Source organism: Thermodesulfovibrio sp. 1176 (genome assembly GCF_029946585.1).
In the GTDB taxonomy this organism is placed as follows: Bacteria; Nitrospirota; Thermodesulfovibrionia; order Thermodesulfovibrionales; family Thermodesulfovibrionaceae; genus Thermodesulfovibrio.
Window position 1 is genome coordinate 460438 of sequence record NZ_JARZRZ010000001.1, and the last position, 115343, is coordinate 575780.

Genomic DNA, 115343 nt, shown 5'->3' on the forward strand with positions numbered 1-115343 from the left:
TTTTTTGAGGAATTTTTATATTTGGTAATTCCAAAGCATCTATTAAAAGTAATTCTACTTTCTTACCAAGCTTTTCAAAGGCTTGAATCATTGCAAGACGTGTTGCTTCAAGAATATTAATTCTGTCAATTAGATTTACATCAACAATTCCTATTCCAACAAAGGCATACTTGATTATTTCTTCAAAGAGGCTTTCCCTTTCTTCTGAAGATAATTCCTTAGAATCCCTAATTCCTTTAATAAAAACAGGCTCCTTGAAACTAACACAGGCTGCAACTACAGGACCTGCAAGACATCCTCTTCCTGCCTCATCTATTCCAGCAATGACACTATAACCTTCTTGTCTGAATTTATTATCAAAGGCAAAATACGAATCAACTGCTTTAGAATTATTCGAAATCAAAGGGTTCAGTCCTCTAATAATTTGTTTTTTCCTTAACCTTTGCCTCTTTACCCTTCTTTGTTCTTAAGTAATAAAGTTTTGCTCTTCTCACATCTCCTCTTCTTACTATCTCTATTTTGTCAATAATTGGGCTGTGAAGAGGAAATACTCTCTCAACTCCAACTCCAAAGGAAATTTTTCTTACTGTAAAGGTTTCTCTTAAGCCACAGCCTCTTCTTGCGATTACAATTCCCTCAAAAACTTGAATTCTTTCCTTATCACCCTCTTTAACTTTTACATGAACCTTTACAGTATCCCCGGGTCTAAAATTAGGAATATCAGATTTTTTAAATCTCTCTTCTATTGATTTAATGATTAACTGGTTCATTTTCTCCCTCCAGAATTTTTCTATTTATTTCAGAGCAAAGCTCCTTTAATATTCTCAGTTCATCATTAGATAAATTTTTTAGTAAATCAGGTCTTTGAATTAAAGTTTTTCTTATTGCTTCAGTTTTTCTCCATAGCTCAATTTTTTTATGATTTCCACTTAAAAGAACCTCTGGAACTTTCATCCCTTCGAATTCTTCAGGTCTTGTATATTGGGGATAATCTAAAAATCCTTTCATAAATGAATCCTCTTTTGCTGACAGCTCATCTCCTAATGCTTCAGGAATCAATCTTACAACACTTTCTATTATAACCAATGCTGCAAGCTCACCACCACTTAAAACATAATCACCAATTGAAATTTCATCATCTATAAATAACTTAACTCTCTCATCAATCCCTTCATATCTACCACAGATAAGAACTAATTCTTTTTGATTTTCATAAAAATCTTGAGCCACCTTCTGATTAAATCTTCTACCCTGTGGAGAAAGTAAAATAAACTTTTTGGGATTGCTATTACTTTTAAGATGTTTTATTGCATTATAAAAGGGCTCTATCTGCATAACCATTCCTGCTCCGCCACCATAAGCGTAATCATCTACTTTTCTGTGTTTATCTGATGTATAATCTCTCAAATTATATATTTTCACCTCTGCCAATCCTTTCTTTAATGCCTTACCAAGTACCCCGTACTTTAAATAACATTCAATTAACTCTGGAAATATAGTTAAAACATCAAATTTTTTCATAAAAGAAAAGGGCGTGTATGCACGCCCTTTATTGTCATTTCAATGATAGGACTATTCTAAAATCTCAAGGACACATCTTTTGCCAACTTTAGTACCTGCGGCACCTAAGATAGTCCTCATAGCCCTTGCAGTTTTTCCCTGTTTTCCAATCACTTTTCCAAGATCGCTTGGTGCAACTCTGAGTTCATAAACAGTAGTTTTCTCTCCCTCAATCTCTGTTACCTTAACCTCCTCTGGTTTGTCCACCAGTGACTTAGCCATTGTCTCAATCAGTGTCTTCATGCTCATGTTCTAACCTCCGTGCAAAAGAGTAGTAAATACCCAAATGGGTATGTTAAGCAGAAACTCGTTCAATTAATTTTTTTACCGTATCAGATGGCTGTGCGCCCTTTTCTAACCAGTATTTAACCCTATCCATTTTTAGGTTAATTTCTGGTGGTTCTGTTTTAGGATTATATATTCCTACAATCTCAATAAAAGGACCATTTCTACGAGCTTTTGCATCAGCAATGACAACTCTGTAAAAAGGCTTCTTTTTTGCTCCCAATCTCATTAATCTTATTCTAACCAATTTTACCCTCCAAAAGTTTTAATCCTATAACTATTAAATATATTACATTGTAGCTATTAAATTCAACTGTTTTTTAAACCCCTTAAATTGCCTTTTTAGTGGTGGTTTTATCTAAAATTTCTCACTTACTTACTTTTTATAATTCCATTTTTTACAAAGATAATGCCTGAAGTCCCTCTGAATTTCCCTGCCTTCTTAACCAATCTCCAACTGTAGATGGTGAAGGCATTTTTTCCATCCCAGTAAGTTTTCTTAATGCAGTATCATTGTTTATTTCTCTTAAATCCTCTATTGTTTTCCCTCCCCCTTTAAGCATAAGAAGTATTGGTTCAATGTAACAGTATGCAGGATAACCCAATCTTTGAGGGACAAAGTCCCTCAAACTCCCTAATTTTATTTAATTTAATTTTATGTAGATACAAAGGGACAAAGTCCCTTTGAAGAATTCAGAATAAAGAGCTAAACCTGACCTTGCTGTTATTTCATCTTTTGTGCGGGATAACTTGAAAGAAAGTATATTTTGTTTTATCATATTTATGAGCCTCCTTTTTTTGTGTGTTTTTTCACCATTTGGGTGATATTTTATATCACCCCTAAAACTAAAATCCACAAAAAGGAGGCTCACTTTTTTATATGCCTATCAGCAATTTTAGGGAAATACCACAGTATTGACAAAAAAATAACAAAAGGGATATCTTAAAACTTCAATGAGAGGTATTATCAGATATATAGGCAGAAAAACTATAGATTTATGGCTGTTTTTGGGTAAGATGTTTATATTTCTGATAGAGTCTTTATACCATATTTTCACTCCTCCATTTAAATTCAGAAATTTTCTAAGACAGGTAAGGTTTTTTGGTAATAAATCAATTATTGTAGTGATATTTACAGGTGGCTTTAGTGGAATGGTTTTGGCTCTGCAAGGATACTATGCACTTAATAAATTTGGTTCAGAAGCTTTACTTGGGCCTGTGGTTGCTCTTTCTCTTATAAGAGAGCTCGGACCTGTTCTTTGTGCTCTTATGGTTACAGGAAGAGCTGGCTCTGCATTGACAGCAGAAATTGGAATTATGAGAATTACTGAACAGATAGATGCTTTGACTGTAATGGCTGTAAATCCTATGAAATATGTTGTTGTTCCTAATATTCTTGCTGGTTTGTTAACTTTTCCTCTTTTGACAGCAATATTTGATGTTGTCGGAATATATGGTGGATATCTTGTTTCAGTGCATGCTCTTGGATTGTCTGAGGGAACATATTTTTCTCAGATGGAGCTTTATGTTGATATGGAAGATATAAGAATTGGTTTTTATAAATCTTTGAGTTTTGGACTTCTTGTTACATGGATATGCACATTTATGGGTTATAATTCAGGTTATGGAGCAAGAGGTGTAAGCAGAGCTACAACAAATGCTGTTGTTCTCTCCTCTGTTGTTATCCTAATCTGGGATTACATGCTTGGAGCCTTTCTTTTATGATAGAGATAAAAGACCTTCACAAGTCCTTTGGAAAACAACAGGTTTTAAAGGGAGTTAATTTGGTTATAAATGAAGGTGAGGTAACTGCTGTAATTGGAAGAAGCGGTGGAGGTAAATCTGTTCTTCTTAAACACATTGTTGGATTACTGAAGCCAGACAGAGGAAATATATTAATAAAAGGTAAAGATATAACAAAACTAAAAGGAAGCAAACTTGATGAAATAAGAGCAGAGATTGGAGTTGTTTTTCAAGGAGGTGCCCTTTTTGACTCAATGACTGTTTATGATAATGTTGCCTTTCCATTAACTGAAAAAACTAAATTAAATAAAAAAGAAATTTATGAAAAAGTTATGAAGGCATTAAGTGATGTAGGTCTTCAAGGGATGGAGTATAAATATCCAGCCGAATTAAGTGGAGGAATGCGTAAAAGAGTTGCTCTTGCAAGAGCATTAATAGCTCATCCCAAAATAATACTTTTTGACGAACCAACTACAGGACTTGACCCAATTTTAGTAAGGTCTATCCATAAATTAATAAGGGATACTCAAAAACTTTATGGATTCACCGGCTTAATAATAAGCCATGAAATTCCTGAAATTTTTGAAATTTCTGACAGAGTTGCTATGCTTCATGATGGAAAAATTGTCGCTGTTGGAACTCCAGAAGAAATTCAAAAAAGTGATAATATTATTGTAAAAAATTTTATAATGGGAATAGAAAATGGAGGGGATTATGAAAAGGGAAAATCTTGAAATAGCTGTTGGAATATTTGTTTTGATAGGAATTATTGCATTGGGATATCTTTCCTTTAAACTTGGTAAAATTGAATTTTTATCCGGAGGATATTATACTCTTTATGCAGAGTTTGACAAAGTTGGAGGTATTAAAAAAGGTTCTGTTGTTGAAATAGCAGGAGTTCCTGTTGGTTCTGTTGAAAAAGTAACAATTAATGAAAGATATCATGCTGTAGTTGAAATTAGAATACTTAATTCAATTAAGCTTCCTGAGGATTCAATTGCTTCAGTTAGAACAAAAGGATTAATTGGTGAAAAGTATATTCAGATTACACCTGGTGGGTCTGAGCAATATTTAGCTCAAGGCGGTAAAATTAGAGAAACGGAATCATCAATAGATATAGAGGAGGTATTGTCAAAATATGTATTCGGAAAAATTTAAAATTTTAATTGTTTTCATTGTAGTTTTATTTTCATCGGTTTGTTTTGCCGAAGACAAAGTAATTCTTGACCTGAAAGGATGCCTTGAAAGAGCAGTGAAATTCCATCCAGAACTTGGTGAATATAAACAGGATGTTGAAATTTATAAAGCAAAACTTGGTGAGGCTAATGCTGCAGTATATCCCCAGATTGAGCTTATGGCTTTGGGAGGTCCGTCTCCTGAAGCTCGTAAGGAATCAATATCTCCAGTGATAAAAACAGATGTAAAATCAACTTCTATTAACGGTATATTTGGTATGATTACAATGCAGATTTTACAGCCTCTTTATACCTTTGGAAAGATTTCAGGATATAAAACTGCAGCAGAGGCAGGTATAAAGGTTTCTGAGGCAGAGCTTGAAAAAAGGCGTTCAGAGGTCATTTTAAAAACAAAGGAGCTTTACTGGAGTCTTTCTATGATAAGAGAATTAAGAGTGCTTACCAATGAGATTAAAGAAGAACTTGAAAAAGTAATAAAGAAAACAAAGGAAGATTTAAAAAAAGACATACCCTCTGCTGATGAAATGACTCTTTATAAACTTAAAACATATCTTGGTGAAGTTAAAAGGAATCTAAATGAAATTGATAAAAATGAGGCAATAATAATTGAAGCAATAAAATTTATGACAGGACTCCCAAGAAATACCAATATTGAGATAATAACCCATCCTTTGAAATATGAGGAAGCATATATAAAACCTGATGAGTTAATTTCAAAAGCTCTTGTTTTAAGACCTGAAATTACGCAGATAAAAGAAGGGCTAAGAGCAAAACAGGCTTTGGTTGATGTTGAAAAGAGCAATCTTTATCCTCAGATATTTCTCCTTGTCAAAGGTACTCTTTCAGGTGCTACAAATAGAGATAGAATCCACAATCCCTATATTTCTGACCCTCTCAACGAATCAATGCTTGTTGCTGTAATTGGTTTGAAACTTAACATAGATTTCGGTATAACAAAAGGTAAGATAAGAGAAGCAGAGATTGAATATAAAAAAGTACTTGAAAAGAAAAAACTCGCAGAAAAGGGTATTCCTGTTCAGATCATGAAAGCTTACTATGAACTTCAGGAAGCAACAAAGTCTGCTCGGGATATGGATGAGGCTTATCAGAATGCAAAAAAATGGCTTGTAACTGCAGATGCTAATATTGATATGGGAATTGGAGAGACAAAGGATCTTGCAGATGCTGTCCTTGCTTATGCAACTACAAGAGTAAATCAACTGAAAGCTCTTTACAATCAAAAAATGGCAATTGCAAATTTACTTTATGCATCAGGACTTGATAAAGAGGAAAGGGAGGTTAAGTAATGAAAAAGATATTGATAATTTTATTGATTTTACTTTTTACTTCATCTATTGCTTTTTCTGCGATTTCACCTAAGGAACAGATTAAAAAAACAGTAGACAATGTAATAAGTATTCTCAAGGATCCTAAATACAAAGGTGAAAAAAAGTCTCAGCAAAGAAGAACTGCCTTGAGAAATGAAATTGGAAAAGTTTTTGACTTTGAAGAAATGGCGAAGCGTTCTTTAGGTATTTACTGGAGAGAGAGAACCCCGCAGGAGAAACAAGAGTTTACTGAATTATATAAAGACCTACTTGAAAGATCTTATAGCGGGAAAATCGAATCTTATACTGATGAGGAAATAATTTATACAGATGAAAGGATTGAAAATGGCAAATATGCTGAGGTAAAAACAAAAATAATTACAAAAGACAAAAAAGAAATTCCCATTGATTACAAACTTTATTTCAATGGAAAAGAATGGAAAGTTTATGATGTAGTTATTGAAGGAGTTAGTCTTGTTAGTAATTATCGTAGCCAGTTTAATAAAATAATTCGAAATCACTCTTATCAAGAATTAGTAAAAAGAATGAAGACAAAACAGGCAGAAGAATTATTAAGGGAGAAATAAAATGTACAGATTGGTAATAATTGAAAAAAGTAATTTAATTCGAAATTTTTTAAAAAATTCTTTTCTTTCTAATAATTTTTCAATTCATTCATTTGCTGAACCTGAGGAATTTCTAAAGAATTTTAACATAATTAAACCAGATTGTGTTTTTTTAGATGAAAACATTGCTGAAATGAATCCCATAACTTTTTGTGAAACTTTAAGAAATAAATACTCTCTCCTTTTACCAATTATTTTACTTGTTAATTTTCATTCTTCTATTGATTTGCAAAAACTGAAAAATTTAGGGGTGGATTTCTTAATAAAGCCTTTTGATAGTCAAGCATTGATTGAAAAAATAAAATTTCTGCTAAAAATTGATGATAAAACAGAAAAAACAGTGACAGTTGCTGAAGTGATTGCCCCAGAGGAGAAAAAAGTTATAGAAAAAGAAATAGTAAAAGAAGAAACACCAGAGGAAATATTTGAAAAAATTAAACCATATTTAAAAAATGAAATTAGAAATGAATTGAGAGACCTATTAAAACAATTTGAGGAGGTTTTAGAGAAAAAATATGTATAAACACGGAATTTCTATTACAGAAACATACAGTCCTCAAGGAATTGAGTCAAAACTTTATAATTTCTGGGAAGAAAAAAGTTTTTTCAAACCAGACCCTGACCCCCAGAAACCTCCATACTGTATTGTAATTCCTCCTCCAAATGTAACTGGAAGTCTTCATATGGGACATGCTTTAAATGCTACACTGCAGGATATTCTTATAAGATGGAAAAGAATGCTTGGATACAGTGCACTTTGGATTCCTGGTACTGATCACGCAGGAATTGCTACTCAAAATGTCGTAGAAAGACAGATAATGGCTGAAGGACATAACAGATATCAGCTTGGAAGAAGTAATTTTCTTCAGAGAGTCTGGCAGTGGAAAGAATCTTGTGGAGGTAAAATTATAGAACAACTTAAAAGAATTGGTGCATCCTGTGATTGGTCACGTCTTCGCTTTACAATGGATGAAGGACTTTCAAGGGCTGTAAAGGAAGTTTTTTTAAAACTCTTTGAAGAAGGATTAATATACAGAGACCTTAAACTGATAAACTGGTGTCCAAGATGTCATACAGCCCTTTCTGACCTTGAAGTTGAACATGAAGAAACTGAAGGAAAGCTCTACTATATAAAGTATCCATTAAAAGAAGATTCTACTCAGTTTATCACAGTAGCAACAACCCGTCCAGAGACAATGCTTGGTGATACAGCTGTTGCTGTTAATCCTGAAGATAAAAGATATAAAAATATGATTGGAAAAATTTTAATTCTTCCACTTATAAATAGAGAAATTCCTGTCATTGCTGACAGCGCAGTTGATATGGAATTCGGTACAGGTGCTGTAAAAGTTACTCCATCCCATGATTTCAACGATGCAGAGATAGCTCAAAGACATAATCTTCCTAATGTGTGCGTAATAGATGAAGAAGGGAAAATGACTGATGAGGCAGGGAAATACAGAGGCATGGACAGATATGAAGCAAGAAAAAGAATAATCGCAGATCTTGAAGAACTTGGACTTCTTGAAAAAACGGAAAAACATAAACATGCAGTTGGACATTGTTATAGATGTAAAACAGTAATTGAACCCTTTCAAACGGTTCAATGGTACGTGAAAATAAAACCTTTAGCAGAAGAAGCAGTAAAAGTAGTTCAGGAAGGTAGAATTCGTTTTATTCCTGAAGGATGGGTTAATAATTACTATGCCTGGATGCGTGATATAAAGGACTGGTGCATTTCAAGGCAACTTTGGTGGGGACACAGAATTCCTGTCTGGTATTGTGCAAAATGCAAAACAGAAAAAGGCATTGAACAGGGAGATTTGATAGAGATTTTATTTTATAAACCTATTACTCTTAACGGAAAAGAAATATGGGGTGGTACTTATAATGAACTAAGAAAGATAGGTATTACAAAAGAAGAAATTGAACAGAGAGCAAAAATAATTAAAATTCCGAAAGAAATCTTCCACTTTGCAAGCTATTATGAACCCACGAGCTGTCCAAAATGTGGAAATGAAGAAATAATTCAGGACCCCGATGTCTTAGATACCTGGTTTTCATCAGCACTCTGGCCCTTTTCAACTCTTGGATGGCCAGAAGAAACTGAAGATTTAAAAAGATTTTATCCTACCAATGTTTTAGTTACAGGTTTTGACATAATCTTTTTCTGGGTTGCCAGAATGATAATGATGGGAATGAAATTTATGAAAGAAGTTCCCTTCAGAGATGTTTACATTCATGCCCTTGTAAGAGATGCAAAGGGACAGAAAATGAGTAAATCAAAGGGAAATGTAATAGACCCTCTTGTTATGATTGAAAAATACGGAGCAGATGCCTTTAGGTTCACCCTTGCAGCCTTTGCAGCTCAGGGAAGAGATATTAAATTTTCAGAGGATAGAGTTGAAGGATACAGACATTTTGCTAATAAAATCTGGAATGCTATGAAATTTATGATGAATTTTTATAATTTAAGAACAAAGGGGGAAGTCACATTAGAAGAATTAAATCTATTTACAAATAAATGGATTTTATCTAAACTTTCAGATACTATTGAAGAGACTAATAAAGCCCTTGAGTCATACAGATTTAATGATGCCGCAGGAGCAATTTATCAATTCCTATGGCATGAATTTTGTGATTGGTATATAGAACTTTCAAAGGTTATTTTATACTCTGAAAGCGAAGATAAGGAAGAGACAGTAAATTGTCTTTTCTATGTTTTTGAAAATACTATTAAACTTTTACATCCCTTTATGCCTTATATAACAGAAGAAATTTGGCTTAACATATTAAAAAAAGAACATTCATTAATGATTTCTTCTTATCCAACAAAAGATTTGATATCAAGAGATGAAGAAGCCCTGGAAAAAATGGAATACATAATGCAAGCAATATCTGGAGTAAGAAGTATTCGTGGAGAATTAAACATATCTCCTTCATTAAATCTTGAAGTATTTATTAAACCACTATCAATTAATGCTGAAAAAGTTTTAAGTGAAGGGTATACATTTATTTTAAAACTTGCCAAAGCGAAAACATTAAAAATAAGTAAAGATATTGTCAGACAGAAAGGCTCTGCTGTATCAGTAAAAAGAGATTTTGAAATTTATATTCCAGTTAAAGAAATGATAGATATACAGCAGGAGAAAAAGAGGCTTTTAAAGGAACTTCAAAGAGCTGAAACAGAAATAAAATTTCTGAATAAAAAGTTAATGAATGAAGATTTTATAAAAAATGCACCAAAAGAAGTAGTTGAAAGGGATAAAGAAAAATATGAAGAGCTTTTGATTAAAAGTGATAAAATAAAAGAGAATCTTAAAGTTCTTGAAGAATTAAAAGATTAGGGGGAGGGAAAAATGGAAGAAAAAATAGAAATCGAAGGACAGAATATGGATATTGTTGAAGCTGAATTTTTGACTATAAAGCAAAGTACTGTCAAAGCTATAGAAGCAGGGACTGCAGAAATGCAACAAATATGTGCATTAAGTGTTGATACAGAAAAAGCTGAGATTACTCAGGGAGCTATAGGTTTTGTGAAATCCAATGAGTTAAATATGAATCAGTGCATAAGCGGAATTTCAATGGGAGAAAAGACTGATGTAAATTTTTCCCTTTGTCCCATTGCTATTGGTAGACAAGAGGTAGAACTGAAAAGATCAGCATCAGGCATAGTAATAGGAAATAATGTAGAAGTTAAAAACTCTGCAAGTATGATTGTAATAGGAAATAATATTCAGGGTAATGTGACAACTCTTTTTGACTGGAAGAGTGCTCTTGCAGTTACCGCTGTTGCAGGAGGAATTTACGGACTTTTAAGGCTTTTTCTTAAAAAATAATGTTCCATTTCCTTGTTGATGAGCTTTTTAAAATAGCAATATTAGAAGATGTTGGAATTGGTGATATAACTTCAGAAATAATTATCCCTCAGAAATCCATAGCGATTGCAGAAATTATTTGCAAAGAAAACATGATTCTTGCAGGGATTCCTTTTTTAAAAAGATTTTTTTCAATCCTTTCAAAATATATGGAATCAAGTAATTTTTTCTTAAAAGAAAATTACAATGATGGTGATTTTATTGAAAAAGGTAGTGTTATTGCTTCTTTGAAGGGCAATGCAAGATTTTTACTTGCCGGTGAAAGAACTGCTTTAAATCTATTACAAAGACTTTCTGGAATTGCAACTTTTACAAGAGAGTTTGTTAAAAAGGTTGAAGACCTTCCAGTAAAAATTCTCGATACAAGAAAAACAACTCCAGGATTACGATTTATGGAAAAATATGCTGTAAAGATCGGAGGAGGGAGTAATCATCGCTTTGCTTTATATGATGCCATTTTAATTAAAGACAATCACATAAAAATAGCAGGCTCTGTAGAAGATGCGGTAATAAAAGCAAAAAAAAACAACATTTATCATAAAATTGAAGTTGAGGTAAAAAATATTGAAGAACTTGAAAAAGCTATTCGGGCAGGAGCAGATATTGTAATGCTTGATAATATGGATGTTGAAACAATGAAAAAGGCTGTTGAAATTGCAAAAGACAAGGTTTTAATTGAAGCTTCAGGAGGAGTAAATCTTGACAACATAAGAGAAATTGCTCTTACAGGTGTAGATTTCATATCTATTGGTGCTTTAACTCATTCAGCTAAGGCAGTTGATATAAGTATGAAAATCAGGGAGGTTTTATGAGTATTAGTTATAAGAAAGCAGGAGTTGATATTGATGAGGCAGAAAAATTTGTAAAAATGATTTCTCCTATGGTTAAAACTACCTTTCGTAAAGAAGTACTCACTGATATAGGACTTTTTGCAGGCTTGTTTAAATTGGACATAAGAAAATATAAAGAACCTGTTTTGGTAAGTGGAACAGATGGAGTTGGAACAAAACTTAAAATAGCCTTTCAAGCAGATAAACATGACACAGTAGGTATAGACCTTGTTGCTATGTGCGTGAATGATATTTTAACGCTCGGTGCAGAGCCTATGTTTTTTCTTGATTATTTTGCCACAGGAAAACTTGATGCTGAAAAAGCCTCTCAGGTTATAAAAGGAATCGTTGAAGGATGTAGACAGGCAGGTTGTGCACTTATAGGTGGGGAGACAGCTGAAATGCCTGGATTTTACAAGAAAAATGAATATGACCTTTCAGGTTTTGCTGTCGGAGTTGTTAACAAAAGTGAAATAATTAATGGAGCAGAAATAAAAGAAGGAGACGCCATAATAGGTGTTGCTTCATCAGGACTACACAGCAATGGTTTTTCTCTTGTAAGAAAAGTGATCTTTGATATAGGAAAAATGAAGACTGACCAGTATGTTTCTGATTTGGGTTGCAGTATTGCTGAGGAATTATTGAAACCTACTGAAATTTATGTTAAAGCCTATTTTGCCCTTAAGGGAAAGGTTAAAATCAAAGGGATGGCACATATAACAGGTGGCGGAATTCCTGGAAATCTGCCAAGAATTTTCCCTAAAGGTAAAACTGCCGTGATTTATAAAAATAATTGGGAAATTCATCCAATATTTCAACTTATTCAAAAAATTGGCAAAATAACTGAAGCAGAGATGTTTAAAGTTTTCAATATGGGAATAGGTTACATTTTTGTAGTTGACAGTCAAGATATTAAGAAAACATTATCCCTGATAAATAATAAAGGATACAGAGCCTACTTGATTGGGGAGATAATAAAAGGAAAAGGAAAAATAAGGATCAGATGAAGATATTTCATACAGAACCCCAATTGGGAGAAATTTTTTTTAAATTTTTAGAGTTCTATCCTGAACCTTTAATAATTTTTTACCCTGAAGGATGTGAAATAATCTATATGAATCAGCCTGCAAGGGATTTTTTAGGTGATAAATTAGATTTATCAGAGTTTTTTGAAGAACAGGAATACAGAAATTTTATTAAATTAATTCATGATTGTCATACCAAAGAAGAACAAAGAGTTATAAGTTATAGAAAAGATGACGGAACTAAGGGAATTTTACTTTTTAGTTTATATCCTGTTGCACAAGAAGATTATAGAGTTATATTTTTTAAATTTCAAGATATAACAGAAAAGATAAAAAAGAAAGAAGAAAAAAGAAAAAGAAATGCCCAGTTGATAATGCAGGATAAACTAAAATCAATAGACCTTGTTACTTCAAGCATATCTCATGAAATAAACAATATCTGTAATTTTATGATCAATAATTTAAAAATTACCTTTCAGTGTTGGCAGGATATTTTTAATCTTGTTAAGGAATATGAAATTGAAAATGGTGAATTTTTATTAGGAGGAATATCATCTTCAGAGGTTGACAAGATTATTCCTCGAATTATGATTTCAATCATAGAAGGAATTAACAGAATTTCAGATACCGTTGATAATTTTAGAAAATATATTAAGGAAGGTTTAAAATCAGAATCTTCAATCATTGATATTAATGAAGTTGTAAGAAGAGTTGTTACCATTCTTTACCATCATATTTTTATGTATACTGAAAATTTCAATCTTACTCTCACAGAGGAATTGCCTAAAATAAAAGGTAGTATGCAAAAAATTGAACAAGTCATAATAAATTTGTTAATAAATGCTTTACAGGCATTACCTGACAGAAAAAGGGGAGTGTTTCTGTCTACAGGTATAAAAGGAGATAGAATATATATTGAAATTAGAGACGAAGGTATTGGAATCCCTAAAGATATAATGCCTTATGTATTTGAACCTTTTTTCTCAACTAAATATTCCTCTGGTGGTTCAGGTCTTGGCCTTTATCTTTCAAAATCCTTAATAGAAGAATTTGGTGGAGAAATTAATATAAATTCAGAGGAAAATAGAGGAACTCAGGTAATCATTTATTTACCCTATTTTGATAAAGATGGAAAATTTTAATTATTCTATAGCAATTGTAGATGATGAAAAGGATTCTTTATATACCTATTCACTTATTCTGAAACAAGCAGGAATTAATGATGTTGTTTTAATTCAAGACCCTCGAGAACTTCCGATCCTTTTAAAGGAGAGAACTTTTTCTGTTATACTCCTTGATCTTTCTATGCCCCATGTCTCAGGTTTTGAACTTCTGAAATATTTAACAATTGAGCATCCTGAAATTCCCGTTATTATCCTAACAGCAATAAAAGAAATAGAGACAGCTGTTGAATGCATGAAAATAGGTGCCTGTGATTATCTTTTAAAACCCGTTGAGAAAAATAAGCTCATTTCATCAATAAAAAAAGCATTGGAGATGAACCGATTAAAGGAAGAGATTTTAGGATTAAAGTATAGATTAATAGAAGATAAACTTGAACATAAAGAAGCCTTTTCAGAAATCGTCACAATAAATCAAAAAATGATAGGTATTTTTAAATATATAGAGGTAATATCAAAGACAGACCAACCTATTCTGATAACAGGCGAAACAGGAACAGGTAAAGAACTTATTGCAAGAGCAATTCATAAAGTTAGCGGTAAAAGGGGAGATTTTGTAGCAGTCAATGTGGCAGGACTTGATGATACAATGTTTTCTGACACACTTTTTGGTCACAGAAAGGGAGCCTTTACAGGAGCTATTTCAGGTAGAGAAGGGCTTATTGCAAAGGCAAAGGGAGGAACTCTTTTTCTTGATGAAATTGGTGACCTTGCCGAAGCCTCTCAACTTAAGCTTTTAAGAGTTATTCAGGAAAAAGTTTATTATCCTCTTGGTTCAGATGTCCCAAAAAGTACCGATGCAAGGATAATATGTGCGACTAATCAGGACATACTTGAAATAGTTAATAATGGAAAATTCAGGAAAGATTTATTTTACAGACTTAAAGCCCATCATGTCCATTTACCCCCTTTAAGAGAAAGAAAGGATGACATTCCAATTTTACTTGAATATTTTATTACTGAATCTGCAAAACAGTTGGGCAAGAAGCCTCCTAAGTATCCGGAAGAATTATTAATACTTTTAATGAATTATAATTTTCCGGGGAATATAAGAGAATTAAAAATGATAGTTTACGATGCAGTGGCACGATGTAAATCTCACATTCTTTCTTTAGAAGTTTTTAAAGACATGGTAGATATTAGTAATTCAATAGATAAGGAACTTAAAAGTGAGATAGTAAAGTTTTACATTCAAATGAGATTTCCTGAGAAACTTCCTACATTAAAGGAAATGGAAGAATTGCTTGTCAATGAAGCATTAAGAAGGGCAAAGGGAAATCAGGGTATTGCAGCTTCAATGCTTGGCATAACAAGGCAAGCCCTTAATAAAAGACTTCACAAAAAAAAGAACCCCTGAAAGAATTTTTTCTAATTTATTTGTTTAGCAACTAAAGTTGCATCCATTTGTATCTGAAATTTATTGAGTTTTATAGAAAATTCCTATGGCATAAAAATTGTTTATAGATTTAAATAGATGAACCGATTAACTTTTCCATACAGCCCCCTAAAAAGTTTAATCGGTGGAAGAGGGGAACGTTTTAGGTATGAAGCCTCAAGTTCCCCTTATTTTTTAAAAACTATATAAGGAGGAGGTTATATGGAGCTTACGAGACGAAGTTTTTTGAAAATCTCTACAGGTGCCTTTCTTCTTAGCTCACTCGGGCTTAATCTTGATCCAGCAAAAGCCTATGCGGCAGAGCTGAGAACAAAGGGTGCTAAGGAGACAACAACAATTTGTCCTTACTGTTCTGTTGGTTGTAGCATCATTGTATCTGTTAAGGATGGAAAGGTAATTAACACAGAGGGTGATCCAGACAGCCCAATTAATGAAGGTGCTCTTTGTCCTAAAGGAGCATCAGTATATCAGATGGCAAACAATCCTTACAGAGTAACTGAACCCCTATATCGTGCACCAGGGGCTACTGAATGGAAAAAGATTAGCTGGGAAGAAGCCTTAAACAAGATAGCCCGTCTTGTTAAGAACACAAGGGATAAGTATTTTATAACAAAAAATGACAAAGGGCAGGTAGTAAACAGAGTAGATGCTATTGCTCATGTTGGTTCAGCGGCTTTAGACAATGAAGAATGTTATCTACTTTCAAAATTATTGCGTTCATGGGGGCTTGTTTATATTGAACATCAGGCACGAATATGACATGCTCCTACTGTAGCGGCTCTGGCAGAGTCGTTTGGTAGAGGAGTAATGACAAGTCCTTGGAATGATTTTAAAAATTCCGATGTCATTTTAAATATGGGAGGTAACACTGCTGAAAACCATCCTATATCAATGAAATGGATAATGAAAGCAAAGGAAGAAAGAGGAGCAAAGCTTATTGTTGTTGATCCTCGCTTTACAAGAACAGCATCAAAGGCTGATCTTTATGTTCCTATTCGTCCAGGAACTGATATAGTATTTCTTGGTGGATTAATTAAATATATTATTGATAATAATCTTTACTTCAGAGACTATGTTTTACATTATACTGATGCATCATTTCTTGTAGATCCGAATTTCAAGCTACCCGATGAGCTTGATGGAGTATTTTCAGGATATGATGAGAAAAAGAGGTCCTATGACAGAGCTACATGGAAATTTCAGCTTGATGAAAATGGAATTCCTAAAAAGGATCCAACTCTTCAAGACCCTCGATGCGTATTCCAATTGCTTAAGAAGCATTATTCAAGATATACAATAGATACTGTATCAAGTATAACAGGTGCACCAAAAGATAAAATTGAAGAGGCATATAAAATTATCGCTTCCACTGGAAAACCTGATAAAACCTGTTCCATATCCTATGCAATGGGATGGACTCAGCATACAGTTGGTTCTCAAAATATAAGAGCTTTTGCAATCATTCAGCTACTTCTTGGAAACATAGGTATGGCTGGTGGTGGATTCATGGCTCAAAGAGGTGAATCAAATGTTCAAGGTTCAACGGATGAGGGATTATTATTCCATATTCTGACTGGATACAACCCAACACCTGTTGCCTCTGATATTGACCTTAAAACATATATTGAAAAATATACACCAAAGACAAAGGAACCAAAAAGTGTAAACTGGTGGTCAAACAGACCAAAGTATATTGTTAGTTATTTGAAAGCTTTATATGGAGATAAAGCAACAAAAGATAATGATTTCTGTTATAGTTATCTACCAAAAAGAGAGGATGGAAAGAATTACTCATGGCTCTTTTTATTTGATGAGATGTACAAAGGCAATATAAAAGGATTTTTTGCCTGGGGGCAGAATCCTGCATGTTCTGGTGGAAATTCTAATAAAACAAGAAAAGCTCTTGCAAAACTTGATTGGCTTGTATGTGTAAATCTATGGGATAATGAAACATCTTCCTTTTGGAAAGGTCCTGGAATGGATCCAAAGAAAATAAAAACAGAAGTATTCTTCCTGCCCGCTGCATCATCAGTTGAAAAAGAAGGATCCGTAACAAACTCAAGTAGAGTATTACAATGGAGATATAAGGCAGTAAATCCTCCGGGAAAATGTATGGCAGATGCAGAAATTATAAACGAACTTTATTTTAGAGTGAAGAAACTTTATGAAAAGGAAAAAGGAGCATTTCCTGAGCCAATCATTAATCTTACTTGGAATTATGGAGAAAAAGATAAATACGGAAAAATTAAACATTTTGATATTCATAAAGTTGCAAAGGAAATGAATGGATACTTTACCGAAGATATAGCAGAACATCCTATTGATAAAAAATCATACAAGAAAGGACAACAAATTCCAAGCTTTGTCCTTTTAAGGGATGACGGTTCAACTGCCTGCGGAAATTGGATATTGTGTGGTTCCTATACAGATGCTGGCAATATGATGGCAAGAAGAGGAAAGGAAGACCCAACAGGCCTTGGATTATATCCAAACTGGGCATGGGCATGGCCCTTAAACAGAAGAATAGTTTATAACCGTGCGAGTGTTGACCCACAGGGTAATCCTTGGGATCCAAAGAGAGCTGTAATTAAATGGGATGCGGAAAATAAGAAATGGGTAGGTGATGTGCCTGACGGACCTCAGCCACCACTTGCAATGGAAGGTGGAAGACTTCCATTTATTATGAAGCCACTGGGAGTAGGAGCACTATTTGGTTCGGGACTTGCAGATGGACCATTTCCAACTCATTATGAACCTCTTGAATGTCCATTTCAAGAGAATCCGTTATATAAAAAACATAGAATAAATCCGACAGTAAAGCTATTTGAAACAGAAGCTGATGTTTTTGTTTACTGTGATACAAGATATCCCTATGTTGGAACAACATACAGAGTAACTGAACACTGGCAGACTGGAGTAATGACAAGACATACAGACTGGTTACTTGAAATGGAGCCACAGATTTTTGCAGAAATAGACCCTGTTTTAGCAAAGGAAAAGGGAATAAAGAGTGGAGACAAAGTCATAGTTTCTTCAGCAAGAGGGAAAATATGGGCAATTGCAATTGTTACTCCAAGACTTCAGCCAATGAAAGTTATGGGACAAACTATTCACATTGTTGGATTACCATGGCATTATGGTTGGAGATGGCCAAAGGATGGTTCTGGTGGTGATAGTGCAAATATTCTTACTCCTTCAGTTGGTGATGCTAATGTTATGACTCCTGAATCAAAGGCATTCATGGTAAATATAGAGAAGGCATAGGAGGTGAAAAATGGCACGTAAGGGATTATTAATAACACCAGATATATGTATAGGATGTAGAGGCTGTCAGGTAGCTTGCAAGGAGTGGAATCAGCTTCCAGCTTCAAAGACAAAGAATAATGGAACTCATGAAAATCCACCAGATCTTGATGCAAACAACTTCAATAGAATTCGTTTTATTGAGTATGCTGATACAAAGGGACTTCGCTGGCTCTTTGTAAGCCACAGATGCATGCACTGTGGAGAGCCTGCCTGTGTTCAGATTTGTCCTGTAGGAGCATTGATTAAGGATAAAGAAACGGGTATTGTCTATTACGACAAGAACAAATGCATAGCCTGCCATGCCTGTAAATCTGCTTGTCCCTTTGACATACCAAGGTATGACCAGGGTGGAAAAGGTAAGATTGCTAAGTGTCACATGTGCATTGACAGGGTTCGTGCAAAACTAACACCAGCTTGTGCAAAGACCTGTCCAACAGGAGCAATTAAGTATGGAGACAGAGATACTCTAATAAAGGAAGCAAAGGCAAAGGGATTCAAACTCTATGGAGAAACAGATCTTGGTGGATTAGGAGTAGTTTTTGCCCTTAAGGATGCACCGAAGGTTTACAAACTTGCAGAGAATCCGAGAATATCCGAGTCTGTTGCATTCTGGGGCTCTGTATTAAGAACCCTTATAGGAAGAAGTGGCTCAACTACATCTTCATTCATAAAATATCTTGCTCATAAATCCACTGAAGAAGTCAAGAAATAATCAATCTAAAAAAGGGGAGGATTTAATCCTCCCCTTTTTTCTTAATTTAATTATAAAAAATTTTTATTTCATTATTAATCTTGCAAATTTAAACTTATTTTGTTAAAATATTTAGAAATTTAATTTTGAGAGGTGTTTTATGGAAAAGATTGAAGTCAGATGGCATGGAAGGGGAGGACAGGGAACGGTTACTGCTGCGAAGGTTTTTGCAGATGCTTGTTTGAGCGGTGGTAGATATGTTCAGGCATTTCCCGAGTATGGTCCTGAAAGAGCAGGAGCACCACTCAGAGCATACAATAGAATAAGTTCAAAGGAACTCAGAATGCATTGTCCAGTTTCAAATCCAGATGTTGTTGTAGTTGTTGACCCCACATTGATAGAAAGCATTGATGTTACAGAAGGAGCAAAAGATAATGCTTCCTTTATTGTTAATTCTTCTAAAGATCCAAAGGAACTAAGAGAGAAACTTAAACTAAAATCAACACAAAAAATCTATGTTGTAGATGCTACAAAAATTGCTCTTGAATGCTTTGGAAGACCGATGCCGAACTCACCAATGGTTGGTGCTTTAAACAGAGTAACGGGTTTAGTTGACTTAGAAATACTTCTTGAAGATGTTAAAAAAAGCTTTGGAAAAAAGTTTGCTCAGAAAATAATTGATGGTAACCTCTTGGCTGTAAAGAGAGGTTACGAGGAGGTGAAAGAAGGATGATGGGATGGAAAGATATACCACCAGGAATGGTAATTCTTGAACCAGGAAGCGCTCTTAAGATTAAAACTGGTTCATGGAGAGCCTTTAGACCAAGATGGATTGAGGAAAACTGCATTCAATGTCTTCTTTGCTGGCTTTACTGTCCAGACAATGCTGTAAAAGTTAAGGATGGAAAAAGACAGGATTTTGATTTTGACTACTGTAAAGGCTGCGGACTTTGTGCCCTTGAATGTCCTGGTAAAAAAGGAAATAAAGCAATTGTAATGGAAGAGGAGGTAAAGTAATGACCAAGGTAGTGGCAGTAACAGGCAATGAAGCAGTAGCAAATGCCTTTCGTCAGGTAGAACCTGATGTATGTGCAGCCTATCCAATAACTCCTCAAACAGAGCTTATGCAGAGATTTGCCTCTTTTGTTTCCGATGGCAAAGTTAAAACAGAGCTTGTTCTTGTTGAAAGTGAACATTCAGCATTAAGTGCCTGTGTAGGAGCTGCAGCAGCAGGTGGAAGAGTGGCAACTGCAACAGCATCACAGGGACTTGCTCTTGCATGGGAAATTTTATTTATTGCCTCAGGATTTAGACTTCCAATTGTAATGCCTGTTGTTAATAGAGCCCTTTCAGCACCAATCAACATTCATTGTGATCATTCAGATGCAATGGGTGCAAGGGACAGTGGCTGGATTCAGCTATGGAGTGAAAATGCTCAGGAAGCCTATGATAACACAATTCAGGCATTCAGAATTGCTGAACATATGGATATAAGACTTCCTGTAATGATTTGTTATGATGGCTTTATAATAAGCCATTCAATAGAACGAATTGAGTATCTTGATGATGAGCTTGTTAAGAAGTTTGTTGGTGAGTATAAACCTCTTTATCCTCTTTTAGATGTAGATAAACCTAAAAGTTATGGTCCATTGATTCTCACTGATTTATACATGGAAGTAAGAAGGTCTCAGGCAGAGGTTTATAAAAAGGTGCCAAAGGTTGTTCTGGAAGTGGCAAAGGAGTTTAAAAAAATATCAGGTAGAAGTTATGGACTTTTTGAAGCTTATAGGCTCGATGATGCAGAAATCGGGGTTGTTATTTTAAACTCGGCAGCTGGAACAACAAAGGATGTTATAGATGAATATAGAGCTCAAGGAGTAAAAGTAGGACTCCTTAAACCAAGGCTTTTCAGACCCTTTCCTTATGAAGAAGTGGGAGAGGCTCTTAAACATTTAAAGGCGGTATGCGTCCTTGATAGAGCCGATGGCTTTGGTGGCTCCTTTGGTCCTCTTTATCTTGATATTGCAGCAAGCCTTTGTAATTTTAAAGAAAAACCAATTTTAATCAACAGAATATACGGACTTGGTGGAAGAGACTATATGCCAGAACATGCTCAACAAGTGATTGAAGAGTTGCAGAAAATTGCAAAAACAGGAAAAGTAAAAATACTTAAAGAATACATTGGAGTGAGGGAGTAAAATGGCAACACCATTAAATCTAAAAGAACTTTCAAAGCAGGAGTTAAGATTTACTTCAGGGCATAGGCTATGTGCTGGATGTGCAGCACCAACTGTGGTTAAAATGATACTGCTTGCCGCCTGTGACTGGCCTGTTGTTGTGGCATCTTCTACAGGATGTCTTGAGGTTTCCTCATGTATATCAACATATACTGCATGGAAAGTGCCATGGATTCATCAAGCCTTTGAAAATGCTGCAGCAACATTAAGTGGCGTTGAAACAATGTATAGATCTTTGAAAAAGCAAGGAAAACTTGATAAAGACATAAAATTTATAGCAATTTGTGGAGATGGCGGAACCTATGATATCGGCTTTCAGAGTCTTTCTGGCGCGATGGAGCGCTGGCATAATATGCTCTATGTATGTTACAACAACGAAGCATATATGAATACAGGAATTCAGCGTTCTGGTGCTACTCCAACCTATGCAGATACAACAACCTGTCCAGCAGGTTCTGTAATCCCTGGTAAACCTCAACCAAGAAAGGATTTAACAAAAATTATGGCAGCCCACGGAATTCCTTATGTTGCACAGGCTGCACCATCGCACTGGCCTGATCTTATGAAAAAAGTAAGAAAAGCCCTTGAAATTGAAGGTCCAAAATTTATGAATATTTTCACTCCCTGTAATCGTGGATGGAGAACAAGAACAGATGATGCTATACTGCTTAGCAGACTTGCTGTTGAAACCTGTTTTTGGCCTCTCTATGAAGTTGAAAATGGAGTTACTCGCGTTACATATAAACCAAAAGAGAAAAAGCCTGTAGTTGAATTTTTGAAAGCTCAAGGAAGATTCAAACATCTTTTCGAGCCAGGAAAAGAAAAATTAATTGAACAAATTCAAGAGATGATTGATAAAAACTGGGAAAGACTTTTAAAAGAAGAAGAGATGTTTTCTTCAAAAGAAGAAGCTAAGTAAAATCTTTTCGGCTCTTTGTTTAATTAACAGAGAGCCGTTCTTTTTTTTCTTTATTTTTGTTATACTATTAGCTATCACTTTTTTAAAGGTGGTAAATGGGTCAAGATGCTTTAACACAAAGATATTTGCCTGTTCTGATAGTGATAATTATTTCATTTATTATCGGGTTCTCTATGCTTTTAATAAGTAGATTGATTCGTCCTAAAAGACCTTATACGTTAAAATTAACGCCCTATGAATGTGGGATTCCCTCAACTGAAGATACATGGGAGAGATTTAATGTAAAATTTTATATTGTTGCTTTGGTTTTCGTTATTTTTGATGTTGAAATAATTTTCCTTTATCCCTGGGCATTAGTTTACAAAAAAATCGGTTTTTACGCCTTATTAGAGATGTATCTTTTCATTTTTATTTTGTTAATTGGCTACTTTTATGCAATTGGTAAAAAAGTTTTCAATTGGAGCAAAGAATGATATACGTTATTGATAAGACAACAGAGGTTGTAGAAATAGAGGAGGGTTTTAAAGTAATTCCAGCAGCTAATACTATTATTACAACAATCAATAAAATAGCAAGTTGGGGAAGACGTTCTTCTCTATGGCCTCTTACATTTGGACTTGCCTGCTGTGCTATAGAAATGATGGCAACTGCTGCATCCCATTATGACCTTGACAGATTTGGAATTATTATGAGAGCCACACCAAGACAGTCTGATGTCATGATAATTGCAGGCACAGTTGCAAAAAAAATGGCTCCAGTATTAGTTAATCTTTATCATCAAATGCCAGAGCCAAGATATGTTATTGCAATGGGAAGTTGTGCCTGTAGTGGTGGAGTTTTTAATACTTACAGCACTGTTCAGGGTGTTGATGAAATTTTACCAGTAGATGTTTATATTCCTGGATGCCCTCCAAGACCTGAAGCCTTAATTGAGGGATTATTAAAATTACAGGAAAAAATTAAAAATGAACCTTATCTTAAAAGAGGTTGCATTTCTGGTGTTTGCTTAATTGATAAATCTCAAAGAAGGTGTAGTTATGAATCCTGCAGAAATAGTGAAAAAGATTAGAGAGAGATTTCCTAAAGAAGTTTTGTGGTTTGTATGTTTTCGAGATGAGTGCTCAATTGTTGTAACAAAAGAAAAAATAAAAGAAATTTTAAGATACCTTAAAAATACTCCAGGCTTGGAATTTGACTATCTTGTAGACCTCACAGCAGTTGATTATCTTGGTTTCAGAGAGCCTCGTTTTGATGTTGTTTATCATCTAATGTCAATTAAGCATAGACATCGAATAAGAGTAAAGGCACAGGTGCCTGAGCATGGATGTTGTATAGATTCTGTTACAGATTTATGGGCAACAGCTAACTGGTTTGAAAGAGAATGTTTTGACATGTTTGGTATTCATTTTAAGGGGCATCCAGATCTTAGAAGAATACTAATGCCTGAAGACTGGAAAGGCTTTCCTTTAAGAAAGGATTATCCTGTAAAAAGTGACCTTGGTGATAAAGAATGGGAAACATATAAAGAATTAAAAGAAAGCGCAAAGGCTTGGAAGGAAAATGCAGAATAAAGGAATAACAATAAAAGAACTCACAGTAAATATGGGACCACAGCATCCAGCAACTCATGGAGTTTTACGTCTTGTTCTTGAGCTTGAAGGAGAAATAATAAAAAAATGCATTCCCCATATAGGTTACTTACATAGGGGAATTGAAAAGCTTTCTGAAGACTTAACTTACGTACAAAGTCTTCCTCTTACTGATAGAGTGGATTATCTTTCAAGTATGGTAAACAATGAAGGATTTTGTGTTGCCATTGAAAAACTCATGGGTATTGAAGTTCCAGAAAGAGCAAAGTTTATAAGAACAATGATGGCAGAAATGGCAAGAATATGTAGTCATCTTGTATGGATCGCAACCCATGCTCTTGACATTGGTGCAATGACAGTTTTTTTGTATGCTATGCGAGACAGGGAAGAACTCCTTGAAATGTTTGAAATGGTAACAGGTGCAAGATTAACTGTAAGTTATCCAAGAGTTGGTGGTGTAAGATGTGATGTTAACAACAGATTCCTTGATAAACTTTATAACTTCATAGAGAAGTTTCCCAAAAAAGTAGAAGAGTATGAAACATTAATAGACCGTAACAGAGTATGGCTTAAAAGGACTAAAGGAGTTGGAGTTATTACAGCTCAAGAAGCTATAAACTGGGGATTAACAGGTCCTACATTAAGAGGTTCTGGTGTTTATTATGATGTTAGAAAATTTTTCCCCTATGATGCTTATGATAAAGTAGATTTTGAAGTTCCTGTTGGTAAAAATGGTGATGTATATGACAGATACCGCTGCAGAATGCTTGAGTTCAGGCAGTCTGCAAGAATCATTAAACAATGCATTGAAAAACTTCCTGAAGGTCCTATTCTTGCTGATAATGCTTTACGAATAAGAATGCCAGAGTCACCCCTAAAAATTGATAAAAAAGATATTATTTTTGAAATATACATTGAAGATAAACAAATTCAAGAATTTATACAAAAGTTTACAGAAGTTTATGCCTCAGTAGAGGCTCCGCGTGGAGAACTTGGATTTTATATTATCTGTGATGATTCCTCTAAGCCTTACAGAATGAGAGTTCGTGCACCATCCTTTGTTCATGCAGGAGTTTTACCGAAATTATGTGAAGGCTCCTTAGTGGCAGATGTTATAGCAAATATTGGTTCAATAGACATAGTTTTAGGAGAGTGTGATAGATAATGGATACTCTTTATATCATTGCAATAACAATTATTAAAACAGCAGTTTATTTTGGAATTCTCATGCTTCATGTTGCCTATGCTACCTATGCAGAAAGAAAAATAATCGGACATATTCAGTTAAGGCTTGGTCCTATGGTTGTAGGTCCCCATGGAATCCTTCAACCAATTGCAGATGTTGTTAAGCTTCTTTTTAAGGAAGATATTGTCCCAGCAAAAGTAGACAAAACAATTTTTAAAATAGCCCCCATCATAAGTTTAACAGCTGCATTAAGCACCTTTGCTGTAATTCCTGTAAATAAAAATTGGGTTATTGCAGATATAAATGTAGGTTTACTTTATGTTATTGGTATTGCAGGAATTGGAACATATGGAATTATTTTTTCAGGATGGGCATCAAATTCAAAATATGCATTCTTAGGAGGTCTCCGGTCTGCAGCACAGATGGTAAGTTATGAGGTAGCTCTGGGATTAAGCCTTGTTGGTGTTATATTGATGGCAGAATCTTTTAATTTGACAGAGATAGTTAACAAACAAACTGAATACTGGTATGGAATGTTTTTATTCCCTCAGATTATTGCCTATTTTGTTTTTGTAGTAGCAATGTTGGCAGAGACTAACAGATTACCTTTTGACCTTCCAGAAGCTGAAACAGAGCTTGTTGCAGGTTATTTTGTTGAATACTCTGGAATAAGATTTTCTCTCTTTTATCTTGCTGAATACCTTGCAATGTTTTCTATGTCTGCACTTGCAACAATATGTTTCTGGGGAGGTTGGACTGCTCCGCCAATTTTGATAAAGGCTTTTCCTATCCTTGAATTTGTTCCAGGGTTTGTATGGTTTCTTATAAAGGTTTATTTTCATATATTCTTATTTTTCTGGCTAAGAGGTACTTTACCAAGATATAGATATGACCAACTTATGGCAATTGGTTGGAAGGTGTTAATTCCATTAGCTTTGGTAAATATTGTTGTTACCTCAATTGTTAAATACTACTACTGAGAGGAAAATGAAGCTTAAAGAAGTAATAAATAAAATTTTTTTGATTGAGATTTTTAAAGGGCTTTTCCTTACATTAAGGATGCTTTTCAGTAAATCTGTAACCATCCAGTATCCTCTTGAACGAAGAGAAGTCTATGATGGTTTCAGAGGAAGACATGCTCTTGTTAGAGATCCTTTTACAGAAAATGATAAATGTATCGGATGTATGAGATGTTCAACAGTTTGTCCTTCAAGATGTATTTATATCAAAAGAGAAAAAAGAGAAAACAAAATGGTTGTTGTAGATTATATTATTGATGCCTCAAAATGTATTTATTGTGCATACTGCGTTGAAGCCTGTCCAGTTTGTGCTTTGGTTTTAACAGAAGATTATGAGTATTCCTCCTATACAAGAAAAGAATTGATTTTTAATAAAGAACAACTTCTTAAAAACTGGGATGATTTTGCAAGTAAATGGAAAGATGATTTTTATTTCAATAAATTCTGGCAACCACCAGGTATAAATCCTTCAAGATGGCCTAAGACAAAAAGAGAGCAAAAGCCTATTCCCATTAGAAGATTTGTTGAGATAAAAAAGGAGGAAAAAAATGAATCCAATAATTGAACATGCTTTTTTTATATATTTTTTTGTAAGCCTTTGTATTTTAAGTATTGCTGTAATTGCTTCAAAGAACATTATTCATAGCGCTTTTTCCCTATTAATTTTTCTTCTTCATATTGCAGCAGTTTTTCTTTTTTTAAATGCTGAATTTTTAATGATTATTCAGATTATTGTTTATGTAGGAGGAGTTTTAGCTCTGTTTATTTTTGCTATAATGGTTATGAATCTCCGAGAAGAGTTAAGGCATAAAAGATTTGTAAGATTTTCTTTCATAGGTTTAGCTGTTAGTTTAATTTTCTTTGCAAGTCTTTATATTTTCCTAAGCAATGTTACATCAAATCAAAATGTCTTAACTTACTCTGATACAACTTTACTTGGTAAGCTCCTTTATTCCTATTATCTTTTGCCTTTTGAAATACTTGCTCTTGTTTTATTGATTGCTCTTATAGGAGGAATTATTATTGCAAAAAAGACTCCTATTGAAAGGGATGGGAAATGATTCCTCTTAGTTGGTATTTAATATTGAGTGCAACATTATTCAGTATAGGTTTAATTGGTTTTATTATAAGGAGAGATCTGATTGTAATGCTTATGTGTCTTGAAATTATGTTTAATGCTGTAAATATTGCCTTTGCATCCTTTAGCTATTACAATGCAAATTTTACAGGACAGATTTTTGTTTTATTTTCAATAGCAATTGCCGCCTCTGAGGCTGTTATTGGTCTTGCCATTGTTCTTGCTATTGTTAGAAATATTGGTATTAATCACTCTGATGAGATTAATAATCTGAGAGGTTAAGATGGAAAAATATTATGTTTTAATCTTACTTTTTCCTCTTGCTGGATTTCTTTTTAATATTCTGCTTGGAAGATTTGTAAGCACGAAATTGGTAAGCTGGGTAGGAAACCTTTCTGTATTTGGTTCTTTAGTCTTTTCCCTTTTTGCAATTTCAGAGGTTTTTCAGGGTAAGACTATTGAATATAACCTCTATACATGGATACTATCGGATGATTTAAAAATTAGCTTTGGCTATCTTATAGACCAACTCACTGCAGTAATGCTCTTTGTTGTATGCTTTGTTGGCTGGCTTATTCATGTTTACTCTGTTGGATATATGCATGGAGACCCAGGATATCCAAGATATTTTGCTTATCTCAATCTTTTTGTATTTTCAATGCTTGTTTTAGTAATGGGTAATAACTTGGTTATGCTTTATTTTGGATGGGAAGCAGTAGGATTATGTTCATACTTTTTAATAGCCTTCTGGTATCAAAAGAAATCAGCCTCTGATGCAGGTAAAAAAGCCTTTATTGTTAATAGAATAGGTGATTTTGGTTTTGCTATTGGAATCTTTCTTCTTTTTATCAGTGTTTATACTTTAAATTACACAGATGTTTTTCAGAAAATTCCTGAACTTCAGGGTAAAACAGTAAATATACTCGGATGGCATGTTGATTTAATCACTCTTATTGCTTTACTTCTTTTTTGTGGTGCTATTGGAAAATCAGCACAGATTCCTCTTTATGTGTGGCTACCTGATGCTATGGAAGGTCCCACACCTGTAAGTGCTTTAATTCACGCTGCCACAATGGTTACCGCAGGAGTATTTATGGTAAGCAGGCTCGGTCCTCTATACAATCTCTCAGAGACAGCTCTTGCAGTTGTAGCAATTACTGGGGCTGTAACAGCCTTTTACTCAGCAACAATAGGACTTGTTCAAAGAGATATGAAACGCATTATTGCCTATTCAACGATAAGCCAGATTGGATATATGTTTGCTGCCTGCGGAGTAGTTGCCTATGGTGCTGGTGTATTTCATCTTTATACTCATGCTTTCTTTAAAGCTTTGTTGTTTTTAGGAGCAGGAAGTGTAATGCATGCAATGGCTGGTCAGCTGGATATTTATAAAATGGGTGGACTAAAAAAGAAAATGCCCATTACATATATAACTTTCTTAATAGCTGCATTGACGATTTCAGGAATTCCGGGTTTGTCAGGATTTTTCAGTAAAGAAGAAATCCTATTGTATGCCTTTGCATCTTCTAAACCCTATGGAAAATTTGTTTGGCTTCTTTTAACAATTACCGCAGCTCTTACAGCTTTTTATACCTTCCGAATAGTTTTTGTTGCCTTCCACGGTAAGTTTAGAGGAACTAAAGAGGAATTTAAACATGTTCATGAATCTCCATCAGTGATGACTATTCCATTAATAGTTCTTGCAATTGGTTCTATCCTTGTTGGATACTTTTCAGTCCCTCACTTTCTTGAACCTTTATTAGGTGAATCAAAACTTGCAATATCCCATGAACAGAAAAACATTGTCATGGTAGTCTCTATCATTGCAGGTTTACTTGGAATTACTCTTGCATGGTATATGTATATTGCAAAACCGACGATACCAGAAAAGTTAACAAACACCTTTAAAGGAGTATACAAAGTTCTATGGAATAAATACTATGTAGATGAACTTTACAGTTTACTTTTTGTAAAACCAACTTTATGGCTTTCAGATAAATTCATAGAGAAATTTACTGATATAAAGATAATAGAAGGAATTGTTAATGGAGTTCCTGCTCTTATTTATAAAATAGGCAGCCTTATAAGACCAGTTCAAACAGGACAACTTCAGCAGTATGCAATATTTATGATTTTGGGAATAATTGTTTTTGTTTTAGTGATTCTTAGTATGTGAGGTTGAAAATGCATGAAGAAACAGTAGTTCAAAATAGTATTTACAGGGAACTAAGAAAACACCTTTTGATTTCCCTTTTACTTATTACATTAATTGGTGGTTCTATCATAAGTTTTGGAGTTGCTGCGAATAATTTAGAGTTTCCTATACTTTCAACTCTTATATTTTTCCCTATTGTCGGTGCTGCTTTTATAGCTATACTTCCAAGAGATAAAAAAGAATTAATAAAACTTTCAACGCTTATAATTTCAATAATTGAGTTTATTCTTAGTATTCCACTATATCTTTCCTTTAACAAAGCCTCTCATGAGATGCAGTTTAGGGAAGAGTATTTATGGATTCCTCAATGGGGAATTAAGTATTCTCTCGGAGTAGATGGAATAAGTGTTCTCTTTATTTTACTTAGCAGTCTTCTTACAATTTTATGTGTTACTGTTTCATGGAAAGAGATTGATAAAAAAATAAAAGAGTTTTATGCATCTTTGCTTCTTACCCATTCAGCAATGATTGGAGTTTTTATGAGCCTTGATATTTTTCTTTTTTACATATTCTGGGAAGCAATGCTTATTCCAATGTATCTAATTATTGGAGTATGGGGTGGGCCAAGAAGAATTTACTCAGCAATAAAATTCTTTTTGTATACCTTTGTTGGTTCAGTATTAATGTTAGTTGGAATTTTGGTTCTTTATTTCCACACAGGAACCTCTGATATTCTTACTCTAATGAAAATTTCCTATCCATATAAAATGCAACTTTGGCTATTCTGGGCATTCTTTGCAGCTTTTGCAGTTAAAGTTCCTATGTGGCCAGTTCACACATGGCTTCCTGATGCTCATACAGAGGCTCCCACTGCAGGAAGTGTTATTCTTGCAGGTATCCTAATCAAAATGGGAGCATATGGATTCCTAAGATTTAATCTTCCTATGTTTCCTGAAGCTACTTTGGCAATGAAGCCCTACATGATAGTTCTTTCTGTTATTGCAATTATCTATGGCGCATTAATATGTCTTGTGCAAAGAGACCTCAAACGCCTTATTGCATACAGTTCTGTAAGTCATATGGGTTTTATTACTCTTGGAATTTTTGCTTTAAATCAGCAGGGTATTCAGGGTGGAATTCTTCAGATGATAAATCATGGAATTGTTACAGGAGCTTTGTTTTTATGCGTTGGAATGATTTATCAAAGAACCCATACCCGTGAAATAGCTCACTATGGAGGAGTTGCTACAGTCATGCCTGCCTATTCAGTATTCTTTATGGTTTTTACGCTTGCCTCTATTGGACTTCCAGGAACAAATGGATTTATTGGTGAATTTTTGATACTTCTTGGAGCATTTAAAGCTTGGAAACTTATGAGTGTTCTGTCAGCAACTGCGTTAATCATAGGTGCAGGTTATATGCTATGGCTTTATCAAAAAGTTTTCTTTGAAAAAACAAATCCTTATTTTTCACATCATATAAATGGTTATGGAGATTTAAATGCAAGAGAGATTCTCACCCTTATCCCTCTTACTATAGCAGTGCTTTGGATTGGATTTTATCCAAATGCTCTTTTAAGTTTTATGGATGAGTCAGTTAAAGCATTAATTAATCATGTAATAGTATCGGGGGCTACAAAATGACTATTCCACAGGTTCCTTTAAATTTTGAAGCATTAATTCCAGAAATACTTCTTACAGGTTTTGCTTCATTAATCTTACTTGTTGGTTTATTAAAAATTAGAAATGAAATCTTAGTATGGAGTTCTGTGATATTTTTACTAATTCTTGCGTTAATTACACCCTCTTTTGAAGGTGAAGCCTTTGGTGGAATGTTTTTGAATGATTTTTTGGCAATATATTTAAAGCTTATTGTGATTATTGGAACTATTATATCTTTGTTCGTTCTTAATTCTTATTTAAAAGAAAAGCTTATTTTGCTTAATGAGAGTGTAGCTTTAATCTTATTTTCAGCCCTTGGTATGATGCTTCTTGTGTCAGCAAGAGAGTTAATAAGCTTTTTTGTCTCCTTTGAGTTAATGTCTTTAAGCTTATATGTTCTTGTTGGAATAAGAAGATATGATGTAAGGTCAAATGAAGCGGCAATTAAATACTTTATGCTTGGCGGAGTCTCCACTGCAATTATGCTTTTCGGAATTGCTTTTATTTATGGTGTAGCCAATACTACAGATTTTCCATTGTTAGTAAAGGCTCTTTCAAACTATGGGACACCCCAAAAAGTCATGGACTTTTTGGGGGCCCCTAATCCTTTGTCATATATAGGGCTTGGTCTTTTTATAATTGGACTTTGTTTTAAAGTAGCATTAGTTCCCTTTCATATGTGGGCACCTGATGTATATGAAGGAGCTCCAACTCCAGTTACAGCTTTTATCTCTACATTACCAAAAGTTGCTATTCTTGGTGCCTTTGGAAGAATTTTAATTGAGCTCTTCAAAGATTACTACATTGATTGGAGTAGTTTTCTTATAGTGCTTTCTATTTTAACAATGGCAGTAGGAAATCTCTTTGCACTTGTTCAAAGGAACATAAAAAGAATGCTTGCATATTCAAGTATAGCCCATGCTGGTTATATAATAATTGGATTGATTGTGGGAACACAGACAGGATTTAATGCAGTTGTTGTTTATATGCTTATTTATACGCTCATGAACATAGGAGCCTTTGCAATGGTAATTGCCTTCAATGAAGAGAATATTGAAAACTATAAAGGACTTCATAAATTTCATCCTGCCCTTGCTTTGGCAATGTTGATATTCATGTTTTCCCTTACAGGAGTACCTCCAACAGCAGGATTCTTAGTTAAGTTTTATATATTTCTTCAAGCCGTAAAGGCAGGATTTACATGGTTAGTAATTATTGCTGTTGTATTTACTGTTGTTTCTGCCTACTATTACTTAAAAATAGTAATGTATATGTATATGAAAGAACCTGTTAAGTCACCAAAACCCTTAATTTCATTGGAACTTAAAATAGCAATTTTTCTGTGTGCCTTGGGCACCTTGATTCTGGGAGTACTTCCCCTTTATTTAATCTAATTAATTTCTTCCATATTTGTAATAGGCAGCACAACTTCCTTCAGAGCTGACCATACAGGCTCCAACAGGATTCTCAGGTGTGCAAAGCTTTCCAAAGAGTGGACATTCGGGAGGAAGTTTTACTCCTCTTAATATAAGACCGCATTGACATCCCTTTGGTTCCTTTGACTGAAATAGAGGTATTTCAAAAATTTTTTCAGCATCTCTATATGAATATTCTGGTTTAAGTTTAAGTCCGCTGTTAGGAATTATTCCTATTCCACGCCAGTTACTGTCAGCAGACTCAAAATATCGATATATAAATTCAACTGCCTTTGGATTCCCTTCTACTTTTACAGCGTCTTTGTATTGTATTTCAACCTTTGGAGTATTCTCAATAACCTGTTTTAAAAGCATTACTATTGACTGCAAAATATCATCGGCATCAAATCCTGTAATAACGCATGCTTTTCTATATCTTTGAGAAATAACTTCATAGGGTTTGCTTCCTATAATTGTGCTTACATGTCCTGGAAGAATAAATCCATCAAGTTTAAGTTCTTCTGTATTTACAAGAACTTCCAATGCTGGAGGAACTAATTTATGGACTGAATAAATATAGAAATTTTCAATATTTTTTCTATCTGCCTCAAAAAGGGTTGCAGCTATAAGAGGAGAAGTGGTTTCAAATCCTACAGCAAAAAACACTACTTTTTTATCTTTGTTTTCTTGAGCAACTCTTAATGCATCAAGTGGTGAATAAACCATTCTTACATCAACTCCTTCAGCTTTTGCTTTATAGAGAGAACCATTGCTTCCTGGCACTCTCATCATATCTCCGAAAGTTGTAAGAATCACATTTGGTTGTTTTGCAATATAAATCATTCTATCAATGTCTTCTATTGGTGTTACACAAACTGGACATCCAGGACCACTAAGAAGTTTAATGTTTGATGGAATCAGGCTTCTTATACCATGTCTGAATATAGAAACTGTATGCGTTCCACATACTTCCATAAGATTTACTTTATTGTGGAGTTTTTGTGATAGTTTTTCAATAGTTTGAATGAGTTCTTTCAATTTGTTCCTCCTTCAAATATTCTATTTGTTAAATTTTTAACTGCATCAAATCCTTGTATTTTATAGATTTCTAATATTTTGTCATGATTGTTTTTCCATTTTTCATACTCTATTTTTCTGATTTCTTCAATTTTTCCCCAATCCTCTGATAGCAATGCTTTTTCTATTTGTAAGATAACTTGTTTTAATATCTTTTTTTGATAGGCACCTTGTGTGAGGATATATAAACTGAGAAGTTCTTTATCTTTTTCAATAATGGCTTTATATAAAGGACCTTTTTCTGAAAAATCAGCAATAAAATCTTTAATTCCTCTTAAAATATATTCTGTCTTTGAGTTGTCACATCTTTTTATAATTTCATTCCATTGAGGAATATTTTCTTGCAGTTCTGCTATTTCATGATATAGTACGATTTTGGAATATATATCAACAAGACTTCTAAATTCTTCAAAGGGATATTCCCAATCAACTGGATTCCCGAATTTTGATAAAGTACGTTCATAAAAAGTCCTTTTTTTATTTATCCATCCCTGCAAATCTTCCCAAAGCCTGTATTTTATATCTGTCAATCTTATATAGATTGTGTTTCCAATACTCATACCCGATGATGAAAAAAGATCTCTTACTATTTCTTTATCAATAAAGAAGATGTTGTAACTATCAATTTTTTCATGTTTATATATTAAGCCAACAAAAAAACTTGGTTTCATAAATAAGGCATAACCTGCTCCATAAATAAATCCATTTTTTATGGTATTATCATTTATTCCTTCAATATCAAAGGGTTGATAAGATTTACCATCAATTTTCAATTGAATTAATTGAGCATTTTCAAGTTCTTTCCATTTTTCCTCTTTTTTTTCAATCCATGGAAGAATCTCATCATTGTTAATCCTCTCCCATGGTTCAAGGTCTCTTTCAACCCTAAAAAGTTGTCTTAGTCGTAAGAGTAAAGTACAGATTGAAAAATATCCCCAATATTTAGCATCAGAGACATCGCAATTAAAGGAAACAGCATCAAAAAATTCGGGATTTAACATAGTTTTATAATATCATAGGATATCGCATTTTTTCAGTTGTTTCTGAAATATCGATTAAAAAAAGTATTTCTTTCTTGTATATCGTTATCCCTAGGTGTTCAATATCCCGAAGCACCTTACTGAGCCCTTTGGCTTGACTCAGCGCCTGCCTTGAAATAAATGGGAGTATCCAAAAATAAGCCGATTTTCCTGATTTTTAGAATGACATCTTTTTTTCAGATTGATATCTTTATTGTCACCCTTTTTTACCTGTCACCTTGAGGCGAAGCCGAAGGGTTTCCTGTGGAGATTCTTCTCCTTCGCTTAAGCTCAGGGTCAGAATGACGAAATAGTCCAAAACATAATTTTATCGGCAATTTAAAATTTTATTAAACTTGAATAAACAATAGACTGTGGTTTAACATACAGATATGGTAAAAATATTAGAGAAAATTTTTGGAACAAAAAATGAAAGAGAGCTTAAAAGATATTTCAAAATTGTTGAAGAAATCAATGCCTTTGAACCTGAAATTTCAAAACTCTCTGATGAAGCATTAAAAGCAAAGACTGACGAATTTAAAGAGAGACTCACAAAAGGTGAAACCCTTGATGATATCCTAACGGAAGCTTTTGCAACAGTTAGAGAAGTTGCAAAAAGAACTCTCGGGATGCGACATTTTGATGTTCAGCTTATTGGTGGAATAGTACTTCATGAAGGTAAAATTGCTGAAATGAAAACAGGAGAGGGTAAAACTCTTGTTGCAACTTTGTCTGCTTACTTGAATGCATTAGAAGGCAAGGGAGTTCATGTAGTTACAGTAAATGATTACCTTGCAAGAAGAGATGTTCAATGGATGGGACCTGTATATAATTTTTTAGGGCTTAGTGTTGGCGTAATTCAGCCTGATGCTTCCTTTCTTTATGATCTAAACTACAGAGTACAAGATAAACGTTTTGACAGGCTTCGTCCATGTAGTAAAAAGGAAGCCTATCTTGCAGATATAACATACGGTACAAATAATGAATTCGGCTTTGATTATCTTAGAGACAATATGCGTTACAGCATAGATGAACTCTGTCAGAGAGAACTTAATTACGCAATTGTTGATGAAGTTGACAGCATTCTAATAGATGAAGCAAGAACACCGCTTATTATTTCAGGACCCTCTGAAGAATCAACAGATATTTATTATGCTGTAAACAGGATTATCAAGTATTTAAAACCTGATGAAGATTTTAAACTTGATGAAAAACTTAAAACTGTAGTGCTTACAGAACAGGGTTCTCGTAAAGCAGAAAAACTTCTTGGAATAGATAATTTATATGAACCTTCAAATATTCAGATAGTCCATCACATTAATCAAGCTATCAGAGCTCATTATTTCTTTAAAAAGGATGTTGACTATGTTGTAAAAGATGGAAAAGTCATTATAGTTGATGAGTTTACTGGAAGAATTCTGCCAGGAAGACGCTGGTCTGATGGACTCCATCAAGCAATAGAAGCAAAGGAAGGATTAAAAATAGAGGCAGAAAATCAAACACTTGCAACAATAACCTTCCAGAATTATTTCAGAATGTACAAGAAACTTGCTGGAATGACAGGAACAGCAGATACAGAAGCAGCTGAATTTGCAGAGATATATAATCTTGAAGTTGTTGTAATTCCTACTAATAAGCCTATGATCAGGATTGATTATCCTGATGCTGTTTACAAAACTGAAAAAGCCAAATATGAAGCTGTTGTCAGAGAAATTGAAGAATGTTATAAAATTGGCCGTCCTGTTTTAGTTGGAACAACATCCATTGAGAAATCAGAATTAATAAGCAGAATGCTTAAGAAAAAAGGCATTCCCCATAATGTATTAAATGCTAAATATCACGATAAAGAAGCTGAAATTGTTGCACAGGCAGGAAGAATTGGTGCAGTTACCATAGCAACAAATATGGCAGGTAGAGGAACAGATATTGTCCTTGGTGGGAATCCAGAATTTTTAGCCAGAGAAATGCTAAATGGAAAAACTTATACAGAGGATGAGTTTCGAGAAGTTCTCAAAAAAGCCAAAGAAATTTGTCAAGCAGAGCATGAAAAGGTGGTTTCCCTTGGAGGTCTTCACATAATTGGAACTGAAAGGCATGAATCCCGAAGAATTGATAATCAACTTAGGGGTAGAGCAGGACGACAGGGTGATCCAGGTTCATCCCGCTTTTATCTTTCTCTTGAAGATGAACTTCTGAGGATTTTTGGTGGCGAGAGACTTCAGAGTCTTATGCAGTTTTTGAAAATTGATGATGATACACCAATAGAAAACAAAATGGTTTCAAAGGCAATTGAAAATGCCCAAAGGAGAGTTGAAGCCCATAACTTTGACATAAGAAAGCATCTTCTAAAATATGACGATGTAATGAATGCTCAAAGAAAGGAAATTTATTCATTCCGTAAAGAAGTATTAGAGAGTAATTCCCTGAAGGAGAAAGTTGTTGAGTTTCTTGAAATAGAGATTGACGAGTTAGTTGATTTTTATCTATCTCAGGAAGATGAGGGAGTAGAAAAACTTAAGGAACAGATAAATGTAAGATTTGATGTAGATGTAGACCTGAGTAATAAATCGAAAGATGAAATAAAACAGTATCTCATTGAAAAACTTAAAGAAGCCTATGAACAAAAGGAAGCAAAAATTGGAACCATTCTCATGCGAGATGTGGAAAAGATGATTTTTTTACATGTCATTGATACAAAATGGAAAGACCATTTATTAGCAATTGATCATATTAAAGAAGGAATAGGACTTCGAGGATATGCCCAGAAAGACCCTCTTGTTGAATATAAAAAGGAAGCCTTTGAACTCTTTGAGGAAATGTCAAGGAATATAATTTCAGACATTCTTACAAGGCTCTTTAAGATTCAAGTAAAGGAAGAATCTCAGGTGAAAGTTGCAAAAGCCCATAGAATTCAAAGAAGTGATGGAGATAGCCCTCGGACAGTTGAAAAACCTAAAAAATTAGGTCGTAATGATCCATGCCCCTGTGGAAGTGGTAGAAAATATAAAAAATGCTGTGGCAAAAATGCTTGATGAAATTTTTAAAAAATATGGGGTTTCAATTTGTTATGTCTTTGGTTCTCAAAAGGATAATGCTTTATTATTGATAAGGGGAGAAAAAGTAAATATTGAAGATACTGAGGCTGATATAGATTTTGCAGTTGTTTTTAAAAGTTTACCAGAGAATCCCTTAAAAACTTATGCTCTTTTAAGTTTAGAATTGCAGGATATTGTCTCTCCTTATAAAGCTGATCTTGTCTTTATGCATGAGGTTGATCATTTGTTCCAGCTTGAGGCAATAAAAGGTCATTGTATTTACTGTGAAGATGAATCTTTCATGGAAGAATACGAAGAAAAAGTGATGAGATTTGCCTCTGATGAATTAGAAATATTTAAACTTAATGAAAAAGATTTTTTTGAGGCAATAGAAAATGGTTATTTCAAATTTGAATATAAAGCTGATTGAGGACAGGCTTGGTTTTATTTTGAAAGCTCATCAAAAATTGATAGAACTGTCAAAACTTGAAAGAGAAGAATTTTTAACTAATGATAAACCTGCAATTGCGGAAAGTTATTTAAGAAGAGCCTTAGAGTCGGTTTTTGATATAGGGAGACATATTCTTGCTAAAATCGCTGGTAAAGGAGTTGTGGAATATAAGGAGATTGCGAAAAAACTTGGAGAACATGGGGTTATATCTAAGCCCTGCGCTGAAAAACTGATTTTAATGGCTGGATACAGAAACAGGCTTGTTCATTTTTATCATGATGTTAGCGACGAGGAGTTATACACAATTATAAGGGAAAATTTATCTGATATTGAACAGTTTATAAGAGAAATGAAAAACTTTATTAAATCTTACAAGAATGCTATTCTTTGATTTCTACAGGTTCATCCCTTTCAGAATCTACAATACACAGAAACCCAAAAGGTTCTTTAAAAGGATTATATAACTGATGAATTTCATTAGGTGCTATATAGAGTATATCAAGATATTTTAGAACATGATTTTTATCCCCGAGCCTAACCTTTCCTTTGCCTTTTAAGCATATGACAACATGAGCATGCTGATGATACTCAAGGGAAGAGCATCCACCTGTTGAAATTTCAAAGTATCTTAATTCGAACTTAATGGATTCTGATTTTATAAGAGGAAATCTTTTAATGGAAATCCAGTTTCCTTTTTTGTTTTTGTAGGGAATACTATTTATTTCCTGCCAAACTCCATTCTTAAATCTCAATATTTTGCTTTTTTTTATTTCTTCCTTTGAAGGAAGTTCACAAAAATAATTTTGTTGTTTTTTTTCTTTAGGCATATTTGGTAGTATAAAACTTTTTAATTATATCACATTTTTTTTAAAAAATTTATGAAATGCTTAAAATTGCTAATTGAGGAATGGCTGTTTTTTTATGAGAGATGGGTGCTTTTCTGCTTTGCCTCAGTAAAATACTTTGCATTTTGGATGGTTTTAAGTTTGCTTACTACGGCTGTCATCGTATATTATGGTTATGGGGTATAATTTTATGAGGAGAGGAGAATGGAAGGACAGACTGGGTAAACTGTCATTGGTCCTTTCTGAGCGACAGCGAATGATCTCCTTCTTATTTCTTTTTATTGTCGCCCTGAACGCAGTGAAGGGGCTCATAAAATAATTAGAAGATTTTTCAGTTGCTTACACTCCTTCAGAATGACAGGAAAAGTAGGAGATTCTTTGACACATTGTGCCTCATAAGGACAGAAAAAGAGGAATAGTTACACATCAAAAATATTATATGTGTTATAATTTTAAAATTTTAAATAAGGGGTAAAAGCTTCAAATATGCTTTTTATGTCAAAGGCGTTATACTTTAGTTTGTGTTTAAGATTTTTTAATGTTTAAGAAAAATAGAGGGAGGGGATTTATGTTAAACAAACTTCAAAATTTAATGAGTTCTTTTTCATTAAGTAAAAGGATTTTTGTGCTTGCGGTTGTATCGATTCTTGTAGTTTATTCAGTAGTTGCATTAGTAATTTATCTTCAAACAAAATCAAAAATTGAAGATTACAACATTGAGGCTCTCAAAAGAGAAGTTGGATTAATTAAAGAACAGATTGCAGTTTTCGATGAGGCATCAAAAAATTCTGCTGAACAATTTATGAAAATTTTTCAATCTATGGTAAAAGGGATAAGCCCTGACAATGACACATGTGATAGATTTACTTCAATGACAGGTGGTTCTGTTGCAACTATTTTTGAGAAAAAGGGAGATGATTTTCTAAGAATTGCCACATCTTTGAAAAAAGAAGATGGCTCTCGTGCGGTTGGAACAACTCTTGACAGAGGACATCCTGCATATCCGTTACTACTTAAAGGAGAAACATACATTGGTAAAGCTACTCTTTTTGGTAAAGACTATATGACAAAATATGTTCCTGTAAAGGATGGTTCAGGAAATGTTATTGGTGTTTACTTTGTTGGATTTGACATAACAAAAACAATGAAACATTTTAAAGATTATATTCGTTCTATCAAGGTTGGGCAGACTGGTTACATGTATGTTCTTGATGATAAAGGGACTCTTTTGGTTCACCCTAAATTAGAAGGTAAAAACATAATTGATTCAAAGGATGCAAAAGGACGAGAATTTATTAAAGAAATTATAGAAAAGAAGGAAGGTATTATCTATTATCCTTGGAAAAATCCAGATGAAACCTGGGCAAGAGAAAAAGTTGTTGCATATACCCATTATCCAGCATGGAAATGGATTATTGCATCAGGTAGTTATTTAGAGGAAATAACAAGTGAAGTGGAAGGAGTTCGGAATCTCATGTTGTTTGTAAATATTCTTGGTGCTATAGTAGTCTCCTTTCTTATTCTTTTTGTAACACAAAGGTCATTAAAACCAGTTCCTGATATGGCACAAAAGCTTGAAGAGGTTGCAAAGGGAGATTTCAGTCGTGTTGGATTTGGCAAGGGTTATCGTAACAGAAAAGATGAAATTGGACTTATAGCAAGAAGTGTTATAAAGGTTGAAGAATTTACACAAAAGCTTATTAAAGATATAAAAGAATCTGTAACAACTGTCAATGCTGTTATTGGTTCATTGGAAAGCAACATTGAAACAGTTAAGTTAAAGGCTAATGAGCAAGCATCGCAGGCACATCAGATTGCAACCGCTTCAGAGGAGATGTCACAGACCATAACTGACATAGCAAAAAATGCAGCTACTGCCTCTGATCTTGCAACAGAAAGCATGAAGATATCTAATGAAGGACAATTACTTGCTGATTCTGCCATGAATGTAGTTCAGTCTGCAAATCGTTCAACAGTAGAACTTAAAAAGACCATAGATGCATTAAACAGCAGAGTAGAAGAAATCGGAGATATTGTAACAGTAATTAAAGATATTGCAGACCAGACAAATCTTTTAGCACTTAATGCAGCAATTGAAGCAGCTCGTGCTGGAGAACAAGGAAGAGGTTTTGCAGTAGTTGCTGATGAAGTTCGTAAGCTTGCAGAAAGAACAATTAAAGCAACTGATGAAATAGCAAATAAAATTACAGCAGTTCAAGCTGAATCCCATGAAAGTATTAAAAGTATGGATATGACTGTTCATGAGGTAGCTGAAGCCCTTAAAGCATTAAACGAAGTTAAGAAATCTTTAAATAAGATAGCAGAACATGCACAGAAAGTTAAGGATCAAATAACTCATATAGCAACTGCAACAGAGGAGCAGTCTTCAGCAAGTGATGAAGTTGCCAGTTCAGCAGAACGTTCACGTCAGCTTTCACAGGAAGTGAAAAATACAACTGATACCGTTGTACAGGAAGTAGAAAACTTAAATAGTGTAATCAATAAACTTGTTGAGGCAGTCAAAGGAGTAAAGGCTTAAGTATTCAATGAAGGAGGCAGAATTAATCTGTCTCTTTCAGTTTTTCTAAAAATTTTTCAACTCTCTCAGGTAGAAATTTTTCAGGGTCTTTCTCTTTTATTTTTAGCCATTTCCACAGTCCTATGGGGCAGATGGTGGCAAAACTTATTTTGAATTTCTGACAAACTTCTGGACGATTCTTATAGATTGTGCATTTAGCTTCAATCCATTTATTATCGTTTAAGTGAATGTCAACTAAATGGGGACATTTATGATTTTCTGGTTTAATTATATTTTTTGATAGGGGAACAGTCCAGCGATAACAGCATTCTGCGCATCTAAGACAAATGAAATTTTTCTCTGCCACATCAAGTATTTCATTGAGTATTTGACTATTCAATGCCATAAAAAATTTTAACAAAAAATTTTTTATTGTTAAATATCCAAATCCATTTTAACCTAATAGCAAGAAAAGTTGACCTTTTATTAAATTTTTTTGTATTCTAATTTTGATGGGCCGTTAGCTCAGCTGGTAGAGCAGCTGACTCTTAATCAGCGGGTCGGAGGTTCGAATCCTCCACGGCTCATTGGTTTTTAAGGTATTTAAATTCAAAAAGCAGGGAAATTAAAAAACTTACTTGCTTTTTTTATAAAATTTATATTTAAATTTGTCTATATTCTAATTTGACTTCATTCTGAGACTTTTCAAAAATTTTTCTTATTTCCTCAGAATGGAGATAAACAAATTTAATACTTTAATTAATGTTTTTTCCATTGACATATTTTTAATTTTTTGATAAACTAAAAAGTCTTGACGATGAATGTTAAAGATTTGTTAAAAATATTTAGTTATTAAATGAGGTGAAAAAGTGCCAACAATTACACAATTAGTAAAAAAAGGGCGAGAAAAAGTAGAAAAGAGAACAAAATCTCCGGCATTGATGTCTTGTCCTCAGAGAAGAGGGGTTTGTGTTAGGGTTTATACTACCACACCGAAAAAGCCAAATTCTGCATTAAGAAAGGTTGCAAAGGTAAGATTAACAAATGGAGTAGAAGTTATTGCCTATATTCCTGGAGAAGGACATAATTTGCAGGAGCATTCAATTGTTTTAGTTAGAGGTGGAAGAGTAAAGGATTTGCCGGGTGTTAGGTATCATATTGTAAGAGGAACTCTTGATTGTGCAGGTGTTAATAATAGAAGAAAAAGCCGTTCCAAATATGGAACAAAAAGACCAAAATAAACGGAGAGTAAAGAATGCCTAGAAGAGGTTATGTTCCCAAAAGAGAGGTTTTACCTGACCCTAAATATCAAAGTAAACTTGTTTCAAAGCTAATAAATGTAATTATGCAGGATGGTAAAAAATCAACAAGTGAGAAAATTTGCTATGGTGCCTTTGAAATAATAAGGGAAAAAACAGGACAGGATCCATTGAAAGTATTTAAGCAAGCAATTGAAAACATTAAGCCAGTTTTGGAAGTAAGGCCACGTAGAGTTGGTGGTGCAACATATCAGGTTCCGATGGAGGTTAGACCTAACAGAAGGCTAAGCTTAGCTTTGCGGTGGCTTGTCAATTACTCAAGACAACGTAAAGAAAAAACTATGAAAGAAAGATTAGCTGGAGAAATTTTAGACGCATATAATAATGTAGGTTCTTCAATAAAGAAAAGAGAAGAAACCCATAAAATGGCCGAAGCCAACAGAGCATTTGCTCACTATAGATGGTAATTTAGAGGAGTGTATGAGTAGATTCCCATTAGAAAAAACAAGAAATATTGGTATTATGGCTCATATTGATGCCGGTAAAACAACAACTACCGAGCGAATATTATACTATACAGGAGTTACCTATAAAATTGGTGAAGTCCATGAGGGAACTGCTGTTATGGATTGGATGCCCCAAGAACAAGAGCGTGGTATTACGATTACAGCAGCTGCTACAAGCTGTGAATGGAAAGGGCATAAAATTAATATTATAGATACTCCGGGTCATGTTGACTTTACAATCGAAGTTGAAAGATCTTTAAGAGTTCTTGATGGTGCTATAGCTGTTTTTGATGCTTCAGCAGGTGTTGAGCCACAGAGTGAAACTGTTTGGAGGCAGGCAGATAAATATAAAGTTCCAAGAATTGCTTTTATGAATAAGATGGATAAACTTGGTGCTGATTTTGATATGGCTGTTGAAAGTATGATTGAAAAGCTCGGAGCTAATCCTGTTCCTGTCCAGATTCCAATTGGTAGGGAAGATACATTCAGGGGACCAATAGACCTCGTAGAGATGAAAGCTTACTATTTTGACGATGAAACTTTAGGTGCAAAATTCGTTGAAGATGAAATACCTCAAGAATATTTAGAACTGGCAAAAAAATATAGAGATAAGATGTTAGAGGCTTTATGTGATATAGATGACAATATTATGGAAAAGTATCTTTCAGGAGAGCCTATATCAGCAGATGAAATAAGATCTGCTTTAAGAAAAGGCACTGTTGAATTGAAAATAACTCCGGTCCTGTGCGGTTCTGCATTTAAAAATAAGGGTGTTCAGATGTTGCTTGATGCAATAGTGTTTTATTTACCTTCTCCTCTTGATATTCCACCAGTTAAAGGAATTAATCCTTTGGATGGTTCAGAAATCGAAAGAAAGCCAGATATTAATGAACCACTTACTGCTTTGGCATTTAAAATAATGGCAGACCCCTACATGGGTAGTTTAACTTATGTTAGAGTTTACTCAGGAGTTTTAAGTTCTGGTTCATATATTTATAATTCAACGAGAAATTTAAAGGAGAGAGTCGCAAGAATTTTTAGAATGCATGCTAATCATAGAGAGGAAATTAAAGAAATTTGTGCTGGGGATATTGCAGCAGTAGTTGGGCTAAAAAATACACTTACAGGAGATACAATTTGTGATGAAAGTGCTCCTGTTGTTCTTGAAGCAATTGAGTTTCCAGAGCCAGTTATTTCAGTTGCAATTGAACCAAAAACAAAGGCAGATCAAGAAAAATTATCTCTTGCTTTGCAGAAAATTTCTCAAGAAGATCCCTCTTTTAGGGTTTCATATAATGAAGAAACAGGCCAGACTATTATTTCAGGTATGGGAGAACTACATCTTGAAATTATTGTAGATAGATTAACAAGAGAATTCAGAGTTGGCGCTAATGTAGGAAAGCCACAAGTTGCTTACAAAGAAACTATTAAGGTGCCAGCTAAGGCAGAGGGTAAGTTTATAAGGCAGACAGGAGGACGTGGTCAGTATGGACATGTCTGGATTGAAATAGATCCTATAGAAAGAGGAAAAGGATTTGAATTTGTAAATAAAATTGTAGGTGGCACCATTCCAAAAGAATTTATTCCAGCTGTTGAAAAGGGTATTGTTGAAGCTATGGAAGGAGGAGTCCTTGCAGGTTATCCAGTTGTAGATGTAAGGGTAACTCTCTTTGATGGCTCTTATCATGAAGTTGACTCTTCAGAGCTTGCCTTTAAGATAGCTGCTTCTATGGCATTTAAAGATGCCTGTAAAAAGGGAGATATAGTTCTTCTTGAACCTATTATGGATGTTGAAGTAGTTACTCCTGAAGAATATATGGGTGAAGTAATTGGAGACTTAAATTCAAGGCGTGGAAGAATTCAATCAATGGAAAAAAGAGGTAAAGCACAGGTAATAAGGGCTATGGTTCCTTTAGCAGAAATGTTTGGATATGCCACTGATTTGAGATCAAAGACACAGGGTAGGGGTACATATACAATGCAATTTTCTCATTATGATGAAGTTCCTAAGAATCTCACTGAGCAGATAATTGCTAAGATAAAGGGAAATGCTAAATAAAAGTTTTAGGAGAAATTAAAGGAGGAAGAGATGGGAAAGGCAAAATTTGAGAGGAAGAAGCCCCATGTAAATGTAGGTACTATAGGGCACATTGATCATGGAAAGACCACATTGACAGCATCGATAACGAAGTATTTGAATTTAAAGGGAATGGCACAGTATAAGAGTTATGACCAAATAGACAATGCACCAGAGGAGAAGGCGAGAGGGATAACGATAAACACAGCACATGTAGAGTATGAGACAGATAAGCGTCATTATGCGCATGTAGACTGTCCTGGTCATGCGGACTATATCAAGAACATGATAACAGGTGCTGCGCAGATGGATGGTGCTATATTGGTAGTTGCAGCCAATGATGGACCGATGCCGCAGACGAGGGAGCATATATTATTAGCCAGGCAGGTAGGAGTACCATATATAGTAGTATTTATGAATAAGGTTGACATGGTAGATGATCCTGAGTTATTGGATTTAGTAGAGCTTGAGGTAAGGGAATTATTGAGCAAGTATGGATTTCCTGGGGATGAGATACCAGTAGTGAGGGGTTCAGCATTGAAGGCATTGGAGAGTAGCAGTAATGATCCTAATGCAGAGGAGTATAAGTCGATACAGGAATTACTTGATGCATTAGACAGTTATATACCTGAGCCAGAAAGGCCTATAGACAAGCCATTTTTGATGCCTATAGAGGATGTATTTAGCATATCTGGAAGGGGAACGGTAGTAACAGGGAGAGTAGAGAGGGGAATAATAAAGGTAGGAGATGAAGTAGAGATAGTGGGGTTGAGGGAGACGAGGAAGACAGTGGCAACAGGAGTAGAGATGTTTAGGAAGATACTGGATGAAGGAAGGGCAGGAGACAACATAGGAGTGCTGTTAAGGGGAATAGGTAAGGATGAAGTAGAGAGAGGGATGGTATTAGCAAAGCCTGGGAGTATAACACCGCATACAAAGTTTAAGGCAGAGGTATATGTATTGACGAAGGAGGAAGGTGGGAGGCATACACCTTTTTTCAATGGATATAGGCCACAGTTTTATTTTAGGACAACGGATGTAACAGGAGTGATAAAGTTACCTGATGGGGTAGAGATGGTAATGCCTGGAGACAATGTGAATTTGAGTGTAGAGTTGATAGCGCCGATAGCGATGGAAGAGGGATTAAGGTTTGCTATAAGGGAAGGTGGAAGGACAGTAGGAGCAGGTGTAGTTACAGAGGTGTTGGAGTAAAATGGACCAAAAAATAAGAATAAAATTAAAAGCTTACGATAACAGAGTTCTCGATCAGTCTGTAAAAGAGATTGTAGATACAGTTAAGAGAACAGGAGCAAGGATTTCAGGTCCTGTTCCTTTGCCTACAAAAATAAGTAGGTATACAGTTTTGAGGTCAACTAATCAGGATAAAAAGTCAAGAGAACAATTTGAAATAAGAATTCATAAAAGATTAATTGATATTCATGATCCCACCCCCGAAACAGTAGAGGCTCTATCTAAGTTAGAGCTTGCTGCAGGGGTTGATGTGGAGATAAAGCTATGAAAGGAATTTTAGGTAGAAAAGTTGGAATGACACAAATTTTTGCAGAAGATGGAAAAATCGTTCCTGTAACAGTAGTTGAAGCAGGACCATGTTGGGTTGTACAAGTACGAACAAAAGAAAAAGATGGATATGAGGCTGTTCAGTTGGGTTTTCAAGAGGTTAAAAAGGAAAAAAATATAACAAAACCGGTGCTCGGAATTTTTAAAAAAGCAGGTATACCGCCTTGCAGAATCCTTAGAGAATTTAAAATGACAGGATTTAATGTGGGTGATAAGGTTACTGTTGAAATATTCTCAAAGGGCGAAGTTGTTAATGTATCTGGGATTTCAAAGGGTAAAGGATTTCAGGGTGTTATGAAAAGACATAATTTTGCAGGTGGACCAGATTCTCATGGTTCTATGTTTAACAGAGCTCCTGGTTCAATTGGTGCAAGCTCTTTTCCATCAAGAGTATGGAAAGGCAAGGGAATGGCTGGACATATGGGGAATGAGAGGGTTACTGTAAAAAATCTTACTATTGTTGATGTTATACCGGAACAGAATTTACTTTTAATAAAAGGTGCTGTTCCGGGAGGTGAAAACGGAATATTAGAAATATGGAAGGTAGAGGGATGATAGATATAGAGATAAGAGATATAAATAATAATATCGTTGGTAGAAGACAATTACCTGAAATTGTTTTTAATAATCAAGCAGACGAATCTGTTGTACATTCAGCGGTTGTTGCCTATATGGCAAATCAAAGACAGGGAACGCATGCTACAAAAACAAGAGCTATGGTTTCAGGTGGTGGAAGAAAGCCATGGAGACAAAAGCATACAGGAAGAGCAAGGCATGGTAGCATTCGCTCTCCTCTTTGGAGAAAGGGTGGGATTGTGTTTGGCCCTCAGCCAAGAGATTATTATATAAAGCTTCCAAAGCAGATGAAGGATACCGCTCTTTTTAAAGCTCTTACTATGAAATATAGAGATAATGAGATAATACTTCTTGATAATTTAGAACTTGTAAGACCAAAAACAAAGGATATGGTTAATATTTTGAAAAATTTGCAACTCAATGATAAGTCGGTTCTTTTTGTTTTACCTGTAAAAGACGAAAATATCTTACTTTCTGCAAGAAACATTCCTTATGTGGGAGTCATTAGAGCAGAAGATTTAAATGCCTATCATGTATCTTTATTTGATGAAATAGTTTTTACTGTTTCAGGACTTGATAAATTTTTAACTGTTAAGGGGGTAAACTCCTGATGGATATTTTTGAAATAATAAAAAGACCACTTTTTACTGAAAAGGCAATGAGTCTGAAAGAAAAGGAAAACAAGATAGTGGTTGAGGTTCATCCAAAGGCTAATAAAGTACAAATCAAAAAAGCCTTTGAAGAATGTTTTAAGGTTAAGGTTGATGATGTAGCAATTATAAATATAAAGCCAAAGATTAAAAGAGTGGGGCTTCATTTTAGAAAAACACCAAAAGTTAAAAAAGCAATAATTACCCTGAAACCAGGGGAAAAATTAGATCTAATAGAGGGTGTCTAAATGGGAATAAAAAGGTGTAAACCAACATCAGCAGGTAGAAGATTTGTAACATATCCTGATTTTAGTGAAATTACAAGGGAAGAACCCTACAAACCTCTTACAGTTTGTATAAAAAAGCGTAAGGGTAGAAATAATCTTGGTAGAGTGACTTCATGGTTAAAGGGTGGAGGAAATAGAAAACTTTACAGAATTATTGATTTTAAAAGAGATAAAATTGGGATTCCTGCAAAAGTTGTAAGTATTGAATACGATCCTAATAGAACAGCAAGAATAGCCTTATTGAAATATCTGGATGGAGAATACAGATACATACTTGCTCCTGACAAGCTTCAAGTTGGAGATACTTTGATGAGTGGATCAGGAGCTGATGTTAAGGTGGGAAATGCGTTGCCTTTAAAGGAAATTCCTCTTGGAACAATGATTCATAATATAGAACTTTATCCTGGAGGTGGAGGAAAGCTTGTCAGAGGTGCTGGTACAGCAGCTCAGCTTATGGCTAAGGAAGGAAAATATGCTCATGTTAAACTTCCCTCAGGAGAGGTTAGATTGATAAATGTTAATTGTTTTGCCACAATAGGACAGGTGAGCAATCTTGACCATGAAAATGTAGTTATTGGAAAAGCTGGAAGAATGAGACATATGGGAAGAAGACCATCAGTTAGGGGCGTTGCAATGAATCCGATAGATCATCCATTAGGTGGTGGAGAAGGTAAATCCTCTGGTGGAAGACCAGCATGTTCTCCTTGGGGGAAACCAGAAGGTGTTAAGACAAGAAAAAATAAAAAAACAGATAAATTTATTGTAAAGCGCAGAAAGTAAGGGGGTAGTAAGGTGGCAAGGTCATTAAAAAAGGGTCCCTTTGTTGATGAAAAACTCATGGAAAAGGTTAAGAAGGCATTAGAAACAGGAGATAAAAAGCCTATAAAGACATGGTCAAGAAGATCCACAATTGTGCCTGAATTTATAGGATTAACCTTTGCAGTTCACAACGGAAGAAAGTTCATACCGGTATATGTAACTGAGAATATGATAGGACATAAACTTGGAGAGTTTGCTCCCACAAGAACATTTAAGGGGCATGCAGGCTCCGAAGAAAAGAAAAAGGCTAAGGGGAAATAGAATATGCAAGCAAGGGCAATATTAAAATATGCTCGTATAACTCCAACTAAAGCAAGGAAAGTTATAAATGTAATCAGAGGCAAAAAAGCTGCAGAAGCATTGTTAATTCTTAAATATATGCCTCACAGAGGTGCTCGTATCATAGAAAAAGTTTTACGTTCAGCCTTAGCAAATGCTGAACAAAAAAATCCGAGAGTAGACATTGATAACCTAAAAATAGTCAAAGCTTTTGTTGATCAGGGTCCGATGATGAAAAGAATAGAAGAAAGAGCTATGGGAAGAGCTAATATTATAAAGAAAAAAACTTCCCATATAACAATATATGTTGATACAGAGGAAAATTAAACCGGAGGTGTTCAGTTGGGTCAAAAAACAAATCCCATAGGTAACAGATTGGGCATCATTAGAACATGGGAAAGCAGATGGTTTACTAAAAAAGGGTATTCTGATCGTCTAATTGAAGATCTCAATCTTAGAAAGATGTTAAAAGAGAAATTGTTTCACGCTGGAATTTCAAGGATTGAGATTGAAAGGGTAGGAGAAAAAATTAAGATAATAGTATTCTCAGCACGTCCCGGTATTATTATAGGTAAAAAGGGTGCAGAAGTAGAAAAATTAAAGAAAGAAATTGAAGAAAAAACAGGCAAACAAGTAAATATTGAGATAAAGGAAGTAAGAAGACCAGAACTGGATGCACAGCTTGTAGCAGAGAATATAGCTCTTCAGATAGAAAAAAGAGTTGCCTATCGTAGAGCTATGAAAAGAGCTGTTTCTTCTGCTTTACGTTTTGGAGCAAAAGGTATAAGAGTTTCTTGTGCTGGAAGATTAGCAGGTGCTGAAATTGCGAGAACTGAATGGTACAGAGAAGGAAGAGTTCCATTAAGTACTTTTAGAGCAGATATAGATTACGGGTTTGCAGAAGCAAGAACAACTTATGGTGTTATTGGTGTTAAGGTTTGGATATTTAAGGGTGAAGTTCAACCTGGACAATATGTAAATTACAACTATTAAAAATATGGTGAGGGAAAAGATATGTTAGCGCCAAAAAAAGTTAAATTCCGTAAGATGCAAAAAGGTAGAATGAAAGGTATAGCCTATAGAGGTAGTTATGTATCCTTTGGTGAATTTGGTTTAAAGGCTTTAGAGCCAGCATGGATAACTTCAAGGCAAATAGAGGCTGCAAGAGTAGCTATTATGAGACATGCTAAAAAGGGATGTAAGCTTTGGATTAGAATATTTCCAGACAAACCAATAACAAGAAAGCCTGCTGAAACAAGAATGGGAAAAGGAAAAGGTAATCCAGAGTTTTGGGTTGCAGTAGTTAAACCAGGAAGAATTATGTTTGAAATCTCAGGAGTATCAGAAGAAATAGCAAAAGAAGCCTTTGAATTGGCCTCTCATAAGCTTCCTATAAAAACAAAATTTGTAAAGAGGCAGGAGAGTTTTGTATGAAGGCAAAAGAATTAAGAAATTTTTCCATAGATGAATTGAAAAAGAAAGAAAGAGATTTAAGAAGAGAATTTTTTAATTTGAGATTTCAATTGGCTAAGGGTGAATTGCAGAACGTTAAGAGAATCAATGCAGTTAAGAAGGATATTGCAAGGATATTGACCATAATAACTGAAAAAACGAAAAAATTTCAGGTTAAATCCTGAGAGAAGATTAAGAAATAGGTATAAGGAGTAGGAAATGCCAAAGAAGATTTTAAAAGGTACTGTTATAAGCGATAAAATGGATAAAACTATTGTTGTTTCTGTTGAGAGAGTTTTCCAAGATCCCAATTATAAAAAAATAATTAGAAGAAGGAAGAAATATAAAGCCCATGATGAAGAGAACAGATGTCAAGTTGGAGACATGGTAGAGATTATTGAAAGCAGACCAATTAGCAAAACTAAAAGATGGAAAGTTTTGAGAATTCTTAAGGAGGGTGAGGGACAATGATACAGCCAAGGAGTATTCTTGAGGTTGCTGATAATTCCGGTGCTAAAAGAGTTCAGTGTATCAGAGTTTTGGGAGGTTCTAATAGAAAATATGCCTCTTTAGGAGATGTAATAATTGTTAGTGTTAAAGAAGCATTACCTGACAGCAATATAAAAAAAGGGTCTGTAGCTAAAGCTGTAATAGTAAGACTCAAAAGAAGCGTAAGAAGATCAGACGGTTCATATATAAGATTTGATCAGAATGCTGTTGTAATAGTTAATAATCAACTTGAACCAATCGGTACAAGAATTTTTGGTCCTGTTGCAAGGGAATTAAGATGGAAAGAGTTTACTAAAATTGTATCCCTTGCACCTGAAGTCATATAAGATGGAGGATAGCAGTGAGCTTAGGTGTTAAAAAAGGTGATAATGTCATTGTATTGTCTGGTAAAGACAAAGACAAAAAGGGTAGAGTTATAGCAGTATTAACCAAAAAGGACAAAATTATAGTAGAAGGTGTCAACATAATAAAAAAACATCAAAGGCCTACAAGAAAGTATCCACAGGGTGGAATTATTGAGAAAGAGGGCCCCATTCCTAGATGTAAAGTTATGTTAGTTTGTTCAAAATGCGAAAAACCAACAAGAATTGGTGCAAATATACTTGAAGACGGAAGAAAAGTAAGAGTTTGCAAGAAGTGCAAGGAGGTTATTGATTAATGAGTGCGGAAACAAAAGAAAAGAAGTATATTCCTCGTTTAAAAGAAAAATATTACAAAGAGATAGTGCCTTCATTAATGAAGAAATTTAACTATAAAAATATTATGGAGGTTCCAAAACTTGAAAAGATAATTGTTCATGTTACGCTTGGAGAGGCAATTCAAAATATAAAGTTACTCGATGCTGCGGAAAAAGAGCTTGCACAAATAACAGGACAAAAACCTCTTATTACTAAAGCAAAGAAACCGCTTGCCGCATTCAAATTAAAAAAAGGTATGCCGATAGGTTGTAAGGTTACTTTAAGAAGAGAAAGAATGTATGAATTCCTTGATAGATTAATATCTATTGCTTTACCAAGAATTAGAGATTTTAGAGGTATTTCCTCAAAGTCTTTTGATGGTAGAGGTAATTATTCCTTTGGTATAAAAGAACAGTTTATATTCCCAGAGATTGACTATGATAAAGTTGAAATGATTCATGGATTGGACATCACAATATGTACAACTGCCAAAACAGATGAAGAAGCAAGAGAATTATTGAAAGAATTTGGAATGCCATATAGAAAATAAGGAGGGATTGTGGCAAGAAAAAGTAAAATAGAAAGGTCAAAATATCCACCAAAATTTAAGGTTCGTGTTAGAAATCGTTGTAAGGTATGCGGTCGTCCAAGAGGATATTTAAGGCAGTTTGGTCTCTGTAGAATATGTTTTAGATTTTTAGCTAACTCTGGGAAAATTCCCGGAGTGGTAAAGTCAAGCTGGTAAGGGGTGACAGTATGATGACAGATGTTATTTCAGATATGCTTACTCGAATTAGAAATGCTATATCTGTAAAAGCAGATAAAGTGGACATACCTGCTTCAAGATTAAAAATTGAGATTGCTAAGATACTTAAGGAAGAAGGGTTTATCAAGTCATATAAAATAATAAAAGATAAAAAACAGGGAATATTAAGAATAAATTTAAAATATACTCAAGAAGGTGATTCTTTTATTTCTAATTTGAAAAGAATCAGTAAACCAGGTAGAAGAGTTTATGTTAGCAAGGAAGATATTCCATATGTAATGGGAGGACTTGGTATAGCAATTCTTACCACTTCCCATGGAGTTATGACAGATAAAGAATGCCGCCAAAAAGGTGTTGGCGGAGAAGTTATATGTTATGTATGGTAAGGGGTGAACGAATGTCAAGAATAGGTAGAAAGCCAATTCAAATTCCAGATGGGGTTGAAGTAAAATTGGAAAATAATCAAATATTGGTAAAGAGTCAAAAGGGTCAATTAACCTATGCTCTTCCAGATGGAATAGGAGTAAATATTGATAGCAAAACTCTTATAATTACAAGAAGAAGCGATGATAACAGGCAAAAAGCACTACATGGGCTTGCAAGAAGTTTAATCGCCAATATGATCACTGGTGTTTCACAGGGATTTACAAGAGTTTTGCAGATTTATGGAGTTGGATACAGGGCTCAAGTAAGCGGAGATAAGATAATACTAAATGTTGGCTATTCCCATCCAGTAGAGTTTAAATTACCAGAAGGAATTAAAGCCACAGTTGATGAAAAACAGACGACCATAACTTTACAGGGAATTGATAAACAACTTTTAGGACAGGTAGCTGCAAATATAAGAGCAATTAGGCCTCCAGATGCTTATAAGGGTAAAGGTATAAGATTTGCTGATGAAGTTTTAAAACTTAAACCCGGTAAGACTGGAAAGAAATAAGGAGGAAGGCTTTGCGAGACAAAAAAGAATTAAAAGAAAGAAGACATCTGAGAATAAGAAAAAAAGTTTATGGAACATCAGAAAGACCAAGGCTATGTGTTTATAAAAGCCTTAATCATATATATGCTCAAATTATAGATGACACAAAGGGTTATACCCTTGTTTCTGCTTCCACATTGGACAAGGAATTTAAAGAACTTACAGGTAACAAGAGTAATAAAGAATTTGCAAAAAAGGTAGGAGAATTAATAGCAGAGAAAGCATTAAATGCAGGAATTACAAAGGTTGTATTTGACAGAGCAGGATATAAATATCATGGATGTATTAAAGCTCTTGCAGATGCTGCAAGGGAAAAAGGTCTTCAATTTTAGGGAGGAGTAATGAAAGGAGAAAGGATCAATCCAGAGGATCTCAATTTAAAAGATAAGGTAGTATTTATAAATAGAGTAGCTAAGGTTGTCAAAGGTGGTAGAAGATTTTCTTTTAGTGCTTTGGTTGTTGTAGGTAATGAAGCTGGAATAGTTGGCTTTGGAAAAGGAAAGGCTGCAGAGGTCCCCGATGCCATAAGAAAGGCAATCGATAAAGCAAAAAAGAATTTAATAACTTTTCCGCTCCATGAAACCACAATTCCTCATAGAGTTGAATTTAAATATGGAGCTACTAAAATAGTAATTAATCCAGCACCTAAAGGAACAGGTATTATCGCAGGAGGACCTGCAAGAGCAGTTTTCGAGGTTGCTGGTGTTCAAGATGTTGTTGCAAAAGTTCTCGGTAGTCATAATCCTTTTAACTCAGTGAATGCAACAATTGGAGCTCTTCGTAGCTTAAAAGATCCATCTTTAGTTATAAAATTAAGAACAAAGGCATCAGAAATTGAACAAACCGATGAAAATCAACTTCAGCAGGAGGAGGAAAAGGTTTCATGAAAATACATGAATTAAAACCAGCAGAGGGAAGCAAGAGGAAACCAAAAAGAATAGGAAGAGGGTTTGGCTCTGGACATGGAAGAACCTCTACAAAGGGGCATAAAGGACAAAAGGCTCGTTCAGGAGGAGCAAAGGGTCCAGGATTCGAAGGTGGGCAGATGCCTCTGCAAAGAAGAGTTCCTAAAAGAGGATTTACTAATGCACCATTTAAAAAGGAGTACTCAATTGTAAATCTTGAAGATTTAAATAAAATAATAGAAGATGTAGATGTGATTACTCCCGAGATTTTATTGGAAAAAGGTATTATAAAAAAGATAAAAGATGGGGTAAAAATTCTTGGTAATGGAGATATAAAAAAATCAATTAATATAAAGATCCATGCTATCAGCAAATCAGCCCGCCAAAAAATTGAATCAAAGGGTGGTAAGGTAGAGGTTCTATAGTGGGATTTGTATCTGCCCTAAGAAATATTTTTAAAATACCAGAATTAAGAGCAAGGGTATTATTTACTCTTGCTATGCTTGCTGTATTCAGAATAGGTGCTCATATCCCTACACCTGGTATTGATGGTGAAGAACTAAGTAAATTTCTAATGGAACGTGGCGGAGCTGTTATGGGATTTTTTGATATTTTTACCGGGGGTGCCTTATCAAAGGTTACTATATTTGCTCTCGGAGTAATGCCTTACATAAGTGCATCTATTATTTTTCAACTTTTAACTGTTGTTATCCCCTCTTTAGCTAAAATTGCAAAAGAAGGCGAAGAAGGCAGAAAAAAGATAATGAGATATACCCGTTATGCCACAATTGTAATTGCTGCAATTCAAGGATTTGGTATAGCAATAGGACTTGAAAGCATGGGTGGTGGACAATTTATTCAAGAACCTGGATGGTCTTTTCGAATAGTTACTATGATTACTCTTACTGCAGGCACTGCATTTCTTATGTGGTTAGGCGAACAGATAACTGAAAGAGGTATAGGTAACGGAATTTCTTTAATAATATTTGCAGGAATAGTAGCAAGATTTCCAAATGCTATTTTTTATACCTATAATTTAATAAAAACTGGTGAATTATCAATCTTCTTCGTTTTAATTCTTTTAGTAGTAATGGTTGCTGTTGTTGCTGGAATAATATTTATTGAAAGAGCTCAGCGGAGAATTCCTATTCAGTATGCAAAGAGAGTAGTAGGTAGAAAAATGTATGGTGGTTATACAACTTATTTACCATTAAAGATTAATTCTGCCGGTGTTATCCCACCAATATTTGCTTCTTCAGTTTTGATGTTCCCTGCTACTATTGCCGGATTTATAGCCATACCTTGGGTACAGGAATTAGCAAAACAATTTGCTCCTGGTGGTCTATTGTATATTTTTCTTTATGTTGGATTAATAATCTTTTTTACATATTTCTACACAGCAGTAATTTATAATCCTGTGGAAATAGCAGAAAATTTACAAAAAAATGGAGGCTTTATCACAGGAGTAAGACCTGGGCAGAAGACCTCTGAATATATATATAGGGTTTTATCAAGGTTAACTTTTATTGGCGCATTATATTTAAGCGCAGTCTGTGTATTGCCAGAGATATTAATTGCAGAATTTAAAGTTCCTTTTTACTTTGGTGGAACATCATTATTGATTGCTGTTGGTGTTGCCCTTGATACAGTTTCACAGATAGAAACCCATATGATAAGTAGATCTTATGATGGATTCTTCAAAAAAATTAGAATTAAAGGCAGGAAGGATTAATAATTAGTGATAATTATAAAAAATTTGGAGGAAATTAATAAGATAAGAAAATCCTGCCAAATTGTAGCAAAAGTACTTGAAGAACTAAAGTTTTATATAAAAGAAGGATTATCAACAAAAAATATAGAGTTGTTCATTGAAAATCTTATAGAAAAAATGGGTGGAGTCCCTGCATTTAAAGGATACAAAGGATATCCTGCAAGTGCTTGTATTTCTGTGAATTCACAAGTTGTTCATGGAATTCCTTCTGATAAGTTTTTTATTAAAGAAGGTGATATTGTCAGTGTAGATGTTGGTGTAATTTTTGATGGATTTTATGGAGATGCAGCATATACATATCCAGTAGGCAAAATTTCAGAAGAGGCAAAAAAATTAATGAAAGTAACAGAAGAAGCATTATACGAGGGAATAAAAAAAGCTAAACCTGGTAGAAGAGTTGGTGATATTTCCTATGCAATTCAGAGACATGTTGAAACAAAGGGATTTTCAGTTGTGAGAGCTTTTGTGGGACACGGTATAGGACGTTCCTTACATGAAGAACCTCAAATTCCTAATTTTGGAAAAGAAGGAACAGGTCCTAAATTGAAAAGAGGTATGACATTAGCTATAGAACCAATGGTAAATGCAGGCAGCTATGAAGTTGTTATTCTTCCTGATGGATGGACTGCAGTAACAAAGGATGGATCTCTGTCTGCTCACTATGAACATACTATTGCAATTACTGAAGATGAGCCAGAAATCTTGACTAAAATATGAAATAATAGATATATTAACAAGTTAAGATGCCGAAAGAAGACCACATAGAAATGCAAGGAACCATAGAAGAAGCCTTACCTAATGCAATGTTTAGGGTAAGACTTGACAATGGTCACGTAATTCTTGCATATGTTTCTGGTAAAATGAGAATGCATTTTATAAAAATTTTGCCTGGAGATAAGGTTCTTGTTGAGATGTCTCCCTATGATCTTACAAAGGGTAGAATAATTTACAGATTTAAATAGGAGGTGTAATTTGAAAGTAAGAGCATCAGTTAAAAGAGTTTGTTCAAAATGTAAAATTATAAAAAGAAAAGGTGTGGTAAGAATTATTTGTGAAAATCCTAAGCATAAACAGAGACAGGGTTAAGGAAGGAGATTAATATGGCAAGAATAGCAGGTGTAGATATCCCTAAAAATGAGAGGGTAGAGATAGGATTAACAAGAATTTTTGGTATTGGAAGAAGCCTATCTCAAAAAATTTTAAGAGATACTGGAGTAAATCCTGACAAAAGAGTAAAAGATCTTACAGATGAAGAAATAGTAAAAATTAGAAATGAGATAGAGAAAAATTACAAGGTTGAAGGTGAATTAAGAAAAGAAATTTCAATGAGTATAAAAAGATTAACAGATATTGGTTGTTACAGAGGATTAAGGCACCAGGCAAATTTACCAGTAAGAGGTCAGAGAACAAAAACAAATGCAAGGACTCGCAAAGGACCAAGAAGAAAATTGATAAAGAAAAAATAATTAAGGAGGTTATACAGAATTAATGGCACAGAAAAGAAAAGGTATAAAAAAAGTAAAAAAACATGTTCCCCATGGTATAGCTCATGTGCAGACAAGCTTTAATAACACAATTATAACAATAACAGATCCGAATGGAAATGTTATTGCTTGGGCTTCAGCAGGTAGCTGCGGTTTCAAAGGTTCAAGAAAGGGAACTCCCTATGCGGCACAAATAGCTGCAGAAACAGTTGCAAAAAGAGCGGCTGAAATGGGTATGAAACAGATAGATGTATTTGTAAAAGGACCTGGCTCAGGAAGAGAAACGGCTATAAGAGCATTGCAGGCAGCAGGATTAGAAATAAATTTGATTAAGGATGTAACACCTGTTCCACATAACGGGTGTAGACCTCCAAAGAGAAGGAGGGTTTAAATGGCAAGATATACAGGTTCACTTTGTAGACTTTGTAGAAGAGAGGGGATGAAATTATTCATAAAGGGAACAAGATGTTATACTGAGAAATGTGCCTTTGAAAGGAGAAAATATCCACCTGGACAACATGGTCACAATAGAGCAAAGCTTTCTGATTACGGATTGCAACTAAGAGAAAAACAGAAAGTTAAGAGAATATATGGAATAATGGAAAAACAGTTTAAAAATTATTTTGAAAAAGCCACAAAAATGAAAGGTGTAACAGGTGAAAATCTCCTTAAACTTCTTGAAAGAAGGCTTGACAATGTAGTTTACAGAATGGGATTTGCTATCAACCGTAGACAGGCAAGGCAATTAGTGAGACACGGATTTTTCCTTGTAAATGGTAAAAAAGTTGATGTTCCATCATACTTACTTAGACCGGGTGATGTTGTTGAAGTTAAGGATTCTGCTAAAAATCATGAATTAATTAAAGAAAATCTTGCCTTAGCAGAACAAAGAGGTTTTCCAGTATGGACAGAAGTTAATATAGAGGAAATGAAAGGTAAATTTGTAAGAGTTCCAGAAAGAGAAGAAATGCAATTACCAGTTCATGAGCAGTTAATTGTTGAGTTTTATTCTAAGTAATATTAAAAAATTGGAGGCATTTAAATGAATTTATATAAAGTATTTCAGATGCCCAAGAAAGTAGAATTTGATAGAGATACTCTTTCTGAAACCTATGGAAGGCTTATAATAGAGCCTCTTGAAAGAGGATATGGAACAACAATTGGAAATTCTCTAAGAAGAGTTTTGCTTTCATCAATAGAAGGTGCTGCAGTTTATGCCATAAGGATAAATGGAGTATTGCATGAAATAAGTTCAATACAGGGAGTTAGGGAAGATGTAATTGATATAGTTTTGAATGTAAAAAAAATCAGGTTTAAATATTTTGCAGAGGATGCTGATAAAAAGGTAGCATTAATTAAAATAAAAGGTCCAGCTGATGTATATGCCAAGGATATTGTAACAGATGGAACCTATGAAGTTTTAAATAAGGATCAATATATTTGTTCTTTAGATCAAGATGTAAACTTTGAAATGTATTTATATATTCGCAGAGGAAGAGGCTATATACCTTCTGAAATGATAAAAGATGAAGATTTACCCGTAGATGCTATTACAGTAGATGCTATTTTTAGTCCTGTTAAAAAAGTTAACTTTAGAGTTGAAAAAACTCGAGTGGGCGAGCTCACAGACTATGATAGATTGGTTTTAGAATTATGGACTGATGGAAGCATTACTCCTGAAAAAGCCATTACTGAAGCATCGAATTTACTAATAAAACATTTTGAAGTCTTAATTTTTACTGAAACTACAAAAGAAGAAATTGAGTCAACCGTTGTTTCAAAAGATAATATGGAAGAAGGTTTAATCTATGATAAACTGAATGAAAATGTTTTGAAACCTATCGAAGATCTTGAATTGTCTGTAAGGGCATACAACTGCCTCAAAAGTGCTGGTATAAATCTAATTGTTGAATTAATACAAAAAACAGAGAATGAATTACTTAAAACTAAAAATTTTGGCAAAAGGTCATTGGATGAGATAAAAGAGGTTTTAACAAGACAAGGTTTGAAATTAGGGATGAGAATAGATCCTGAATTAATTGAAAAATTGAAAGAAAAGGTGCAGAGGGGGTAACCTGGATGAGGCATAGAGTTGCAGGAAGACATTTTGGAAGAACAGCAAATCAAAGGAAGGCGCTTTTAAGAGGACTTTTAGCCTCTCTTATTAAATATGAAAGAATTGAAACTACTGTTGCTAAAGCAAAGGCTGTTAAGGAACTTGCTGAAAGCCTTGTTACTTTTGCTAAAAGAGGAGACCTTCATTCAAGAAGACTTGCACTTAGTTATTTACCAGATAAGGATTTAATAAAAAAGCTTTTTACAGAAATTGCTCCTCGCTTTGTAGGTCGAAATGGTGGTTATGTCAGAGTTGTTAGAACAGGGTTTAGAATCAAAGACAGTGCGCCAATGGCTATACTTGAGTTTGTAGACTATAAAAAGCCTGAAAAAGAAGAGTCAAAGAAAAAATCTGGCTAATTTGACAGAACCATTTAAAATTTGATATTTTTAAGATAATTCCTGGGTAGCTCAGCCGGCAGAGCGGGTGGCTGTTAACCACTTGGTCGGGGGTTCGAATCCCTCCCCAGGAGTTTAAATTTTATAAAGAATTTTTGGATGTTTTGCATCCTTGATAAATAGTAAAAAATTGATGGAGGAATAAATGCCTAGAGTAAAAGGTGGATTTAAAACAAGAAGATACCATAAAAAAGTTCTCTCGATGGCTAAAGGTTATTATAGTGCCAGACATCGTTCCTATAAAGTAGCTGCCAAGGCAGTAGAAAAGGCTTTAGAACATTCTTACAAAGACAGAAGGCTCAAAAAGAGAGATTTTAGAGCTCTATGGATTACAAGAATTAATGCTGCAACAAGAATGTTCGGAATTACATACAATCAATTTATTAATGGACTTAAAAAGGCGAACATTTCTCTTAATAGGAAAGTTCTTGCTGATATTGCATTCAATGACATAAATGCCTTCAGAGAATTAGTTGAAAAGGTAAAACCCTTTATAAAAGCAGCATAAATGCAAGACTCTTTAAAAGAATCCTTTCTTAAAGATATAAGTGAGATTACTTCTCTTAATGATCTGATTAATCTCAAAGCAAAATATATTGGTAAAAAAGGCATCATTACAGAAAAAATCAAAAATTTAGCAAAACTTTCTCTTGAAGAAAGAAAATCGCAGGGTAAAATTCTTAATGAGCTGAAACAATTTATAGAAGAGCTTATAAAAAATAAAGAGGAAGAATTAAAGCAAAAAGAAATATCAGAATCCTTAAAAAAAGAATTTATTGATATAACTCTGCCAGGTAAAAATTTTTATTTTGGTGGACAGCATCCTGTTAATAAAACTCTTTTAGAAATTATAGATATTTTTAGAGAAATTGGATTTACAGTTGAAGAAGGACCTGAAGTAGAGCTTGATTATTATAATTTTGAAGCCCTTAATATTCCCAAAAATCATCCTGCCAGAGACATGCAGGATACCTTTTATGTAAGTGAAGATGTTGTCTTAAGAACTCATACCTCACCTGTTCAGGTAAGAGTGATGGAGAAGAAAAAGCCTCCTCTTAGATTTATTTCTCCTGGTAAAGTATATCGCTGTGACTCAGATATAACACATACTCCAATGTTTCATCAGGTTGAAGGTTTAATGGTTGATGAAGATGTATCTTTTTCTCATTTAAAGGGCATTCTCGTGTATTTTTTAAGAAGACTTTTTGGAGAAAATATTCCTGTAAGATTTAGACCAAGTTTTTTCCCTTTTACTGAGCCTTCAACAGAAATAGATATTGGCTGTATTATCTGTAGTGGCTCTGGATGTAGAGTTTGCAAAGGTACAGGATGGCTTGAAGTACTTGGTGCTGGAATGGTTCATCCAAATGTTTTCAAATTTGCAGGATATCCTGAAGGAAAGTACACAGGATTTGCCTTTGGAATGGGTGTTGAAAGACTTACCATGCTTAAGTATGGAATAGATGACATAAGATTATTTTTTGAGAATGATATAAGATTTTTGAGGCAATTTTAATGAAAGTTCCTTTTAGCTGGTTAAAAGAATATATTGAAGGTGAATTAGAATTAGAGAAACTTACTGATTCTCTTACAATGGCAGGTCTTGAAGTAGGCGCTGTTGAAAAATTTCAAGATGATTTAGTTTTAGATCTTGAAATAACACCAAATAGAGCAGATTGTTTAAGTATAATTGGAATTGCAAGAGAAGTTAGGGCAATATTTGGATTGAAACTTAAAAAACCTTTTTTTAAAATTCATAAAGAATTAAAAGAACCAAATTTTGAAATTTCAATTTTAAATCCTGCATTTTGCTATAGATATGCAGGAAGAGTAGTAAAAGGAGTTAAGGTTACTTCATCGCCTGATTGGCTTAAAAAAAGGCTTGAATTAGCCGGAATTCGTTCTATAAATAATATAGTTGATGTAACAAATTATGTACTTCTTGAATATGGACATCCTCTGCATGCCTTTGATCTTGATCTTCTTGAAGGAAGTCAGATTAGAGTAGCTACACCAGCAGATTTTGGAAAGGAGTCCGAGGAAATTGTTACTCTTGATGGAGTAAAAAGAAAACTAAGCTTCGATGATCTTTTAATATGGGATGCAGTTAAACCCATTGCAATTGCAGGAGTTATGGGTGGTGCAAATACTGAAGTAACTCAAAGAACAACAAATATTTTAATTGAGAGTGCATACTTTAAACCTGAAAACATAAGAAAAACATCAAAAAAACTTGGACTTTCAACAGAAGCCTCCTACAGGTTTGAAAGAGGTACAGATATAGAAGCACTGAAAGATGCTCTTGACAGATCAGCCTTTTTAATTCAGGAACTTGCAGGTGGTGAAATTTATGAAATAATAGATGTTTATCCTGTAAAGATTCCAGTTAAAGAAATTTCTTTTAACACAAAAAAAATAAACAGTTTTATAGGATTACAGCTTACTGATAAGGAAATTTTAAGGATTCTTGATCTTCTTGAAATAGAAGTAGAGAAAAAAGAAGGTTCATACATTGCAAAAATTCCATCTCACAGGCAGGATTTAGAAAGGCAAGAGGATATTGCTGAAGAGGTTGCAAGGATTTACGGTTATGATAAAGTTCCTGCTCAGCTCCCTGTATATTTTAAAGCTGTGTTGGAAAATTATGAATTATCAAATAAAAGAAAATTTATCAATCAAATAAGAGATTATATGATTGCTCTTGGATTCAATGAGGCAGTCAATATGAGCTTTATGTCAGAGGAAGATTTAAATATATTTGAAATCCCTGAGCAAGACACAAGAAGGCAGTTTATTACTCTTATGAATCCTTTGAGACAGGAAGAATCAATAATGCGGACTATGATTACTCCTCAGTTACTAAGGAATGCAGATAAAAATACTTCCCGCGGTATAGAAGCCTTTAAACTTTTTGAAATAGGAAGGGTTTTTATATCAAAGGAAAACTCTTTACTTCCCGATGAACCATTGTATTTAGGAATTTTATCTAAAAAGGAAGATTTAAAATTGCCATTCAATGAGGATCCCTTTGATTTTTATACTATAAAAGGTGTAATCGATGGAATGTTGAGACATTTTAGAATAGATAAGCCCCATTATAAAAGGTCCAATGAACCTTTCTTACATTCAGGGCAATCAGCTGATATTTATGTAAATGAAGAAAAAATTGGTTTTGTAGGTGTTATTTCTCCTAAAATACTAACAAAATTTGATTTTAAAATAAAACCTTACATTTGCGTAGCTGAACTTAATTTAGATAAATTATTGAGCCTTATCAAGGTAGATACTAAATATAAATCTCTGTCAAATTATCCTCCTGTAAAAAGAGATGTTGCTATTTTAGTATCCGATAATTTTGAAACTCAAAAAATCTTTGATTTAATCTCATTGTATGGGAATGAATTAATAGAGGATGTTTATATTTTTGATATTTACAAAGGAAAGGGAATTCCTTCTGGCAAACAAAGTATAGCTTTTAGGATAATTTATAGAGCCTTTGATAGAACTTTGACTTCCGATGAAGTTGAAAAAGTACATAATGATTTAATTCAAAGAATAATCTCTGAAACTTCCGCTGAATTAAGAATCTAATTTTTCATTTAACATTTTACACCCACATTTTTATAATTGGAAACATAAGTTATAATTTCAGCACATTTTCCATTTTTAAATATTTTGATATAATTATAAAAAATAGTTATAAAAAGGAGGATAAAACAATGTCTTTGATTCTATGGTTTAATGAAATTGGGATAAAGGACATACCTCTTGTAGGTGGTAAAAATGCCTCTCTTGGTGAAATGTTGCAAAAACTAACACCAAAGGGTATAAACATTCCTGATGGCTTTGCTGTTACTGCAGAGGCTTATAAGTATTTTATAAAGTTCAACAAGTTGGAAGAACCAATTAAAAAAATATTATCAAAATTTGATAAATCCAATGTAGATGAATTAAAAGAAAGAGGCAAAAAAATAAGAAATCTTATTCTTAAGGGTAAAATGCCAGATGATTTAGCCGATTTAATTTCAAAGGCTTATTCTAAAATGGAAGAAAGATATGGCAAAAATGTTGATGTAGCTGTCCGTTCTTCTGCCACAGCAGAAGATTTACCTGATGCCTCCTTTGCTGGTCAGCAGGAGACTTTTTTAAACATTAGAGGTGTTAAAAATGTAGTTGAATCAGTCCAAAAGTGTTTTGCTTCACTATTTACAGATAGAGCTATATCCTATAGAATTGACAAAGGATTTGACCATTTCACAGTTTATTTATCATCAGCAGTTCAAAAAATGGTTCGTTCTGATAAAGCTTCATCTGGTGTTATGTTTACTCTTGATACAGAGACAGGCTTCAGAGACGTTGTGTATATTACAGGATCATGGGGATTAGGCGAATATGTTGTTCAAGGTATTGTAAATCCCGATGAGTATTATGTATTTAAGCCAACTTTAAAGGAAGGATATAAAGCTATTATTTCTAAAAAGCTTGGTGAAAAACAGCAAAAACTTATTTATGGGAAAGGACCTTCAAATCCTACATTAGGAGTTAAAACTACATTGAGTGAAAGACAAAGATTTGTTCTTAGTGATGATGAAATTATTAAGCTTGCAAAATGGGCTATTTTAATTGAAGATCATTATGGAAAACCAATGGATATAGAATGGGCAAAGGATGGAGATGGTGTTGATGTTGGAACTGGTGAATTATTTATTGTTCAGGCAAGACCTGAGACAGTTCATTCTACGAAGCAAAAAAATTACTATGAAGTATATCAACTCAAAGAATCTGGAAAAGTCTTATGTAAAGGTTTAGCAGTAGGAAATAAAATAGGGCATGGTAAAGCAAATGTTATTAGAGATGCTTCTCAAATCAATTTATTTAAAGCAGGACAGGTTCTTGTTACGGATATGACAGATCCTGACTGGGAACCAATAATGAAAATTGCTTCAGGAATCATTACAAATAGAGGTGGAAGAACTTGCCATGCAGCCATTGTATCCCGTGAATTGGGAATTCCCTGTGTTGTTGGAACAGGAAATGCTACAGAATTAATTAAATCTGAAACAGATATAACAGTAGATTGTTCAAAGGGCGAGGAAGGATTTGTTTATGAAGGTATTATCCCCTACGAAGTAAAAAAAATAGATTTATCCTCTTTACCAAAAACAAAAACAAAGATAATGATGAATGTTGGAATTCCTGAACAGGCCTTTGCACAGGGACAGATTCCTAATGATGGGGTAGGACTTGCCAGAATAGAATTCATAATAAGTTCCCATATTGGGATTCATCCTCTTGCTCTTATTAATTATGCAGAACTGAAAGAAAAGTCTAAGGAAGACCCTAAGTTAGCAAAAATAATAAAAGAAATTGATAAAAGAACCCCAATGTATGAAGTAAAATCAGATTTTTATGTTGATAAACTTGCTCAAGGCATTGCTATGATAGCTTCTGCATTTTATCCAAATGATGTAATTGTAAGATTTTCAGACTTTAAAACAAATGAATATGCCAATCTTATTGGAGGAGTATTGTATGAACCTGTTGAATCAAATCCTATGATAGGTTGGCGTGGTGCAAGTAGATACTATGATCCTAAATTTGAACCAGCCTTTGCTCTTGAGTGTTTTGCAATAAAGAAGGTAAGAGAAGAAATAGGCTTAAAAAATGTAAAAGTAATGATACCTTTTTGTAGAACTGTAGAAGAGGGTAAGAAAGTTATAGAAGTAATGAAAAAGTATGGATTAGTTCAGGGTGAGAAGGAATTAGAAATATATGTTATGTGTGAAATCCCAAGCAATGTTGTTTTAGCTGAAGAATTTGCTGAAATATTTGATGGATTTTCAATTGGTTCTAATGACCTTACTCAGCTAACATTAGGTCTTGACAGAGACAGTTCCCTTGTTGCTCATATTTACGATGAAAGAAATCCAGCAGTTAAAAAGTTAGTTAAACAGGTAATTGAGATAGCAAAAAATAAGGGAAGGAAAATAGGTATTTGTGGGCAGGCACCAAGCGACTTTCCAGAGTTTGCCGAGTTTTTAGTAGAATGTGGTATTGACTCTATTAGTTTAATCCCAGATACAGTGCTGAAAACAAAACTTCTTGTTTCAGAAAAGGAAAGACAGATGCAGTAGTTTCAAAAAAGAGATACTTCTTTTTGAGTAAAATTTTTGATGGATTTTCCTTTTTTCGCAGATTTGGACAACTTGGCTATAACATCTCAATAATTATTCCATTAATTTTTTATCCCGCCTTCATCGATATATGATTTATAGCCGATAGATTCAAGCTTCTTTGCCTTTTCTTCTACTGTTTTTTTGAGATTCTCTCTGTATTCTTTTAACTTCTTAGCAATGTTTTCATCAGATACAGATAAGATAGATAATGCAAGAAGGGCTGCATTTTCTGCGTTGTTTATGGCAACGGTTGCAACAGGAATTCCTGCTGGCATCTGAACAATTGACAAAAGAGAATCAAGTCCATTTAAAGAAGAGGTTTTAATAGGTACGCCTATAACAGGCAAATGGGTTAGGGAGGCGACCATCCCTGGAAGATGTGCTGCACCACCTGCCCCTGCTATTATAACTTTTATACCTCTGGTTTCTGCTTCCCTTGCAAAATTATACATCCTATCTGGTGTTCGGTGGGCTGATACAATTGTGATTTCGTATGGTACATTGAATTTATCTAAAATCTCCGAAGCTTTACTCATCACTGTTAAATCTGAATCACTTCCCATTATTATAGCAATCATATTTTTACCTCTCCTTTTACTTTTATAAGACTTTTAATTACTTTTGTTTTTTCAACAAGCAGATTTCTATCTCTATCTAATATGGTTATATGTCCCATCTTTCTGAACGGAAATGTTTCTTTTTTGCCATAGATATGAACATAAACTCCATCTATTGTTAAGACTTTATCAAGATTTTCGTAGAAAGGTTTTCCTTTGTAGCCCTTTTCACCAAGGAGATTAATAAGAGCTGCCGGAATGTATTGATAAGTAGAGCCTAATGGCAAATTAGTTAAAACTCTAACAAGTTGTTCAAACTGGCTTGTTTCACAAGCCTCTATAGTATGATGTCCAGAGTTATGAACTCTTGGAGCAACTTCGTTTAACAGTATTTCTCCTTTTTTAGTTAAAAACAGTTCAACACCAAAAACACCAACACCATCTAAAGATTCTACTGCAGATATTGATATTTCCTGTGCAAGTTTGTGTAATTTTTCATCAATGTCTGCTGGTACAAGTAAGTAATCAAGAAGATTACCTTCTGGATTAAAGATCATCTCTACGATAGGATAAACTTTTATGTTGCCCTTAATGTTTCTAACAACTATTGTAGCAAGTTCCTTTTCGATATCAACGAAAGATTCTATGTAAGAATCTTCTGTCAGTACTTTATCTAAATCTTTTTCTGATTTTACAACTATCACACCCCTTCCATCATAACCACCTTTCTTTGTTTTTTGAACACAAGGAATGTACTTTTTTATATCATCTGGACTATTTAGTTCGAAAAATTCCGGGACAGGTATGTTGTTTTTCTTAAAAAAGCATCTCTGTTGGTATTTATCTTGAATGATTTCAAGAATTTGAATAGATGGATAAACTTTATCTTCTGGTAATACCTCTTTAAGTATTTCTGTATCTATATGTTCTATTTCGTAAGTGATGATATCAACTTGATTGTTTAGTTCTATTATTTTTTCTTTATCGTTTAGTTTTCCTGTGATTTGTTTACAAACTAAGGATGCAGGAGCATTTTCTTTGGGGTCAAGGCATACTACATTTATTCCTAACTTTCGACACTCCATTGCTATCATTTTCCCAAGTTGTCCACCACCAAGTATACCAATAGTGAAATCAGAAGGTGATGTCAATTTAAAATTCTTTAAGTCCATAAATTATAGACCTCTAAGATTCATAAATGGTTTTAATTAAAGTAGTTTTCAATTACCTTCCAGGGAATTTGTCAGGATAAAAATTTCCCACAACAAATCTTATTTAAGATTTTTTCCCTGAAGATTATTAATACTATAACACAGAAATATGTAGATTTCAACTTTTTTCTCAAATATTCAAGAGATATAAAAAAGTCTGTTTGTATGAATAAGTCAATAGAAAATTCCGATAACAGGATAACATATATTTGGATGGAATCATCAAATAAAAAGAGTTGAATCTTTTGACTAACCTTTTTTTTATGTTAAAATATAAATAAAGACATTGAAAATTAAAATTAATAAGGAGGTGTTTGTATGAATACATTGAAAACGCTTGTTTTAATGGTTTTCCTTACAGTATTTTTCATTTTTGTCGGCTCTTTAATAGGTGGTAAACAGGGAGCTACGATTGCTTTAATCTTAGCTCTTGGTATGAACTTTTTTGCATATTTTTTCAGCCATAAAATAGTGCTTTCTATGTATAGAGCAAAAGAGGTTACTGAAGCTGAAGCTCCTGAGCTTTATAGTATGGTTAGAAGACTTACACAGAGAGCAGGATTGCCGATGCCTAAAGTTTACATCATTGAATCTGAACAGCCAAATGCCTTTGCAACAGGCAGATCTCCCAAACATGGAGTAGTTGCAGTTACAACTGGCATTATGAGAATACTTTCAAGGGAAGAGCTTGAAGGAGTAATTGGTCATGAACTTGCTCATATAAAACATAGAGATATTCTTATCAGCACCGTTGCTGCTACAATAGCAGGTGCAATTTCTTATCTTGCTCAGATGGCAATGTGGGCAAATATTTTTGGAAGAAATGATGATGAAGAAGGTGGTCATCCAATTGTAGCTTTATTAATGATGATTATCGCTCCAATTATAGCTATGATTATTCAACTTGCAATTAGCAGGGCTCGTGAGTATGCAGCTGATGAAGGTGGAGCAAAAATTGCAGGTAATCCTCTTTATCTTGCTAATGCATTGAGAAAACTTCATTATGCTTCGCAGGCAATTCCTATGGAAGCAAATCCAGGTACTGCTCATTTATTTATTGTTAATCCACTTTCTGGTCGTAATTTAATGAAACTTTTAAGCACTCATCCTCCAATTGAGGAAAGGATTGAAAGGCTTGAGGCAATGGCGAAAGGTTATTAATAAAGCATAAATTTAATTATGCATCCCTATACTGAATTAGCAAAAAAAACCGTTGAAGAATATGTAAAATCAGGGAAAATTATTACTATAACTGAACCTATACCAGAGGATATGAAAAAAAAAGCTGGTGTTTTTGTATCTATAAAAAAAAAAGGGAAGTTAAGAGGATGCATTGGAACTTTTATTCCTGCTACTGAAAATATATACAAAGAAATAATAAGAAATGCAATTGCCGCAGCAACAGAAGACCCTCGTTTTCCACCGATTGAACAAAGAGAGCTTGATGATCTGGAGTATTCAGTTGATATATTAAGTCCGCCTGAACCAGTAAAAAGTCTTGATGAACTTGACCCCAAGAAATATGGAGTTATTGTAATAAAGGGTTGGCAAAAAGGTTTGTTGCTTCCAGATATAGAGGATGTAAACACTGTAGATGAACAGTTAAGAATTGCTAAGCTTAAAGCTGGTATTGATCCCTTTGATTCTGATGTAGAAATTTATAAATTTAAAGTAGAGCGTTACAAGTAATTTTTTCTTCCCAAAGTTTGTTTTTTATTTCATCTATTAAAGGTATGAGTGTTTCTTTATTTATTGCTGAAATTCCAATTCCATCATATCTTTCGCAAATCTGTTTAACTTCTTCAGAAGATACTTTATCTATCTTGTTAAAAACAATAATCATAGGTTTTGTATCAAGATTTAGTTCTTTAAGTATACTGTTAACTGAGTCAATATGATTTTCAAAGTAGGGATTTGATATATCAACGAGATGAATTAAAAGAGAAGCATCTTCTAATTCTTCAAGAGTAGATTTAAAAGCCGCTATTAAATCTTCAGGTAAATCTCTAATAAAACCTACAGTGTCAGTAATTATAATTTCTTTTTCTTCTGGGAATTTAAGCCTTCTTGAAGATGTGTCAAGAGTTGCAAACATTTTATCTTCAACGAAAACAGAACTTTTTGTAAGAGAATTAAGAAGAGTAGATTTACCTGCATTTGTGTATCCAATTATGGAGACAATGGGAATAGAAAGTTCTTTTCTTCTTTTTTTCCTTTGTTGTCTTGCTAAATTAAGTTTTTTAAGTTCATTTTCAAGATGATGAATTCTTTCTTTGATTCTTCTTCTGTCAACTTCAAGCTTTGTTTCCCCAGGTCCTCTTCCTCCTATTCCGCCAGCAAGACGTGACATTGCTGTTCCTTTCCCTGTAAGTCTTGGAAGCATATAACGAAGTTGAGCAAGTTCAACTTGAACTTTTCCATCTCGTGAATGAGCTCTTTTTGCAAAAATATCTAAAATCAATTGACTTCTGTCAATAACTTTTAGCTCTGTCATTTCACTAATAGCTCTGATTTGAGAAGGAGTTAAATTTTGATCAAAAACCAAAAGTGTAGCTCCTATATCCATTGCTTTTATTATTAATTCTTTAAGTTTACCTTCTCCTAAGAGATATTTAGGATTTATTTCTTTAACTCGTTGAATAATCTTATCTATAACCACTAAGTCTGTTGACTGGGCAAGGTCTTCTAATTCTTTAATATGTTCTTCGATAACATACTTTGGTAAAGTGGATACACTTATGAGAATCGCTCTTTCTCTTTGATCATGAGTATCTATTGCCCGAGTTCTTTCCATTTCCATTTCAAGATTATTTATAAATTCTTTAAAATTGAATTTTAAACTATAAAATTTTGATGATAATATTTCAAAATTTTGTTCTTTTCCGTAGGGAAGAAGATGAGCAATATGAATATCTTCTGGTAACCCCTGTTTTTCTGTGATCACAGCAAGAAGGTCAAACCTTAGAAGCCTTAGATCAGTTATATCTTCTCTGTCAGGCATTTCACTGTGAAGATGGGTATGAATGTATCTAAGCCCTCTTAAAGACTTTCTACCTAATGGGAAATTATCAAGCTCCGGGATTAAAATAGATTGAGCGGTTCCAACAATTATATGTGTTATGATGCCAGATCTATCAATTATTACGCCTATTTGTCTATTTATTTCGTGAGAAATAGCACATAAATATTTTGCTAAGTCAACAGTAATAACAGCATCAAGAGGTTGTCTTTTTCTGTAAAGTTTTTCTAATAAATAAACTATGCTTTTTTTTAATCCTGTTGTATATCCGTAAATCTTTGCTATCTTAGATTTACCTCCTTATTTTAAGGATATCAGAATTATAAACTTTTCTCAAGTAAAAAGTCCTTTTTATGATAAAATTAAGAAAAAGAGGGAGATTTGAGATGCTTACAGAGAAAGTTAAATCAGCAGGTTGAGCTGCAAAAATAGGTCCAGGGGACCTTGAAGAAGTACTGAAGGATTTACCTTTACCCTTTGATCCTAATTTACTACTTGGCTCTGAGGATTGGTCTGATGCAGGAATTTATCGCCTAAATGATGAAGTTGCATTAGCACAAAGTATTGATTTTTTCACTCCTATTGTAGATAATCCCTATGATTTTGGACAGATAGCTGTAGCAAATTCTCTAAGCGATATTTATGCTGTCGGAGGCAAACCTCTTTTAGCATTGAATATTGTGTGTTTTCCAATTAATGAAATGGACAAATCTATATTAAGAGAAATTCTCAGAGGTGGACTAGATAAATTAAAAGAAGCAGAAACTCTAATGATTGGTGGTCATAGCGTTGAAGACCCAGAAATAAAATATGGTATCGCAGTAACAGGATTGGTTAATCCTAAAAAATTTGTTACAAATAAAGGAGCTAAAGCGGGAGACCTTTTAGTTCTTACTAAACCAATTGGAACAGGTATACTTGCCACTGCATTAAAAGGGAAACTTCTTGATCCAGAGACAACAGAAATTCTTATAAAGACAATGGCAACACTTAATAAAATAGCATCTCAGGTTATGATGGAAATAGGTGTTAATGGATGTACAGACATAACAGGATTTGGACTTTTAGGACATTGTCTTGAAATGGCAAGGGCAAGCAAGGTAACAATAAGAATTTTTAGAGATAAAATACCAGTTTTACCAAAAACATATGAAATGGCATCTATGGGAATAGTACCAGCAGGTAGTAAAAGAAATATAAACTATTGTAAAAAATTAGTTGACATAGGGAACACTGATCCAATAACTCTTGATATTTTATCAGACCCTCAAACATCAGGTGGACTGTTAATATCATTGCCACCAGAAAAAGCTGAAAAACTTATTATAAGACTTAAAGAAGAAGGAATTGAGCATGCCCAAATTATCGGTGAAGTTAAAGAAAAAAGTTCAGGAAGTATTCAAATAATTTGATATAAATTGTATAAATGTTTTTATGAAACCCCTTGACAAATATTATATAATTATGATAAATTTAGTCATATAATATAAATATCACCTTAAGGAGGTGAAACTATGACAAGAAAAGAAGCAAAGGATGTTGCAAGAATTGAACCTAAAATTTTATCTCCCTTTGAGGAAATTGAAAGATTTATTGAAGAAGTATGGAAGAGACCTTTCTCAGTTTTTAGTTCTCTTATTCCAAGGATAAGGGGCGAAGCAGAAGTTATTGCTCCTGCAGTTGATATCTATGAGGAAGGGGATGATTTGGTTTTCAAAGCAGATTTGCCAGGATTAAGTAAAAATGATATCGAAGTAAAGATTACCGATGATTATATTACAATTTCTGGTGAAAAGAAAAAAGAAGAAAAGGTAGAAGAAAAGAACTACTACAGATATGAAAGAAGCTATGGTTCATTTACAAGAACTTTCAGGCTTCCTGTTGAAGTTCAAACTGATAAAGCAAAGGCAAAATTTGAAAATGGAGTTCTTGAAGTAAGAATTCCTAAGACAGAAGAAGCAAAATCAAAGGAAAGAAAACTAATAATCGAATAGTATGACAGAGGGAGGGTATTCCCTCCCTTTTTTTATTTTTCTTTGCTCTTTTATAAATTCCCTCCTATTTAACCTTCTGAATTAAAATTTAATTTTGTTACTTTTTTTCTCTTTTAGTTACCTATTGTAACAAAAAATTTTCATATATCAAGATTTTACCTTCTTTTTTATATGGTATATAATTTGCAAAGAATATGTTAGATGTTTAACTTTTTTAAAAAGAAAATAAGAGACAGAAAAGTCATCCAGAATACCGATTTTGTTGTTATAGATACAGAACTTACGGGCTTAGATGAAAGGAAAGATTCTATTATTTCAATAGGAGCAATAAAAATGAAAGGAAAGAAAATATTTTTAGGTGAAATATTTTACAGGCATCTTAATCCATCTTCTGTTTTAAATAAAGATGGAGTAGTAATTCATCAACTTATGCCTTCGGAACTTGAATTATGTCCTGATTTAGAACCTATTTTAAGGGAGTTTTTATTATTCTGCAAAAATTCAATTTTTGTTGGACACTTTTTAAAGATAGATTTTTCATTTTTAAAAAGAGCTATAAGAAAGTATATTGGTTTAGATTTTAATCCACAGGGTGTTGATACCTATCTTATTTTTAAATGGCTTATTGAAAAGAGTGTTATTTCAAAGAAATACTCTGAAATTTCCATGCTTTCTGAGATTGCAGAATCCTTAGGAATAAAACCTGAAAAATTACATGATTCTCTTTCAGATGCCTTTGTCACAGCCCAGATTTTTCAAAAAGAAATAGCCTTGATTGAGTCTTTAAATATATGGGATTTAGATTTTTTACTTAAAATTGGTCAACCACATGTATCTAGATACATGTCTTATAAGCAACAATTAAACTATCAATTTTAGGAGGTGTATTATGGTAGAAAAAGAAACTCTTGAACGGTATTGGAGAGAGACGAAGAAAAACATGTTAATTATTCTTTTTATTTGGGCTATTGTTTCATACGGTGCTGCACTTATTGCATCAAGCTTAAACAGTATTGTTATTTTCGGCTTTCCTATGGGATATTACATGGGATCTCAGGGAGCCATAACAGTCTTTGTTCTTCTTAATCTTTATAACTCAATTTATCAGAACAAATTAGATATTAAATACGGTTTAGCAGAGGAGGAATAATATGGCTAAGGAAGCTATGGATGCATGGAGAGCTAAATTAAGAAAAATTTATGGAATTTATACAGGGGTCTTTGTTCTTTTTGTGGTGAGTCTATGGATATTCGAAACAATGGGATTAGACCCTAAATTTATTGGATATGCCTTTTTGTTTGGAACAATCGGAGTTTATGCAGCTATTGGAATCATTTCAAGAACATCTATAGTTGCTGAGTATTATGTTGCTGGAAGAAAAGTGCCTGCGGTGTTTAATGGAATGGCAACAGCCTCTGATTGGATGAGTGCAGCTTCTTTTATAAGCATGGCTGGTGCCCTTTATCTTCAAGGCTATGATGGACTTGCATTTATTATGGGTTGGACAGGGGGGTATGTATTGCTTGCTGTACTTATAGCTCCATACTTAAGAAAATTTGGACAATACACAATCCCCGATTTTCTTGAGTCTCGATATGGAGGGAAACTGCCAAGACTCATTGGTATAATTTGTGCACTTATTGTATCTTTGGCTTATCTTGTTGCCCAGATTACTGGAGTTGGAATTATAACCAGTAGATTTCTTGGTCTTACTTTTGAACTTGGTGTTTTCGTTGGTCTTGCTGGTATTTTGGTTTGTTCTTTTCTTGGCGGTATGAGAGCAGTAACCTGGACACAAGTTGCCCAATATATCATTTTAATTATTGCCTATATGATTCCGGTTGTAGCAATATCCTATAAGCATACTGGAGTACCAATACCACAAGTCATGTATGGACAGGCACTTCAAGTAATAGAAGAAAAACAAAAACAACTTAAAGATGACCCAAAGGAAGTCGAAGTAAGAGAGATATGGAAAAAAAGAGCAGAGGATTTGAACCAAAAAATTAAAGCATTGCCAGACAGCTGGGCAAAGGAAAAATCTGAATTAGAAGAAAAGATAAAAACACTACCTTCAGATGATCTAAAAAGGGTAGAGGCAGAAAAAGCTTTAAAGGCTTACCCAAAAACTCCAGATGAAGCAAAGGAGAAATGGACTGCTGATATGAAAACAGCGCAGGGAATGTCTAAGCCTCCAAAATCCTATGTGCAACCTCCAACTGACAGTAAAGGAATAATTAATTTTCTTGCTTTAACTTTCTGTCTTATGGTAGGAACTGCAGGGTTGCCTCATATTTTGATGCGATTTTATACAACACCAACAGTAAAAGAAGCAAGAAACTCTGCTGCGTGGGCACTATTTTTCATATTCCTGCTTTATTTTACAGCACCAGCTTATGCAGCCTTTGCAAGAAGCGAGATTTTAACAAATATTGTAGGACAGGCTTTTACAGCTCTTCCAGCATGGGCAACTAAATGGGCAGGAGTTGGATTGATAACAATTAAAGATTTAAATGGTGATGGTATTATTCAGTTTGCTGAAGTAAGAATTCATGCTGACGCTGTTGTCCTTGCAACTCCAGAAATTGCAGGACTACCATATGTTATAGCAGGTTTAATTGCAGCTGGTGGATTGGCTGCTGCACTTTCAACTGCTGATGGACTACTCATAACTATGTCGAATGCTATATCCCATGACCTTTATTACAAAATTATAAATCCTAATATATCTCCATCAACAAGAGTTAAAATTGGAAAAGCTCTTCTGCTTGTAGTTGCTGCAATTGGAGCTTACATTGCAACCTATAAACTTGCCATTATAGTTGAACTTGTTGCCTGGGCATTCTCCATTGCTGCTGCTACATTTTTTCCAGCTGTTGTTTTTGGTATATGGGACAAAAGAATGAACAGGGCTGGAGCGGTTGCTGGTATGATAGTAGGACTTACTGTTACTCTGTATTATTTGATAGGTAGTAGATTTTATGGGTTAGACTGGTTTGGAATAAAAACAATTGCATCTGGAATTTTTGGTATTCCAGCTAATATAATAGTAGCACTTATTGTGTCAAGGCTTACAAAAGCTCCTGACTCTGAAATTCAAAATTTTGTAGATAATATAAGATATCCAAAAGGTGCGGTAGGAGCAGGTAAAGAAGAATGACTTTAAAACTTATACTGAATTACACAATTGCTTTCTTTATGTGGCTCGTCTTAGGACGAGCCATTATTTCTCTTTTTACGAAAAATTTAAATAATCCAATTTATGCAATTTTTTACAGGGCTACCGAGCCACTATATAAAATAGCAAGAAAAATATTTCCCTATGGAACTACAATGTTTATAGTTGTTGTGCTGGTAATTTTGAGAATTTTAGTTGTAAAATATCTCTGATTTTTACTTTTGGAATAATTTGCTCGAAACAATATGAGGCATTCTTATGGAAGATTTAGAACAATTTATAAAAAATACCTATCCTTTTAACAGGCTTCCTGTTGAAGAAATAAGAAGTTTATGCAATTTTTTATTAAAGAGGGAATATCAAAAAGGCGATATAATTTTTAAAGAAGGTAACCAACCACTTGAATTTCTTTATATAGTTAATAGAGGAGAGGTTTTTCTTGAAAAAAACAATCAACTCATATATCATTTAAAAGAAAGAGATATCTTTGGATATGTCTCTTTACTTGGAGAACTACCTCCTGCCACTACAGCCCGTGTCGTAGAGGACAATACAGTTATATTACAACTACCAAAGGAAATTTTTATTAAACTTATTTCAAAGTATGATGAATTTGCAAAATTTTTTACAAAGGAGCTTGCAAAAAGAGTACACAGACTTCCTCAAACTAAGACTTCTTTTCAGATGGAAAGACTTATTGATGTTAGAATCAAGGATATAAAATTAAAAGACCCTATAATAATTGACTCTGATATAAACCTTCAAGAGGCAATAAAATTAATGGCTGAGAAAGATTCAACTTTTTGCCTTGTAAGAAAAAATAATTCTTTGGGAATTATTACAGAGAGAGACATAATAAAAAAAGTACTTGCAAAGGACCTAAATCCTCAAAATATAAAGGCAGAGGAAATAGCAACTTTTCCTGTAATTGAAATTTCTTCATCGGAACCTCTTTTTAATGCTCTCCTTACCATGGCAAAACATGGAATAAGAAAACTTATAATTAAAGACGGCAATTCTATTTCAGGAGTCCTTGATGACAGGACAGTAATTTCCCATGAAAGTAAAAATATAATTTTTCTTATAAAAGAAATTGATAAGGCAAAGAAAGTAGAAGAGCTTTCATATTTATATTCAATAATACAGGACAGTATAATTGAGGGTGTTTTAAGTGGAATGGATCCAGAGTATGTGGGGAAGTATATTTCAGAATTAAATGACCGTTTCATGATGAGAACTTCACAGTTAACTGAAAATTTTTTAGGTTCAGCGCCTTCTTCATACAGTATTATGGTTATAGGTTCAGAAGGAAGAAGAGAGCAGAGTCTGAAAACTGATCAAGATAATGCTTTAATTTATGAAAATGAACATAAAATATACTTTGAAAAATTTTCTCAAACCTATATTGATTTTTTACTTAAAATCGGATTTCCACCTTGTCCTGGGAATGTTATGATCAGTAATTCTTATTGGAGAAGGAATAAAGAAGAATGGTTTAAAGAGATAAATAAATGGATTGAAAATCCGAAGCCAGAGAACATTTTAAATATAAGTATATTTTTCGATTTCAGAAATGTTGCAGGAGTAGAATATCTTGCTGAAGATTTAAGAGATTACATAAAGAAAAAGATAAAAACAAGTAAAACTTTTCTTCCTTTTCTTGCCTCTGAGTCGGTAAAGTTTAAACCTCCACTTAGTTTTTTTAAAACCTTTGTTGTAGAAAAAACTGGAGAGCATAAGGGAAAGATTGATATAAAAAAATATGGTATTTTCCCTATAGTTCATGGTGTAAGAGTCTTAACCCTTGATAATGAAATAGTTGAAACAAATACCTTTGAAAGAATAAGAGCTTTGCGAAGTAAAGGAGTATTAACTGACCAGTTTTCGAGAGATTTAGAAGAATCTTACAGATTCTTAATGAGTTTAAGATTAAAATCGCAGGCAATTCAATTAAGGGATAGTAAAAAACCCGATAACTTCATTGATCCCCATATTCTTTCAAAAACTGAAAAAGGAATTTTAAAAGAATCTTTCAAAAAAATTGAAGAATTTCAAAAGTTTCTATTTGATAAATACAATTTGAGATATTTTTCTTAGAATTGTAACTTTTTTACACATTCCATTGTTACTTTTAGTAACATAATAAATTGTAAAATAGATAAAAATCCTTTTTATTTTGAACAGTTATAATATTGGCATATAATTTGCTCTCCTATAATTAGATGGTAAAAATAATAGAAGACACAATAGAATTTCTAAAAAGTGTTCCGCCATTTGAGTTTTTAGATACAGAAGTTGTAAATTCTGTTGCCGTTAAAACCTCTTTGGAGTATTATCCGAAGGGTACTCATATACTTATTCAAGATGGCTCTCCGAGTGAATTTCTTTACATTATAAAGAAAGGTGGAATAAAGGTTTACAGAAAAGTTAACGGAGAAGAAATAACAATTGACTTCCGAAGCGAGGGAGATTCCTTTGGTTTTGTTTCATTAATTAGTGGAGATAAATCTCGTGCAAATGTAGTTGCTATAGATGACACAATATGCTATTTAATTCCAAAAGAGACAATGTTGAATCTTATGAATAAATATCCTGAGGTAAGAGATTTCTATTTAAAGTCCTTTATGAATATATATCTTGACAAAAAATATGCTGAAGAGACTTCTAAGAGAACACTTATTGGTTCTGTTGATAAAATTCTTTTCACTACAACTGTTGAAGAAATAGCATCAAAAAATGTTATCTCCATTCCTGAGCATACTTCAATAAAAGAATCTGCGAGAGTAATGTGTGAAAATGGAATAAGTTCTCTTGTAATTATAAACAATGAGGGAATTCCAGTTGGAATAATAACTGATAAAGATTTACGAAGAAAAGTAGTTGCAGCAGCAAGGGATGTTAATGAACCTGTAAAGAACATAATGAGCTTCCCGATAATTAAAGTTGATGCAAAGGATTATTGTTTTGAAGCAATTGTAAAAATGCTTAAATACAACATTCATCATCTTCTTGTTATTAGAAATGGTCAAGTTGGTGGAATAATTACAAACCATGACATTATGATGCTTCAAGGATTTTCTCCAGTAACAATAGTGCGAGATATAGAGATGCAACAGAGCATTGAAGGAATTATTCATACTTCAAAACAAATAACAAATCTTGTTGGCAATTTACTTCAGCAGGGGGCAAAAGCAAGCAACATTACAAGGATTATGACGGAGATTAATGACAGAATAGTGAGAAAAATAATTCAGTTTGCTGAGAGAGAATTTGGGCCTCCGCCTGTTCCTTATTGTTGGATTGCTCTTGGTTCTGAAGGGAGGAAGGAGCAGACATTTAAAACTGATCAAGACAATGCTCTAATTTATGCTGATCCTATGGCAGAACAGGAAGATTCAGTTAGAAAGTATTTTTTAGAATTTACAAATTATGTCAAAGAAAGTCTTCTTAAATGCGGTTTTCCACCTTGTCCTGGAGATATTATGGCAAGTAATCCAAAATGGTGTCAGCCTTTTAAAGCGTGGAAAAAGTATTTTTCTCAGTGGATATATACACCAAAAGGTGAATCAATAAATCTTTCAAATATATTCTTTGATTTTAGAGCTATTTACGGAGATTTTTCTCTTGAAGAATCTTTAAGAGATTATCTTTTAAGTATAGTTAAAGACCAGAGAATTTTCTTGGGTTATCTTGCAAATCTTGCTGTAAGAAATAAACCACCTCTTGGATTTTTTAAAACATTTGTTGTTGAAAAAAGCGGTGAACACAAAGACAAACTTAATTTAAAAATAAAAGGAATTGCCCCTATAGTTGATATTATCAGACTTTTCAGTCTTGAAAAGGGAATAAGGGAAACTTCTACATTGGAGAGAATAGAAGCCCTAAAAAATAAACATGGTGTAGTTAGAGATTATGCAGATGAAATTATTTATGCCTTTGAATTTCTAATGCTTTTAAGAATGAAACATCAGTATGAACAGGTTATTCAGGGGATTATGCCTGATAATTTTATAAATCCAGAAAAATTAAGCAATCTTGAAAAAAAATTGCTCAAAGACACCTTTCAGCTTATATCAAAGTTACAGGATATTTTGATTGAAAGATATAAGCTAATGATAATTTAAACATGTTTACCATATTTAAAAAAAAGAAAAAAATCTATGAATATAAAGGAGTATCAATAGGTGAAACAGACTTTGCGGTTGTAGATACAGAGCTTACAGGACTCAATGAAATCAAAGATACAATCATTTCCATAGGTTCTTTAAAAATGAAGGGTAAATCTATAAAAATGGGAGAAGTATTTTACAGAACCGTAAAGCCAGAGAGTTTCATAAAAAAAGACAGTATTATGGTTCATGAAATTACTCCAGCAGAACTTGAATCATGTCCTGATATTGGTCCAATTTTAAGGGAATATCTTACCTTTGTAAAAGATTTAATAATTGTCGGACATTGTATTTCCATTGATATTGCCTTTTTAAAAAAAGCTATCTATAAACATTTAAAGCAAACATATGACCCTATTGCAATTGATATATTTGCAATATATAATTGGCTTATTCAAAAAGATTTACTACCAGAGGAATTTATATACAATAAATCTCTTAAGGATATAGCTTATTCTTTGGGTATAGAAGCAAAACAACTGCATGATGCTTTATCTGATGCTTTTGTTACCGCTCAGGTTTTTCAAAGATTGATAACATTGCTTGGAGAAATCAAAATTTATACTGTCGATGATTTATTAAACATTGGTAATCCAAATATAAAATTAGATTTAAATTTAGCTAAAAAACAAACATTTCAATTTTAAAGGGAGGGGTAGAGATGAAAGACAGGATACTAAATTCTCAAGAATTCAAAAGTCTTGTAAGAAGTAAGAATACGATTTCTTTAATTCTTACAGTGGCTCAATTATTTATTTACTTTGGTTTTATACTTCTTTTAGCTTACAACAAAGAATTTTTAGGGCAGAAAATTTATGGACCTGTTACGGTAGGTATTCCAGTAGGGATCGGTGTAATAATTTTAACCTGGCTTCTTACAGGAATTTACGTAGCTTGGTCCAATAAGAAGTATGATCAAAAAGTATCTGAAATTAGAGAAAAATTGGTTGGAGGTGAATAATGCAGACAGTTTTAGGACAGCCTACTTTAACAGGTATAACTTTCTTTCTTTTATTCGTTTTTGCAACTTTATATATTACCTATTGGGCAGCTAAAAGAACAAAAACAACAACAGAGTTTTATGCTGCTGGAAGAAGTATTACAGGATTTCAAAATGGTTTAGCTTTAGCTGGAGATTACATGTCTGCTGCAAGTTTTCTTGGAATTGCAGGTTTGGTGGCACTTAAAGGATATGATGGGCTTATCTATGCTGTAGGATTTCTTGTTGGATGGCCTATCGTAACATTTCTTATAGCAGAACCATTAAGAAATCTTGGTAAATATACTTTTGCAGATGTTGTTGCATACCGATTAAAACAGAGACCTATTAGAACAGCAGCAGCAACAGGAGCATTGATAACGGTACTTTTTTATCTTATTGCTCAGATGGTTGGTGCAGGCTCACTAATAAAACTTTTATTTGGACTCCCCTATGAGATTGCCGTAATAATCGTTGGATGTCTTATGATTGCTTATGTTCTTTTTGGTGGAATGCTTGCAACAACATGGGTTCAGATTATAAAGGCTATTTTACTTTTAGGAGGTTCTACTATTTTAGTTTTTCTTATTCTTCTTTCTTTCGGTTTCAATTATATTGAACTTTTCTCAACAGTGACAAAAAATTATGGTGATAAAATTGTTCAACCTGGAGGCTTAATAACAAATCCCTTTGATGCAGTATCTTTAGGAATTGCTTTAATGTTTGGGACAGCGGGACTTCCTCATATTTTAATGAGATTTTATACTGTTCCAGATGCTAAAGAGGCAAGAAAATCAGTATTCTATGCAACAGGATTTATTGGATATTTCTATATTCTCACCTTCACAATCGGATTTGGCGCAGCAGCACTGGTAGGCCAAGAGCTTATAATGAAAATTGATAAAGGTGGTAACATGGCAGCTCCTCTTTTAGCAGAAGCACTTGGAGGAGAAATTTTTCTTGGCTTTTTATCCGCTGTAGCCTTTGCAACAATTCTTGCAGTTGTTGCCGGTTTAACCTTAGCAGGTGCTTCCGCAGTATCTCATGATCTGTATGTTGGGGTAGTTAAAAGAGGAAGGGCAGATGAAAAACAGGAAGTAAAGGCAGCAAAAATTGCTACATTATGTCTTGGATTGCTTGCAATCATTCTTGGTATTGTCTTTAAAGGTCAGAATGTAGCCTTTATGGTAGGATTAGCTTTTTCGATAGCTGCTTCTGCAAACTTTCCAGCTTTACTTATGTCCATTTTCTGGAGAAAATTTACAACACAGGGAGCATTATGGAGTATTTATACTGGTTTAACTTTAAGTGTTATTTTGATAGTTTTAAGTCCAACTGTATGGGTTGAAATTTTGAAAAATTCACAGGCAATATTTCCATTGAAAAATCCTGCAATAGTTTCTTTCTTTGCTTCCTTCGCTGTAGGTATATTAGTGTCTCTTTTAACACAGGAAAAGGAAGCGGAGGCAAAATTTGAGTCAGAAAAAATCAGGTCTTACATTGGAGTTGGTGCAGAATAAATGTTAAAATTAATAGAAAAAAAGGAGGTAAATCTATGACACAAGGCATTGATGTATTACTTAAAGAACAGAGGGTTTTCCCTCCACCAAAAGAAATATCAGAAAAAGCCTACATTAAAAGTATGGCTGAGTATGAGGCAATGTATAAGAGGTCAATTGAAGATCCTGAAGGTTTTTGGGCAGAGATTGCTGAGCAAAACATTACATGGTATAAAAAATGGGATAAGGTTTTAGATTATGATTTCAATAAGCCTTATATTAAATGGTTTATAAATGGAAAACTAAATGCTTCCTATAACTGCCTTGATCGTAACCTTAATTCCTTAGGAAACAAAGCAGCACTTATCTGGGAAGCAGACGATGGGGAGGTCAAAACTTATACTTACTGGCAACTTTATAGAGAAGTGAATAGATTTGCTAATGTTCTTAAAAAGCTCGGGATTAAAAAAGGTGATAGAGTATCAATATATCTTCCCATGATACCCGAGCTTCCTATTACACTTCTTGCCTGTGCAAGAATTGGAGCAATTCATAGTGTTGTCTTTGCAGGATTTTCAGCCCAGTCATTAAGAGACAGAATAAATGACTGTGGAGCAAAGCTTCTTATTACAGCAAATCAGGGAATTCGTGGAGGAAGAATTGTTCCATTAAAAGCTAATGCAGATCAAGCTCTTGAGGGAGCTCCTTCAGTAGAAAAAGTAATTGTGGTAAAAAGAACTCCTAATTTTGTTGATATGGATCCTCAAAGAGATTTCTGGTGGCATGACCTTATGAATGATCCAGAAATAGCTAATTACTGCGAACCAGAAGTAATGGATGCAGAAGACCCACTTTTTATACTTTATACATCAGGTTCTACGGGAAAACCAAAGGGTGTGCTTCATACAACTGGTGGATATATGGTTTATACAAACATTACATTCAAATGGGTTTTCGATTATAAACCTGAGGAAACATTTTTCTGTACAGCAGACATCGGATGGGTTACAGGACACAGCTACATTGTCTATGGGCCATTAAGTGCAGGAGCAACATCTTTAATGTTTGAGGGTGTTCCAACATATCCAAATCCTGGGAGATTCTGGGAAATAGTTGAAAAACACAGAGTAAACATATTTTATACTGCACCAACAGCAATTAGAGCCTTAATGAGAGAGGGTGAAAAGTGGCCCTATAAATATGATCTTTCAAGTTTGAGAATACTTGGGACTGTTGGAGAACCAATCAATCCAGAAGCATGGATTTGGTATTACAAACACGTAGGAAGAGAACGTTGCCCAATAGTTGATACATGGTGGCAGACAGAAACAGGTGGATTTATGATTACACCACTACCAGGAGCAATGACACTTAAACCAGGTTCAGCAACAAGGCCATTTTTCGGAGTTGTTCCACGGGTACTTAAAGAAGATGGTTCTCCTGCAGGAGTAAATGAGGGTGGCTATCTTGTAATTGAAAAACCCTGGCCAGGAATTTTAAGAGGTACATGGGGAGATCCAGAAAATAAAAGAATTAAAGAAGTTTATTTCTCAAGATTTCCCGGTAAATACTTTACAGGAGATGGTGCCAGAGTTGATGAGGATGGAGATTATTGGTTAATGGGAAGAATCGATGATGTTATAAATGTTTCTGGACACAGAATAGGTACAGCTGAAGTTGAATCTGCCTTAGTTGCCCATCCAGCAGTTGCAGAAGCTGCTGTAGTTGGATTCCCCCATGATATAAAAGGTGAAGGTATTTATGTTTATGTAGTTTTAAAGGAAGGATATGAACCATCAAAGGATTTGGAAAAATTATTAATTTCCCATATAAGACAGATGATAGGACCGATTGCAACTCCAGATAAGATTCAGTTTGCAGGAGGACTTCCAAAAACAAGAAGCGGTAAAATAATGAGAAGAATTTTAAGAAAAATAGCTTCAGGAGCAATTGAGGAACTTGGAGATACCTCAACTTTGGCAGATCCTTCAGTTGTAGAGGAACTTATCGCAGGGAAAAAATAAACATAAAAATATTGCCCCTGGAGGTATTTCCAGGGGCTTTTTTTATTCAAATTTTAGTAAAATCCAAATACTTAAAAAAAACAAATCATTGAAGAATTTTTTGATATTTTTATAAGATATATGATGGTTTGTATTGGTAAAATCTTCGCATAAAATTTATAATAAAAAATTTTTGTAGGAGGCTTTTCATGCATATAGCAATAATTGGAACAGGTTATGTAGGACTTGTTACAGGAGCTTGTTTTGCTGAATTTGGAGTTTTTGTGACCTGTGTTGATAAAGACAAAAATAAAATAGAAAAATTAAAAAAAGGAATTATTCCCTTTTATGAGCCTAATTTAGAGGATTTAGTTAAAAGAAATACAAAAGAAGGTAGATTAAAATTTACCACCAAAATAGATAAAGCAGTTGATGAATCTCTTGTAATTTTCATAGCAGTTGGAACACCTCCAAGAGGAGATGGTTCAGCTAATTTAGAGTATGTTGAGGAAGTTGCTAAGGAAATAGCAAAAAATATGAAAAACTATAAAGTTATTGTTACAAAAAGTACAGTACCAGTAGGAACAGGTATTAAAATAAAGGAATTAATCAATAAATATCTTGAAAGACCTGTAAATTTTGATATTGTATCAAATCCTGAATTTCTCCGTGAGGGTTCTGCGGTAGAGGATTTTATGAGACCTAATAGAGTAGTTATTGGTGCTGAAAGTGAGCAGGCAATAGCGATAATGAAAGATCTTTATAGACCTCTCTATTTACTTGAAACTCCCTTTGTAATTACTGATATACCAACAGCTGAACTAATAAAATATGCTACAAATAGTTTTCTTGCTACCAAAATATCTTTTATCAATGAATTATCAGCTCTCTGTGAGGTTGTTGGAGCAAATATAAATGTTGTTGCAAAGGCGATGGGATTAGATGGAAGAATTGGACCTAAATTTCTCCATGCAGGAATAGGATTTGGAGGTTCCTGTTTACCAAAAGATACAAGGGCTCTGGTAAGAATAGCTGAAGAAAAGGGAGTTCAGTTAGGTATAGTAAAATCATCAATAGAAGCTAATGAAAGACAAAAAGAGAGATTAACAAAAAAAATCATAGATGCTTTTGAAGGCAAGATAGAAGGTAAATCAATAGGTATTCTTGGACTATCCTTTAAGCCAAATACTGATGATATAAGAGAAGCACCTTCATTATTCATAATCCAAAGACTTTTACAAGAAAAAGCATTAATCAAAGTTTATGATCCTGCGGCAATGGAAAATACAAAACAAGTTTATCCTCATTTAATTTATTGTGCTGATGCCTATTCTGTTGCAGAAAATACCGATGCATTGGTAATTGTTACAGAATGGAATCAGTTCAGAAATCTTGATCTTTTAAAAATCAAGAAATCAATGAGAGGTAATCTTTTCTTTGACTTTAGAAATATCTATGAACCTGAAAAGGTTAGACAAATTGGCTTTAAGTATTATAGTGTGGGTAGATTATAAGGATTTTTTAAAATTATGCTTTCCAATGAAGAAATACAATTCATAAAGAAAAATGCCTATATACCTGAGCATTTATTAGATTATGTAATTTCAGTATCTGAGGCAACACCATTTTTATATACAAATTATCTATTTTATCTGAAGGATGGCTTTCTAACATTCATAGGGTATTCATTAAATGAGAAATTTGAATCAGAAGAAATTAAAGAAGTTTTAAATTATGTTGTCTCCCAATACAAACCAAAAAGTGTGGCTTTGATATCTCCCTTTTTTATAATTCCCCAAGATGAATGTATAGAAAGTGAGAGTGATTTTTATTACAGAATTGATCTGTCAAATTTTAGAATTAGCTCAAAACTAAAGAATAGTATCAATAGAGCAAAAAGAGAAGTAGAGATAGAAAAAACAAATTATATAACTGATGAACACATTTCATTAATTGATGAATTTGTTAAACTCAGGCAAATTGATGATTATAGGAAGTATATTTTTTATAAAATTCAAAATTATTTGGAAAATTCTAACACTGTTCAAGTTTATAATGCTATCAACAGCAAAGGAAAACTCGTAGCCTTCGATGTTGCAGATTATGGAGCAGAAAAATATGCCTTTTATATGTTTAATTTTATAAATCGCAGATTTTATGTTCCTGGTGTATCAGATTTACTTCTTTATAACATTATTGAAACTGCAATAAAGCAGAAAAAGTATTATTTAAATTTAGGTTTAGGGATAAATAAGGGAGTTGTTTTTTTTAAAAAAAAGTGGGAGGGATATCCATTTTTGAGACATGAATTTTGTTTTTACAATGTGAAGGTAGAGAAAAAATTTTCTATAAAAAAATTTTTTAAAAAACTCTTTCAGAAATTGTATTAACTGAAAATCCTGCCTCAGTTAATATGTCTATAATTCCAGGAATATGAGTAATACCTAAAAGAATAACGGAATTCCCTTTTTCTATAAATGGCAACATTCTCTGAAATAAAATAGGGTCTCTTTTATCAATAATAGATTCACATCTTGTAGGAAAATCTTTAGTAACTTCCATTAAATTGGCTAAGTCTCCTTCTAAGTAAGTTTTTTCATATATTTTAATGTAATCTTCCCAATTTTCAATTTTTTTTAAAAAATTTAATATTCTTTCAGCAGGGATTCCTTCCATAGCTTCTATTTGTTCTTCTATTGTTTCCAAGAAATAAATATTTTTATTGAGATTTTTAGCTATATGAAAAGCATCCATATCCATATAATTTTTCCAGCCCAATATATCAAGAAATTCATACCATAAAGAAAAGAAGGCTAACCAATGTTTATAATTTTTTAAAATATCTGTAATCTGCCTTTTATAGTAAACTGTAAGATGTATTTCAGCAAAATCTCTAACTGTGTGAATTATTCTGTCTAATGATATATATACAAACTTTTTTACCATATTATCGATTACTTTTTTGTCAATCAGATCATAGAGAGGACTTTTATTACCTTTAACACCAATTTCTATCACCTTTTGTATTTTATCGATATCATGGGGTCCTTCCAGTACAACATTTTCTACTTTCTTTATGTAAATATTTAAACTATCTTGAAAATTTTTAGAGAAAATATGTGAGGTGCCTATCAAATAGGACTTTTTTGCCCCTACTTGTATTGCCCATATCATTTTTAATTTTTTTTGTTTTTTGAAAAAGTCTAATAGCATATTCATAATTTTATTTTATAGTTTGATAAAAAATAATCAAAAATTTTTGAATAGTTTTCATACTCATAAGTTCTATATCTTAAAAAGGGAGTCCCACCCCATTTTTTCTTAAATCTTCTAATACCCTCATTTACTCCTATACCTAAATTAACATATTTTTTCCCTTCTTTTTCAGAAAAATTTATTAGTTCAAACATTAACAAATCAGATGAGTAAGGGATGTAATTTTCTTTAGAGTAACATCCAATTAAGTAAGCTGAGAACTGTTGAGCTGACATATCGATTGCATAAAAAGCTGTAAGCTTTCCATCCTTTGAATAACTACTTAATAAAAATGCTGTTTCATATTTTCTTACATATTCAGGAATCCGAATATAAAGTTCTTTAATATTAGCGGGTAAATTTTTAGTATTTAAAAACTCATTGATTAAGTTAATGTGATATTTAGTAGGGATCTTATCAAATCTTACTTTTAATTTTATTGAAGCCTTTTCTACAATTTTTATTAACTTTCTGTCAATTTCTGTTTTCAAATCTAATTTATAATAATAATCCTCTTCCATCGTTTTAAATTTTTTCAATAAATTCTCAGGAAGGTCTTCTGCAACTATCCATAGATTATCAGGTTTGTATTTTTTTAAAATTTCTTTGATTTTATTTTCAATATCCTTTTTATCAAAATTACCTCTGAGAGGATATCCAATAAAGATTAGCCATTGTTTGTCTCTAAACAGCAAATATTTTTCATCGAGTAGTTCAGGTTTTCCTTTTGACAGAAAACTCATCAATTTAGGTATTTGTTCAGGAACATAAGCTAATTTTAGAATTTCTGATTCTTTATCTGATGTTAACATTTTTTGATTATGACATACATTTCCAGTATTTTTTTAAATAATTTTTAAGTTCTTTAACCATTTCCTTTGTATCTTTTAAAACAGGGTCTTGAAGATATTTTTCAGGAACCTCTTCAGGTTCTTCAATCTCGATTTCTAATTCTGACAATCCGCAGATTAAAGCAAGCCATCCAGAGGATATGGCTTTATCATTATATCCAGATGCAATGGCATCTATTACTTTACCATCGCATATTTGAGAGAGCTCCCTTATGTATTCTCCAATTTTTCTAAAATCAGATATTTTAAGTCCAAGATAGGTTAATGAATCATTCCAGTAAGGATCTGTACCTCCATAGCGGATAATTATTTGAGGGTTAAATTCCTCAGTAATGGGAAATACAACATTTTCAAAGACATACTGATATGAATCCCAGGATGCACCAGGTTTTAAAGGACAGTTTATTGTAAAACCCTTTCCTTTGCCTTCACCAGTTTGCCATACAAATCCTGTCCCTGGATAAATTGTTTTAGGGTCCTGATGAATGTCTATGAAAAGAACTCTTGGGTCTTCATAAAAGTATTCCATAGTGCCATTTCCACCATGAGCATCTGTATCAATGATTAAAATTCTTTCGTAACCATATTTTTCAATTAAATATTTTGCTCCATAGGCTATGTCATTGTAAACGCAGAAACCTTCTCCAAAGGAAGGTTTTGCATGGTGAAGACCACCTCCGATTGAGAAAATCTTTTTGTAATCTTCTCCTTCGATTAAATCACAGGCAAGACGCATTTGTCCAAGAATAAATCTTGCAGCTTTTTCTATGTTTCCCGGGTTTTCTCCAGGAATGTTATCAATGCTTATAAAATTTGATGAAAGGGCAACGAGATAGTTAATTTCTCCCTTATAGGCAGATTCATAAAAATTTTTAACATAGTCTATATATTCCTTTGAACAAATCAAGAGTAAATCTTCATCTGTAACAGGCTGAGCTTGAAGAATCTGATAATCTATGCCTTCTCGTAATTTCTCTTTCAGATAATTAAAAAATAATTTATATCTAATGCTTCTGAAGGGATGTCCTATACCAAAGTCATACTCACTTACTTCATTAGTATAAATTATTGTAACAGGCATATTAGTTCAGAGAAATTTCTTTAAAATTTTTTAATAACTTTGAGCCCTTTTGTCTAAACAGATCTCTAATATGATCATCCATTGTTAAATAGATAACCTGCCAGCCTTCTTGTACTAATTCTATAAGAGTATCAATAAGGAATGGTCTTTTTTTGTAATCGCTGTGCTGAAAAGCATCATCAAAGATTAAGAAAGCGCAATCCTGTTTTAAAATGCTTTTTGCAAAACCAATTCTTAAACCTATCATTACTTGTTCCTTTGCTCCTGTGCTTAAATCCTTAATATTAAAACTACCATAGTCATCGGCTATGACTATATCCCTTTCATCGAATGTTAAAGCTTTGTATCTACCTGTCAATTTATTAATAAACTTTATAATATCCTCTGAATTTAATTTTTCCATAAGCTTTTCATCTTCCTGTTTTTGTAACTCCTGTATTGTATCATGAATGATGATTCCTGAAATTATTTTTGCTTCAATATCTATTAAAGCTTTTTTGATTTCCTCTTTTTTAAGATAAAGTTGTTCAATTGCCTCATTCCAGCTTGTTGTAGGGTCTATACCTGTTAATGAGATAATCTGACCTTTTAAATTATTAAGCTCCTGATTTCTTTTTTGAATTTTTTCTTCCACTTCTGCTAATTCTTTTTCAATATTCTCTAACTCTTCGGGATCAAAATCTTTTTGAGGGTCTTCAATTTCATAATCTCTTTCAGAAACACCCAATCCCTTTAATTCACCTTCGATTTTATTTATTTTTTCCTTGAGTTTATTCCTTACTTCCTCTATTTCCTCAATCTTTAAATTCCAATCATTCTCTTCTATTTCAATTTTTAGAAGTTCTTTTAAAGTTTCTTTAATATTTTGTCCTGTGCTATTTAAGTTTTTTTGTAACCTTTCTTTTTCTTCTATTTTTAATAATTCCTGTTCTTTTAATTCTTCAATTTTAGCAATTTCTTTTTCAATCTCTTCAAGTTCTTTTCTATTAAATTTTATTTCTGAAGCATTTATTTCATATTCCTTATCATCTACTTCTAACTCTTTTAATCTTTCTTTAAGTCTTTGATACTCTTCAATGAGTGAATTTCTTTGTTTTTTTAGATTTATAAGAGTCTCCTTCCATTGATATTCAGATATAGTTGAAATACCTAATCTTTTGAGAGATTCATCTATGTTTTCTTTAATTGTCAGTAATTCTGTTTCAAGTCTTTTAATTTCTTGTTCATAAGTTTCAGCATTATAGAAATATTTTTCCTTTTCATTTAAAAGGGATTCTAAGTGAGCTAAATTTTCAAGTTCTACAGCAAATCTTTTTAAAAATTCATTTTTTATAATTTCAAGTTCCTTTGATTGTTTATAGTTTGTAAAAGATTTTTGAAACTGTATTAAATAATATCCAGAAACTAAAGCTGACAGAAAAATACATAAAATGCCTAGTAATTTTTGGTCAATGAGGATACTTATTATTCCTACTGTAATTAAAATAACTCCAATATAAGGAAAAAATGTAAGAGGTTTGTTTAATTTTAATGGTGAGTTAATGAATCTTATATAATTTTCCCTTGCTGTTTTAAGCCATATATAATCTTTAGATTTTTCCTTTAATTCTCGAAATTGTTTGTTTTTTTCTTCTTTTTCTAATTTTTTATTGTGATACTGAGCAATGTTTATCTCAGTTTTATTTAACTCTTCATCGGGAATTTTTGATAATTCTTCTTCTATGTTTTTTATCTTTTTTTCTATAATGTAAGCTTCATATCTTTTTGCTTTTAGAAGAAGCTCTCTTTTATATAATAGTTCCGGAAGTTTGACTGTTTGTTTGCCTAAAGCAATTAAATCAAAATTGAAATTTTCTATTTGGGTCTTTATTTTTTTGTATTCCTCTAATAGCGATTTCAGTTTGCGAACTATACTTTCTGGTATTTCGTTAAGTTGGTTATTTAGTTTATTTAGTTCCAAAGATAGTTTATAGGCTTTATGTCTTTTTGCTTTAAGTAGAAGTTCCTTTCTTGACTGCATTTTTAGTTTTTTAAACTCCAGATCCTTAATCTCTCCTTGCTCATATTCATTTACTACTTGATTTATTAATCTATCAATTTTTGACATTTTGTCTTTTAATTCGTAATAATCCTTTCCTTCTCCTCTTTTTGCAATTGCTATTTCGGTATCTTCTATTTTTGCTTCCTTTATTGTTATTGAAATTTTTTTGTCTATGCTTTCAAGAATTTTTCTTGGGGAAAGAATTTCTTTGAATACATTTTTATCTATCCCAATTGAGTTTTTAACTATTTCTGTTTCTCCTTCTTTTACTATTAGCAAGTTTGTGAGTATTGGAGGTAATCCCTTTTGTTGTTTTTCAAGAAAGTCTTCAAGTTTTTTCTTTTTAGTTGGCAAGAACTCAACAGGCTTACTTTCCAATCCAGTTACTATAATTTTACCCTGTCCTACTTCTCTTAAATCATTCCAGTAGCTTTTATTTTTAAAGAGACAGTGAATAATAAATTCAACAATAAAAGATTTACCTCTTTCATTTTCACTGTAAATGAGATTTAAATCAGTCAGTTTCTCGTTAAATTCAGCGATTGGTCCGCAATTTTTAACAGATATTTGCTCTATTTTTATTGCCATTTTATTCTCTGAATATAATTTCCATTGCTTGTTCTAAAGCCTTTTCTTTTGAAGTGGTGAATGTGTATAAATTTAGCTGGTCAATTTTTTCTTTTATTTTACTAAGCAAAAAAAATCTCTCACTTTCATAGTCTTTTAATAAATTTATTTGAGATATATCTATATCCACATTTGAATAAACTCCTTGATTAAAAAGTACTTTCTTGATATTATCTGTAAGTTCTTTTAAATCTTGTTTAGTAAAGCCATTAAGTATAATGCGTAACTGTACTTTTTTAAGTTCTTCCTGCGTTAATTGCCAATTTTTAATCATTTGATCAATTTTCCCCTTTAAAAACTCAAGTTCTTCATCAAAGGGTAAAACTAAAAGGGATTCGATAAAATAAATTTTGTCATTATTGACAAAAACTTTTTCTATGTAGTCAGATTTAGTGTCATAAATAATAAATTGTCTTTTTCCTGTCTCTGTAATATCTAATCCGCAAGGTGAACCAGGATAGATTACTTTGCCATATTCGAAGGGTTTATGAATATGTCCGAGTATAACTCTTAATGGATTGAATTTGTTAACTGTTTTGCTCGTAAGAGGCATGTAAAAGCCTGGTTCATAGGGATTTAATTCTCTATTGCCTGTAATGTAATCTCCATGTCCTATTAAAACCCATTTTTCAGGTAATTTTTCATTATAAGCTATCTTAGATAACACTTCATCGATAGATTTTCCATGTTCAAAGGGGATAAAAAGAATTGATAAATTACCAATCTCTTTAATTTCTGCTTTTGTAATGATATCAATATTTGAAGAAGTAAAAAATTTATTCTCAATATTATAGTCATGATTACCGGGTATAACAAAAACTTTAATCTCTGAAAATTCTTTACATAATAGGTCTAATTCACTGTAGTTATAAAATTCTTTGTCAAATAAATCTCCTGCAATTATAAGATTATTGATTTGTCTTTCCTTTATTTGTTGAAAAATATTTTGAAGGGCATTAAATCTCTCAGGAGCTTCATTTTTTGTTTTTAAGTGAACATCTGCTGTAATTGCAACCTTCATTTCTGATTATTTTAGCACAGACAACGATATTTTTTGTAAGCTTAAGGTTAGAACTCGAAATGTAAAATTCTTTTGGAACTATTCAATACTTTGGTATAATTTATTAATATTTCAATGTTGCATATTTTTTCTATAACTTTCATGAGTCTGATTAGAAAAAAAATTTTTTTAATTCCTTTTTTACTCTTCTTCATATTGCTTGCAGGAACAATAGGATATATGTATCTTGAGGAGATGCAATTTTTAGATGCCCTTTATATGACTGTAATTACTCTTGCTACAGTAGGATTTAGAGAAGTTAAAGATCTTTCAGAAATTGGTAAAATTTTTACTATAATTCTCATCTTAAGCGGTTTTGGAATTTTTACCTATGCTCTCACAGTTGGAGCAAGAATAATAATTGAAGGAGAGATAAAGGAGGTTTTTAAAAAAAGAAAAATGGAAAAAAGATTAGAAAATTTTTCAGAACATTACATAGTTTGCGGTTATGGTAGGATGGGAAGTATCATAGTAAAAGAACTTTTGGTTTACAATCTACCATTGGTAATTATTGAAAAAAATAAATCCAATCTTCCTGAAAACGAGGGTATTGTTTATATTGAAGGTGATGCAACAAGTGATGATGTTTTAAAAAAAGCAGGTGTACAGAGAGCTAAAGCTCTTATAACTGTTCTTCCTTCTGATGCAGAAAATTTATACGTAGTTTTAAGTGCAAGAGCTTTAAATGAAAATCTTTTTATAGTAGCAAGAGCAGTAGAAAAAGAAGCTGAAGCTAAACTTATAAGAGCTGGTGCAAATAGGGTTGTATCTCCTTATCTTATAGGTGGACTGAGAATTGCTCATACTGTGTTAAGACCCACTGTTGTTGATTTTTTAGAATTTGCAACAAGTGCGGATTATTTAGAAATCCAAATTGAAGAAGTTGAAGTTTTAAAAGGCTCTCCTTTGATTGGTAAGACAATTGCCCAGAGCGGATTAGGAAAAGATTTAGAAGTTATCATAGTGGGTATAAAAAGAGCAGATGGAAAAATGAAATTTAATCCAACATCTCAAACAATTATTAAAGAAGGAGATACTCTCATTGTATTGGGAAAAACAGATAAATTAATAATGCTTGAGAAAATTGCTCAAGGCAAATAATAAAAGTCTTTTTAAGCCTATTCTTAGGAAGCCTACTTTAAAAAAACTGTTATGGATGATTTTAAATGCGCCCAGGAGGATTTGAACCCCCGACCTACGGATTCGTAGTCCGACGCTCTATCCTACTGAGCTATGGGCGCTAAAAATATTATACCATAGGAAAGTTTATTTGTTCTCAGAAGATATCTTTATAATAGTTTTAACATTACCTCTTGGATTGAAATCACCGATAACTTCAAGAAATCTTGGTTGAAGAATCTTTTTTAAGTCATCAAAGATTTTATTAGTTGCTGCTTCGTGGGAAATATATTGCGACCTATAGGAATTTAAATAGAGCTTCAAAGATTTTAACTCAATAATCTTTTTATCAGGTATGTAATTTATCTTTATAGTTGCAAAATCTGGATATCCTGAACGAGGACAAAGACATGTAAATTCAGGAAAAGTTATCTCTATTTTATAATCTCGGTCGGGATAGGGATTATCCCAAGCTTCGAGTTTTGCCTCTTCAATAGCCTTTTCTCCGTAACGCATCTTTGCCTCCTTTTAAATAATCTAATAAAATACCCTTTAGTGCTTCAATAAATTTTTGCGAGGTATTGAGAGATTCTATTCTAATTAAATTTAATCCCATAGATTGAGCAATCTTTTTATAAACAATATCTATTTCATAAAGAGTCTCAATATGGTCAGATACAAAACTTATTGGAACGATGAATGTTTTTTTTATACCTTTTTTAGCAAGTTCTTCTAAAGTTTTTTCAGTTGACGGTTCTACCCATTTTACAGGACCAGTTCTACTTTGAAAACACAAACTCCATTCTTTAAGATTCATTTTCCTTACAATAGCGTTAACTGTTCTGTTAACTTCAGAAATATAAGGGTCACCTTTTTTATGTAAAGAAAGAGGGATACCGTGGGCACTAAAGAGTACAAAGCCTTCGCCAAAGTTATTAAATGATTTTGATATTTTCTCTGCCCATGCCTCTATAAATAGAGGATAATCACACCATGAATCTATGATTTCGTAACTAAATTTAACCTTTGCAAATTTTTTAAATCTTTCAATAGCTGAAGAGGTAGTTGCTTTGCAAAACTGTGGGTATAGTGATAAAGCAATTATATTTTTTATATTTTCTTTTTCAAACTCCTTTAATGATTCTTCAATAAAGGGATGCCAGTAATTCATACCAACTTTAACAGAAAATTTTTCACCTAAGGATTTTTCAAGCAAATCCGATTGTGAGAGGGTGATTTCCTTTAAAGGAGATTTTCCACCAATTTGTTTATAGGCTTCTATTACTTTCCTACTTCTTAGGGTTGAAATAAGCCATGCCATGGGTTTTTGTAATATTCCAAAATTTGCTATATAGGGATCATTAAAAAGATTGAATAAAAAAGGTTTTACTGCTTCTAAAGAATCAGGTCCTCCCATATTTAGCATTAAAACACCAACTTTAGCCATTCCATCTCCTGTATAGATTATTATCTATCCCCATACAGTCAAGCAATTTACCTACTATAAAATTTACAATATCATCTATATTTTCTGGTTTATGATAAAAGGCAGGTATAGGAGGTGCAATTATAACACCGATCTTTGCAAGCTTAAGCATGTTTTCAAGATGAAGTACACTTAAAGGCATTTCTCTTGGAGCTATTACAAGTTTGCGTTTTTCTTTTATAATTACATCTGCTGTTCTCGTAATAAGATTATCTGCATAACCATTTGCTATTGCAGAAAGGGTTTTCATAGAACAAGGCACTATAAACATTCCCTCTGTTTGATAGGATCCACTTGCAGTAGGAGCTGATATATCAGCATCAGAATAAATTTTTAGATTAGGATGAGTAAAAGATTTTTTTAAATCTTCAAAATTGTTAAAAGATAAAGAAGTTTCTTGTTTTATAACACTTATGGAAGAATTTGAGATAATAAGTTCAGTGTGAAATCTTTCTAAAAGATAATTGAGAAGTTTAATACCATATATGATGCCAGATGCCCCTGTAATTGCTAAAATAATTTTTTTCATTTTTTATGATAACATTTTTATCAAGAAAATAAGAAAAGGAGACCCTTTCACAAGGGTCTCCTTTGGGAGGGACACCCCTTAGGGGGCAACTAAGGGGTGAGGGGGCAAGTATGGAAGCTAAAAATAAAAGCCATGAAGTTTTAAGGGTTCATCCCTTTACCTTCATGGCTTAGATTGTAGATCCAACTTCAGTTGGATAATAAAAGTTTACCGTAAAAAATTTTATTATGTCAATACCAATTTAGAATATTTAGTTTTTCTCTCAAGAACAATAACAAACTCATAAATATAAAAAAACAGTATGTTAAAATATGAAAGTACAGAGATGAGATTACTCAAGAATAGAAAACTAACATTTATAATTATTGGAATTTTTCTTCTGTTTTTTTTGCTTTTGTATTTAATATTATCGAAAAAATCCTATGAAAGCACTTACAAAGTTGAACGAAAAAAGATGGTTCAATCTGTTTATGCCTCAGGTTTTATTGATTCCTCAGATAGTGTTGTTGTTAAATCAGAAGTTTCGGGATATATTGAAAAAATTTTTGTAAAGGAAAATGATTTAGTCAAAAGAGGACAACTTCTTGCCATAATTTCAAATGAGACCATTAAAGAAAATCTTAAGGAAGTTGAAGCACAACTTGGTAAATTAAGAGATAAATTGGCACCCGGTTCCGATTTCAGACAGGATTTACTTCATGCCATAGAAATTAAAAAATCAATATTGGAAAATGTTGAGAAAAACTATCAAAGAAGAAAGGCTCTATATGAGGAAGAATTAGTTTCTAAAGAACAGTTTGATGAAATTAAAAAAGCCTATGATGTGGCAAAAAGAGATTATGAAAGGCAGTTAAATATCTACAATGACGCAATAAAAACACTTTCATATGAATTTGAAAGCTTAAAAGCTAAACAAAGAGCTATAAAAGCGGAATTAGATAAATACTATATAAAATCTCCAATAAATGGAAAAATTTTAAGGAAGTTTGTCAATGAAGGTGATTATATTAATCATTTACAACAGAATAATACCCTTTTTACTGTAGGAAACGAAAAAAATTTAGAAACAGTTCTTCTTGTTGATGAAGAATACATTCCTTTAGTTAAAGAAGGAATGAAGGTTTTAATCACCCTTGATCCCTATCCGAAAGAGATATTTGAGGGTAAAATAAAAACCATTGAGGCGCAATCAGACAGAAGTTCAAGAACAGTAAAAGTAAAAGCTGAAGTTAATTACGGTAAGGAAGTATTTTTTAATCTAACTGTTGAGGCAAATATAATAATAAGGGAAGTAGAAGGACTTTTTATTCCTGCATCTGCTTATAAGGAAGGTTATGTGGAAGTCCTTGATGGTAGAAAAGCAAAAAAAATCAGAGTTGACATATCTCCAATTAAATTTAATGGATTTCTTCTTGTTAATTCCGGGCTTAAAGAGGGACAGGAAGTTATCATAAAATGAAACATATATTTTTCGTCACTTTAAAATTTCTTTTTGAAAGAAAAAGACAAACAGTGGTTGCAATAGTTGGTGTTTCAATTGGTGTTGGAGCTTTTATAGCTATGGCATCTTTGATGAATGGATTTCAAAAATATTTTATTGAACAGGCTTTAGATGTAAACGCGCATATTACATTGAAAATTAAGGATGAACCTGACAAAGGTAAAATAATAAAATTAGCATATGGAGACAATGTTTATTATCAAGTTTTCGGGGCTAAACCTAAGGATTTAAAAGATAAAGTTACGGATTTTAAATTCATAATTGCAAAATACGAAAAAGACAAAGATATTGTAGGAGTCTCTCCACATCTTACAGGGCAAGGTATTGTTAAATATGGGACAATTGAAAAATCTGCTTCCCTTATAGGCATTGATCCTGTTTTAGAAAGAACAACTTCTCCAATTGATAGGTTTACAATAAATAAAAAACTGGATACCTTGATAACTGACAGAGACAGCATAATTATAGGAAAACTTTTAGCAAGAGACCTCGGTATAGATGAATTAGGCAAGAAGGTTATTTTGACAACTCCGAATGGTAGTACCCATCTTTTTAAAGTTACAGATTTTTTTGAATCTGGGATTACAATGCTCGATCAGACAAGAATTTATATGAATTTGAAAACCCTTCAGACTATACTCAATAAAATAAATGAAGTAAATGAGATAGTATTCAGAGTAAAGGATGTAAATAAAGCCGATGAAATCGCTGACAGAATAAACAAAGATACAGGATATTACACAGAAAGCTGGAAGAAGGCTTTCAGAAACTTTCTTCAATTATTTAAAATTCAGAATTATATTACCTATATGATTGTTTTTGCAATTCTTATTGTTTCTGCCTTTGGTATTTTTAATATTATTATGATGACAGTTTTGGAAAAAAAGAGGGATATAGCCATTCTTAAAGCTCTGGGCTATGAAGACTCAGATATAGTGAAAATATTTGTTTTTCATGGAATAACAATTGGATTTTTTGGTTCTCTTCTTGGATGTCTAACAGGTTATTTACTTCAAGAGTTTTTAGCTTCTGTTAATATAAGTGTAGAAGGTTTAGTTAGAACAAAGGGTTTTGCTCTTGATAGAAATCCTGTTTATTTTTTATATGGTGTGCTTTTTGCCTTTTTCTTTTCCTTTATTGCTGCCTTTTATCCTTCCTATAAGGCATCAAAACTTAATCCTGTTGATATTTTCAGGAGTAGTGCTTGAATACTATTGTTGAATTAGTAAATATCAATAAAAAAATTAGAGATGAAGAGATTCTCAAAGATATTAATCTAACAATTCAAAAAGGTGATTTTATAAGCGTTATAGGTCCTTCGGGCTCTGGAAAAAGTTCTCTTTTATACATAATAGGGCTTTTAGATAGACCTAACAGCGGAGAAGTAATTATTGAAGGTGAAAGAGTAGATTATGATTATCCAGAAAAAATAGCCCATCTAAGAAACATGAAATTTGGCTTTATATTTCAGTTTCATTATTTAATTTCTGAATTTTCATTGATTGAAAATGTTATGGCTCCCATATTAAAAGCAGGTAAAAAAAAAGAGGAAGCAAAAGAAAAAGCCTATGAAGTTTTAAATAAATTAGGACTTAAAGGAAAAGAAAAGAGAAAACCCTTTCAGATTTCAGGAGGAGAACAACAAAGAGTTGCTATTGCAAGGGCTCTTGCAAATGAACCTCTTGTAATTATTGCCGATGAACCAACTGGAAATCTTGATTCAAAGAATACTGAAATTGTTATGGAAATTTTTTGCAATTTAAATGAAGAAGGTAAAACAATCATAATGGTAACCCATGATATTGATTTAACTAAAAAGACAAAGAAAATAATCAAGATGTTAGATGGCAGAATTATAGATTGACTTTTTTAAAAATTATGATAAAATTATTTATGATATTGAAAATTTCTCTATCAATTCTTCTAATTATCTCTTCACTTTTTGCAATGTATACTATGTTTGAAATTTTTGGAAAAACTGAAAGGAGAAAAGATATGGATTTACTGAAAAAGTTACACAAGATTAATGGTAGAATATTTTTCATTATTTTTTTAGCTGGAGCTATTTTCTGTATTTACTATCTATCTCAATCAAAGCAGGAACTTTCACCGAGAGCAACAATGCATGTATTTTCAGCTCTTTCCATATTTCTGCTCTTAATGTTAAAAATTAATTTTATAAGGTATTATAGACAGTTTTATTCCTATGCAAAGTTATTAGGTATTATAATAGCTCTTCTTACTTTCAATCTTCTTTTCTTTTCAACAGGTTATAGTTTAGTAACAGGAAGTTTAGAAAAATCTTCCATTGAAAATAAAATAGAAACTCCGTTATTTGCTAAAAATGGGCAAAGTAATGTTGAAAAAGGCAAAGTACTTTTTCAAAGAAATTGTTCTTCGTGCCATTATACTGATAAAAAAGATTTCAAAAGAGCAGCACCAGGGCTTAAAGATATTTTAAAAGAAAAGTCATTACCAGTAAGTAAAAAACCTGCAACAGTTGAAAATGTTATTAATCAGATTAAAAAACCTTACAGATACATGCCCTCTTTTGCTGATTTATCCGATGAGGAAATAGAAAATATTATTGCCTATCTAAAAACATTATAATTAAAATTATGTCTCCTAATCGGTTAATAAATGAAAAAAGTCCCTATTTACGTCAACATGCTTATAATCCTGTTGACTGGTATTCTTGGTGTGATGAAGCATTTAAAAAAGCTCAAATTGAAGACAAACCCGTATTTCTTTCAATTGGTTATTCTACCTGTCATTGGTGTCATGTAATGGAAAAGGAATCCTTTGAAAATCAAGAAATTGCCGAGATTTTAAACAAATTTTTTGTATCTATAAAAGTTGACAGAGAAGAAAGACCCGATATTGATAATATTTATATGAAATTTTGTTATATATTTAACAATCATGGAGGTTGGCCCTTAACAGTTTTTATGAATTATCAAAAAAAGCCCTTTTATGTAGATACTTATATACCAAAGGATGATGCTTTTGGGAAAATAGGTCTTAAAAATTTACTCCTCCGAATTATTCATATATGGCAATCAAATAGAGAGAAAATTAATGAGGTCGCTGATAGCATAACTTCAGCCTTTAAGAGTATCAAATCAAAAAGTGAAGGTATCTATGATTTATCTGAAGAAATCCTTGAAAGAGGATATAAAGAGTTGAAGTCTCAATTTGACAGAGAATTTGGTGGATTTGGTATATCCCCCAAATTTCCTCTTCCCCTTAATCTTATGTATATTCATCGATATTATTATAGAAGCAAAGAAAATGATGCTTTAAATATGAATCTTTATACTATGAAAAAAATGAGATTTGGTGGAATATATGATCAAATTGGTTTTGGATTTCATCGATACTCAACTGATAGAATGTGGATTGTTCCCCATTTTGAAAAAATGCTTTATGATAATGCTCTTTTAATGATTACATATACTGAGGCTTATCAAATCACAAAGAATGAATTTTATAAAGATGTTGCCAATGAAATAGCAGATTTTCTCTTAAGAGATATGTATTATGAGAAAGGAGTTTTTTACTCTGCTATAGATGCTGATAGTGAAGGGCAAGAGGGTAAATTTTATATATGGAGCTATGAAGAAATTGAAAAGGAGTTAAAAGAAGATGAAATTTTAATTGCAGAAAAACTTTTTTCTTTGTCAGAGGAAGGAAATTTTTATGACGAAATTCAAAAAAAAAAAAAAACCGGCAAGAACATTCTTTACATTCATAAAGATTTAGAAGAATATGCTGAGGAATTTAAAATAAATTTAGATTTTTTAAAAACTCACTTAAGAAATATCAGAGAAAAACTTCTTAAAATTAGACAAAAAAGAGTTAAACCCTTTAGAGATGAAAAAATACTTACTGATTGGAATTCTCTTGCCTGCATTGCCTTTGTAAAGTCAGCAGTTGCCTTTAAAAGAAATGATTATTTGCAAACTGCTGAAAAGTGTATGGATTTTATTTCAAATCATATGTTTGATAACAAAGATAGACTTTTACATGTATACAAAGATGGAGAATCTTTAGTTTATGCCTATTTAGAAGATCATGCCTATTTAATATGGGCTTTGATAGAATTATATTTAGCAACATTTAAAAGCATTTATCTGTCCAAGGCAATTGAAATAAATAATAATACCATCCAACATTTTTGGGATTATGAAAACAATGGTTTCTATCATACACCACAGTATTCAGAATTGATTCTTACAAGAGTTAAAGAATCCTATGATGGAGTTTTGCCTTCCGGAAACGCAGTAATGGCTTACAATCTCATAAGATTAGCAAGAATTACAGGAAATATAGAATATGAGAATATAGCAAAGCAGACCTTGAAAGCTTTTTCCGATGAAATATCTAAGATGCCTTCTAATTATGCTTTTTCATTAATTGCCCTTGATTTAATTTTAAAGGGAACTTTTGAATTAGTTGTGATTCCAGAAAATCGAGCAGAGGCATTCAATTTTTTGATAGAACTTAATAATGATTTTATTCCAAACTTATTGATTTTAGTTCGAGATTCAGAGACAGAAAAAATATTTCCAAATATTAAAAATATGAATCTGATTAATGAAAAAACAACTTATTATTTGTGTAAAAACTTCGAATGCCAGCCTCCTACAAATGATGCACAAGCAATTAAGAAGGCAATAATATCTTAGTTTTTATTAAATCGAAAATTTCACCTGCTATTTTGTCACTGTCAAAACGATTTGTTATATCAAACCAAACAATGTCTTTTTCTTTCTTAAACCATGTATACTGTCTTTTAGCATACATTTTTGTTCTTTTTTTTGTTAATCTTATAGCCTCAGAAAGACTATATAAATCTGAAAGATATCCTGCAATTTCTTTATAACCAATAGCCTGTAATGCTGGTAAGGGTTGACTGCAATCGGTAGAATTTTTTTTGATTAGATATAAAATTTTCCTTACTTCCTCTATTAAGCCTTTTTCCAGCATTTCATCAATTCGATTTTCTATTATTTTGTAAAGTTCCTTTCTGTCACGGGTAATGCCTATTTTTAGAAATTCATAAGGTAATCCTCTGGTAAATTGTTTTTGCATTTCTGTTATTTTTTTCTTTTCCTTATAAAAAACTTCTAAGGCTCTTATTGTTCTTCTAAGGTCTGCAGTGTTAATCTTTTCAGCAGCTACAGGGTCAACTTCTTTGAGAAGTTTATACAGATAACCAGGATGCCTTTTTTCAGTTTCTATTAATTGTTTTCTAAGATTCCAATCAGCATCTGGTCCTTCAAAAATTCCTTCTGTCATTGCCCTAAGATAAAGTCCTGTTCCTCCGACAACTAAAGGGATTTTATCTTCATTAAAAATTTTTTCTATGATTATCTTAACTTTATCAATATAAGCTCCTGTACTGAAATATTCCCAGGGATTAACAATATCAATCATATGATGGGTTATTTCTTTTCTTTGTTCAGGCGTTGGTTTAGCTGTTCCTATATCCATAAATTTATAAATTTGCATGGAATCAGAGCTTATTATTTCTGTATTTAAAATTTTTGCAAGATTAATAGATATTTCAGTTTTGCCAACTGCTGTAGGTCCTAACAAAATAATGATTACTTTTTTCATTCTTCTATTATAAATAGTTATCATACATAGGAGCATTAGCTAATTAGATAATTTTCTAGGTAAAATTCTTAGAAATAGTGTACCAAGTAAAAGGCATAAAAAAGAGTATATTATTAGAACTGTCTTTATTCCTAAATGGTCGACCAAAATGCCTGCAAAAATATTCCCTATTGGTGTAAAACCAAGAAAAACAAAAGAAAAGAAACTCATAATACGTCCCTTAAGTCTTTGTTCTGTCTGATGCTGAATAAAACTGTTGCTAACAGTAAAAAAGTTAACAAAGGCAAAACCTAATAGAAAAGCAAATGCCATTGCTATATAGATATTTTTTGAAAAAGCAATCCCCAAAAGTCCAACAGGAAATAGAAGAGATGCTTTAAATATATGAGTCTGTTTTTCTTTAATATCTTTTTTTAAGGCAATTAAAGTAGCAGCCATTAATGAGCCTACTCCAATAGAAGAAACAATCATTCCAAGTCCCTTAGCACCAGCCTTTAAAACTTCATCGGCTAAAATGGGCAAAATTGGTATAAAGGATATACCGAATATTGTAAAAGAACCAACTGCACAAATTACATATAAAATATTTTTATTATTAAATAGAAACACAAAACCTTCCTTAAAGAAGGTTTTAATAGGAGCATGCTCTGAAGGATGACCACAGCTTTTATTACATAAAATAAGTAAAATTATTATTAGTGGTAAAAAACTCAGTGCATTAAGATAAAAGCACATTTGAAAATTTAAATATGTGACAATAAAACCCGCTAAAATAGGACCTATTATTCTTGCGATATTAAAAGACATAGATTGCATTGCAATGGCTGAAGTTAAAATATTTTCAGGAACAATTTCTGCAATAAAAGCTTGTCTTGCTGGCATATCAAAAGCTGCAGCCACTCCAAAAATAAAAGAAGCTATAGCTACATGCCATACAGTAACCATATTGAAATGGATTATCAATCCTAAGAATAAAGCAGGAAAAAGAGAAAAAATCTGAGTAAAAATTAATATTTTTCTTCTTGAATACCTATCCGCTAAAACACCACCAAAAAGAGTAAAAATTAACATCGGAAAGGAAGACAGAAAGGATATTAACCCAAGATAAAAAGCAGATTTTGTCAAAACATATACAAGCCAATTTTGAGCAATCTGTTGCATCCATGTACCACTTAAGGAAATAGTTTGTGTTATCCAATAGGCTCTATATTCTTTTATTTTGATGGGATGAAACATTTTTTAATTATATCATGAAGGGGACTTCCAAACTAGGAAAGGTTTTATATCCATCAGCAGAAAGCATAATTTTTATCATTAATTTTTTATTACAGAAACTTTTACAAAAAAAACAAAGGTAATTGTTAAAAGAACCACTCCAGCAGCTATGAAAGCCTTTTCAATACCAAAATAGATTGCCACAATCCCTGACAACAAAGGACCTATTGTATGTCCTATGTCCATGACAGAACCCAATATTCCCATTGCTGATCCACGGGCTTCACTTTTACTTAAATCAGCGATAAATGCTGATGTAGCAGATGTCACAATTGAAAGGCTTAAGCCAAATAGTATGCTTATTAAAAGAATAGGAAAAAATGATTTAAAAAGAGAAAAACTGCTAATGCACAATGCACCAAGCAGGGCACCCCAGAATATCTGGGGCTTCCTTCCATGTTTATCTGAAAACCTTCCCATTGCAGGCTTTGTGAAGGCAAGGGTTATAATCTGTGCAGATAGACATATTCCAACCTCGTAGGCAGTGAGTCCTGATTTTATAGAATAAATGGGAAGAAATGTCTCGAATGTCCCGTAGGCAAAGAGTATGCCTGCCTCTACCCCTGCTGTGGTAAGGATAAGCCTGTTTGAAAGAACTGATTTGAAAGATGAAAATGTTTCTTTCCATTTTTGTCTTTCAAACTTCTTATCTATAGATGGTAATCTAAATGTTAGTATAAGGGCTATAATGCCAGCAAGTCCACATATAAGATAAACAATTTTGTAACTAAGTCCTGGATTAAATACTAAAGCTCCTATTATAGTCCCACCAGCAATTGGTGCCATAAATCTTCCAATTAAGGTTGCAGTAGAAAACCATCCCATCTTCTCTCCCCTCTCTTTATGAAAGAGGTCTGCTACAAGAGCCATAGCAACCGGAACAAATATTGCAGTAGCAAATCCATGATAGAATCTAACGAGGGCAAGCTGCCATATATTATCTATCAAAATATAGAGAAATGGAGCAGTTGAAAAGACTATTAATGAAAAAAAGAGCATTCGTCTTCTTCCAAGCCTATCAGAAAGAATTCCTGCTGGTATGCTTGCAATTATTCCAGTAAAGGCAGAGACAGAGGCAACTATACCAACTTCTGAAGGTCCTGCACCAAGGTGGGTAGCAAAAAGGGGAAGCACAGGGCTTTTTGATATAGTAGAGCTGAAGATAGCAAAAAGCCCCGTGATGCATAAAAGCATAAAAGGACTTAATTTCACAATTTAAGCCTTCTTAATCAGTCTTTGTATTTCTCTGTGGTAACCCAGATACCTCTGGAGGGTCTTCTCATTTTTACCATATTTTGGATAGGTCTTTAGTATTTCTTCAAACCTCTCTTCTGCCTCAGATTCATCTTTAAGCTCAACAATTCCATCCGTGATTATATCAACAAGTCTATCAGCATATATCACTATTTTTTCCTCAAGCTTCTTCAAGGTGTAGTCCTTTACAGGCAATCCAAGCTCCTTTGCCTCTTCTTCAGTGAGTCCACCCCTGATATGTTTTTCCATAACTGCTGTAATTTCCTCTGGTAATCCGATCTTTTTTCCTATCTCTGCGCCAATCTTTCCATGTTCAATCTCATGAGTCTTTGCCTTACCAAGGTCATGAAATAAGGCACCTCTACCTATAAGCTCCATGTCTAATTTAACTTGAGCAGAGACCTCAATCCTACTTGCAATCTCCAGTGCCTTTTCAGCTACTTTAATACAGTGTTTTATATCATCCTCCAAAACCCCAGCATTCCTCAAAATCTCTATGTCTGTATTCTGAATTTTATAACTCATAACAGCCTCCTATCTTACACTAAAGTATGCCAGCGTATCCTTTATGGTTTTTTTCGAGATCATGTTGGATATGCTCGAATTTAGCCTTTATATCATCATGGATATGCTGGATATATTCTTGAATGCCCTTTTTTCCATATTTCTCTTTTATCCACCTTCCGAATTCATAAATCTTTGTAATATCATGTTTTTCAGCCTTTTTTCAGGATCTCCATCAAGCCAGATTATAATTCTTTCCTGTTTTCTTAAGACTAATTTTTAAATGTTTCTCAATTGTGGTATGTCTTTCCTCCTTTTATGTTATCTAACTGATTTTAATGTAACACTTATTACATAAAAAATCAAGAAACAAACTACACCTGAAATTGCCGATAGGCATATAAAAAAGTGAGCCTCCTTTTTATAGGATTTTAATTTTAAGGGTGATATAAAATATCCCCCAATAGATTAAATAAATAAAAAAAGGAGGTTCATCGATATGATAAAACAAACTATACTTTCTTTCAAGTTATCCCACACAAAAGATGAAATAACGGTAAGAGCAGACTTAGCAGTTTATGATGAAACTCTCAAAGGGGATTTGCACTTTTGTATCCCAAAAAGATAAATTCTTTATTTTTATCTAAGGAGAGTTTGAGGAACTTTGTCCCTCAAAGATTGGGTTATCCTGCATACTGTTTATTGAACCAATACTTCTTATGCTTACAGGAGGCAAGACTATAGAAGAATGGATAATGCATTAAGAAAACTCACAGGAATCAAAAAATGCCTTCCTTCAGAGGGACGGAAAGAGTATACACTTTATATAGACCCAACGATAATTGAAGCTGAAAAATATGATACAAAAATGACCTATAAGCCTGTCTTGACAGTGAATTTTTTTCGTAGAAGATTATATTTTTAGAGCTGAAAAGAGAATCAAAATGCTTGAGTTTTTGAAAAATGAAGAATCTTATTCAGATGTAGTAAGAGAATCTTAGGAAGTTGTATAACTTTTTTTGGACTTGATGTCCCAAAAGTTCATGATGTAACAAAGTATATTGAACAAAATATAGAAATTTTTCCAGAAATAGTAAAGGGAAACATATAAAAATTAAAAACTATTCATGAGTCAAAGCCGAACGAAGTGTCTTGCCTCCTAATGCAACTTCTTACAATGAATTTAAAATATTTACGGAATTGAATGTGACATGTAAAAATTTTTATAAAAAGATTATAATAATATACGCTCTTGAAGGGTTATTTATATGTACTGGAATTATTAGGATACATGAGTCAAGACAAAACAATTGACGAAGCTATAAAAAATATAAAAGATGCGATAAAATGATGGTTAGAAGTAGAAAAAAACATAGAAGATTAGAGAAATATGAAGAAAAAGAGATATTTCTATGACTTTCTATTATGAATCAAGACCAACATTGTCTATACCAAATCATAAAGAATTAGCACCAGGATTATTAAGAGGACTTATTAGAAAAAGCGGACTTACAGTAGATGAAGTTTTAAAAACAAGAAAATCAAAATAGTCCAATGAAATTACTTGTCACAGGTGGTGCTGGATTTATAGGAAGCGAATTTGTAAAGCAAGCTGTCTTATCAGGTTATGCTGTAGCAGTGATTGATGTCTTAACCTATGCTGGAGATATTGAAAGACTTAAAAATGTAGAAGGTAGCTATAGATTTTATAAGGTTGATATAACAAATAAACCAGCCCTTGAAGAAGTATTCAAAAAAGAAAAACCAGAGGTTGTTGTTCACTTTGCAGCAGAGTCTCATGTTGACCGTAGCATTCTTGAGCCAAATATATTTATAAAAACCAATATTGAAGGCACCCTTAATCTACTTGACCTGTCAAGAAAATATGGCATTCAAAGATTTATAAACATATCAACTGATGAGGTTTATGGAGAACTTGATGAAGAAGGAAAATTTACAGAATCCTCACCTCTTATGCCAAACTCTCCCTATTCAGTAAGTAAAGCAGGTCAGGATATGCTTGGCAGAGCCTATATGAGAACATACGGATTACCGGTAATCACAGTAAGACCATCAAATAACTACGGACCTTGGCAGTATCCTGAAAAACTAATTCCTGTTGTTATTGTTAAAGCTATTAAGAATGAACCCATACCAGTTTATGGGGATGGAAAAAACATAAGACAATGGCTTTATGTTGAAGACTGTGCATCTGCAGTGATGAAAGTAATGGAAAAGGGAAGGGATGGAGAGATTTATAATGTCCCAGGAAGTGAGGAACTAAGAAATATCCAGATAGTAGAAACCATTATTGAGATTCTTCACAAACCAAAGGAATTAATAAAATTTGTGCAGGATAGACCAGGGCATGACTACAGGTATGCAATGGATTCGGATAAAATAGAAAAACTGGGATGGTATCCAAAGACAAAATTTAAGGATGGGATAAGGGAGACTATAAATTGGTATATAAATAATCTTACATGGGTTGAAAATAAGATGGATTATCTCAGTAAATTTTGGGCAAAGGTGTATAAATGAAAATTCTGATTACAGGTTCAAAAGGACAATTAGCAACAGAGTTTATAAAGGAACTTAGCCAAAGAGATATTGAATTTGTTGCTTTATCCCGTGAAGAACTTGACATTACTGATTTTAACAAAGTTTACAACATCATAAAACAAATTCATCCCAATATAGTTATAAACTGCTCCGCCTATAACAATGTTGATGGTGCAGAGAGTGATTTTATACAAACATATAAGGTTAATGCTTTAGGCTCTTACAACCTTGCCATAGCCTGTAAAGAGATTAATGCAAAACTTATTCATTATTCAACAGATTATGTTTTTGATGGAACAAAGGAAGGGCTTTATACTGAGGAAGATAGACCAAATCCTATAAATGAATATGGTAAAAGTAAGCTTTTTGGAGAACTTTTTATAGAGGAAGTGTTAGATAAGTATCTCATTTTTAGAACAAGCTGGGTTTATGGTGAAGGTAAACAAAACTTTCTCTATAAACTTACTCAATGGGCAGAAACGCAACAGTATTTAAAAATAGCCTGCGATGAATTTTCTGCCCCTACATCGACAAAAACAATGGTAGATGTTACACTGAGAGCAATTGAAAAGGGACTCACAGGACTTTGGCATCTTACCAACTCTGGTTATGCTTCCAGGTATGAGTGGGCAAAGGAGTTTATGAGACTAAAAGGAATTAAAAAATTTATCTATCCAGCCTACCAGACAGACTTTAATCTGCCAGCAAAAAGACCCAAATTTTCAGCAATGAGCAATGAAAAATTGTGTAAAGAACTTGATATAGAGATTTTGGATTGGCAAGAAGCATTGAGACAATTTACAATAGGAAAAACTAATTTTGGAGGATAAATAATGGAAACACGACCTAAAAATGATGAAATTGACCTTTTTGAACTATTCCAGAAACTTTATAATGAGAAATGGCTAATTTTAGGAATTACTGCTATAACAACTTTAATTGCCATTGCAGTCTCCTTTTTGATTCCAAAAACATACAGGGCAGAGGTTTTCTTTGGATTTCCAACCTTTCAGATTATTAATCTTTCTGAATTGTCAGATGTTTTTAAATCCTATGAAAAATATAGAAAGTTTTCATTTAATACAAAAATATCTCAAATAAAAAACTCTCCCAATATGGGAAAGATTGAGGTTGAGGGTAGTTCTCCCGATGATGCTAAAAGGAACATTGAACTGGTGATAAACATAATCAATAAAGAGATCTTTGCTGAAAAACTTAACGAAGCAAAAGAAAGATTTAATAGAAGACTTACTTATATAAACAAAGCAATCAGGGATTTGAACACAAGAAGCAACATTATATTTGATCCTTCCAAATTGGCAGACTTAATGACTGAGAAGGAGAATATTGAAAAATGGCTTCAAAATCCTCAGGTTATACGTCCTTTAGATATGATTGTTTCTTCAAAACCTGTAAAGCCAAAACCAATGCTTTATATTGCAGTTGGTTTTACAGCAGGTATTTTTTTGGGAGTTTTTGTAGCACTTTTAAAAGAAGCAATGAAAAGCAGAAAACTAAAATAAAATTTTAACTTATGGTTTTTTCCCACTGCCAGGCTGTTTTTATGATAAATTCGAGGTCCTCGTACTTAGGTCCCCAGTTTAATTTCTCTTTAATCTTCGTTGAGTCTGCAACAAGCCTGGGTGGGTCTCCAGGTCTTCTATCTGCCTCAATTACTTTAAAATCAATTCCTGTAACTTTTTTCACAGCATAAATCACTTCTTTGACAGAATAACCATGACCATAGCCACAGTTGAAAACATCACTTTGTCCATTATCTAAGAGATATTTTAAAGCAATTAAATGAGCATCAATAAGGTCAGATACATGGATATAATCTCTTATGCATGTTCCATCAGTTGTTGGATAATCTGTTCCGTAAATTTCAATGTAAGGAATCTCTCCTTTGGCTGCCTTCAGTGCCCTTGTTATTAAATGGGTTGATTCTCTGTATGCCTGTCCGATTTTTCCTTCAGGGTCTGCACCAGCGACATTAAAATATCTTAATGAAACATATTTTAATCCATAGGCATTTGAGAGATCTTGAAGAATTTGCTCAACCATTGCTTTTGACCTTCCATAGGGATTTATAGGGTTAAGCGGATCTGTTTCTTTAACCGGCACAGTATCAGGAATTCCATATACTGCCGCAGTTGAAGAAAAGATAAAGTTTTTAATATCTAATTCAATGAGATTTTTAAGTAAATTGAGTGTATTTTCTGTGTTATTTTTATAGTATTTAATAGGATTTTTGACACTTTCTGGAACCACTATTGAAGCTGCAAAGTGAATTACTGCATCGGGATTAAAATTTTTCAAGATCTCCCTTACTTTGGCTGTATCAGAAAGGTCAACAACTTTAAGTTCTCCATAAAGGACTGCCCATTTATTCCCATTTGAAAGATTGTCAATTGTGAGAACTTCATATCCAAGCTCACCAAGTCTTTTTACGCAATGGCTTCCAATGTATCCAGCACCACCTGTCACAAGTACTCTCATGGTAAAGTCTATTATAACATAATACAATTGTGCTGAGCCCTGTACTGCTCCCTTTTTGTGGATACTTTTTAGTATTTCCATTTGTAGAGAGTTACGTAAAGCCTCGTCCATTTCTGTGAGAACATTTTAGTGTTTCAATTTGTAGAGGTTTATGCAACATTTTTTTCCTTTTGTATGTAGTATTTTAACTGAAATTCCTCAGGAGATAAATATCCCAAACTACTGTGAACATACAACCTGTTGTAATTATTCATTATCCAATATCCAGAACCCTATTTTATAAAGATTTTCTCCCTGCATATGCAGAAAGTTTAACCTCTACTAATTGCCTGTTTCCAATGTTTGAGGGGTTCGGTATAATCTTGACTATATTAAAATGTTTGATATAATTAGATTAACAAAAAGAAAGGAGTCTAAAAAATGTTATCATCACAAGACCTGAAAGAAAGAGCAAATCTCCACAAAAGTTTGGAAGGACTAAAGAAACTGGCAGATATGCACTGGAAGAAATACAGACCAAAGATGTATCAAGCACTGAAGAAGAAAGGGGAGTTAGAAGAGAGCATAAACTTGGCAACAAAGAATAAATGGGAAGTCATGCAGAAGATACAGAAGCAGTTGATAGAACAGGGATACACTCAGCAACAGGCAGAGGACACGGCATGGGAACTCATGAGGGAAGAATGGATAATTCTACCAGAAGAAAGTAGTGAGGAGGAAGAAGAAAGCGAACGAGAAATAGACTTCATGAAACTTTTGAGCATGGATAAACCACCAAGAAATATAATTTTGTAGTTTTTTGTGTTTGTCATTGCAAAAAGTTTTGTTATACCCAAATTTTACTGAAAATAAAAAAGAAAACAGAGGAGGAAATAATTCATGAAACAAAAAGAAAATTCAGAGAAAAAACTACTGGACAAACTGACAGACAAGGAGGTATCTTCGTTAGTGAGGCGGGCTATACAGAAAGCGAAGGAGAAATTAGAGGAAGAAGAGAAGAAAGACAAGGGGAGGAAATAAATGAAAAAGAAAAAGAAAGAAAAGATAGTGGAATATCCAGAGAGGGAAGAGAAGATATATCCTCTCTCAGAAGAGTTGCTTATGCGGAGAATACGGGAATTGGAGAGGTTGCTTTCAGAAAAATCACAAAAACAGAAGAAGCAGCGAAAGTTGCGTGGGACATTATCGGCAAAGAAGCGTAATAAAACTAAAGAAAGCAGTTAAATTTTCTATATACTATATCAAGTGCTTTTTATAGATAATATAAGAATGAGTTTGATTTGTTGTTTTTTTAACAAAATGAAGTTTGATTCTATGTTTGCTTTAAATTGCAATGTTTGATTTAGTTTGATTAAATCAAATTCTATATTGCAATTGTTTTATCAATTTTGATAGATTAAACAAATCCAAACTTTTCAAGAAATTTTTTCTGTAGATAAATCCAAAAGTTCCCATTTTTTGGAGCTCTTTAATGAGAAATGAGAAAAGATGAGATACTATCTCTTAAAAGGAACAATGTTGATTTGAAAAATGGTTATATCTATGTTGAAACATCAAAGAATGGTGAAAGCAGGACAATACCAATGAACGATATGTTACTTAGCCTGTTCAGGAAACTATTTACAGAAAGAAGAATTGATACAGACTATGTTTTTATTAATCCTGAAACGGGAACAAAATATCAAGATATCAAAAGAAGCTTTACCACTGCCTTAAGAAAAGCTCAGATTAAAGACTTCCACTTCCATGATTTAAGACACACCTTCGCTTCCCATCTTGTTATGTCTGGAGTTGACTTAACCACAGTTAAAGAACTTCTAGGATACAAAGATATAAAAATGACCCTGAGATACTCTCACTTAGCACCAGAACATAAACAGAAAGCAGTATCTGTTTTAGATAGCATTTTTACAAGACAATCACCAACAACAGGAGCCATTGAGAATAAATAAGCTGGAATAGCTGACACATTAACTGACACAATCAAGTAAATCTAAAAGATGAGCAAATACCATGCCTATAATGGCAATTATTAGCCTTTAACCAGAAACACCAAAAAATAGCTTAAACCATTGATAAATCTACCTTTGCAACAACTGACACAAAAACTGACACAGTTTAATTTTTGCATTCAGAAAGGCTTGATTTTACAATGGGCGATGCAGGGATTGAACCTGCGACCTCTTCCGTGTGAAGGAAGCGCTCTCCCACTGAGCTAATCGCCCAAATTTATTGAATAATATAAATTTTTAATCTCCTCTGTCAACCCTTCCTTATCAACTGTCAACGGAATCGTAACGGTTGATCTTTTCGCCACTTTAGAAAATAAGGTGTTTTCAAGATTTGAGATTGCTTTTACCTTATGTTCTGGTGACAGATGGCTATAATGCATTGTCATTTTGATGTCTTTGTATCCGAGAAGTTCTTTTACTACCGCAAGCTCTGTATTTTTCATAACCAGATAGCTTGCAAAGGTATGCCTTAAATCATGAAAATGGAAGTCTTTAATTCCTGCTTTTTTACATGCATTTTTGAATGCTTTTTTTACATCTGTATAAGGTTTTTTAGTTTCTGGATTGAAAAATACATAGGGGATTTCAGGATGTCTGGGAATACTAAATAACAACTTTTTTAATTCCTTTGAAATGGGAATTTCTCTTATGTCATTGTTTTTTGTTCTGTCAAGGAAAATGTAACCGTGTCTTAGATCAATTTGTTGCCATGTTAGGTTTAGTATTTATGATTTTCTCATTTCAGTAAGAAGTGCAGTTATGACGATTGACTTTAAGTGCTCTGCACAGACATTAATCAGTGTAAGACATTCTTCTTTTGAAAGATAGCGAAGTCTTTTATTCACATTTTTTAGTGGTTTTACCTTTCTAACCATACTTAAAACACTATCTGGGCACATGTTCCACGAAGACATTGCTTTCAAGATTACAAGATACTTGTT

At 33.2% G+C, this 115343-nt stretch carries 130 protein-coding genes and 4 tRNA genes (2 of these 134 only partly in view); 104 read left to right on the top strand and 30 right to left on the bottom strand.

The genetic code is table 11. The annotated features are described in order from the left end of the window. The 6 genes from QI155_RS02480 to QI155_RS02505 all read right to left on the bottom strand — a co-directional run. Positions 1-403: the 5' portion of a ribonuclease HII gene (locus QI155_RS02480; RefSeq protein WP_254045481.1), read on the bottom strand. 230 nt of this gene lie to the left of the window's left edge; the window shows 403 of its 633 coding nt (coding positions 1-403); it begins with the start codon at positions 401-403; its stop codon lies off the left edge, out of view. A gap of 13 nt (positions 404-416) precedes the next feature. Continuing rightward, positions 417-770, bottom strand: coding sequence for a 50S ribosomal protein L19 (gene rplS / locus QI155_RS02485; protein ID WP_068861253.1), 354 nt, complete (start codon positions 768-770; stop codon positions 417-419). Then, positions 751-1521 (bottom strand): tRNA (guanosine(37)-N1)-methyltransferase TrmD, encoded by a 771-nt coding sequence (gene trmD, locus QI155_RS02490; RefSeq protein ID WP_068861252.1) that lies wholly within the window; start codon positions 1519-1521, stop codon positions 751-753. The genes rplS and trmD overlap by 20 nt, the downstream gene beginning before the upstream one ends. Positions 1522-1572: 51 nt before the next feature. Next, positions 1573-1803: a KH domain-containing protein gene (locus tag QI155_RS02495; protein ID WP_028841925.1), complete on the bottom strand. Its 231-nt coding sequence runs from the start codon at positions 1801-1803 to the stop codon at positions 1573-1575. A 52-nt stretch (positions 1804-1855) separates the two neighbouring features. Further along, on the bottom strand, positions 1856-2092 hold the full coding sequence (gene rpsP, locus QI155_RS02500; RefSeq protein ID WP_143600801.1) for a 30S ribosomal protein S16: 237 nt from the start codon (positions 2090-2092) through the stop codon (positions 1856-1858). 151 nt (positions 2093-2243) lie between these two features. Then, positions 2244-2474 (bottom strand): hypothetical protein, encoded by a 231-nt coding sequence (locus QI155_RS02505; RefSeq protein ID WP_281321018.1) that lies wholly within the window; start codon positions 2472-2474, stop codon positions 2244-2246. A gap of 325 nt (positions 2475-2799) precedes the next feature. Here QI155_RS02505 and QI155_RS02510 point away from each other — a divergent pair, with 325 nt between their 5' ends. The 29 genes from QI155_RS02510 to QI155_RS02650 all read left to right on the top strand — a co-directional run bounded on the left by QI155_RS02510 (position 2800) and on the right by QI155_RS02650 (position 32283). Continuing rightward, positions 2800-3570, top strand: a complete 771-nt coding sequence (locus tag QI155_RS02510) for an MlaE family lipid ABC transporter permease subunit (protein ID WP_068861251.1) — start codon at positions 2800-2802, stop codon at positions 3568-3570. Continuing rightward, positions 3567-4322 carry an ABC transporter ATP-binding protein gene (locus tag QI155_RS02515; protein WP_068861250.1) on the top strand — a complete coding sequence of 252 codons (756 nt, stop codon included), beginning with the start codon at positions 3567-3569 and terminating at the stop codon, positions 4320-4322. The genes QI155_RS02510 and QI155_RS02515 overlap by 4 nt, the downstream gene beginning before the upstream one ends. After that, positions 4303-4746 carry an outer membrane lipid asymmetry maintenance protein MlaD gene (mlaD, locus tag QI155_RS02520; protein ID WP_068861249.1) on the top strand — a complete coding sequence of 148 codons (444 nt, stop codon included), beginning with the start codon at positions 4303-4305 and terminating at the stop codon, positions 4744-4746. Before QI155_RS02515 ends, mlaD begins: the two co-directional genes overlap by 20 nt. Beyond that, complete coding sequence (locus QI155_RS02525; RefSeq protein ID WP_068861248.1) at positions 4727-6091, top strand: TolC family protein; 1365 nt, start codon at positions 4727-4729, stop codon at positions 6089-6091. Before mlaD ends, QI155_RS02525 begins: the two co-directional genes overlap by 20 nt. Beyond that, positions 6091-6699 carry an ABC transporter substrate-binding protein gene (locus QI155_RS02530; protein ID WP_068861247.1) on the top strand — a complete coding sequence of 203 codons (609 nt, stop codon included), beginning with the start codon at positions 6091-6093 and terminating at the stop codon, positions 6697-6699. The genes QI155_RS02525 and QI155_RS02530 overlap by 1 nt, the downstream gene beginning before the upstream one ends. Before the next feature lies 1 nt (position 6700). After that, a complete protein-coding gene (locus tag QI155_RS02535) occupies positions 6701-7261 on the top strand; it encodes a response regulator (RefSeq protein ID WP_068861246.1) in 561 nt (186 codons plus the stop codon). Then, positions 7254-10085 carry a valine--tRNA ligase gene (locus QI155_RS02540; RefSeq protein ID WP_068861245.1) on the top strand — a complete coding sequence of 944 codons (2832 nt, stop codon included), beginning with the start codon at positions 7254-7256 and terminating at the stop codon, positions 10083-10085. The genes QI155_RS02535 and QI155_RS02540 overlap by 8 nt, the downstream gene beginning before the upstream one ends. Positions 10086-10097: 12 nt before the next feature. Then, entirely contained in the window at positions 10098-10577 is a 480-nt protein-coding gene (locus QI155_RS02545; protein WP_068861244.1) for a hypothetical protein, read from the top strand. Then, positions 10577-11428, top strand: a complete 852-nt coding sequence (gene nadC / locus QI155_RS02550) for a carboxylating nicotinate-nucleotide diphosphorylase (protein WP_281321019.1) — start codon at positions 10577-10579, stop codon at positions 11426-11428. The genes QI155_RS02545 and nadC overlap by 1 nt, the downstream gene beginning before the upstream one ends. A gap of 2 nt (positions 11429-11430) precedes the next feature. Then, positions 11431-12453: a phosphoribosylformylglycinamidine cyclo-ligase gene (gene purM, locus QI155_RS02555; protein ID WP_068861256.1), complete on the top strand. Its 1023-nt coding sequence runs from the start codon at positions 11431-11433 to the stop codon at positions 12451-12453. Continuing rightward, positions 12450-13613: a PAS domain-containing sensor histidine kinase gene (locus QI155_RS02560; RefSeq protein ID WP_068861243.1), complete on the top strand. Its 1164-nt coding sequence runs from the start codon at positions 12450-12452 to the stop codon at positions 13611-13613. Before purM ends, QI155_RS02560 begins: the two co-directional genes overlap by 4 nt. After that, complete coding sequence (locus QI155_RS02565) at positions 13600-15009, top strand: sigma-54 dependent transcriptional regulator (RefSeq protein WP_068861242.1); 1410 nt, start codon at positions 13600-13602, stop codon at positions 15007-15009. The genes QI155_RS02560 and QI155_RS02565 overlap by 14 nt, the downstream gene beginning before the upstream one ends. A gap of 240 nt (positions 15010-15249) precedes the next feature. Beyond that, positions 15250-18312, top strand: coding sequence for a formate dehydrogenase-N subunit alpha (gene fdnG, locus QI155_RS02570; protein WP_281321020.1), 3063 nt, complete (start codon positions 15250-15252; stop codon positions 18310-18312). A 10-nt stretch (positions 18313-18322) separates the two neighbouring features. Next, positions 18323-19066, top strand: coding sequence for a 4Fe-4S dicluster domain-containing protein (locus tag QI155_RS02575; protein WP_068861327.1), 744 nt, complete (start codon positions 18323-18325; stop codon positions 19064-19066). Positions 19067-19205: 139 nt separating this feature from the next. Further along, the gene (locus tag QI155_RS02580) at positions 19206-19778 is read left to right on the top strand and encodes a 2-oxoacid:acceptor oxidoreductase family protein (protein WP_281321021.1); all 573 of its coding nucleotides are present in this window, start codon (positions 19206-19208) and stop codon (positions 19776-19778) included. After that, the gene (locus QI155_RS02585; protein WP_254045486.1) at positions 19778-20062 is read left to right on the top strand and encodes a 4Fe-4S binding protein; all 285 of its coding nucleotides are present in this window, start codon (positions 19778-19780) and stop codon (positions 20060-20062) included. The genes QI155_RS02580 and QI155_RS02585 overlap by 1 nt, the downstream gene beginning before the upstream one ends. Continuing rightward, on the top strand, positions 20062-21243 hold the full coding sequence (gene porA / locus QI155_RS02590; RefSeq protein ID WP_068861324.1) for a pyruvate ferredoxin oxidoreductase: 1182 nt from the start codon (positions 20062-20064) through the stop codon (positions 21241-21243). The genes QI155_RS02585 and porA overlap by 1 nt, the downstream gene beginning before the upstream one ends. A gap of 1 nt (position 21244) precedes the next feature. Then, a complete protein-coding gene (locus tag QI155_RS02595; RefSeq protein WP_068861323.1) occupies positions 21245-22201 on the top strand; it encodes a thiamine pyrophosphate-dependent enzyme in 957 nt (318 codons plus the stop codon). 95 nt (positions 22202-22296) lie between these two features. Continuing rightward, entirely contained in the window at positions 22297-22674 is a 378-nt protein-coding gene (locus QI155_RS02600) for an NADH-quinone oxidoreductase subunit A (RefSeq protein ID WP_068861322.1), read from the top strand. After that, a complete protein-coding gene (locus QI155_RS02605) occupies positions 22671-23270 on the top strand; it encodes an NADH-quinone oxidoreductase subunit B (RefSeq protein WP_068861321.1) in 600 nt (199 codons plus the stop codon). The genes QI155_RS02600 and QI155_RS02605 overlap by 4 nt, the downstream gene beginning before the upstream one ends. Next, positions 23239-23772 (top strand): NADH-quinone oxidoreductase subunit C, encoded by a 534-nt coding sequence (locus tag QI155_RS02610; protein WP_068861320.1) that lies wholly within the window; start codon positions 23239-23241, stop codon positions 23770-23772. Before QI155_RS02605 ends, QI155_RS02610 begins: the two co-directional genes overlap by 32 nt. Beyond that, positions 23762-24955: an NADH dehydrogenase (quinone) subunit D gene (nuoD, locus tag QI155_RS02615; protein ID WP_068861319.1), complete on the top strand. Its 1194-nt coding sequence runs from the start codon at positions 23762-23764 to the stop codon at positions 24953-24955. Before QI155_RS02610 ends, nuoD begins: the two co-directional genes overlap by 11 nt. After that, positions 24955-25956, top strand: a complete 1002-nt coding sequence (gene nuoH / locus QI155_RS02620; protein WP_068861318.1) for an NADH-quinone oxidoreductase subunit NuoH — start codon at positions 24955-24957, stop codon at positions 25954-25956. The genes nuoD and nuoH overlap by 1 nt, the downstream gene beginning before the upstream one ends. Before the next feature lie 7 nt (positions 25957-25963). After that, a complete protein-coding gene (locus tag QI155_RS02625; RefSeq protein ID WP_068861317.1) occupies positions 25964-26560 on the top strand; it encodes an NADH-quinone oxidoreductase subunit I in 597 nt (198 codons plus the stop codon). Further along, positions 26544-27056, top strand: coding sequence for an NADH-quinone oxidoreductase subunit J (locus tag QI155_RS02630; RefSeq protein ID WP_281321022.1), 513 nt, complete (start codon positions 26544-26546; stop codon positions 27054-27056). Before QI155_RS02625 ends, QI155_RS02630 begins: the two co-directional genes overlap by 17 nt. After that, positions 27053-27355 carry an NADH-quinone oxidoreductase subunit NuoK gene (nuoK, locus tag QI155_RS02635; protein WP_068861315.1) on the top strand — a complete coding sequence of 101 codons (303 nt, stop codon included), beginning with the start codon at positions 27053-27055 and terminating at the stop codon, positions 27353-27355. The genes QI155_RS02630 and nuoK overlap by 4 nt, the downstream gene beginning before the upstream one ends. Before the next feature lies 1 nt (position 27356). Further along, positions 27357-29249: an NADH-quinone oxidoreductase subunit L gene (nuoL, locus tag QI155_RS02640; RefSeq protein WP_281321023.1), complete on the top strand. Its 1893-nt coding sequence runs from the start codon at positions 27357-27359 to the stop codon at positions 29247-29249. Between the two features lie 8 nt (positions 29250-29257). Next, on the top strand, positions 29258-30871 hold the full coding sequence (locus QI155_RS02645; RefSeq protein ID WP_083200148.1) for an NADH-quinone oxidoreductase subunit M: 1614 nt from the start codon (positions 29258-29260) through the stop codon (positions 30869-30871). Beyond that, entirely contained in the window at positions 30868-32283 is a 1416-nt protein-coding gene (locus QI155_RS02650; RefSeq protein ID WP_281321024.1) for an NADH-quinone oxidoreductase subunit N, read from the top strand. Before QI155_RS02645 ends, QI155_RS02650 begins: the two co-directional genes overlap by 4 nt. Here QI155_RS02650 and hypD read toward each other — a convergent pair whose 3' ends face one another. Beyond that, positions 32284-33342 (bottom strand): hydrogenase formation protein HypD, encoded by a 1059-nt coding sequence (gene hypD / locus QI155_RS02655; protein WP_281321025.1) that lies wholly within the window; start codon positions 33340-33342, stop codon positions 32284-32286. Next, a complete protein-coding gene (locus tag QI155_RS02660; RefSeq protein WP_068861444.1) occupies positions 33339-34382 on the bottom strand; it encodes an Sfum_1244 family protein in 1044 nt (347 codons plus the stop codon). Before QI155_RS02660 ends, hypD begins: the two co-directional genes overlap by 4 nt. Positions 34383-34792: 410 nt before the next feature. Here QI155_RS02660 and secA point away from each other — a divergent pair, with 410 nt between their 5' ends. The 3 genes from secA to QI155_RS02675 are packed head-to-tail and all read left to right on the top strand — an operon-like array spanning position 34793 to position 38277. Continuing rightward, positions 34793-37432 (top strand): preprotein translocase subunit SecA, encoded by a 2640-nt coding sequence (gene secA, locus QI155_RS02665; RefSeq protein WP_068861445.1) that lies wholly within the window; start codon positions 34793-34795, stop codon positions 37430-37432. Continuing rightward, on the top strand, positions 37386-37865 hold the full coding sequence (locus QI155_RS02670) for a nucleotidyltransferase domain-containing protein (protein WP_254045494.1): 480 nt from the start codon (positions 37386-37388) through the stop codon (positions 37863-37865). Before secA ends, QI155_RS02670 begins: the two co-directional genes overlap by 47 nt. Then, positions 37831-38277: a DUF86 domain-containing protein gene (locus tag QI155_RS02675; RefSeq protein ID WP_281321026.1), complete on the top strand. Its 447-nt coding sequence runs from the start codon at positions 37831-37833 to the stop codon at positions 38275-38277. Before QI155_RS02670 ends, QI155_RS02675 begins: the two co-directional genes overlap by 35 nt. Here the strand turns inward: QI155_RS02675 and QI155_RS02680 are convergent. Beyond that, positions 38267-38713 carry a cupin domain-containing protein gene (locus QI155_RS02680; protein ID WP_281321027.1) on the bottom strand — a complete coding sequence of 149 codons (447 nt, stop codon included), beginning with the start codon at positions 38711-38713 and terminating at the stop codon, positions 38267-38269. The genes QI155_RS02675 and QI155_RS02680 overlap by 11 nt on opposite strands. Positions 38714-39299: 586 nt before the next feature. Here QI155_RS02680 and QI155_RS02685 point away from each other — a divergent pair. Then, positions 39300-41270, top strand: a complete 1971-nt coding sequence (locus tag QI155_RS02685) for a methyl-accepting chemotaxis protein (protein ID WP_281321028.1) — start codon at positions 39300-39302, stop codon at positions 41268-41270. Positions 41271-41292: 22 nt separating this feature from the next. Here QI155_RS02685 and QI155_RS02690 read toward each other — a convergent pair whose 3' ends face one another. Next, positions 41293-41655, bottom strand: coding sequence for a hypothetical protein (locus QI155_RS02690; RefSeq protein ID WP_281321029.1), 363 nt, complete (start codon positions 41653-41655; stop codon positions 41293-41295). 108 nt (positions 41656-41763) lie between these two features. Between QI155_RS02690 and QI155_RS02695 the strand changes: the two genes are divergently transcribed. The 39 genes from QI155_RS02695 (at position 41764) to ppsA (ending at position 66472) form a co-directional block, all read left to right on the top strand. Then, a tRNA-Lys gene (locus tag QI155_RS02695) sits at positions 41764-41836 on the top strand. Between the two features lie 282 nt (positions 41837-42118). Beyond that, positions 42119-42490, top strand: coding sequence for a 30S ribosomal protein S12 (gene rpsL, locus QI155_RS02700; protein WP_281321030.1), 372 nt, complete (start codon positions 42119-42121; stop codon positions 42488-42490). A gap of 14 nt (positions 42491-42504) precedes the next feature. Beyond that, the gene (rpsG, locus tag QI155_RS02705) at positions 42505-42975 is read left to right on the top strand and encodes a 30S ribosomal protein S7 (protein WP_281321031.1); all 471 of its coding nucleotides are present in this window, start codon (positions 42505-42507) and stop codon (positions 42973-42975) included. 13 nt (positions 42976-42988) lie between these two features. Beyond that, positions 42989-45073 (top strand): elongation factor G, encoded by a 2085-nt coding sequence (gene fusA / locus QI155_RS02710; protein ID WP_281321032.1) that lies wholly within the window; start codon positions 42989-42991, stop codon positions 45071-45073. 30 nt (positions 45074-45103) lie between these two features. Continuing rightward, entirely contained in the window at positions 45104-46303 is a 1200-nt protein-coding gene (gene tuf, locus QI155_RS02715) for an elongation factor Tu (RefSeq protein WP_281320973.1), read from the top strand. Position 46304: 1 nt separating this feature from the next. Then, positions 46305-46610 (top strand): 30S ribosomal protein S10, encoded by a 306-nt coding sequence (rpsJ, locus tag QI155_RS02720; protein WP_281321033.1) that lies wholly within the window; start codon positions 46305-46307, stop codon positions 46608-46610. Further along, on the top strand, positions 46607-47224 hold the full coding sequence (gene rplC, locus QI155_RS02725; RefSeq protein ID WP_068860943.1) for a 50S ribosomal protein L3: 618 nt from the start codon (positions 46607-46609) through the stop codon (positions 47222-47224). The genes rpsJ and rplC overlap by 4 nt, the downstream gene beginning before the upstream one ends. Continuing rightward, on the top strand, positions 47221-47856 hold the full coding sequence (rplD, locus tag QI155_RS02730) for a 50S ribosomal protein L4 (RefSeq protein ID WP_068860949.1): 636 nt from the start codon (positions 47221-47223) through the stop codon (positions 47854-47856). Before rplC ends, rplD begins: the two co-directional genes overlap by 4 nt. Then, entirely contained in the window at positions 47856-48143 is a 288-nt protein-coding gene (gene rplW, locus QI155_RS02735) for a 50S ribosomal protein L23 (protein ID WP_068860941.1), read from the top strand. Before rplD ends, rplW begins: the two co-directional genes overlap by 1 nt. Further along, positions 48144-48962, top strand: a complete 819-nt coding sequence (rplB, locus tag QI155_RS02740) for a 50S ribosomal protein L2 (RefSeq protein ID WP_281321034.1) — start codon at positions 48144-48146, stop codon at positions 48960-48962. Between the two features lie 12 nt (positions 48963-48974). After that, positions 48975-49262, top strand: a complete 288-nt coding sequence (gene rpsS / locus QI155_RS02745) for a 30S ribosomal protein S19 (RefSeq protein WP_281321035.1) — start codon at positions 48975-48977, stop codon at positions 49260-49262. A 3-nt stretch (positions 49263-49265) separates the two neighbouring features. Further along, positions 49266-49607 (top strand): 50S ribosomal protein L22, encoded by a 342-nt coding sequence (gene rplV / locus QI155_RS02750; RefSeq protein ID WP_281321036.1) that lies wholly within the window; start codon positions 49266-49268, stop codon positions 49605-49607. A 15-nt stretch (positions 49608-49622) separates the two neighbouring features. Then, a complete protein-coding gene (rpsC, locus tag QI155_RS02755; RefSeq protein WP_281321037.1) occupies positions 49623-50273 on the top strand; it encodes a 30S ribosomal protein S3 in 651 nt (216 codons plus the stop codon). 21 nt (positions 50274-50294) lie between these two features. Continuing rightward, entirely contained in the window at positions 50295-50714 is a 420-nt protein-coding gene (rplP, locus tag QI155_RS02760; protein ID WP_068860931.1) for a 50S ribosomal protein L16, read from the top strand. Continuing rightward, positions 50711-50917: a 50S ribosomal protein L29 gene (rpmC, locus tag QI155_RS02765; protein WP_281321038.1), complete on the top strand. Its 207-nt coding sequence runs from the start codon at positions 50711-50713 to the stop codon at positions 50915-50917. The genes rplP and rpmC overlap by 4 nt, the downstream gene beginning before the upstream one ends. Positions 50918-50951: 34 nt before the next feature. Further along, positions 50952-51203 (top strand): 30S ribosomal protein S17, encoded by a 252-nt coding sequence (rpsQ, locus tag QI155_RS02770; RefSeq protein WP_281321039.1) that lies wholly within the window; start codon positions 50952-50954, stop codon positions 51201-51203. After that, positions 51200-51568 carry a 50S ribosomal protein L14 gene (rplN, locus tag QI155_RS02775; RefSeq protein ID WP_281321040.1) on the top strand — a complete coding sequence of 123 codons (369 nt, stop codon included), beginning with the start codon at positions 51200-51202 and terminating at the stop codon, positions 51566-51568. Before rpsQ ends, rplN begins: the two co-directional genes overlap by 4 nt. 8 nt (positions 51569-51576) lie before the next feature. Continuing rightward, the gene (rplX, locus tag QI155_RS02780) at positions 51577-51900 is read left to right on the top strand and encodes a 50S ribosomal protein L24 (RefSeq protein ID WP_348650823.1); all 324 of its coding nucleotides are present in this window, start codon (positions 51577-51579) and stop codon (positions 51898-51900) included. Positions 51901-51929: 29 nt separating this feature from the next. Further along, positions 51930-52469, top strand: a complete 540-nt coding sequence (gene rplE / locus QI155_RS02785) for a 50S ribosomal protein L5 (RefSeq protein WP_281321138.1) — start codon at positions 51930-51932, stop codon at positions 52467-52469. Positions 52470-52478: 9 nt separating this feature from the next. Next, entirely contained in the window at positions 52479-52664 is a 186-nt protein-coding gene (locus QI155_RS02790) for a type Z 30S ribosomal protein S14 (RefSeq protein ID WP_068860920.1), read from the top strand. A gap of 11 nt (positions 52665-52675) precedes the next feature. Further along, positions 52676-53071, top strand: coding sequence for a 30S ribosomal protein S8 (gene rpsH, locus QI155_RS02795; RefSeq protein WP_281321042.1), 396 nt, complete (start codon positions 52676-52678; stop codon positions 53069-53071). An 11-nt stretch (positions 53072-53082) separates the two neighbouring features. Beyond that, complete coding sequence (gene rplF / locus QI155_RS02800; protein ID WP_348650824.1) at positions 53083-53625, top strand: 50S ribosomal protein L6; 543 nt, start codon at positions 53083-53085, stop codon at positions 53623-53625. A gap of 11 nt (positions 53626-53636) precedes the next feature. Beyond that, the gene (gene rplR / locus QI155_RS02805; protein WP_281321044.1) at positions 53637-53996 is read left to right on the top strand and encodes a 50S ribosomal protein L18; all 360 of its coding nucleotides are present in this window, start codon (positions 53637-53639) and stop codon (positions 53994-53996) included. Positions 53997-54005: 9 nt separating this feature from the next. Continuing rightward, positions 54006-54551: a 30S ribosomal protein S5 gene (gene rpsE, locus QI155_RS02810; RefSeq protein ID WP_281321045.1), complete on the top strand. Its 546-nt coding sequence runs from the start codon at positions 54006-54008 to the stop codon at positions 54549-54551. Then, positions 54548-54994 (top strand): 50S ribosomal protein L15, encoded by a 447-nt coding sequence (rplO, locus tag QI155_RS02815; protein WP_281321046.1) that lies wholly within the window; start codon positions 54548-54550, stop codon positions 54992-54994. The genes rpsE and rplO overlap by 4 nt, the downstream gene beginning before the upstream one ends. After that, positions 54994-56301 carry a preprotein translocase subunit SecY gene (gene secY, locus QI155_RS02820; protein ID WP_348650815.1) on the top strand — a complete coding sequence of 436 codons (1308 nt, stop codon included), beginning with the start codon at positions 54994-54996 and terminating at the stop codon, positions 56299-56301. Before rplO ends, secY begins: the two co-directional genes overlap by 1 nt. A 6-nt stretch (positions 56302-56307) precedes the next feature. Then, positions 56308-57057 carry a type I methionyl aminopeptidase gene (map, locus tag QI155_RS02825; RefSeq protein ID WP_068860907.1) on the top strand — a complete coding sequence of 250 codons (750 nt, stop codon included), beginning with the start codon at positions 56308-56310 and terminating at the stop codon, positions 57055-57057. 26 nt (positions 57058-57083) lie between these two features. Beyond that, entirely contained in the window at positions 57084-57302 is a 219-nt protein-coding gene (infA, locus tag QI155_RS02830; protein ID WP_068860905.1) for a translation initiation factor IF-1, read from the top strand. 10 nt (positions 57303-57312) lie between these two features. Continuing rightward, a complete protein-coding gene (rpmJ, locus tag QI155_RS02835; RefSeq protein ID WP_068860903.1) occupies positions 57313-57426 on the top strand; it encodes a 50S ribosomal protein L36 in 114 nt (37 codons plus the stop codon). A gap of 14 nt (positions 57427-57440) precedes the next feature. Then, the gene (gene rpsM, locus QI155_RS02840; RefSeq protein WP_068860901.1) at positions 57441-57806 is read left to right on the top strand and encodes a 30S ribosomal protein S13; all 366 of its coding nucleotides are present in this window, start codon (positions 57441-57443) and stop codon (positions 57804-57806) included. A gap of 22 nt (positions 57807-57828) precedes the next feature. Next, positions 57829-58215: a 30S ribosomal protein S11 gene (rpsK, locus tag QI155_RS02845; RefSeq protein ID WP_068860899.1), complete on the top strand. Its 387-nt coding sequence runs from the start codon at positions 57829-57831 to the stop codon at positions 58213-58215. After that, positions 58216-58842, top strand: a complete 627-nt coding sequence (gene rpsD, locus QI155_RS02850; protein WP_068860896.1) for a 30S ribosomal protein S4 — start codon at positions 58216-58218, stop codon at positions 58840-58842. Positions 58843-58866: 24 nt separating this feature from the next. Further along, positions 58867-59898, top strand: coding sequence for a DNA-directed RNA polymerase subunit alpha (locus QI155_RS02855; RefSeq protein ID WP_068860894.1), 1032 nt, complete (start codon positions 58867-58869; stop codon positions 59896-59898). A gap of 5 nt (positions 59899-59903) precedes the next feature. Continuing rightward, complete coding sequence (gene rplQ / locus QI155_RS02860; RefSeq protein WP_068860893.1) at positions 59904-60299, top strand: 50S ribosomal protein L17; 396 nt, start codon at positions 59904-59906, stop codon at positions 60297-60299. A gap of 40 nt (positions 60300-60339) precedes the next feature. Further along, positions 60340-60412: transfer RNA gene (locus tag QI155_RS02865), tRNA-Asn, on the top strand. A 71-nt stretch (positions 60413-60483) separates the two neighbouring features. Next, positions 60484-60846, top strand: a complete 363-nt coding sequence (gene rplT, locus QI155_RS02870; protein ID WP_281321047.1) for a 50S ribosomal protein L20 — start codon at positions 60484-60486, stop codon at positions 60844-60846. Continuing rightward, positions 60847-61854: a phenylalanine--tRNA ligase subunit alpha gene (gene pheS / locus QI155_RS02875; protein WP_281321048.1), complete on the top strand. Its 1008-nt coding sequence runs from the start codon at positions 60847-60849 to the stop codon at positions 61852-61854. Then, positions 61854-63929 carry a phenylalanine--tRNA ligase subunit beta gene (gene pheT, locus QI155_RS02880; RefSeq protein ID WP_281321049.1) on the top strand — a complete coding sequence of 692 codons (2076 nt, stop codon included), beginning with the start codon at positions 61854-61856 and terminating at the stop codon, positions 63927-63929. Before pheS ends, pheT begins: the two co-directional genes overlap by 1 nt. Before the next feature lie 128 nt (positions 63930-64057). Then, a complete protein-coding gene (gene ppsA, locus QI155_RS02885) occupies positions 64058-66472 on the top strand; it encodes a phosphoenolpyruvate synthase (protein WP_281321050.1) in 2415 nt (804 codons plus the stop codon). Positions 66473-66573: 101 nt separating this feature from the next. On the opposite strand, the gene purE is transcribed toward ppsA, so the two are convergent. Both purE and QI155_RS02895 read right to left on the bottom strand, forming a co-directional pair. Beyond that, positions 66574-67092: a 5-(carboxyamino)imidazole ribonucleotide mutase gene (purE, locus tag QI155_RS02890; RefSeq protein WP_068860885.1), complete on the bottom strand. Its 519-nt coding sequence runs from the start codon at positions 67090-67092 to the stop codon at positions 66574-66576. Further along, positions 67089-68243, bottom strand: coding sequence for a 5-(carboxyamino)imidazole ribonucleotide synthase (locus QI155_RS02895; protein WP_281321051.1), 1155 nt, complete (start codon positions 68241-68243; stop codon positions 67089-67091). Before QI155_RS02895 ends, purE begins: the two co-directional genes overlap by 4 nt. Positions 68244-68600: 357 nt before the next feature. Between QI155_RS02895 and htpX the strand changes: the two genes are divergently transcribed. Together htpX and amrA are read left to right on the top strand one after the other, a co-directional pair. Continuing rightward, a complete protein-coding gene (gene htpX / locus QI155_RS02900) occupies positions 68601-69443 on the top strand; it encodes a zinc metalloprotease HtpX (RefSeq protein ID WP_281321052.1) in 843 nt (280 codons plus the stop codon). Between the two features lie 18 nt (positions 69444-69461). Further along, complete coding sequence (gene amrA / locus QI155_RS02905) at positions 69462-69971, top strand: AmmeMemoRadiSam system protein A (RefSeq protein ID WP_281321053.1); 510 nt, start codon at positions 69462-69464, stop codon at positions 69969-69971. On the opposite strand, the gene hflX is transcribed toward amrA, so the two are convergent. Then, on the bottom strand, positions 69949-71283 hold the full coding sequence (gene hflX, locus QI155_RS02910; RefSeq protein WP_254045467.1) for a GTPase HflX: 1335 nt from the start codon (positions 71281-71283) through the stop codon (positions 69949-69951). The two genes, amrA and hflX, sit on opposite strands and share 23 nt — an antisense overlap. Positions 71284-71687: 404 nt before the next feature. On the opposite strand from hflX, the gene selD reads away from it, so the two are divergent. The 14 genes from selD to QI155_RS02980 all read left to right on the top strand — a co-directional run bounded on the left by selD (position 71688) and on the right by QI155_RS02980 (position 87514). Continuing rightward, positions 71688-72713, top strand: a complete 1026-nt coding sequence (selD, locus tag QI155_RS02915) for a selenide, water dikinase SelD (RefSeq protein WP_281321054.1) — start codon at positions 71688-71690, stop codon at positions 72711-72713. Positions 72714-72815: 102 nt separating this feature from the next. Then, positions 72816-73295 (top strand): Hsp20/alpha crystallin family protein, encoded by a 480-nt coding sequence (locus QI155_RS02920; RefSeq protein ID WP_068861378.1) that lies wholly within the window; start codon positions 72816-72818, stop codon positions 73293-73295. 201 nt (positions 73296-73496) lie between these two features. Beyond that, the gene (locus tag QI155_RS02925; protein ID WP_068861377.1) at positions 73497-74174 is read left to right on the top strand and encodes a 3'-5' exonuclease; all 678 of its coding nucleotides are present in this window, start codon (positions 73497-73499) and stop codon (positions 74172-74174) included. Between the two features lie 10 nt (positions 74175-74184). Further along, the gene (locus QI155_RS02930; protein WP_068861376.1) at positions 74185-74445 is read left to right on the top strand and encodes a DUF4212 domain-containing protein; all 261 of its coding nucleotides are present in this window, start codon (positions 74185-74187) and stop codon (positions 74443-74445) included. Position 74446: 1 nt separating this feature from the next. Further along, positions 74447-76456: a VC_2705 family sodium/solute symporter gene (locus tag QI155_RS02935; RefSeq protein WP_068861375.1), complete on the top strand. Its 2010-nt coding sequence runs from the start codon at positions 74447-74449 to the stop codon at positions 76454-76456. Further along, entirely contained in the window at positions 76453-76686 is a 234-nt protein-coding gene (locus QI155_RS02940; RefSeq protein ID WP_068861374.1) for a YggT family protein, read from the top strand. The genes QI155_RS02935 and QI155_RS02940 overlap by 4 nt, the downstream gene beginning before the upstream one ends. Positions 76687-76732: 46 nt before the next feature. Beyond that, positions 76733-78571 (top strand): putative nucleotidyltransferase substrate binding domain-containing protein, encoded by a 1839-nt coding sequence (locus tag QI155_RS02945; protein ID WP_068861373.1) that lies wholly within the window; start codon positions 76733-76735, stop codon positions 78569-78571. 125 nt (positions 78572-78696) lie between these two features. Continuing rightward, positions 78697-80598 carry a DUF294 nucleotidyltransferase-like domain-containing protein gene (locus tag QI155_RS02950; protein WP_068861372.1) on the top strand — a complete coding sequence of 634 codons (1902 nt, stop codon included), beginning with the start codon at positions 78697-78699 and terminating at the stop codon, positions 80596-80598. 2 nt (positions 80599-80600) lie between these two features. Further along, complete coding sequence (locus QI155_RS02955) at positions 80601-81290, top strand: 3'-5' exonuclease (RefSeq protein ID WP_068861371.1); 690 nt, start codon at positions 80601-80603, stop codon at positions 81288-81290. Between the two features lie 14 nt (positions 81291-81304). Then, positions 81305-81604 carry a DUF485 domain-containing protein gene (locus tag QI155_RS02960; protein WP_068861370.1) on the top strand — a complete coding sequence of 100 codons (300 nt, stop codon included), beginning with the start codon at positions 81305-81307 and terminating at the stop codon, positions 81602-81604. Next, positions 81604-83142: a cation/acetate symporter ActP gene (gene actP / locus QI155_RS02965; protein WP_068861369.1), complete on the top strand. Its 1539-nt coding sequence runs from the start codon at positions 81604-81606 to the stop codon at positions 83140-83142. The genes QI155_RS02960 and actP overlap by 1 nt, the downstream gene beginning before the upstream one ends. Before the next feature lie 35 nt (positions 83143-83177). Next, a complete protein-coding gene (gene acs, locus QI155_RS02970; RefSeq protein ID WP_068861368.1) occupies positions 83178-85145 on the top strand; it encodes an acetate--CoA ligase in 1968 nt (655 codons plus the stop codon). 188 nt (positions 85146-85333) lie between these two features. Then, on the top strand, positions 85334-86638 hold the full coding sequence (locus QI155_RS02975; protein ID WP_068861367.1) for a UDP-glucose/GDP-mannose dehydrogenase family protein: 1305 nt from the start codon (positions 85334-85336) through the stop codon (positions 86636-86638). 15 nt (positions 86639-86653) lie between these two features. After that, positions 86654-87514: a hypothetical protein gene (locus tag QI155_RS02980; protein ID WP_068861366.1), complete on the top strand. Its 861-nt coding sequence runs from the start codon at positions 86654-86656 to the stop codon at positions 87512-87514. On the opposite strand, the gene QI155_RS02985 is transcribed toward QI155_RS02980, so the two are convergent. Genes QI155_RS02985 through QI155_RS03005 form a run of 5 tightly spaced genes read right to left on the bottom strand, consistent with a single transcriptional unit; the run spans position 87486 to position 94000 of the window. Continuing rightward, positions 87486-88298 carry a TraB/GumN family protein gene (locus tag QI155_RS02985; RefSeq protein WP_281321055.1) on the bottom strand — a complete coding sequence of 271 codons (813 nt, stop codon included), beginning with the start codon at positions 88296-88298 and terminating at the stop codon, positions 87486-87488. The two genes, QI155_RS02980 and QI155_RS02985, sit on opposite strands and share 29 nt — an antisense overlap. Positions 88299-88339: 41 nt before the next feature. Further along, positions 88340-89191 carry a hypothetical protein gene (locus QI155_RS02990; RefSeq protein ID WP_281321056.1) on the bottom strand — a complete coding sequence of 284 codons (852 nt, stop codon included), beginning with the start codon at positions 89189-89191 and terminating at the stop codon, positions 88340-88342. 7 nt (positions 89192-89198) lie between these two features. Continuing rightward, positions 89199-90311 (bottom strand): histone deacetylase, encoded by a 1113-nt coding sequence (locus tag QI155_RS02995; RefSeq protein WP_068861681.1) that lies wholly within the window; start codon positions 90309-90311, stop codon positions 89199-89201. Between the two features lies 1 nt (position 90312). Beyond that, entirely contained in the window at positions 90313-92940 is a 2628-nt protein-coding gene (locus QI155_RS03000; RefSeq protein ID WP_068861680.1) for a hypothetical protein, read from the bottom strand. A gap of 1 nt (position 92941) precedes the next feature. Beyond that, positions 92942-94000: a metallophosphoesterase gene (locus QI155_RS03005; RefSeq protein WP_068861679.1), complete on the bottom strand. Its 1059-nt coding sequence runs from the start codon at positions 93998-94000 to the stop codon at positions 92942-92944. Positions 94001-94141: 141 nt separating this feature from the next. Between QI155_RS03005 and QI155_RS03010 the strand changes: the two genes are divergently transcribed. Then, positions 94142-95140 carry a potassium channel protein gene (locus QI155_RS03010; RefSeq protein ID WP_068861678.1) on the top strand — a complete coding sequence of 333 codons (999 nt, stop codon included), beginning with the start codon at positions 94142-94144 and terminating at the stop codon, positions 95138-95140. A gap of 66 nt (positions 95141-95206) precedes the next feature. Here the strand turns inward: QI155_RS03010 and QI155_RS03015 are convergent. The 4 genes from QI155_RS03015 to QI155_RS03030 form a co-directional block, all read right to left on the bottom strand. Beyond that, positions 95207-95280: transfer RNA gene (locus QI155_RS03015), tRNA-Arg, on the bottom strand. A gap of 25 nt (positions 95281-95305) precedes the next feature. Next, complete coding sequence (queF, locus tag QI155_RS03020) at positions 95306-95674, bottom strand: preQ(1) synthase (RefSeq protein WP_068861677.1); 369 nt, start codon at positions 95672-95674, stop codon at positions 95306-95308. Then, positions 95649-96605 carry a ferrochelatase gene (gene hemH / locus QI155_RS03025; RefSeq protein ID WP_068861676.1) on the bottom strand — a complete coding sequence of 319 codons (957 nt, stop codon included), beginning with the start codon at positions 96603-96605 and terminating at the stop codon, positions 95649-95651. The genes queF and hemH overlap by 26 nt, the downstream gene beginning before the upstream one ends. Further along, on the bottom strand, positions 96598-97173 hold the full coding sequence (locus tag QI155_RS03030; protein ID WP_281321057.1) for a UbiX family flavin prenyltransferase: 576 nt from the start codon (positions 97171-97173) through the stop codon (positions 96598-96600). The genes hemH and QI155_RS03030 overlap by 8 nt, the downstream gene beginning before the upstream one ends. Before the next feature lie 325 nt (positions 97174-97498). Between QI155_RS03030 and QI155_RS03035 the strand changes: the two genes are divergently transcribed. Genes QI155_RS03035 through QI155_RS03055 form a run of 5 tightly spaced genes read left to right on the top strand, consistent with a single transcriptional unit; the run spans position 97499 to position 103362 of the window. Then, positions 97499-98632, top strand: a complete 1134-nt coding sequence (locus QI155_RS03035; RefSeq protein WP_068861769.1) for an efflux RND transporter periplasmic adaptor subunit — start codon at positions 97499-97501, stop codon at positions 98630-98632. Then, a complete protein-coding gene (locus QI155_RS03040) occupies positions 98629-99882 on the top strand; it encodes an ABC transporter permease (RefSeq protein ID WP_281321058.1) in 1254 nt (417 codons plus the stop codon). Before QI155_RS03035 ends, QI155_RS03040 begins: the two co-directional genes overlap by 4 nt. Further along, complete coding sequence (locus tag QI155_RS03045) at positions 99879-100538, top strand: ABC transporter ATP-binding protein (protein ID WP_281321059.1); 660 nt, start codon at positions 99879-99881, stop codon at positions 100536-100538. Before QI155_RS03040 ends, QI155_RS03045 begins: the two co-directional genes overlap by 4 nt. A 29-nt stretch (positions 100539-100567) precedes the next feature. Next, positions 100568-101284, top strand: coding sequence for a cytochrome c (locus QI155_RS03050; protein WP_281321060.1), 717 nt, complete (start codon positions 100568-100570; stop codon positions 101282-101284). An 8-nt stretch (positions 101285-101292) separates the two neighbouring features. After that, positions 101293-103362 (top strand): thioredoxin domain-containing protein, encoded by a 2070-nt coding sequence (locus tag QI155_RS03055; RefSeq protein WP_281321061.1) that lies wholly within the window; start codon positions 101293-101295, stop codon positions 103360-103362. Here QI155_RS03055 and miaA read toward each other — a convergent pair. From miaA to QI155_RS03075, 4 genes are all read right to left on the bottom strand, one after another. After that, positions 103340-104320 (bottom strand): tRNA (adenosine(37)-N6)-dimethylallyltransferase MiaA, encoded by a 981-nt coding sequence (miaA, locus tag QI155_RS03060; protein ID WP_281321062.1) that lies wholly within the window; start codon positions 104318-104320, stop codon positions 103340-103342. The two genes, QI155_RS03055 and miaA, sit on opposite strands and share 23 nt — an antisense overlap. Before the next feature lie 15 nt (positions 104321-104335). Continuing rightward, positions 104336-105532, bottom strand: coding sequence for an MFS transporter (locus QI155_RS03065; protein ID WP_281321063.1), 1197 nt, complete (start codon positions 105530-105532; stop codon positions 104336-104338). Between the two features lie 78 nt (positions 105533-105610). Beyond that, a complete protein-coding gene (locus tag QI155_RS03070; protein WP_281321064.1) occupies positions 105611-106783 on the bottom strand; it encodes an MFS transporter in 1173 nt (390 codons plus the stop codon). A 3-nt stretch (positions 106784-106786) separates the two neighbouring features. Next, complete coding sequence (locus QI155_RS03075; protein ID WP_068861484.1) at positions 106787-107350, bottom strand: HDIG domain-containing metalloprotein; 564 nt, start codon at positions 107348-107350, stop codon at positions 106787-106789. Between the two features lie 478 nt (positions 107351-107828). On the opposite strand from QI155_RS03075, the gene QI155_RS03080 reads away from it, so the two are divergent. The 6 genes from QI155_RS03080 (at position 107829) to QI155_RS03105 (ending at position 111414) form a co-directional block, all read left to right on the top strand. Beyond that, on the top strand, positions 107829-107957 hold the full coding sequence (locus QI155_RS03080) for a hypothetical protein (protein ID WP_256364161.1): 129 nt from the start codon (positions 107829-107831) through the stop codon (positions 107955-107957). 120 nt (positions 107958-108077) lie between these two features. After that, positions 108078-108254 carry a hypothetical protein gene (locus tag QI155_RS03085; RefSeq protein WP_281321065.1) on the top strand — a complete coding sequence of 59 codons (177 nt, stop codon included), beginning with the start codon at positions 108078-108080 and terminating at the stop codon, positions 108252-108254. A gap of 487 nt (positions 108255-108741) precedes the next feature. Beyond that, positions 108742-108879 carry a hypothetical protein gene (locus QI155_RS03090; protein WP_159426699.1) on the top strand — a complete coding sequence of 46 codons (138 nt, stop codon included), beginning with the start codon at positions 108742-108744 and terminating at the stop codon, positions 108877-108879. A gap of 4 nt (positions 108880-108883) precedes the next feature. Next, positions 108884-109870: a dTDP-glucose 4,6-dehydratase gene (rfbB, locus tag QI155_RS03095; RefSeq protein WP_281321066.1), complete on the top strand. Its 987-nt coding sequence runs from the start codon at positions 108884-108886 to the stop codon at positions 109868-109870. Continuing rightward, entirely contained in the window at positions 109867-110721 is an 855-nt protein-coding gene (rfbD, locus tag QI155_RS03100) for a dTDP-4-dehydrorhamnose reductase (RefSeq protein WP_068861486.1), read from the top strand. The genes rfbB and rfbD overlap by 4 nt, the downstream gene beginning before the upstream one ends. 3 nt (positions 110722-110724) lie before the next feature. Continuing rightward, positions 110725-111414, top strand: a complete 690-nt coding sequence (locus QI155_RS03105) for a Wzz/FepE/Etk N-terminal domain-containing protein (RefSeq protein ID WP_068861487.1) — start codon at positions 110725-110727, stop codon at positions 111412-111414. A 4-nt stretch (positions 111415-111418) separates the two neighbouring features. On the opposite strand, the gene galE is transcribed toward QI155_RS03105, so the two are convergent. After that, positions 111419-112390 carry a UDP-glucose 4-epimerase GalE gene (gene galE, locus QI155_RS03110; RefSeq protein WP_348650825.1) on the bottom strand — a complete coding sequence of 324 codons (972 nt, stop codon included), beginning with the start codon at positions 112388-112390 and terminating at the stop codon, positions 111419-111421. Positions 112391-112810: 420 nt separating this feature from the next. Here galE and QI155_RS03115 point away from each other — a divergent pair, with 420 nt between their 5' ends. The 4 genes from QI155_RS03115 to QI155_RS03130 all read left to right on the top strand — a co-directional run bounded on the left by QI155_RS03115 (position 112811) and on the right by QI155_RS03130 (position 114342). Then, complete coding sequence (locus QI155_RS03115; RefSeq protein ID WP_281321068.1) at positions 112811-113185, top strand: hypothetical protein; 375 nt, start codon at positions 112811-112813, stop codon at positions 113183-113185. Positions 113186-113269: 84 nt separating this feature from the next. Next, positions 113270-113410 (top strand): hypothetical protein, encoded by a 141-nt coding sequence (locus QI155_RS03120; RefSeq protein ID WP_281321069.1) that lies wholly within the window; start codon positions 113270-113272, stop codon positions 113408-113410. Next, positions 113411-113614, top strand: coding sequence for a hypothetical protein (locus tag QI155_RS03125; RefSeq protein ID WP_068861559.1), 204 nt, complete (start codon positions 113411-113413; stop codon positions 113612-113614). It abuts the gene before it with no gap. A 254-nt stretch (positions 113615-113868) separates the two neighbouring features. After that, positions 113869-114342, top strand: coding sequence for a site-specific integrase (locus QI155_RS03130; protein WP_068861560.1), 474 nt, complete (start codon positions 113869-113871; stop codon positions 114340-114342). 201 nt (positions 114343-114543) lie between these two features. On the opposite strand, the gene QI155_RS03135 is transcribed toward QI155_RS03130, so the two are convergent. From QI155_RS03135 to QI155_RS03145, 3 genes are all read right to left on the bottom strand, one after another. After that, positions 114544-114615: transfer RNA gene (locus tag QI155_RS03135), tRNA-Val, on the bottom strand. Beyond that, positions 114606-115127 (bottom strand): site-specific integrase, encoded by a 522-nt coding sequence (locus QI155_RS03140; RefSeq protein ID WP_083200172.1) that lies wholly within the window; start codon positions 115125-115127, stop codon positions 114606-114608. The genes QI155_RS03135 and QI155_RS03140 overlap by 10 nt, the downstream gene beginning before the upstream one ends. Continuing rightward, positions 115128-115343 carry the final stretch of a phage integrase SAM-like domain-containing protein gene (locus QI155_RS03145; RefSeq protein WP_281321070.1) on the bottom strand. It continues 276 nt past the right edge of the window, so 216 of the gene's 492 nt are visible here — the last part of the coding sequence; its start codon lies off the right edge, out of view; it ends in the stop codon at positions 115128-115130.

Excerpts from the sequence above, each read along its gene's own strand:
- nuoD (WP_068861319.1), top strand. The coding sequence starts at position 23,762 with ATGCAGAATAAAGGAATAACAATAAAAGAACTCACAGTAAATATGGGA.
- QI155_RS03050 (WP_281321060.1), top strand. The coding sequence starts at position 100,568 with ATGATATTGAAAATTTCTCTATCAATTCTTCTAATTATCTCTTCACTT.
- rpsG (WP_281321031.1), top strand. The coding sequence starts at position 42,505 with ATGCCTAGAAGAGGTTATGTTCCCAAAAGAGAGGTTTTACCTGACCCT.
- QI155_RS02535 (WP_068861246.1), top strand. The coding sequence starts at position 6,701 with ATGTACAGATTGGTAATAATTGAAAAAAGTAATTTAATTCGAAATTTT.
- pheS (WP_281321048.1), top strand. The coding sequence starts at position 60,847 with ATGCAAGACTCTTTAAAAGAATCCTTTCTTAAAGATATAAGTGAGATT.
- rpsE (WP_281321045.1), top strand. The coding sequence starts at position 54,006 with ATGAAAGGAGAAAGGATCAATCCAGAGGATCTCAATTTAAAAGATAAG.
- QI155_RS02680 (WP_281321027.1), bottom strand. The coding sequence starts at position 38,713 with ATGCCTAAAGAAAAAAAACAACAAAATTATTTTTGTGAACTTCCTTCA.
- rpsQ (WP_281321039.1), top strand. The coding sequence starts at position 50,952 with ATGCCAAAGAAGATTTTAAAAGGTACTGTTATAAGCGATAAAATGGAT.
- QI155_RS02685 (WP_281321028.1), top strand. The coding sequence starts at position 39,300 with ATGTTAAACAAACTTCAAAATTTAATGAGTTCTTTTTCATTAAGTAAA.
- QI155_RS02925 (WP_068861377.1), top strand. The coding sequence starts at position 73,497 with ATGTTTAACTTTTTTAAAAAGAAAATAAGAGACAGAAAAGTCATCCAG.
- QI155_RS02595 (WP_068861323.1), top strand. The coding sequence starts at position 21,245 with ATGGCAACACCATTAAATCTAAAAGAACTTTCAAAGCAGGAGTTAAGA.
- QI155_RS02950 (WP_068861372.1), top strand. The coding sequence starts at position 78,697 with ATGGTAAAAATAATAGAAGACACAATAGAATTTCTAAAAAGTGTTCCG.
- QI155_RS02540 (WP_068861245.1), top strand. The coding sequence starts at position 7,254 with ATGTATAAACACGGAATTTCTATTACAGAAACATACAGTCCTCAAGGA.
- amrA (WP_281321053.1), top strand. The coding sequence starts at position 69,462 with ATGCATCCCTATACTGAATTAGCAAAAAAAACCGTTGAAGAATATGTA.
- fusA (WP_281321032.1), top strand. The coding sequence starts at position 42,989 with ATGAGTAGATTCCCATTAGAAAAAACAAGAAATATTGGTATTATGGCT.
- nuoH (WP_068861318.1), top strand. The coding sequence starts at position 24,955 with ATGGATACTCTTTATATCATTGCAATAACAATTATTAAAACAGCAGTT.
- QI155_RS03040 (WP_281321058.1), top strand. The coding sequence starts at position 98,629 with ATGAAACATATATTTTTCGTCACTTTAAAATTTCTTTTTGAAAGAAAA.
- rplW (WP_068860941.1), top strand. The coding sequence starts at position 47,856 with ATGGATATTTTTGAAATAATAAAAAGACCACTTTTTACTGAAAAGGCA.
- rpsH (WP_281321042.1), top strand. The coding sequence starts at position 52,676 with ATGATGACAGATGTTATTTCAGATATGCTTACTCGAATTAGAAATGCT.
- QI155_RS02510 (WP_068861251.1), top strand. The coding sequence starts at position 2,800 with ATGAGAGGTATTATCAGATATATAGGCAGAAAAACTATAGATTTATGG.
- rpsM (WP_068860901.1), top strand. The coding sequence starts at position 57,441 with ATGGCAAGAATAGCAGGTGTAGATATCCCTAAAAATGAGAGGGTAGAG.
- htpX (WP_281321052.1), top strand. The coding sequence starts at position 68,601 with ATGAATACATTGAAAACGCTTGTTTTAATGGTTTTCCTTACAGTATTT.
- ppsA (WP_281321050.1), top strand. The coding sequence starts at position 64,058 with ATGTCTTTGATTCTATGGTTTAATGAAATTGGGATAAAGGACATACCT.
- QI155_RS02610 (WP_068861320.1), top strand. The coding sequence starts at position 23,239 with ATGAATCCTGCAGAAATAGTGAAAAAGATTAGAGAGAGATTTCCTAAA.
- QI155_RS02625 (WP_068861317.1), top strand. The coding sequence starts at position 25,964 with ATGAAGCTTAAAGAAGTAATAAATAAAATTTTTTTGATTGAGATTTTT.
- porA (WP_068861324.1), top strand. The coding sequence starts at position 20,062 with ATGACCAAGGTAGTGGCAGTAACAGGCAATGAAGCAGTAGCAAATGCC.
- QI155_RS03120 (WP_281321069.1), top strand. The coding sequence starts at position 113,270 with ATGAAACAAAAAGAAAATTCAGAGAAAAAACTACTGGACAAACTGACA.
- nuoL (WP_281321023.1), top strand. The coding sequence starts at position 27,357 with ATGGAAAAATATTATGTTTTAATCTTACTTTTTCCTCTTGCTGGATTT.
- trmD (WP_068861252.1), bottom strand. The coding sequence starts at position 1,521 with ATGAAAAAATTTGATGTTTTAACTATATTTCCAGAGTTAATTGAATGT.
- queF (WP_068861677.1), bottom strand. The coding sequence starts at position 95,674 with ATGCGTTACGGAGAAAAGGCTATTGAAGAGGCAAAACTCGAAGCTTGG.
- QI155_RS02675 (WP_281321026.1), top strand. The coding sequence starts at position 37,831 with ATGGTTATTTCAAATTTGAATATAAAGCTGATTGAGGACAGGCTTGGT.
- rplN (WP_281321040.1), top strand. The coding sequence starts at position 51,200 with ATGATACAGCCAAGGAGTATTCTTGAGGTTGCTGATAATTCCGGTGCT.
- QI155_RS02530 (WP_068861247.1), top strand. The coding sequence starts at position 6,091 with ATGAAAAAGATATTGATAATTTTATTGATTTTACTTTTTACTTCATCT.
- QI155_RS02580 (WP_281321021.1), top strand. The coding sequence starts at position 19,206 with ATGGAAAAGATTGAAGTCAGATGGCATGGAAGGGGAGGACAGGGAACG.
- hemH (WP_068861676.1), bottom strand. The coding sequence starts at position 96,605 with ATGGCTAAAGTTGGTGTTTTAATGCTAAATATGGGAGGACCTGATTCT.
- QI155_RS03000 (WP_068861680.1), bottom strand. The coding sequence starts at position 92,940 with ATGGCAATAAAAATAGAGCAAATATCTGTTAAAAATTGCGGACCAATC.
- rpsK (WP_068860899.1), top strand. The coding sequence starts at position 57,829 with ATGGCACAGAAAAGAAAAGGTATAAAAAAAGTAAAAAAACATGTTCCC.
- rplC (WP_068860943.1), top strand. The coding sequence starts at position 46,607 with ATGAAAGGAATTTTAGGTAGAAAAGTTGGAATGACACAAATTTTTGCA.
- QI155_RS02980 (WP_068861366.1), top strand. The coding sequence starts at position 86,654 with ATGCTTTCCAATGAAGAAATACAATTCATAAAGAAAAATGCCTATATA.
- rplT (WP_281321047.1), top strand. The coding sequence starts at position 60,484 with ATGCCTAGAGTAAAAGGTGGATTTAAAACAAGAAGATACCATAAAAAA.
- purE (WP_068860885.1), bottom strand. The coding sequence starts at position 67,092 with ATGATTGCTATAATAATGGGAAGTGATTCAGATTTAACAGTGATGAGT.
- QI155_RS03085 (WP_281321065.1), top strand. The coding sequence starts at position 108,078 with ATGGATAATGCATTAAGAAAACTCACAGGAATCAAAAAATGCCTTCCT.
- QI155_RS03090 (WP_159426699.1), top strand. The coding sequence starts at position 108,742 with ATGACTTTCTATTATGAATCAAGACCAACATTGTCTATACCAAATCAT.
- QI155_RS02630 (WP_281321022.1), top strand. The coding sequence starts at position 26,544 with ATGAATCCAATAATTGAACATGCTTTTTTTATATATTTTTTTGTAAGC.
- QI155_RS02495 (WP_028841925.1), bottom strand. The coding sequence starts at position 1,803 with ATGAAGACACTGATTGAGACAATGGCTAAGTCACTGGTGGACAAACCA.
- QI155_RS02650 (WP_281321024.1), top strand. The coding sequence starts at position 30,868 with ATGACTATTCCACAGGTTCCTTTAAATTTTGAAGCATTAATTCCAGAA.
- QI155_RS02585 (WP_254045486.1), top strand. The coding sequence starts at position 19,778 with ATGGGATGGAAAGATATACCACCAGGAATGGTAATTCTTGAACCAGGA.
- QI155_RS03065 (WP_281321063.1), bottom strand. The coding sequence starts at position 105,532 with ATGTTTCATCCCATCAAAATAAAAGAATATAGAGCCTATTGGATAACA.
- QI155_RS02645 (WP_083200148.1), top strand. The coding sequence starts at position 29,258 with ATGCATGAAGAAACAGTAGTTCAAAATAGTATTTACAGGGAACTAAGA.
- QI155_RS02930 (WP_068861376.1), top strand. The coding sequence starts at position 74,185 with ATGGTAGAAAAAGAAACTCTTGAACGGTATTGGAGAGAGACGAAGAAA.
- acs (WP_068861368.1), top strand. The coding sequence starts at position 83,178 with ATGACACAAGGCATTGATGTATTACTTAAAGAACAGAGGGTTTTCCCT.
- QI155_RS02690 (WP_281321029.1), bottom strand. The coding sequence starts at position 41,655 with ATGGCATTGAATAGTCAAATACTCAATGAAATACTTGATGTGGCAGAG.
- miaA (WP_281321062.1), bottom strand. The coding sequence starts at position 104,320 with ATGATAACTATTTATAATAGAAGAATGAAAAAAGTAATCATTATTTTG.
- QI155_RS02855 (WP_068860894.1), top strand. The coding sequence starts at position 58,867 with ATGAATTTATATAAAGTATTTCAGATGCCCAAGAAAGTAGAATTTGAT.
- secA (WP_068861445.1), top strand. The coding sequence starts at position 34,793 with ATGGTAAAAATATTAGAGAAAATTTTTGGAACAAAAAATGAAAGAGAG.
- QI155_RS02575 (WP_068861327.1), top strand. The coding sequence starts at position 18,323 with ATGGCACGTAAGGGATTATTAATAACACCAGATATATGTATAGGATGT.
- hflX (WP_254045467.1), bottom strand. The coding sequence starts at position 71,283 with ATGCCTGACAGAGAAGATATAACTGATCTAAGGCTTCTAAGGTTTGAC.
- QI155_RS02525 (WP_068861248.1), top strand. The coding sequence starts at position 4,727 with ATGTATTCGGAAAAATTTAAAATTTTAATTGTTTTCATTGTAGTTTTA.
- rfbB (WP_281321066.1), top strand. The coding sequence starts at position 108,884 with ATGAAATTACTTGTCACAGGTGGTGCTGGATTTATAGGAAGCGAATTT.
- actP (WP_068861369.1), top strand. The coding sequence starts at position 81,604 with ATGCAGACAGTTTTAGGACAGCCTACTTTAACAGGTATAACTTTCTTT.
- QI155_RS03055 (WP_281321061.1), top strand. The coding sequence starts at position 101,293 with ATGTCTCCTAATCGGTTAATAAATGAAAAAAGTCCCTATTTACGTCAA.
- QI155_RS03005 (WP_068861679.1), bottom strand. The coding sequence starts at position 94,000 with ATGAAGGTTGCAATTACAGCAGATGTTCACTTAAAAACAAAAAATGAA.
- QI155_RS03075 (WP_068861484.1), bottom strand. The coding sequence starts at position 107,350 with ATGAGTTATAAAATTCAGAATACAGACATAGAGATTTTGAGGAATGCT.
- QI155_RS03030 (WP_281321057.1), bottom strand. The coding sequence starts at position 97,173 with ATGAAAAAAATTATTTTAGCAATTACAGGGGCATCTGGCATCATATAT.
- QI155_RS02955 (WP_068861371.1), top strand. The coding sequence starts at position 80,601 with ATGTTTACCATATTTAAAAAAAAGAAAAAAATCTATGAATATAAAGGA.
- QI155_RS03010 (WP_068861678.1), top strand. The coding sequence starts at position 94,142 with ATGAGTCTGATTAGAAAAAAAATTTTTTTAATTCCTTTTTTACTCTTC.
- QI155_RS02975 (WP_068861367.1), top strand. The coding sequence starts at position 85,334 with ATGCATATAGCAATAATTGGAACAGGTTATGTAGGACTTGTTACAGGA.
- QI155_RS02935 (WP_068861375.1), top strand. The coding sequence starts at position 74,447 with ATGGCTAAGGAAGCTATGGATGCATGGAGAGCTAAATTAAGAAAAATT.
- rplS (WP_068861253.1), bottom strand. The coding sequence starts at position 770 with ATGAACCAGTTAATCATTAAATCAATAGAAGAGAGATTTAAAAAATCT.
- QI155_RS03125 (WP_068861559.1), top strand. The coding sequence starts at position 113,411 with ATGAAAAAGAAAAAGAAAGAAAAGATAGTGGAATATCCAGAGAGGGAA.
- QI155_RS02605 (WP_068861321.1), top strand. The coding sequence starts at position 22,671 with ATGATATACGTTATTGATAAGACAACAGAGGTTGTAGAAATAGAGGAG.
- galE (WP_348650825.1), bottom strand. The coding sequence starts at position 112,390 with ATGAGAGTACTTGTGACAGGTGGTGCTGGATACATTGGAAGCCATTGC.
- pheT (WP_281321049.1), top strand. The coding sequence starts at position 61,854 with ATGAAAGTTCCTTTTAGCTGGTTAAAAGAATATATTGAAGGTGAATTA.
- rplF (WP_348650824.1), top strand. The coding sequence starts at position 53,083 with ATGTCAAGAATAGGTAGAAAGCCAATTCAAATTCCAGATGGGGTTGAA.
- mlaD (WP_068861249.1), top strand. The coding sequence starts at position 4,303 with ATGAAAAGGGAAAATCTTGAAATAGCTGTTGGAATATTTGTTTTGATA.
- rpsD (WP_068860896.1), top strand. The coding sequence starts at position 58,216 with ATGGCAAGATATACAGGTTCACTTTGTAGACTTTGTAGAAGAGAGGGG.
- QI155_RS03115 (WP_281321068.1), top strand. The coding sequence starts at position 112,811 with ATGTTATCATCACAAGACCTGAAAGAAAGAGCAAATCTCCACAAAAGT.
- QI155_RS03080 (WP_256364161.1), top strand. The coding sequence starts at position 107,829 with ATGATAAAACAAACTATACTTTCTTTCAAGTTATCCCACACAAAAGAT.
- QI155_RS03105 (WP_068861487.1), top strand. The coding sequence starts at position 110,725 with ATGGAAACACGACCTAAAAATGATGAAATTGACCTTTTTGAACTATTC.
- rplV (WP_281321036.1), top strand. The coding sequence starts at position 49,266 with ATGCAAGCAAGGGCAATATTAAAATATGCTCGTATAACTCCAACTAAA.
- QI155_RS02945 (WP_068861373.1), top strand. The coding sequence starts at position 76,733 with ATGGAAGATTTAGAACAATTTATAAAAAATACCTATCCTTTTAACAGG.
- QI155_RS02600 (WP_068861322.1), top strand. The coding sequence starts at position 22,297 with ATGGGTCAAGATGCTTTAACACAAAGATATTTGCCTGTTCTGATAGTG.
- tuf (WP_281320973.1), top strand. The coding sequence starts at position 45,104 with ATGGGAAAGGCAAAATTTGAGAGGAAGAAGCCCCATGTAAATGTAGGT.
- QI155_RS02990 (WP_281321056.1), bottom strand. The coding sequence starts at position 89,191 with ATGTTAACATCAGATAAAGAATCAGAAATTCTAAAATTAGCTTATGTT.
- QI155_RS02985 (WP_281321055.1), bottom strand. The coding sequence starts at position 88,298 with ATGATATGGGCAATACAAGTAGGGGCAAAAAAGTCCTATTTGATAGGC.
- QI155_RS02895 (WP_281321051.1), bottom strand. The coding sequence starts at position 68,243 with ATGGACTTAAAGAATTTTAAATTGACATCACCTTCTGATTTCACTATT.
- QI155_RS02560 (WP_068861243.1), top strand. The coding sequence starts at position 12,450 with ATGAAGATATTTCATACAGAACCCCAATTGGGAGAAATTTTTTTTAAA.
- QI155_RS02995 (WP_068861681.1), bottom strand. The coding sequence starts at position 90,311 with ATGCCTGTTACAATAATTTATACTAATGAAGTAAGTGAGTATGACTTT.
- QI155_RS02660 (WP_068861444.1), bottom strand. The coding sequence starts at position 34,382 with ATGTTAAATCCCGAATTTTTTGATGCTGTTTCCTTTAATTGCGATGTC.
- QI155_RS03130 (WP_068861560.1), top strand. The coding sequence starts at position 113,869 with ATGAGAAAAGATGAGATACTATCTCTTAAAAGGAACAATGTTGATTTG.
- rplQ (WP_068860893.1), top strand. The coding sequence starts at position 59,904 with ATGAGGCATAGAGTTGCAGGAAGACATTTTGGAAGAACAGCAAATCAA.
- rpmC (WP_281321038.1), top strand. The coding sequence starts at position 50,711 with ATGAAGGCAAAAGAATTAAGAAATTTTTCCATAGATGAATTGAAAAAG.
- rfbD (WP_068861486.1), top strand. The coding sequence starts at position 109,867 with ATGAAAATTCTGATTACAGGTTCAAAAGGACAATTAGCAACAGAGTTT.
- rplO (WP_281321046.1), top strand. The coding sequence starts at position 54,548 with ATGAAAATACATGAATTAAAACCAGCAGAGGGAAGCAAGAGGAAACCA.
- QI155_RS02940 (WP_068861374.1), top strand. The coding sequence starts at position 76,453 with ATGACTTTAAAACTTATACTGAATTACACAATTGCTTTCTTTATGTGG.
- infA (WP_068860905.1), top strand. The coding sequence starts at position 57,084 with ATGCCGAAAGAAGACCACATAGAAATGCAAGGAACCATAGAAGAAGCC.
- rplB (WP_281321034.1), top strand. The coding sequence starts at position 48,144 with ATGGGAATAAAAAGGTGTAAACCAACATCAGCAGGTAGAAGATTTGTA.
- QI155_RS02960 (WP_068861370.1), top strand. The coding sequence starts at position 81,305 with ATGAAAGACAGGATACTAAATTCTCAAGAATTCAAAAGTCTTGTAAGA.
- QI155_RS02920 (WP_068861378.1), top strand. The coding sequence starts at position 72,816 with ATGACAAGAAAAGAAGCAAAGGATGTTGCAAGAATTGAACCTAAAATT.
- rplP (WP_068860931.1), top strand. The coding sequence starts at position 50,295 with ATGTTAGCGCCAAAAAAAGTTAAATTCCGTAAGATGCAAAAAGGTAGA.
- rplD (WP_068860949.1), top strand. The coding sequence starts at position 47,221 with ATGATAGATATAGAGATAAGAGATATAAATAATAATATCGTTGGTAGA.
- nuoK (WP_068861315.1), top strand. The coding sequence starts at position 27,053 with ATGATTCCTCTTAGTTGGTATTTAATATTGAGTGCAACATTATTCAGT.
- QI155_RS03035 (WP_068861769.1), top strand. The coding sequence starts at position 97,499 with ATGAGATTACTCAAGAATAGAAAACTAACATTTATAATTATTGGAATT.
- QI155_RS02565 (WP_068861242.1), top strand. The coding sequence starts at position 13,600 with ATGGAAAATTTTAATTATTCTATAGCAATTGTAGATGATGAAAAGGAT.
- QI155_RS02545 (WP_068861244.1), top strand. The coding sequence starts at position 10,098 with ATGGAAGAAAAAATAGAAATCGAAGGACAGAATATGGATATTGTTGAA.
- rpsJ (WP_281321033.1), top strand. The coding sequence starts at position 46,305 with ATGGACCAAAAAATAAGAATAAAATTAAAAGCTTACGATAACAGAGTT.
- nadC (WP_281321019.1), top strand. The coding sequence starts at position 10,577 with ATGTTCCATTTCCTTGTTGATGAGCTTTTTAAAATAGCAATATTAGAA.
- QI155_RS02515 (WP_068861250.1), top strand. The coding sequence starts at position 3,567 with ATGATAGAGATAAAAGACCTTCACAAGTCCTTTGGAAAACAACAGGTT.